The organism is Herbaspirillum sp. Her3 (genome assembly GCF_057961275.1).
Genome location: NZ_CM176328.1, coordinates 1,255,934 through 1,368,444, shown reverse-complemented (window position 1 = coordinate 1,368,444; position 112,511 = coordinate 1,255,934). Strand labels below are relative to the sequence as shown.

Sequence of the window (112,511 nt, the reverse complement as noted above, 5' to 3'; positions counted from 1 at the left end):
GCGAGCAGAACCAGCAACTGGCCGACTTCAACCGCCAGCTGGAACGCCAGGTACAGTCGCGCACCGAAGAGCTGCGCCAGACCGTGCTGTTCCTGGAAAACGCCCAGGAAGAGGAACACAAAGCCTTCCTCTCGATGCTGCACGTGTTCTCCGACATCAGCGAACTGCGCGCGGGCCTGGCCAACGGCCAGTCGGCCCGCATTGCGCGCTGGTGTGAACAATTGGCGCTGCGCATGGGCATGAACAGCCATCACGCCAAGGACACCATGATGGCCGGCATGCTGCACGGCATCGGCAAGCTGGACCTGTCCGATGAACTGGTGAAGAAGCCCATCGAGAAGATGAGCAGTGACGAGCTGCAGCGCTTCCTGTGGCATCCGGTGAAGGGGCAGATGCTGCTCACGCCCATCCCGACCCTGGCCGAGACCGGGGAGATCATCCGCCACCAGCACGAGCGCTATGACGGTCGGGGCGTGCCGGAAAGCCTTTCGGGCGATGCCATTCCGCTGGGCGCGCGCATCCTGGCCGTGGTGCGCGACTTCGAAGGCCTGTGCAACGGCGGCATCACCAGCCACAACGTCAGCCCCGAGAAAGCCCTGTCCATGCTGCGCACCCACGCCGGCCATCGCTATGACCCGCTGGTGGTCAACACCTTCATCGCCATGATGGAAGAGCAGCGCCTGGCCATGGAACAGCAGACCCGCCTGCTGGCCCCGCAGGACCTGCGCGTGGGCATGAAGCTGGCCGAGGACCTGCGCACCAGGTCCGGCGTGCTGCTGCTGAACAAGGAACACGTGCTGGACGAAGCCATCCTGGCGCGCCTGCGCCGCTTCGAACAGATCGACGAGATGCCGCTGAAGGCCAAGATCCTGTTGCACTGACCCGCACCGCTTCGGCCAGGCTGCGCACCCATTGCCTGGCCGACGTCTCCCGTTCCTGCCATTTTGCCAATACCGCCGAGATGAGCTGGTGCTGCAGCGGCAAGGACCCCGACCACCTCCCGTTGTCCATCGCCAGGCTGCACCAAGCGGCGTTGCGCCACTGAGCAGGCGCCTGATCTAGAAATTATTTGAAGAATTTCTAGAACTAATTCTAAGTCTCCCCCATAAAACTTCCTTTCTCTCGACCAAGTTCGATAGCGAAGAGAAACTGCGTTTTTCTTCCCGCATGTCCTCGTTACCGGCAATCGGACAGCCCAATGAGGGAGCGGAGAAGCCCGTTAGATTGGTCCGATGCGTCGCATCGCTCAAGGGAGAACAACGTGACAACTGCACATCTCGCTCACATCGTCGGTGGTGAAGAAGCTCTCGGTGGCCCGCTGGTCCGCCTGCTGGAGGCCGCCGGATTCCACGTCGCCCATCACCCGTCGGCGGACCAGTTCCTGCAGGAGACCCGCGGCAACTCTCCGGGCGGGCTGGTCCTGGAAGTCCACATGCAGAATCTGGACGCACCACGGCTGCGTTCGCTGCTCGATGAGCGTGCGCTGGGGCGGCCGCTGATCGTCTTCACGGGGGCTGCACCGGCGAGCTCACTGGAGAACAGCCCTCCTGCCGCCAACGACAACAACCAGCACAGTTACGCGGCAGCGGTGGCCGAGAACGGTACCCAGCCGATGTTGCGCCAGCAACTGGTGGAAGCCTTCCGCGGCGCGCTCATGCCCTTTGATGAATCCGGTCCGCAGATGCAGCAGCGGCAGGAACATCATCAGCGCCTGAAGACCTTGACCCGGCGCGAACGCGAAGTGCTGGAACGATTGGTGAAGGGACGGCTGAACAAGCAGATCGCCGCCGAACTGGGGACTTCCGAACGCACCGTGAAGGCGCATCGCCAGCAGGTCATGCGCAAGATGAATGCCGGCTCGCTGGCCGCGCTGGTGGCGGCGATGACGCGCTACTGAAAAAACTGACGGGCAGACGGGCAAGGCCCTCTGCCCGTTTCCATTTGATGCTGGCCAGCGGCATTCAGCCGGTGACCGACTCTTCCGATTCCACCCGATTGCGCCCGCCGCGCTTGGCCTGGTACAAAGCCTGGTCGGCACGGGCATAGGCGTCTTCGAAATCGCTGCCGGCATGAGCCCATGCCACACCGAAGCTGGAAGTGACCGGACGCGCCGGCAGGCACTGGAAACGTTCGCCGGCAATGGCCTGGCGAATCTCTCCGGCCAGCAGCACCGACTGTTCCAGCGCCATCTCGGCCAGCAGGATGGTGAATTCTTCCCCCCCTACCCGGCCGATCACGCCATTGCCCGACAGCGTGGTGCGCAGGCGGCCGACCAGTTCGCGGATCACCGCGTCACCGGCGGGATGGCCGAATTCGTCATTGATACGCTTGAAGAAATCGATGTCCAGCACGATCAACGACATCGACGATTTTTCCAGAATCTGATGGGCACGCTCGAACACCGCACCACGGTTGAGGGCACCGGTCAGGTTGTCGTGCCGGGCCTTGTAATCCAGCTCGTCGCTGAGCTGTTTCAGGCGTGCATTGAGCAGATTGAGTTCGCGCTCGGTGCGGTCGCTGCGCGAGATGAGGCGGCGGCTCTGGCGCATCAGCTGGCCGTAGTGCTGTACCAGTTCTTCCAGCGCCGCGCGGTGACTGGCGGGGTCGCTGGCAGGGTCGGCCAGCACCGCATTGGCGCGATGCAGGGCCTCGGCTTCGGCCGCAAAAAGGTCGCCGTCCATCAGCTCTGGACCGCGTGATCGTGGAAGACCAGCGCGGCAAAGTCTTCCTGCAATTCCTGGCCGAATTCGAAGATGGTGTCGTCTTCCTCGTCGTGGTACCAGTTGAGGACGACTTCGGTGCCGCTCTCGGCCTTCTCGTTCAAGGCATCGAAGAGCGCGAACAGCATCTTGGTGCTGGAACTGTTGAAGTAAGCCAGCGCCACGTTGACGGTGATGGTGCCACCGTCGTCGTCCTCGGCCAGGAAGCGGCGCAGCGTGGCGATGATCTCGCCCCAGAACTGGGCTGCGTTTTCGGGATAGGATTCGCCCTTCAGCGAAAGCCGGCGCTGGTCGAAACGGAAATCCACCTCGGGGGAGCTGGCGCTGGCGGCGATGAATAAATTGTCCATGGTGTCGTATGTCAGAGGCGGCGGGCCATCAGATGGTGGCCCTGAGATAGAAGGTCTGCGCGCCATCGGCGGCCGGCTGGGAAAACTCGAAGTCCAGCGGCGCGCTGGCATCGCGCGCCATCGTCAGGAAACCCAACCCCGCGCCCTTGCTGTCGGCCGGTGCCTCGGTGCGCAGCATTTCCTTGTAGGCGGCCTTGATTTCGTCGTTGGTCAGCGAACGCAGGTGTTCCAGTTTGGCACGCAGTTTGTCGGCCATCTCGGCATCCACCGGATTGGCGCAATGCAGGAAATAATGGCCATCGGTCTGGGTGATGTAGACCGCCCCATGGCGCATTGGGGGCTCTGTGACTTTTCCTTCCTTTTCATGCAGATCTGCCGAATAGTGGACGATGTTCTGTGCCATCTCGATGAAGGAAGAGAACAATTTTCGGCGCGTCTGCGCCAGCGCGCCGGTATGCTCGGCGCGCAGTTTCACGGCCTCGGCCATGGCGGCGATGATGGTCTGGGAAAAATACCCGACGTAGTAGAAAACGATGTCGCGCCGTGCGACGTAGCTGTGGAACTCCGCCCACTCCTGCTGGATACCGTTCATGCGTGTGTTCCGTGTTGAGGGTCTTGAAGAGCAGCGTCCAGGCGGACGCCAAAGAAACAGATATCGTCGCGCCGCCGCTGCGTGCCCTGGTAGTGCGCGTGGATGTCCATCACCACGCGTCCCAGCGCCGGCATCGGCAGATGGCCGTGTTCCAGCAGGGTACGCCGCAGCCGCTGCTTGCCGAAGGCGATGTGCTTGGGCCCGCCGATCTGGTCGATCACGCCATCGGTACAGACGAAGATCATGGCGCCCGGTGCCAGGTGCTGGCTGTGGTTGTCCCACTGCATGTCGTCGGGGGTATCGACGTAACCGAGCCCGACGCGCTTGCCCTCCACCGTCAGCACCTCGGTGCCATCGGCCACCAGCAGGAACAGCGGCATCTTGGCGCTGCTGCTGGTGAGGGTACGGGTAGCGCTGTCGAACCAGAAGAAGCAGGCATCCATGCCATCGTCCGACTCGGACGGCTTGCCGGACTGACCGTGCTGACCGAGCACGCGCTTCATGCTGCGGTTGACCTCGCGCATGAGACGCGCCGGATCGTGCGGGCCGTGCAGTTCCAAGGCCTGCTTCAACGAAGAGGACGCGATCAGGGTCAGGAAGGCGCCCGGCACGCCATGGCCGGTGCAGTCCGCCACGGCGGCAAACCAGCCGCCGGGATGGGGTTCGAAATGATAGAAGTCGCCGCCCACCACGTCGCGCGGCTCCCACACCAGGCAGGCATCGGCCAGCGCCTCGGTCATGGCCGCACGCGAAGCGCTCAGCATGGCGCGCTGGATCACGCTGGCGTAGTCGATGCTTTGCATGACCTGGCGGTTCTTTTCTTCCTGCATGGCCACCAGTTCGCGCATGAGCGCCAGCCCGGCACCGAGGCCCGCCAGGCTCCCCTGATCGACGATCAGGAAGCCATCGGCCAGCGTCTTGTCACCCGAGGCCACGGCCAGCGCGCCCAGGGTCTCGATGGGGGTGTCGGCCTCGACGATGAGGGGGTCCTTGTCCATGAACGCGATGCAGCTCTTGCGCTCGTACAGCTCGCGGTGATACGGCTTGGACATCTGGGACATGAAGATGTGGCGGCTGATGAGGCCGATGGGCCGCTGCCGTTCCACTACCGGCAGGCTCACCAGCTCCTTGTGCTGACCGAAGATTTCCAGCACGGCGGCGTTGTTCTCATCGAACTGGACCACCGGCACCGGCACCGCCAGCGCTCCCGCTGTGGGTTGGAACAACTTGCTCCCTGTCGCCGGAGTCAGACTGAAATGACTTTCCACCGTGCACGCCCGCGTTGTGATTTTGGATAGACCGCGGATCATATTTCATTCCTGTGACAAGAATGTGACGCTGATAAGCGACAAACTGCCATCGGGACGAGACGAACTGCCATCGGGACGAGACGAACTGTTTCATTCGACCATCTTCATAACGTTGAGCACAGGCGTGTCACGCGCCCGTGCTCAAGGCCTGCGGTGGAGATGAAGCGTGACCGTTTCCCACATCGCGTGCCAAGACGCAAGATCACAACTGCGCCAATGGAGCAGGGAATTGATGCTCGACTGCAGCTGCGCCAAGGGATGGGCCAGGATAGGTTCATGGTGTGCGATACGGTTGCGGAACCTGCGCAAAGGCTCCAGCTCGGCGTGAATGGCCTGCCGCAGTTCCGCGGGCTGGATCCGGCCAGGAAAATGGGGAAAGCATTGAAGAATCGATTTGCGATGCAGTCAAGATGTTGCGCATGTTCCATCTTCCTGTCCATTGGCGCGTGTGCTACCATTTTTCGGTGAGCTTGTGGACACGCGGGCGTGAGCCTCCCCCACAGGACAGATGATATGGAACACGGCCCACTTCGGTGGGCCGTCTTTCATTTCAGGCTTGCACGATCAAATTTCTTCCGGGCGCGGGGCGTTCTTCAGATCACGAAGAACCCGTGCGTCCCATCCCGCCCCAGCTGCTCCACCAATCCGAATTCCCAATCGAGATAAGCCTGCATGGCGCTGGCCGGATTGTCGGTGCCCTCATAGGGCCGGCGATAGCGGTCGATGCGCGCCGACAGCAGGTGCGTCTCGCCCTGCTCCAGCGGCAGGCCGGCCTGCGCCCAGGCCGCATTGCCGCCCTCCAGCAGATACACCGGCTGGCTCACCAGCGCTTGCAGGTCGGGCACGGCGAACTGCCCCAGCAAGGCGCTGCCGCAGGTCAGCACGAAACGGGTGGCCTGCGGGAAGCGGCGAGCAGCCGCAGCGATGTCCGAGCGCAGCACGAACCAGGCGCCCGGAATATGCCCTGCCACATAACGCGCACTCTGCGCCACGTCCAGCACCACCGTGCCGCTGTCAGCCTGCAGCCAGCGCTGCAACTGCTGCGCACTGATGCCTTGCCCGGGCCGCGTGGACACCACCGGCAGTTCGCGCGGTGCCTCGCCCGTGACCGTGAAGTCTGCTGCCGTAGCGCCATCGACCACATAGACTTCCCACGCCATCTGCGCCAGCCATGAGGCCGTCATGTCGGCGCGCACGCCATCATCATCGGCCAGCACGATGCGCGCCCCGCGCACCGGGGCATTCATCTCGGTTTCCTGCACCAGCTGGCCGCCGGGCGCAGAGAGAAAGCCCGGCAGATGTCCGGATCGGTATTGCTCTGGCGTCCGTACATCGAATCGATAGACGGTGCGGTCAGCGCGTGCCAGTTCGTCCAGCCGCGCCAGCGGGATACGCTTGACGCCCGCGCGGTCGGCCACGCTGCGCGCCTGGCGCCGGGCCTGTTCGCGCTGGCTGGCCTCGACTGCTTCCGGGAAGCGGCGCGCCTGGCCATGTTCCAGTGCCTGGCCCGCCAGGGTCCAGCCGATGGTGCCGTTGCGCAACGCATGGACCGGATTGGGCAGACCCGCATTGACCAGCGATTGCGTACCGATGATGCTGCGGGTACGCCCGGCGCAGTTGACGATCACGCGCGTCTTCGGATCCGGTGCGATAGCGGGCAGGCGCAGCACCAGCTCGGCGCCGGGCACACTGATGGAACCGGGGATGTTCATGTTCTGGTATTCGTCGAATCGGCGCGCATCGACCACCACCACATCTTCCCCGCTGTCGAGCAAGGCCTTGACCTCTTCGGCCGCCAGCGAAGGCGTATGGCGCTTCGATTCCACCAGTTCTCCGAAGGCCTTGCTGGGCACGTTGACGTCCTGGAACAGCTCCCCGCCCGCCTCGCGCCAGCCGCGCACGCCACCGGCCAGCACGCCCACGCGGGTATAGCCGAGCGCGCGCAGGCGCAAGGCGGCGCGCACCGCCAGGCCTTCACCATCATCGAGCGTGACGATGCGTACATCGCGGCGCGGCAGGCGCGCGAAGACGTTCAGCTCCAGATGCGAGAACGGAAAATTGGCCGCAAACAGCGGATGGGATTGCGCATGCGGCGCTTCCTCGCGCACGTCCAGCAGGGCGATTTCTTCACGGGCCAGCAAGGCGGCGCGCACCTCGGCATAGCTCACGACGGGCAAATGGTCTGCGGTTTGTTCTTGACTCATGGTGTGGCGGCTTCGATGGACAGGTCCCAGATGTTGGGCAAGGTGGTATTGGAATACCCGGAGATGAACGGCACGCGCCCTTTCTCGGGATGATAGACCGAGCGCCGCACGGCGCCGATGTTGGCACCGTAGACGTGGATGCTGATCGAGACCTGATCGGCATGCGCATTGCTGACCTGGTGCACGTCATGCAGCCCGGGCTGGCTGGGCGACACCGCCTCGACCTGCCCCGCCTGCAACAGCGCGCGCTCGCCCATGGGCTGCAGCGCCTGGTCTTGCCAGGCAAAGGATTGCGCATGTTCGGCACCGCGCAACACGCCGATCAAACCCCAGACCGTATGGTCATGTATGGGTGTGCGCTGCCCCGGTCCCCATACAAAGCTGACGACCGAGAAGCGCTGCGCCGAATCCGCATGCAGCAGGAATTGCTGGTAACGCTCGGGATGGGGCTGGGCATAGGCATCGGGCAGCCAGTCGTCATGGGCCACCAGTTGCCGCAGCAATGCACCGCCGCCGTGCAGGATGTCGGCCTCGTCGGCGCGCGCATCGAGCAGGCCGGCAAAACCAGTGATGAATTCGCGCAAGCGCCAGAGCTGCTTGCCGGATGGATGAACGGTGGACATGTCTCCCTCTCTGCGGTCTGAAGTGGCTCAGAAGTGACCGGTCTGCGCCGGTTCAGACCTCGACTATAAATCATTTGCGCAACGCCCGATGAGCCTGCCAGTGTGTCGGCGTGCCTCGTCTGGGTCAACGAAGCTCTGTGCATAAGAATATGCGCCGGCTCATCTTCAGCCTCTCCGTCATCACCGTCAGTGAGGGACCGCGCCCAGATCACGGTGCGGGACTACAGACCGACTCCTCACCGCTTCCTACCATGTGGCATCACCCTATTGCCCACGGAGGACAGCATGAGCGACAACCAGACCGACGGCCTTCCGGCCCAGCACCAATCCCGGCAGCCCGGCAGCGAACAAGAGATGCAACCGCGTCCGCACAGCGCACCGGCCGGTGCGCCCGGACAGCGCCTGGCCGGCAAGGTCGCGCTCATCACCGGCGGCGACAGCGGCATCGGCCGCGCCGTTGCGCTGGCCTACGCCCGCGAAGGCGCGCGCCTGGCCATCGTCTACCTGGAGGAAGAAGAGGATGCGCGCCAGACCCAGAAGGACGTGCAGGCACTGGACGCACCCTGCCTGCTGCTGCCGGGAGACGTCAGCTCGCCCGAGTTCTGCCGCAGCGCCGTGCGCGCGGTGATGGATGCCTACGGCCGCCTGGACGTGCTGGTCAACAATGCGGCCCAGCAGTATCCGGCCAGGAGCATCGAGCAGATTTCGCAGGAACAGCTGGAGCACACCTTCCGCACCAACATCTTCTCGATGTTCTACATGGTCAAGGAAGCCATGCCCTTCCTCACGCGCGGCGCACGCATCATCAACACCACTTCGGTGACGGCCTATCGCGGCAGCAAGCATCTGGTCGACTATGCCGCCACCAAGGGCGCCATCGTGGCCTTTACCCGGTCGCTGTCGCAGCAGCTGGCCTCGGCCGGCATCCACGTCAATGCCGTGGCACCGGGAGCGATCTGGACGCCGCTCATCCCCGCCAGCTTCAGCGAGGAAGAAGTCGCCAGCTTCGGCAAGAACGTGCCGCTGGGCCGTCCGGGACAACCCGATGAGGTTGCCCCGGCTTATGTCTTCCTCGCCACCGAGGGCGCCTCCTACATGACCGGGCAGGTGCTGCATCCCAATGGCGGGGAAATCGTCAACACCTGAGCATGTCTGCAAACATCGCTCGCCTCAATCCATACAAGGAGTCCATCATGAGCACACAGACCGTCTTCGATACCGGCAATGTCGGCCAGTCCGGCCAATCCAGCCAATCCAGCCAGCAGATGAGTTCATCATTGTCGATGCTGACCTGTATGCAGGCCTGCCAGCAATGCCATGAAGCCTGCCGCAAGGCGGCCTTCGGCATCAGCCCGGCAGCGGCGCAGGACCTGGCCGCCGACGACGTGCGCCTGCTGCTGGAATGCGCCGAGCTGTGCCAGCTGTCGGCCAACTGGCAGCTGGCGGGATCGCAGTATTGCCGCCAGATCTGCAGTGTCTGCGCCGAGGTATGCCGCCAGTGCCAGGACCGCTGCAACGACAGCCAGGGCATGAAGGAATGCGCGGCCGCCTGCCAGCGCTGTGCGGAAAGCTGTGAAGCCATGAGCAGCATGGCCTGAGCGGCCGGGTATCCGGAAGAGATCAGGAAAACCCCGATGGCGGCAATGTTGCCGCCAGTACATGATGAGCCTACCCCTGACTTCCCGAGAGTCCCGACATGCACAAGACCGCCCTGATCGCCACCACCCAGCCTGAAGTCAGCCGTGCGCTGACCGAATGGCTGGCCATCAACGACATCGACATCCAGATCGCCAGCAGCGGCAATGACGCCATCGAACACATCGTGCTGGACAAGCCCGACGTGGTACTGGCGCAGCTGGCCATGGAAGGCATGAGCGGCCTGCGCCTGGCGCATTACCTGAAGGCGCAGAAGCAGTTGTCCGACGTGCCCGTGATCCTGCTGTGCCGCGACGAGCGCGAGATGGATCTGGTCAGGGGGCAATGGCCGGCGTTCCTGTGCGGCGGGTCGCTGCACCCGGCCTTGATTTCTGAACTGAAGCGCGAGCTGGTCAACTAGGCGCCATCAAAAATTGAGGCCCGGTACCTTGCGGTACCGGGCCTCTTCAACTTGCAGCGGTCTTCCCGATCAGGCCTTGTAACCCTTGCTGCTCATCGGCACGAACGCCAGCAGCACGCCCAGGATCGACAAGCCGATCACATACAGCGCCGGGCCTTGCGGATCAGCCTTGATCCACAGCGAGATCAGTACCGGCGTCAAGCCGCCGAAAACGGCATAAGCCATGTTGTAGGCGAAGGACAAGCCGGTAAAACGCACCGCCGGCGGGAAGGCGCGGGTGGACACGATGGGGGTCAGCGAAATGCTGCCCACGAACAGGCCCACCAGCGCATAGCCCCAGATCAGCGACTCCGGCGAACCCGGCAACTGCCCGTAGAACCACCAGGTCGACAGCCCCAGGCCACCCCAGCCGATGATCATGCCGGCGCGGGTGCCGATGCGGTCGCACAGCCAGCCGATGGCCAGGCAACCGATGGTCAGCATCAGCGTGCCGGCGCAGTTGGCCTGCATCACCAGCTTGGCCGGCAGGTGATGTACGGTCTGCAGGTAGGAAGGCGTCATCAGGATCACCACCACCACCGCGCCCGACAGGCACCAGGTCATGCCGGCAGTCAGCACGCTGGCCGCGCGGTGTTCACGCAGCACGGTCTTCAACGGCATCTCGCTGGACTCCTTGCGGCGCGCAGCCAGTTCGCGGAACACCGGGGTTTCTTCCAGATAGCGGCGCAGGTAGACCGACACCAGCCCGAACACGCCACCCAGGATGAAGGGAATGCGCCACGCGTAGGCCGCCACTTCAGCCGGGGCGTAGACGCTGTTGATGAAGATGCCCATGAGCGAACCCAGCAGGATGCCGCCGGTAATGCCCGCCGTGAGCGAACCGACACCGAAGCTGTAGCGGTTGGCCGGCACGTGTTCAGCCACGAAGACCCAGGCGCCGGGCATTTCACCGCCGATGGCCGCGCCCTGCAGGGTGCGCATCAACAGCAGCAGGATGGGCGCGGCCACGCCGATGCTGGCGTAGGTGGGCAAGAGGCCGATCACGAGAGTGGGCACCGCCATCAGGAAGATGGACAGCGTAAACATGCGCTTGCGACCGATCACGTCGCCATAGTGGGCGATGATGATGCCGCCCACCGGGCGCGCCAGGTAGCCGGCGGCGAAGATGCCGAAGGTCTGCAGCATGCGCAGCCATTCGGGCATGTCGGCCGGGAAGAACAGCTTGCCCACCACGGCCGCGAAGAACACGTAGATGACGAAATCGTAGAACTCCAGCGTGCCGCCCAGGGCGGACAGGCTCAGGGTGCGGTAGTCGGAGGAAGTAAGCGGTCGGTGCTGGGACTCACTGAGAGCCCCGGTCAATTCAGCGGAAGTGGTCATGATGGTTCACTAACGGCAAAGCAGCCATCCGGTCCGCCGTCAGCATCAGTCAGGAGCAAAGAAGCCCATGGCAATGCCGCAGCGGGCCGGAAGGCCTGCTTCAACTTTGTTCGGTCGGGTGGCCGCAGACGGCATGTCTGCGAAGGACAGATTCAGCGGAAAACGTAAAGCGAAGAAATACGATTTAGCGTCGAAACCTGCTTAATCATACCCCAAAAGCGGCCAAACTTGCGCGACGCAGCATTTCTTGCCGCCATCGGAGGGTGGGGCAGCATCCACGCTGGTTTCAGGCCAGATGAAGTTTCTCGCCCGTTGAAAAACAAAAAAGCCCGCCTGGCAGCCTTGCTGCAACGCGAGCTTTACGTACATATGAACGAATTGGCCAGATTTTGCGGCGCCTGCGCGGGCCCGTCGTAGCGAGCCCGCGGCGTCAGTTCCGCTCAGGATTCCAGAACGATGTCGACCGCCGAGGAACGGCGCAACATCAGGAAGCCTTCGCCATAGATGTTGCGGATTTGCATGGGCGCCTCCTCCAGCGAACGCAGTTTCTGGCGTACGCGGTAGATCAGGGCATCGATGCGGTGGGCATCGTACTCCTCGCCGCCGGAGCGCAGCAGGTCGAACAACTGGCCATGCGAGACCGGATAGTTGGGGCTTTGCAGCAGCGCCGCCAGGGCGGTGCTTTCCTTGTCGGTGAATTGCAGCGCCACGGTGCCATTGCTGGACAGGCGCCCCGAGCGGCGGTGGAAGGCCCACTTCTCCGCCTGCGGCGAACTCTGGTGCGGCGCGGTCTTCATGCGGCGCGCCAGGGCCGTCAGGGTGGCCGAGACTTCTTCCAGCTTGACCGGCTTGCCCAGGCAGTAATCGGCGCCGTCGCTCATGCAGCGTACCCGTTCCTCGCTGCGCGGGGCGCCGGTCAGCACGACGATGCCCATGGACGGGAAGTTCTGCCGCAGCGAAGCCAGTTCGGGCAAGAGGCTGCCATCGGGCAGGCTGGTGTCAGATAGCAGGATGTCGGGCTGACGGCTCTTGAGGATGTCCCTGGCCTGGCCCATTGCCGAGCAGACCGATATCTCGTAACCCAATTCCCCCACATGTGCGCTCAACGTATTACGCCAGTCGAGATCGCTTTCTACGATAAGTACTTTCATCACTCTAGTGTTCCGGAAGAAGCTTTTATGACTGCCGGCGCATCCCCGCCTGTTTTCGCTACGGGATTGCACACCCACCCCCGGGCGCGCAAATGCTTTCCAAAGTCACAACGTTATACAGAAAATATCTGCGGATAAAATCATAAAAACTCGCAGATCCCTTACACCTGAAAACTCCACTGGGCCTGGCTTTGCGCATGTTGGCGCAACAGGCCGTTGACGGTACCCAGCAGGTGGTCGACCGAACATGGCTTGAGCAGAAAAGCGGCAATCGAGGGAATGCGTGCACTGGCAGCCGGCAAATGGGCGCTGATCAGCACCACGGGAATTTGCGCAAACCGTTCATGCGACTTGATGTAGCGCGCCAGTTCCATGCCATCCATGCGCGGCATGCGCAGATCGGTCAGCACCAGGGCCGGTGCCTGCACCTGCAGCTGCGCGATGGCATCCACGCCATCGGCCGCCCCCACGGCCTGCAGCCCGCCCTGCCGCAAGATCCCGCACAGCATCTCGCGCGACTCGGGATGATCTTCCACGACCAGTACGGTCGCGGCCTTGTTGCCGGTTTCCATCATGTCTCCTCCTGCCTTCGTCCCGCCCTCTATCCCGTACCTGCTGTCACGGTGACTTGTTGTGAATGATGGTGATGGTTGGCGATGAAACGCGATATCAGGAAATTCCTGAAAGTTGGACAACATTGCGCTACCGCAAGGTGCAGGCGGGTGGCGCACCGCAACGGGGTCATCGTTCAGACAGAGCGGAGGGACGGCACAAGACCGCGCCCGCTACCAGGGCAGAGCTTGGGCGGATGCGGCTTCAGAGGCGTGGAGAGGTCAGGAACGCGCGGGCAGCAGGCGCTGGATTTCTGCGAGCAGATGTTCGAAAAACACCGGCTTGCGCAGGAACAGGTTGTGACTGGATTGCGACAGATTATGGCGTTCCGGCGCGCCGCTGCAGAGGATGACGGGCAGCGTTGCGCCACCGGGCAGCGCGCGCAGCGCCGAACACAGCTCCAGACCGTTCATCACCGGCATCATGCAATCCGAGATGACCAGATCGGGCCATTCCTGCTGCACCTTGGCCAGCGCATCGGCGCCGTGGCTGGCCGTCACCACCCGGTAGCCATGCAGCTCCAGCAGCATGGCATAGGTATCGGTGATGTCGATCTCATCGTCGACGATCAGGAGCAGGGGCTGCGCCCCCTGCTGTGGAGGTGACACACCGGGCATGGTCAGCGTCCATCCGCAAGCGGCGCGGAAACAGGAGAGACCAGGCCATCGATCTCGATGCCGGCATCCGAAATGTTCATCAGGCGGCTGGCGCCGTCGTAGCCGTTTTCGCGCAGCTTCATCACGGAGATCTGGCGGCGGTTGACGTTATCCTTGACCACGTATTCCAGCAGCATCATGTTTTCGTACAGCTGCGAGGAACTGGGGTCGACCTGGGGGCGCGATTCGCGGAAATACGGCAATTGCTCGGTGATGAAGGTGGTCACCCCGCGCGCGCGCAATTCATTGGTCAGCGCTACCAGGAAGGGCCGCATGCGCTGCTGCTGCACCACGATGCTGCGCAGGCCATCCACGCCATCGATCAACAGGCGCGTCACGCCGCGCCGGGCGATGTTGTCCAGCATGCGCTTGGCCAGGTCGTCGCACAGCATTTCCAGCGGCAGCTGCCACATCATCTGCAGCGCGCCGCTGTCGATATGGGCATCGAGCTGCATGCCGGCCTTGCGCGCCTTGGCCAGCAGGCGTTCGGGCGATTCGTAGAAACCCAGGATCAGGCATTGCTGGCCATCCTTCAAACCCTGCTCGATGAAGTGCAGACCCATCAGCGTCTTGCCCACGCCGGGGCTGCCCAAGAGACAGGTCAGCGAACCACTGACCACGCCGCCGCCGATGCACTTGTCCCAGGAAGGGATGCCCACGCTGACGTAGCGGTCGGAAGTGCCCGGCACCTTGCCGGCGCGGGTGGCGGTGGCTTCGAAGCGCGGGAATATCTCGACCCCGCTCTGATTGATCTCGAAGACGTGCTTGCCCAGCAGATGGTTGGCGCCGCGCAGCTTGAAGACCTTGATCTCGCGCACCAGTTGCATGCCGGACTCATGCTGGCTCAGTTCGATGACGCCATCGACCAGGGTGTTTTCCGATTCGGGCATGTTGCCTTCCACCGGCGAAAGCAGCAGCGTGGTGCAGTTCATGGTGAACACCAGCGCATTGAGGGAATGCATGAATTCCGACAGGTTCAGGTCCGACGGTCCCGAATCGCGCACCGAACGGAAACCGTCAATGATGAGCATGGCCGGTCGATGGCGGTTCAGTTCGGCGCTGATCAGGCGCAGCAGGCCGCGCAGGCCCTCGCTGGCCAGGGCGCCATAACCACTGAGCATCTGCATCTGGTCGCCCACCAGGCTCTCGTCGAAAAAGTCAAAATTGCTCACGTGATTGAGCATCTTGGCGTGGGATTCGGCAATGAGCGTCAACAGCATCACCTTGTTGCCACTGCGCGCCTGGGCAAATCCCACCTGCGAGGCCAGCGTAGTCTTGCCGCTGCCGGCCAGCCCCTGGATCAGATAGAGGCTGCCGGCCGGCAGGCCACCGCCCAGGATCTCGTCAAAACCGGCAATGCCGGTACTGAGCAGCGAAATGCGGCTGGGCCGCACGGTCGGGACGGCAGCAGGAGGAAGGAACTGCGGGTGATGGTTCATGGAGAGAATGGCTCGGTGTTTTTATTGCGCAAAGATCCAATGACGTTTCGTCACTACACGATTGCGTATCACCTGATTAAGGTTGCCAGACAGACCGAAAGTTGCATGGGTCAGGAAAAGAAAAAATCCTGACATCCCTCAAGCCACACCATACAAGGGCCGATACGACAGCATCTGCCTTGCTTTCGTGAGCGCCATGAAAATTTCTCCAGAAACAACATCCTCGAACGATCCATACAAGATTGATGCGGCCGCGCGCGCACCCGCGCCAGACCTGGCCGCTACCGAGCAGCCACTGGCCTCGTCGGTGGTCAGCCTGTCCATACAAGGCCGTCAGCAATGGGCAGAAGAGATGCAGCAAGTCCTGGCCAGCCAGCCTGACATGGCGGCATCGCAGGCACAGACGCAAGCCCGGTTGCGCAAGATGATGGAAAAACTGCTCAAGCGCACGGCCTTGCTGGAAATGGATGTCTTCAGCGAACTGCGTGAAAAGGTCAAGGCGCAGCTGCAGCAGAAAACACCGTTGCCACCGGCGCAGCGGCAGGCCAACGACGACAAGCAGTTGCAGCGCCAGCAAGACGCCAGGCCGTCCACGCCTGGCTAGGCCAGCCTAGCGCAGCTTGAACACGCTGACCGTATTGGCCAGGCCTGAGGCCTGTTCCTGCATGGATTGCGCGGCCGCAGCGGCCTGTTCCACCAGGGCCGCATTCTGTTGCGTGACTTCATCCATCTGTGACACGGCGCGGTTGATCTCGTCGATGCCCACGCTCTGTTCGGTGCTGGCCGCAGAAATCTCGGAGACCACGTCGGTCACCCGCTTGACGCTCTCCACCACCTCCGACATGGTGGTGCCGGCCTGGCGCACCAGCGTGGTCCCGGCGCCGACCTTGCTGACCGAATCGTCGATCAGCTGCTTGATTTCCTTGGCGGCCGAGGCCGAGCGCTGGGCCAGCGAACGCACTTCCGAGGCCACCACGGCAAAGCCGCGCCCCTGCTCACCGGCGCGAGCCGCTTCGACGGCGGCATTCAAGGCCAGGATGTTGGTCTGGAAAGCGATGCCGTCGATCACACTGATGATTTCCACGATGCGGTTGGAGGCATCGTTGATGGCTTCCATGGTCTGCACCACCTGCCCCACCACGCCGCCGCCACGCGCGGCCACGCCCGAGGCGGCCATGGCCAGTTGATTGGCCTGGCGGGCGTTGTCGGTATTCTGCTTGACGGTGGAGGTCAGCTCCTCCAGCGCCGAGGCCGTCTCTTCCAGCGCGGTGGCCTGCTGCTCGGTACGGCGCGACAGGTCCAGGTTGCCGGTGGCGATCTCGGTGGAGGCCGTGGCGATGCTGTCGGTGCCATTGCGCACCTGGCCGACCACCTGGCGCAAGCCCTCGTTCATGGTCTGCAGCGCCTGCATCAGCTGGCCGGTCTCGTCCTTGCTGCGCACCGTGATCTCGGCACCGAGGTCGCCGCCGGCCACGCGGCGTGCGACGTCCACCGCATCCTGCAGCGGCGCGGCGATGATGCGCGCCATGTAGAGCGCCAGTCCCATGCCGATGGCCAGTGCCGCGACCAACAGTCCCAGCACGCCCACGCGCGATTGGCCAAAGGTCTCGTCGGCCCCGGCGGTGGCGGCATCGCCGCCGTCCTGGTTGATCTTGATGAGCTTTTCCAGGTCACCGAGGATCTGCGGATAGAGCTTGTTGGAATAGCCCAGGAACAGATCGCGCCCTTGCGCATTGTCCTTGGCCAGGAAGGCCGCCACGATCTTCTTGTGCTCGCCGAGGAATTCGGCAATCTGCGCCGCCACCTTGGGATAGATCTCGCGCTCCTGCGGCGTATCCAGGGTCGCTTCGTAATCCTTCATGGTCTTGTCCAGGCCGCTCAGGATGGCCTGGCTGCGCGAGACCAGGCCATTCATGGCCTCGACGTCGCCATCGTAGATCGCCAGTTGCGACTCGGTGCCGCGCAGGCGCACGAAATACAGCTTGATGTCGCCCAGCTTCTTCTGCGCCGGCATCCAGTCGCGCGATATTTCAGAGGACGCATTCTTGACCTTGGCCAACTGGCTGATCGAGAAGATCCCCAGGACCGCCATCAATACCAGCACCGTCAGAAACGCCAGTTGCAACTTCCTGGCAATCTTCAGATTCTTGAACCACGCCATCATCACCGCCCCCTGTTTGTCTTCACCGTCTTGCGCCGCCTGGCCGGTGTCGGCTGGTGGCTCCTCTTTCTGAAGGGGATTATCACTATCTGGACAGGCTTTCAATTGCGCAAAGAGAAGGCATTTTTCCCCGCAAGCGTGGGTCGATGCCTTGACGCAACACCCTCCTGCACGCCGACGCAAACCCTGTTAACATGCGCAGCGTTGCCTCTCCCGCTTTACCCCTGCAACACGACAGCACTCACCTCCACCACAAGACGCATCGTCTCGGTCATCGAGGCCGCCGCCATCAGGCCCGCCCTCGCCCTGAGCACATGCCATCGCCGCCGCCAATGAAACGATTTCCCCACCAAGTCACGATGTCCCGGCGCAGCCTGCTGCTGACCGGCGTGAGCCTACTGGGCAGCTACGTGGCCTTGTCCAGTCTGCCTTCCTGGGCCATCCCCCAGCCCGACAGCCCGCTCCTTGCGCCCTTCATGCGCCTGTCCGCGCTGCTGGTGAACCACCGCCTGAATCCCGCCGTGGGCGCGCGCATGCTGGAAGTAGCCGCGCGCGAACACGCCGACCTCGACACCCTCATGCAGCAATTGCTGGCCCTCGCCGAGCAGAAGCAGGCCCACAAGGTCGAAGACTTCTTCGCCGACATCCCCGCTGGCCCGCAGCAGACCCTGGCCTACTGGATCATCTTCGCCTGGTACACCGGCTGCTCCTCGCCCAAGCGCAATGCCACCGTCTTCACCTATGAAGAAGCGCTGACCTACCAGACCACGCTGGACGTGGTCGCCATCCCCTCCTATGGCATCAGCGGCCCCAACCGCTGGCGCCAGGCCACCGTGCCGCTGGCCGACATGCCGCGCTTCTGATCAACCTACCGACACTTCATCGTATGAACAGCAACAACAAAGCCGAAGTCGTCATCGTCGGCACCGGCGTGGTGGGCGTGCTCATCGCCGAACAACTGCTGGATGCCGGCATCACCGTCCTGATGCTGGAAGCCGGCCCGCGCGTGGCGCGCGCCGAGGTGGTGGAAAACTTCCGCAACCTGCCGCTGGCGCTCAAGGGCGATCCGTCCTCCTGCTATCCGCCGCGCCCGTGGGCACCGCATCCCATGCCCTCCAGCGAGAATCCGGACGATCACTACCTGGAACTGTCCGGTCCCGACAAATACGCCCAGACCTTCATCCGCTATGCCGGCGGCTCCACCTGGCACTGGGCCGGTACCTGCTGGCGCCTCACGCCCGAGGACATGCAACTGCACACGCTCTACGGCGTGGGCCGCGACTGGGCCTTCGGCTACGACGTGCTGGAACCGTATTACACCCGGGTCGAACACAAGCTGGGCATCTGCGGTCCGTCCGATCCGGCCCTGCAATGGCCGCCGCAACGCTCGGCCCCCTACCCCATGCCGGCGCTGCCCTTCAGCCCCGGCGAGCAGCGCTTTACCGAAGTGGTCAAGACACTGGGCTACCACAACATCCCGACGGCCCAGGCCCGCAACAGCGGCATGCCCTACGATGAGCGCCCGGCCTGCTGCGCCAACAACAACTGCGTGCCGGTCTGCCCGGTCGGCGCCAAGTACGACGCCGCCACCGCGCTGGCCCGACTGGAAGCCAAGGGCGCCACCATCCTCACCGATGCCGTGGTCTACAAGGTCGAGACCGATGCCGCCAACCGCGTGCAGGCAGTCAACTATTTCGACGCCAACAAGGTGAGCCACCGCGTCACCGGCAAGCTCTTCGTGCTGGCCTGCAATGGCATCGAAACCCCCAAGCTGCTGCTGATGTCGGCCGACGGCCGCAACCCGCACGGGCTGGCCAACAGCTCCGACCAGGTGGGCCGCAACATGATGGACCATCCGCAACTGACCATGACGCTGACCCTGGCCGAACCCTACTGGTCCGGCGTCGGTCCGGTGGTCAACAGCGGCATCATGGAAACCTCGCAAGGCAGCTTCCGCGCCGAATACGCGGGCGCCTACTTCCGCTACAACAATTTCGCACGCAATCGCTTCGTCACCTTTGCGGCCTTGAAGAAGGGCCTGGTCGGCCAGGCGCTGGATGAAGAGATCCGCCGCATGACCGCCTGCACCGCCGACATCGTGCTGGCGCACGAGGTGCTGCCCGACGCCGACAACCGCCTGACGCTCTCCGGCAAGAAGGACTGGCTGGGCCTGCCGCGTCCGGCCATCCATTACGACGTGGGCGACTACACGCGCAAGTCGGCCGAGCTGTATTCCCTGCCGATCGGCCGCAAGATCGCCGAGGCCATGGGCGCCACCGACATCAAGGTCAGCCCTGCTTTCGCCCAGAGCAAGCACATCATGGGCGGCACCATCATGGGCACGGACCCCGCCACCTCGGTGGTCGATGCCGACTGCCGCGCCCATGACCACGACAACCTGTTCCTGCCCGGTGGCGGCGCCATGCCCAGCACCGCCTGCGGCAACAGCACCCTGAGCATGGCGGCACTGGGCCTGAAGGCGGCCGATGCCATCCTGCGTCAGTTGCAGAAAGCGTGAGGCCGACCATGAAGACACTGATCCTCATCGGCCTGGCCAGCGCCTTGCTGTCCACCTCCGCCCTGGCCCAGACGCCCGAGCCCGCTACCCCGGCCGCAAGCGTCCCCACAAGCGCACCCGCACCAGCAGCGGCGCCTTCAGCGGAGGCGATGCTCATCGAGCGTGGCCGCTACCTGGCCATCGCCTCGGACTGCATCGCCTGCCACACCGCGCCGCACGGCAAGCCCATGGCCGGTGGCCTGGCCATCGCCTCACCGGTAGGCGAGATCATCGCCACCAACATCACGCCCTCCAAGACCCACGGCATCGGCAACTACAGCCAAGCGCAGTTCGCCGCCGCCCTGCGCCGGGGCGTGCGCGCCGACGGTGCCAACCTGTATCCGGCCATGCCCTACACCGCCTACGCGGCCCTGACCGATGCGGACGTAGCAGCCCTGTACGCCTACTTCATGAAGGGCGTGGCCCCCGTCGATGCGCCCACGCGCAGCACCGCCCTGCCCTTCCCGATGAACATCCGGGCCTCGATGAAAGTGTGGAATGCGCTCTTCCTCAAGGACCAACCGTTGGCGCCTGCCCCGCAGCGCTCAGCACAGTGGCTGCGCGGACGCTACCTGGTGGAAGGACCGGCGCATTGCAGCAGCTGCCATACGCCGCGCGGTCTGCTGATGCAGGAAAAAACCGACCTGGCCCTCTCCGGTGCCCAGGTCGGTCCCTGGTATGCGCCCAACATCACCTCGCACCCCACCGCCGGCATCGGCACCTGGAGCCAGGACGAACTGGTCGCGTATCTGCAGACCGGCCGTCTGGAAGGCCGTGCCCAGGCGGCCGGCAGCATGGCCGAGGCGATCACGCACAGCTTCTCCAAGCTCACCGAGGATGACTTGCGCGCCATCGCCGTCTACCTCAAGCAGACCCCGGCCATCGGCCCGGATGCATCCACGCCGCCGCCCTTGGGCACGCGCTTCGAGCAGGGCAAGGCCGGCAATGCGCTGGCGCAGTTCCGTGGCCGCGCGCTCAGTGCCGACAGCCCCGAAGAAATCCGGGGCGCCCGCCTGTTCTCGGCCAGCTGCGCCTCCTGCCATGGCTACAACGGCCAGGGCACACGCGATGGCTACTACCCCAGCCTGTTCCACAATTCGGCCACGGCCGGCGTCAATGCCAACAACCTGATCGCCACCATCCTTTACGGCGTGGACCGGGAAACGGAAGAAGGCGGCCATGTCTTCATGCCGCCCTTCGGCGACCAGCCCAATGCCTTGAACAAGCTCTCCAACGAGGACGTGGCGGCCTTGTCGAATTACCTGCTGAAGTACTACGGCAACCCCGACCTGACGGTCAAGGCCGAGGACGTGGCGGTGATCCGTGAGGGTGGCCCGCGCTCGCCGCTGCTCTTGCTGGCGCGCATCGGCGTCGGTGTGGGTGCGGTCGTGGCGCTGCTGGTGCTGTTGGCACTGGCGGTGCTGGCGCTGATGTTGCTGCGGCGACGGCGCATCGATCCCGAGCACGACTGGCAATAAAAAAAACGCTGTTCCCTCACAAGGAACAGCGTTTTTTTTCAGGCAAGGCCGCTTCAGGATTTGGCGTAGCGCCCTTCCAGATCGGCCTGCGCACGCAGGCGTTCATACTCGTTGCGCGGCATGGGCTGGGCATCGGGCAGGCCCAGTTTTTCCAGCGGAATGCGATAGGTCTCGCGTGCAGAGAACGCTGCCAGCGCCGACACCACGGTGATGCCGAAGGCGATGCCGCCCACGGTCAGCCAGATGTTGTTGGAGCCCGGAGGCGCCACGGCCGTGAACAGCGCCGGCAGCATGGCGGTAATGGCCGTGCCCACGTTCTGTGCGATGGCCATGGCCGACACGCGCGAACGGGCCGGGAACAGTTCCGGATAGAAGCTGGGGAAGACCGCGTTGTAGCCCTGGTAGACCACACCCCACATCAGGATCGACATCACGAAGGCCAGCTCGACGTTGCGGATGCTGATCGCATACAGGTAAGCAAACGCAAACAGCCCGGCCAGCAGGGAGCCGATGATGATCGGCGGACGACGGCCGATGCGGTCCGACAGCTTGCCCACGTAGGGAATCACCAGCACCGCCACGATGTTGCCCACCACCGGAATCCACAGGTAGACATCCTTGGCAAAGCCGATGCCATAGGCCGGCTGCACTGCGTAGGCCGCGCCGAAGATGGTGGCCACCACCGGGATCACGTTCATCAGTGCCATGCAGACCACGCGCAGCATGTTGGGCGAGCTGTCGCGGAAGGCTTCCACCACCGGCGAGCGGCGCTGCAGTTCCTTCTTGTCGGCGGCCTTGAAGAGCGGGGTTTCTTCGACGGTGCGGCGGATGATCCAGCCGGCGATGATGACCAGGAAACTCAGCAGGAAGGGAATGCGCCAGCCCCACACGTTGAACTGCTCGGCCGGCATGTAGTGCGCCAGCGGCAGGAACACGGCCGCCGCCAGGATCTGCCCGGCCTGCACGCCCTGCAACGTGAAGCTGGAATAGTAGCCGCGCCGGCCGAAGGGCGAGTGTTCCAGGATCATGGAACTGGCCCCGGAGATTTCACCGGCCACCGCGAAGCCCTGCGCCAGGCGCATGATCACCAGCAGCGCCGGGGCCCACAGGCCCACCTGGTCATAGGTCGGCAGGAGCCCGACGCCGATGGTGGAAAAACCCATCAGGAACATGCACCACAGCAGCACCTTCTTGCGGCCATGGGTATCGCCCAGGTGGCCCAGCACGAAGGCACCGATGGGACGCGCCACGTAGCCCACGCCATAGGTGGCCAGGGAGGCGATGATGGCAGTGGTCGGATCGCCCTTGGGGAAGAACAGCTGCGGGAAGATCAGCGAAGCTGCGGTGGCGTAGATGAAGAAATCATAGTATTCGAGTGCCGAGCCGATCCAGCCGCTGGCGGCGGCTTTCTTGCTCTGCTGCGATTGCTCGCCGGGATGAGAGGATTGCATGGTGTCTCCGTGGTGTTGCTGGGCAAGCCGTCCGCTTTTTCTGGAGAAGGCGGACCGGCCTGCCGGTATAAGGAAATGGCGTAGTTCAGAAGCGATGCAGAATACCCATCTGCAAGCCGATCAGGCTCTTGCCATTGACGTCGGCGCCGGCCAGGTTGCTGCCCGGCCCGGCCGAACCGCTGAAGCGCCAGCCGGCATTGGCCTGGTTCTTCATGTAGTTGGCGAATCCATAGAGCGTCGTACGCTTGGAGAGGTCATAGTAGGCGCCCACGTTGCCGCCCTGTGCACCACCATCCTTGTGGGAGGTGTCGACCATCACGCCATACAGTGCGCCGATGCGCAGCCGCGGGGTCAGGCGATAATCCGCCGAGACCTGGTAGACGTTGTAGAAACGCTGGATATTGGGATCGTTACCGGCAAAGAAATTGTTGGGATTGCTGACATTGTTGAGGATGGTCGCGGCATTGTTGCCATTGGCGTTGGCGGTGCTGTTGTTGCTCCGTACGTAGGCCAGGTAGATCTTGCCCGGACCATAGTCGTAGTCGGCATACAGGTTATGGTATTGCACCGTATTGTCGTACAGGCCGCCGGCATTGGGTTTTGCCATCAATCCGGCATAACCGGCACGATACGGGCCGTTAGTGTAATCCAAGCCGAACTGGTAGACACCACGGCGCCCCAATCCTTCGCCGGCCGTCTCGGGCATCGCATAGTGGATATCGAACTGGAAACCGGCCCAGCGCGGCGACTTCCACGACAGGTCATTGTCGAAACGCGAGGGCACACCGAAGGTATTGATGATGGAACCGTAGGTGGTGCGCTCGGTGTAATCGATGGCGCCGCCGATGAAGAAGGGCACGCTGTTCTGGCGGCCGACGCGGAATTCACCGGCCTCAGGCGTCCTGATGCCGACCCAGGACTGGCGGTCGAACAGGCGGGTGCTGTCGGCCAGGCCACCGGTGTCGCCGGCAAAACCGTTTTCCAGCGTGAAGGTGGCCGCGTAGCCGCCGCCCAGGTCTTCCACGCCTTTCAAGCCGATGCGGCTGCGCAGGATGGCGCCATCGTTGAGCGCCCACAGGCTCTTGCCGGTACTGCTGCGCATGTAGCCCAGGTATTGGTCGACGGTGCCATACAAGGTGACGTTGCTGGTGCTCTGCGCCAGCGCCGTACCGGAGGCCGCCAGCAGCAGGCCCAAGGCGACGGGCTTGCGCAGCTTGCGTGGTGCATATCGGGATCGTTGTCTCATGTCTCTGATCTCTGTTGTTTGTGGTTGTGGTGGTGGAGTGGAACCGGACTCCCGGCGCACGCAACGCGTCCCCTGCCGGCGCGCAGCGCGGCATGATCGGGTCGGGAGAAAAAAGGGAGGCCCGGCGAACCCTGGCGTGTTCAGGGAAAGGGCCGGCGATTCAGGATGAAGGGCGCTGCGGGGTCATGGGGTCTCCTCTCTTGTGGTGATGCGGCCTGCTCCGGGGAGGATCAGGGAAGCATCGTCAAACCCGCTCGCTATGGTTTTGTTGTGGCGAGCCGGCGCTGTTGCCGTACTACGTGAAACAGGTTCAGGCGGCGACCGCTTCGCGCACCCGCAGGCCGCGCCGCAATACCTGGTCGGTCACCCACTTGGCGGACCGGCGCGCGCGTTCAGCCACCACGGCCGGCGCCATCTGCAGGTAATCGTCATTGAACACTTCAAAGCTGTAGTCGCCGCGATAGCCGCCGCGATGCAGGCGCCGCACCATGTCCGACAGCTCCAGCGAATGCTCGCCCTCGCCGGGGAAGACGCGCAGATGGCGCGCCGTTTCCAGCCGCTCTTCGGGGGTACGGATCTCGCGCCACATGAAGTCCGACAGCTGCACCATCACGATACGCTTGCCGGGAATGGCATCGAGGTCTTCCAGCGCGCCACGGTTGGCGAGGATGTGGAAGGAATCGATCACCACGCCCAGGTTGGCATGGTCGGCCATCTCCACCACTTCCCAGGCTTGCATGTACTGGTTGATGTGGCGTCCCCAGGACAAAGCCTCGAAGCCCACCCGGATGCCCAGCGGCACCGCCAGGTTGGCCAGCTTGGCCAGGTCGCGTGCGATGTGGCGGGTGTCGCCGCTGGCATGTTGCGAGGTCGAGGAACACACCATCAGCAGCGGCGCACCGACGGCCTTGCAGATCTGCAGCAGGTTGCGGGCCACGTCCACCTTGTAGTCGTGCAGGCTGCCCTGCAGGCCTTCGTAATCGCGCATGACCTGGATGCCGGTGACGCGCACGCCGCTTTCACGCACCAGCTTCACGGCCGCATCCAGCCCGCCGGGATAGCCCACCAGGTCCTTGGACCACAGCATGAGCTGCGAGAAGCCGGCCGCCTTCGACGCCTGCAACTTGGATTCCAGACCACCCGGCAGGGTGATGGTATCCATACCGAAATTGTCGAGGTTCACAATGCCCCCAGTGTACGGAAGTCGTCGGCAGCCACGCCGGGCCAGCCGAACAGCTCGAGATACAGCGGCGCCTGCTCGATCAGCATTTCCTTGCCCTTCTGGATGCGGCAGCCCTTGGCCTGTGCCTGCACCAGCAGCTGGCTCATCTCGATCTTCATGCCGCAGTCGGCGACGATGGCCGATGCGCTCACACCTTCCAGTGCGAAAGGCATCGGGTCGCCCACGTGCATGCCCAGCGGCGTGCAGTTCACCAGCAGGTCGAAGCCGCTCGCATCGGGCTGGGCAAAGCGCACGCGGGTGGCCGGGAAGGCCGCTTCCACGCGCGCCAGCAAGGCCTCGGCCCCGGCGCGGTTGGTATCGAAGACGCTGATCTCGGCCACGCCCTGTGCCGCCAGCGAAGCGACGATGGCACAGCCCACGCCACCGGTGCCGACCACCAGCGCGCGGGTCTTGTTCCATACCAGCGGACGGTCGGCGGCGGTGCGCGCCAGCGCGCGGATGAAACCCTCGCCATCGATCAGGTCGCCCCAGATGACGCCCTGGGCATCGCGGTAGACCGCATTGCAGGCGCCCGCCACGCGGGCGCGCAGGGTGGCTTGCTCGACCGCATCGAGGGTCATGGGCTTGTGCGGGATGGAGACGAAGATGCCGCCGACGTTCTCGGTCTTCATGAACATGCGCACGGCCTCGCAATAGCGCTCCGGTTCGATCTTGAAGGGGATGACGCGCGCATCCAGATCGTGCCGTTTGAAGTAGGCATTGAAGAGGGTCGGTGCCTTCACCTGTTCCACCGGCCAGCCGATGACGGGGAAGATGCGGGTAGTGCCTGTGATTTCCTTCATGATCTCAATTCTTTGCTTTCTGGCTGCGCACCAGTTCGAAACTGACGCCGCCCTTGTAGAGCTGGGTGAGCGCACCGCGCTCGCTGATCTGGGTAGGCGCGCGGTCGACGAAGATCACGCCGCGCTCCTGCAATTGCCGCACCGCCTGCAACACGTCGGGCGTGCCCAGGCCGAGACGCAGCCACTCTTCTTCCCACTGGATGTCTTCGGTGCCTTCGGGCGGTTCCACCAGCTGGATGTAGAACTGGCGGCAGGGGCTGACCAGCAAGGAGCCCTTGGGCAGGATGCCGAAGAACTCCCCTTCCGGCAGCACCGAGAACCCCATCAGGCTGGAATAGAAGTCGATCCATTCGCGCGTGCGGTCCGGCTGCACCGCCTGCACCAGGCCGAAGAAATGCAGGCCCGACAGCGCCGTGGTCTGGCGCCGCTCCTGGCTGGACGGCTTGAAGTCGACGTCGTAGATCGAGAAATCCTTGTAGCGGTCGACGAAGTAGATGATGGAGTCGCCGCAGCCATGCACGCCCGGGATGTTCAGTTCCATCGCCCCGGCCCGCGTGGGAATGGGCCAGGCGCCCAGCTCGGTGACGCGGCGATAGGCCTCGTTGGCATCGCGCACCCGCAGCGCGATGGCGCTCAGGTTGGTGGCCTGCACCTCATGGTCGAAACCGGACCAGGCCGAGACGTCGGCATTGACGATCACGTTCATCTCGCCTTGCGTGTAGAGCACCACCTCGCGCGAACGATGGCGGCCGACCTGCTCGAAACCCATGCGCTCCAGCACGGCGCCCAGCGCCAGCGGTTCCGTGGTGGCGTATTCGATGAACTCGATGCCATCGATGCCCAGCGGATTGGTGGGGACAGGATTGTTTTCTATGGTGTTCATCATGATCCCGATGATTTGTCTCGGAGCCGAGTATAGCCAAGCCCCACCCCCACCAAAAGGCCGATATGAAGCAAAACGTGCGATAATCGCGCAACTTGTTCGCCAATCACTCATTTTTGGCATTTATTTACGATGATCGACCAACATTCGGTAGAACTGGACATCCAGAAGCGCGACCTGATCGAAGGCCTGATGAAGGGTTTTGACGTCATCACTGCCTTCAACAGCGACACGCCCCAGCTGACCGCCAGCGAAGTGGCCGAGCGCGTGGGCCTGACCCGCAGCGCCGCACGCCGCTATCTGTTGACGCTGGTGCATACCGGCATGGCGGCCTCCGATGGCAAGAAATTCTGGCTCATGCCGCGCCTGTTGAACCTGGGCCAGTCCTATCTGGAATCGGCCCGCGTACCGCGCGCGGTGGTGCCCTTCCTGCAGCGGCTCACGCAGCAGTTGCAGGAGTCCACCAATTTTTCCCTGCTCGATGGCGACGAGATCGTCTACGTCACCCGCGTCACCGCAGCGCAGCTGGTCAATGCCGGCTTCGAGCCGGGCACCCGCCTGCCGGCCTATACCACCACGGCCGGACGGGTGCTGCTGGCCATGCGGGAGGATGCCGAGATTGCCGCTTACCTGGAGCGTGTGACCCTGATCCCGCACACCCACATGGCCATGACCGACAAGGCCGCGCTGTTCCAGGAGATCGTCACCATGCGCAAGCAGGGTTACGGCATCACCGAGAACCAGTTCGAGATGGGCATGCGCGGCATCGCCATTGCGGTGAAGGACCGCAATGGCCGCGTCATCGGTGCCCTGAGCGTGACCTCCAACATCGCCGCCTGCTCGCGCGAGGAAGCCATTGCGCGCGGCGTGCCGGCCCTGCAGACCACGGCCAATACGCTGATGATGTGGGTATGAGGACGAGGGATCAGCGATGAGCGAACTGGAAAAGATCGACTTGCCGGAAGACGGCAGCGAGGCCGGCGAAGGCGGCCTGGCCCGGCGCGACTGGATTGCCGGCCTGGAGAAGGGATTGATGATCCTGGAAGCCTTCGACTACGACAACCAGCGCATGACCTCGGCCCAGGTGGCCGCCCGCACCGGCCTTTCGCGCACGGCTGCGCGGCGCTATCTGCTGACGCTGGAACACCTGGGCTACCTGCACAGTGAAGGCAAGACCTTCGCGCTCACGCCCCGGGTGCTGAAGGTGGGCTGGTCCTATTTCGACTCGGCCCCGCTGCCGCGCATCCTGCAGCCGCATCTGCAGCAGATCACCGGGCAGACCGGCGAGGCCGTCTATGCGAGCGTGCTCGATGGCTGGGAACTGGTCTTCATCGCCCGCAACGGCACCACCCGCGTGATGACTACCGGCTTCGTGCTGGGCGCACGGGTGCCGGCGCAGCTGGCTTCACCGGGCATCGTGATGCTGGGCGCGCTGCCCGAACAGCAGGTGCGCGACTGGCTGGCCACCTGTGCCATGACGCCCTTCACGCCGCATACCATCACCGATCCGGATCGTCTCTACGACCTGATCGCGCAGGCGCGCCAGCAGGGATATGCGCTGGTGGAGCAGCAATTGCAGACCGGTGTGCGCGGCATTGCGGTGCCGCTCAAGAACCGCCATGCTAAGGTGATCGGCGCGCTCAGCCTCAGCTTCCCGATGGCGGTCGAATCGCAGGAGCAGACATTGGCCCGCGTGCTGCCGGCCTTGCAGCAGGCGGCCAACGCGCTGATCCATCAGGTGTGAGGGACCCGCGCGTGATGCCGGTTACAGGTCGGTGAAGACGGTCTCGGCGGCCAGGCGCGACTTCGGCAGTTTGGCGTTGAAATCATCGGCACCGCTGTAGCCCAGGCCGACCAGTACCACGCTGGTGAAACCCTTCTCGCGCAAGCCCAGTTCCTCATCCAGCACCTTGGCATTGAAGCCTTCCATCGGCACCGCATCCACTTCCAGTTCGGCCGCACCGAGCAGCAGCGTGCCCAGGGCCAGGTAGACCTGCTTCTCCATCCAGTGCTGGGCATCCTTGAGTTCATAGCGATGCAGATTGCTGTAGAGCAGGCGTGAACCGCGCTGACCCGCCTTGGCATCGGCATTGACGAAGCGGCCATCAGCTTCTTCCTTGGCCAGCAGGGCCTCCAGGTGCGGCTCGCTGATGCCGGTGCGGGCGCACAGCACGATCACGTGCGAGGCGTTGATGATCTTGGGCAGGTTGTAGGGATAACCGGCTTCGGCGGCTTTGCCGATGCGGGCCTTGGCGGCATCGCTGGAGGCCACCACGAAATGCCAGGGCTGCGAGTTCACCGAGGACGGTGCCAGGCGCAGCAGCTCGCGCAGCTCGGCGATGACGGGTTCGGGAATCTTGCGGGCGGGATCGAAGGCCTTGGTGGAGTGGCGCTTGCGGGCAGCGTGGAGCAGGCTCATGGTATTTCCTTCCGTTTAATGGTCTGTCATTCAGTATTAAAGCGCGCTTAATGCTCATGAATCCGAGAATGCGGCTTGCATGACATCATCGGGCAGGATGCGGTTTCAAAAAAGCGCAGCGGGGCAGAAACATTTTCAAAAAATAATTGAAAGTAGAATGAAGGTTTCGATCCAACTTCTTCATTGCCTCTGCTCATGATCCGCCTGGAAGACCTCGCCATCTTCGTCTGCGCCGCCGACAACGGCAGCCTCTCCGCCGCTGCCCGCCAGCACGACGTCACCCCGGCTGTCGCCAGCGCCGCCATGAAGCGGCTCGAAGGCGAACTCGGCGCGCGCCTCCTGGCCCGCTCCACGCGCAGCCTGCGCCTGACGCCCGATGGCGAGCGCTATCTGCAATACGCCCGCAATGCCCTGGCCGAAGTCAATGCCGGGCGCGATGCCGTGGCCCATGGACGGCGCATGGTCGGCGGCAATCTCTCGCTGTCGGTGCCCTCGGATTTCGGACGCAACCTGATGTGCCAGTGGCTCGATGAATTCCAGGCCCAGCATCCGGCGGTGAGCCTGCAGGTGCGTATCAGCGACCGCGTGGCCGACATGTTCCGCCAGCCGGTGGAGGTGGCCATCCGCTACAGTGCGCCCGAGGATTCCAGCCTGGTGGCCCTGCCGCTGGCGCCGGAGAACCGCCGCGTGCTGTGCGCCTCGCCCGACTACCTGGCGCGCCATGGCCGTCCGCGCACGCCGGCCGACCTGCGCCAGCACAATTGCCTGCGCTATCTGCTCTCGGACATGCTGCATTCGCAGTGGACCTTCTTCAAGGACGGCACCCCGGTCCAGGTGCAGGTAAGCGGCGACCGCGTGTGCGACGATGGCGAACTGGTACACCGCTGGGCCGTGGACGGCCGGGGCATCGCCTACAAGTCGCGGCTGGACGTGCTGGCCGACCTGCGCAACGGCAGGCTGGAAGCGCTGATGGAAGACTATGCGGGCGAGGCCTCGCCACTGAACCTGGTCTGCACGCATCGCATGAGCCTCTCGCCCACGGTGCGTGCGCTGCGTGAACTGCTGGGTGAACGGATCGCGCGTTATCTCACCGATCGCTGAACCTGGCGCTTAACCGGCCACGCGGCGCAGGCCCAGCGACGGCAATGCCGGCAGGACCAGGCCCAGGCACAGCAAACCCATGCCCAGCAGCAGATCACCGGAGAGCTTCTCGCCGAAGATCAGCGACGACAGCGCCAGGCCCACCACCGGCACGCCCAGCATGCACACCGATACCGTCACCGGCGAAAGGCGCTGGGTCATCTGCAGCACGATCAGGAAAGTCAGGGCCGTGGCCAGCGGACCGGTATAGGCGATCACGCCCCAGGAATGCGGATTGGCCAGGAAGCCCGGTGCGCCATCGACCACCAGCGCCAGCAAGGACAGCGGCACGGCAGCCACCAGGGTCTGCCAGGGCAGCAGGTCGAAGTCCAGCTTCACGCCCGGCGTCATCTTGATCTGCAGGATGTTGGTGGCCCAGGACAGCGAAGCCGCGCCCAGCATCAGGTAGCCGATCATGCTGTGCATGTCCGCATGCAGCAGCGCCGGCAACACGATCACGGCCATGCCCGCATAGCTGCAGACGGTGGCCAGCGATTGCTGGGTGCTCAGCTTGTGCTTCAGCACCAGCGCGGCACCCGGCACCACCCAGATCGAAGTGGCATAGGCGATCAGCGAGGCGCGGCCCGGCATGACGAAGTGCAAGGCGCCCGTGACCAGGGCCGTGAACAGGCCCATCTGCAGCACGCCCACGCCGGCCACCACCGGCCACTCCTGGCGGGTCGGCAGACGCAGCTTTCCCAGTGCGGCGGCGATGACGAAGCTCAAAATGGCCGCCGACAGGAAGCGGCTGGCCGCGAACCACAGCGGCGGGATGAACTGGCTGCCGAACTTCATCACCGGCCAGTTGCCACCCCAGATGCAGATCGCCAGCACCACGCAGACCAGGAAGAAGCGGCTCATCGGCTGCGGCCGGACAGAGGCAGGGCGGGTAGTGGCGGGTGCGGCAATGGCGGTGGACATCTGGGCTCCAGGAGGAAAAGACGGAGCGCTGCAGGCCGGATAACCGAGCCGTCCGGTGCATGCTGCAGCGCATCCAAACGGCTCTCATGGTAGAGAAGAGGCGGCAAATAGTGCTGCCGTATTTGAGGGGAAGAAAGCTCGCTGGCAGCACTTCCTGCCGTCAAATCTGCGATTGACGGATTATTCATCTGCAAATACCCGTTTGGTGCAGCATGCACCACTCCGGACGTGGGACTGGTGCATGCCGCAGCAAGGCCCCCGGTTTCAGTCCCTATGAACGAAAGGGCGGGACAGCCGCCGCAAAACCTGACCGGACGGCTACCCCACCCTTCTCTTGCCCATCCGGGGTGAACGTCCTGACCAAATTCAGAGCTTTTTCCCCACGGCGGCATCCCTTTCGTTCATCTTTCTCGGTCACGCAGTGAATTGCACCTTGGGCCGGGCCGGATCAGGCAAGCCACACGGCAGGAACTGCCCGCGCCCCGGCGTGCCCAGCACTTCGCCATCGCGCCAGACGATCTCGCCGCGCGAAAGGGTCAGCACCGGCCATCCCGTCAGCTGCATGCCCTCGTAAGGGGTGTAATCGACGTCGTGATGCAGCATCTCGTTGCGCACGGTGAGCTCGCGGTGCGGATCCCAGATGGCGATGTCGGCATCGCTGCCGATGGCGATGGTGCCCTTGCGCGGATAGAGGCCATACATCTTGGCCGGGTCGGTTGCGGTCAGTGCCACGAAGCGGTTGAGATCGATGCGGCCCTTGCCCACGCCTTCGGAGAACAGGATGGGCATGCGCGTCTCCAGCCCCGGCGTGCCATTGGGGATGTAGCGGAACGGCACTTCCTGGCCGCCCGGTTTCTTGCCCTGCGCATCCTCGTAGCGGAACGGCGCATGGTCCGAGGAAAACACCGTGAACAGGCCGCTGGCCAGGCCATCCCAGACATATTGCTGGTTGGCCTTGTCGCGCGGCGGCGGGCTGCAGACGCACTTGGCGCCGTGGTAGCCGTCATCGAGGTGATCGGCCGTCAGCACCAGGTATTGCGGGCAGGTCTCGGCATGGATGCGCAGGCCGTGGCCATGCGCCCAGCGGATCTGCTCGATGGCTTCGCGGCCGGAGACGTGCACGATCAGGATGGGCACGTCCACCAGCTCCGACAAGGCAATGGCGCGATGGGTGGCTTCCCGCTCCACCATCATCGGGCGCGAGTGGGCATGGTACTTGGGGGCGGTCAGGCCGGCCTCTTCCAGCTGCTCGGTGAGCCAGCCGATGCAATCGGCATTCTCCGCATGCACCATGACCAGCGCCCCTTCCCTGCGCGCCAGCGCCAGCAGGTCGAGGATCTGGCGGTCATTGAGCTTGAGATCGTCATAGGTCATGTAGATCTTGAAGGAGGTATAGCCCTCGCGCACCAGTTGCGGCAGCTCGTGCTTCAGGACCTCTTCGCTGGGATCGCTGACGATCATGTGGAAGGCATAGTCGATCACCGCCTTGCCCTCGGCGCGGCGATGGTAATCCTCCACCGCTGCGCGCAGCGAGCCACCCTTGGCCTGGGCCGCAAAGGGGATCACCGTGGTCGTGCCACCGCAGGCGGCAGAGATGGTGCCGCTGCGAAAATCGTCGGCCATGCGCAGTCCCTCTTCCATCGGCTGGTCCAGGTGGCAATGCGCATCCACGCCGCCGGGCAGGACCAGCTTGCCGCTGGCATCGATCTCCTCGCGCCCGGGAGGCAGGCCGCGCCCCAGCATGGCGACCTTGCCGTCCTTGACGCCCACGTCGCATTGCATGATGTCGGCGGCGGTCGCTACGGTGCCGTTGCGAATCACCAGGTCAAAGCTGTCCATCTGTTTTCCTTTCGATCAAGCCTGCCTTGCACGCAAGGCAGTGCGCGCCGGCGGCAGCGGCCGCGGCGTCAGGGTGAGAGTCGGTGACTGCAGGGAGGACTGCTAGCGCACGTCGCGGAACAGGCTGCCCCAGCCACGGATGCGCGAAGGATCGGCACCGGCCTGCTGCAGGGATTTCCAGACCACGGTGGAGATGGTGTCGTAGATCGGGATGCCAATCTCGCGCTCCAGTTCTTCCACCAGCGGCGCACCGCGCAGGTTGGTGCAGAAGATGGTGATGGCCTGCGGCTTGTCTTTGGCCACCTCGCGCACCATGGCGCGCAGTTCCTCCGCACCGACCTCCGAGAAGGAGAAATTGTCCTGCTTGCGCAGGTGGCGCTCGGACACGCACTCCAGGCCCGAGGCTGCATAGTTGTCGATGATGGCAGCCTGCACCTCGTCGAGATACGGCGTGACCAGGCCGAAGCGCTTCACGCCCGTGATGTCGAAGATCTCGTTCAGGGCCAGCACCGAGGTGCAGGCGGGAATGCCGGTGGCTTCGGTGATGCGACGGCACAGGCGTTCATCGGCATCGAAACCCAGCCAGCCCGAGGAGGTGCCATTCCAGGCGATGCTGCCGACCTTGGCATGCGAGAGCAGTTCGGCTGCGCGCAGGATTTCGCTGTCGTCGAATTGCGCCAGGGCCTGGTTGGACAGCGCGATCTCGGTCACGCGGAAGCGGCCGAAGTGGGCGCTGGCTTCAGGGATGTCGGCCAGCATGGCGGTGGTGACCGGTTCCAGCGTGGTGTTGGAGGACGGCGTGAGCATGCCGAGCAGGGTGCGGGGGATCATGAGGTTTTCCTTTCAGGCGGCCAGGAGGGCAGCGTCGGCATGGGCCAGTGCCGATTCCTCGCGGATCAGGCTCAGCACGTGGCGCTTGTACTGGTTGAATTCGGGCGTGGTGGTATCGCGCGGACGCGGCAGATCGATGTCGATCAGCTCGCGCATGCGCCCCGGGCGATGCGTCATCACCGCCACCTTGGTGGCCAGGACCAGCGCTTCATCCACGCTATGGGTGACGAAGACGATGGTGCCTTCGTAGCGCTGCCACAGGGCGACCAGTTCTTCCTGCATCTCCATCTTGGTCTGCGCATCGAGCGCAGCGAAGGGCTCGTCCATCAGGATCACCGAGGGATTCTGCAACAGCGCGCGAGCAATGCCGACCCGCTGCGCCATGCCACCCGAGAGTTCGCTGGGATAGTGGTTCTCGAAGCCCTTGAGCTTGACCGTCTCGATGAAGGGCTGCGCGGCCGCGCGCCGCTGCGCTGCGCTCTTGCCCTGCAGCTTGAGCGAGAAGGCCACGTTGTCCCAGACCGGCAGCCAGGGCATCAGGTTGGCCTGCTGGAACACCATGCCGCGATCCGCGCCCGGCCCGGTGATGGCCTGGCCGGCCACCTTCACTTCGCCGCTGGTAGGAAATTCAAAACCGGCGATCATGTTGAGCAACGTGGACTTGCCGCAGCCCGACGGGCCGAGCAGGCAGAGGAATTCCTTCTTCTCCAGCTGCAGGCTCACGTGGTCGATGGCCTGCATGTCGGTGCCGCGCTTGCGGTCCTTGAAGACCTTGACGATATCGTTCAATTCGATGAATGCCATGATGCGATGTCCTTGATCGTTGAGTGCGTGCTCAGCCCTTGCCCTGCACGGTGGCCACGTGCTGCCAGCGCAGCATGGAATGCATGATCTGCTTGAGGATCCAGTCCGCCAGGAAGCCAAGCAGGCCGATGCTGATCATGGCCGCGATCACCAGGTCATAGCGCAGGAAGTAATACGAATCCCACAGCGCATAGCCAAGCCCGCTCTTGACGGCCACCATCTCGGCGGTGACCGTGAGCATCCAGGCGCTGCCGATGCCGATGCGCAAGCCCGCAAAGATGCTGGGCATGGCGGCCGGCAGGATCACGAAGCGCAGCAACTGGCTCTGCTTTGCACCGGCCATGGCGGCCGCGCGCAGCAGGTTGCGGTCGGCGGTTTTGACGCCGTGGACGGTATTCATCAGGATAGGGAAGAACGCCCCCAGGAACACCAGGAAGATGGCCGGCTTGTTGGCGATGCCGAACCAGATGATGGCCAGCGGAATCCACGACACCGGCGGGATCGGCCGCAGCATCTGCACCGTCGGTTCGATGGTGCGCTCGACCCAGCGCCACCAGCCAATGGCCACGCCCAGTGCGATGCCGGAGATGGCCGCAATCAGATAGCCGGCGGTCACGCGCAGGCAGCTGGCCATGGCGTCGTAGATCCATTTGCCGCTGCTGTCCTGGGCGGCTTCGTTGATGCCGAAGATCCAGTCCATCCAGGTGGCGAACACCCGCGAGGGCGCCGGCAGCAGCGAGGCCGGAATCACGCCCGAGCGGGAGAAGGCCTCCCAGAACAGCACCAGCAACAGCGGCACCGCAAAGCGCCACTTGGCTTCCGACAGGGATTGCTTCCATCCGCTCATGATGATTCCTTTGGGGCTAGTGTCGTCTTGAATCAATAACCGAGTTCGGTCTTGGGCTTGCCGGTCACGCTCATCAGGAAGCTGTAGTCCATGTTCTTCTCGGCCAGGGCGGAGACATCGCTGGAGACGTATTTCAGGTCCTTCATCATCCCGGCGATGGCCTTGGTCTGGGTGCGGTACATGCGGTAGTCGGGATAGGCATTGTTGAGCGCTTCGGTCGCAATCCTGGCATCCAGGCCGGTGCCCTTGACGATGCTGTTGATCCAGCCCTGCTTGTCCTTCTGCAAGCCATCCACCAGCTTGACCACGGCGGCGACGGTTTCCTTGACCTCGGCCGGATGCTCCTTGATGACGTCCGAACGGGTCACGATCAGGTTGGTCAGGCGGCCGGCCGCCTGGTCATACGGATAGGCAAAATGCTTGCCCACCCCGGTCATGCGGATCTGCGAGGCGAAGGGTTCCACCGAGCAGATCAGTTCCACCTCGCCGCGCGAGAGCGCTGCAGCGTGGTCAGACGGATTGGGGATGTTGACGAACTGCACGTCCTTGGAGGGATCGATGCCATGGCCGGCCAGTTCGCCCCGCATGTGCAGGTCCTGCGCATTGCCGCGCGAGGCTGCGATACGGAAGGGCTTGCCTTCGGCCTTGTATTGCGCGATCAGCTTCTTGAGGCCCGCCCAGTCATCCGAGGCCAGCTTGCTGTCCTTGCCCACCAGCATCTCCGAGCCGCCATTGACCTGGCCCGACACCGCCACCAGGTCGAAGCCCTTGTCCAGGCCGCTGACGTAGGCCAGGTAGGTGACCTGGGCGATGTCCACGCTCTTGGACACCAGCGCGGTCAGCGCATCGCTGCCGGCGGTGAAGTTGATGCCTTCAATCTCCACGTTCTGGGCCAGTGCCGGCACCATGGCCATGGACATGCAGTGCGCACACTTGGCATAGGCCAGCTTGATCTTGGGCTTGGCCTGGGCCATGGCCGAACCGGCACCCAATGCACTGCAGGCCAACAGGCTGGCCAGGGCGACAGCCTTGAAGAACAGGCCGGAGGGGGACTTGCGGACTTGCTGTTGCATGGTTTGCTCCCAGGTGGACAATCGAAGAGAAGAAATTTTGTGACAATCTATTTTTCTATTGCCACCATTTATGCAAAGCGTGTGCCAGCCTCAGAATGGCATGTCCCGGCCGACAAGAATGTGCTTGAAATCCCTTTTCTACAAGGCTGCCTGATCATTCCGCCATTTCGATTTCTGCCTGGAAAGAAGCGCGAACGCACCAAAAGAAGTCCAGTTGCATCGCGCTGGACCGGGAAAATGCCCCGCCAGAGTGCAACATTTATGTAGCACTTTTGTTCGTTTATTTTTATTATTTTGTGACAATCAATTCCCACAATTTTCCGCTATGATGGCGAGCAAATCACTGCAATCACACCATCAAGCCGAGACACCATGAGCCCGACCCCCGCCAGCAGCCCGCGCAAGAAACACGGCAAGCACGAGCATCCGGACAACAGCCCCCTTCCCGGCCAGGCCTTCAGCGTGCGCCCGCTGGCGGGGGATGCCATCTATGAACGCATCGTCGGCGCCATCATGGAACACCGTCTTACGCCTGGCACCAAGCTGGTGGAAGAAAAGCTGGCCGGCATCTTCGGCGTGAACCGCACCCGTGTGCGCGAGGTGCTGGCGCGCCTGGCGCATGAGGGCCTGATCACGACCATTCCCAACCGTGGCGCCTTCGTCGCCAGCCCGACGCCGGAAGAAGCGCGCAACATCTTCGCCGCCCGCCGCCTGCTGGAACCGGCGCTGCTGCGGCATCTGTGCGAGCACACCCGCCCCGAGCACATCGCCCTGCTGCGCGCTCACGTGGCCGAAGAAGCGCGGGCGCGCGTCAACAACGACCGGCGCGCCATCATCCGACTCTCGGGCGAATTCCACATCCGCATTGCCGACATGGTGGACAACCCGGTGATGAGCAAGATGATGCGCGAGCTGGCCTCGCTGACCTGTCTCATCATCGTGCTGTACGACTCCCCGACGGTACCGGCCTGCACCCATGACGACCACGGCGACATCATCGACGCCATCTCTGCCGGCCGCACCGAAAAGGCGGTGGCCACCATGCTGGAACACCTGCACCACATCGAAAGCGTGCTCGACATGTCCGTGCCCCAGGGCGAGGACGAAGACCTGGAGGCGCTGCTGGGCATGGTGTAGTGCTGCATCGGAGCAGCGCTTGAGGTAGTCTTCCGGAAGGCCCGGCGATGACATGACACGGGCGCCCCATTCGGAGACCACCATGCAAGAGGCAAGCCAGGACCTGCTGCTGCGGCACGACCAGCACGGCATCACCACCCTCACCCTGAACCGGCCGGCGCAGTTCAATGCGCTCTCCGAAGCCATGCTGGCCGCCTTGCAGGCGCAGCTCGATGACCTGGTGCACGACGCCGGGGTGCGCTGCGTGATCCTCGCCGCCAATGGCCGCGCCTTCTGCGCCGGCCACGATCTGCGCGAAATGCGCGCCACGCCCGAGCAGGCTTACTACCAGCAATTGTTTGAGCGCTGCAGCCACCTGATGCAATCGCTGCGCGCCTTGCCGGTCCCGGTCATCGCCAAGGTGCAGGGACTGGCCACGGCGGCCGGCTGCCAGCTGGTGGCCAGTTGCGATCTGGCAGTGGCCAGCGAGCAGGCGCGCTTTGCGGTCTCGGGCATCAATGTCGGATTGTTCTGTTCCACCCCGGCGGTGGCGCTCACGCGCAACCTGCCGATCAAGCGCGCGTTCGAGATGCTGGTCACGGGCAGGTTCATCGATGCCGCCACGGCGGCCGACTGGGGGCTCATCAACCAGGCCGTACCCGAGAGCGAACTCGATGCCGCCACCGAGGCGCTGGCGCGCGAGATCTGCAGCAAGCCCGCCCTCTCGATTTCGCGCGGCAAGGCCATGGTGTACCACCAGCAGAGCATGGCCCTGCCGGACGCCTATGCCCATGCGGCCGAGGTGATGGCCCGCAACATCATGGATGCCGAGGCGATGGAGGGGATACAGGCGTTTCTGGAGAAGCGTGCGCCCAACTGGGCTGGGCGGGGGGATTGATCAGGTTTTCATCAGGTACCAGAAGACGGGCTGCATCGTCCGGGACCATATGCAGGGAAAATTCGGCCACGCCAAACAATAAAGAAAAGTTAGGAATTCCTTCTGGCCGGAAAGATGCTATTTCTAGCGTCCAGGCCAGTCTTGTGGTCTGCTCAAAAATCTCAATCTTCAGCACCCGGCGCGGCTTCCCACCCTGTTGGAAAGCATCTTCTTTACAGCTTATTTACGCCCCCAACCCAAAGTTTTATCCGGATTAAACGCAGCAAAAACTAAGCTTGATGCTCTTCAACCCATGGAGCATCCAGCATGAACCGCCGTACCCAACAACAAGTCGAAGACACCACTCAGGAATCTCTGGCACCGCTGGGCCAGCGCCGCCTGCGCAATGCGCAGCTGGCCGGACTGGCGAGCCTGGCCGCGGCCGCTGCCCTGCTGGCCATCGCCGTGATCGCCCCGGCCCAGGCGCAGGAAGCCGGCGCAGCGCCGGCTGCCAGCGATGCCGACGCCTCGCCGCTGCACCTGGCGGGCAATATCGGCATCGTCAGCCAGTACGTCTTCCGTGGTACCACGCAGACCAATCAAAAGCCGGCTCTGCAAGGCGGCTTCGATCTGACCCATGACAATGGCCTCTATGCCGGGATCTGGATGTCCAACATCAGCTGGATCTCCGATACCAATTCCGCAGCCTCGGCCAGCCTGGAGGCCGACCTCTACGGCGGCTGGAAACCGGCCCTGACCGACTGGCTCACCGGTGACATCGGTGTGCTGCACTACGCCTATCCGGGCAGCTATCCGGCCGGCATGACCAAGGCCGATACCACCGAGGTCTACCTGGGCGTGGATGCCAAATGGATCGCCTTCAAGTATTCGGTCAGCACCGGCAACACCTTCGGCAATGCCGATACCAGCGGCAGCACCTACGCTGATCTCTCGGTGACGCATGAGCTCTTCGGTGGCCTCACCGGAATGGCCCACATCGGGCGCCAGCACTACACCGGCCCCAACGCCGCCAGCCTCTCCTATACCGACTGGAAACTGGGCGTCACGCGCGATTTCTCCGGCTACGTGCTGGGCCTGGCCTACACCGGCAGCAATGCCCCGGATGCCGGCTACACCCTGCGTGGCAAGAACATCGGCAGCAGCCAGTGGGTGGCCTCGCTCAACAAGAGCTTCTGAGGCTGCTCCATCGTGTAAATCGAGAATGAACAAGGAGGTGCATCATCATGCGTAGCCGTCTGCACTGGAAACGTGGCGAAGATCGCCTCCACCCGCTCTCGCCACGCCATCTGTTCCTGCGTACCGCGCAGCGCCGCCGCTATCGCTATGTGCTGGTGGCACTGCTGATCCTGCTGATCTGCACTGGCCTCGCCCAACTGGCCTGGGCGGTGTCGCCTTACCACGCACCGGAAGACTACGGCCCCTCGCCACAAGCCTTGCAGCATCGCGAGGAATGTCGGCACCAGGTGGCCGCCGTCCTGGCGGGCAAGATCGAAAGCGAGGAGTTCGTCGCGCGCACAAGCAGCGAATATTTCCGCTACGTGGTGCGGCAGGATCTGCGGGAAATTCTCTTCATCTGCGATGCCCGCACGGGCCAGATCCGCCGCCAGATCGATCTCTGGGGGGATCTTTAGGTTCATATCGCGCTAGGGCCGCCGCCCTCCGTACACATTCATCGCACCAGGACCGGTTCCCATTCGATTTGCCCGTGCAGATCGAATGGGAACCGGCCTTGGTGCCGCGGCGCTTGCAGGCTCACGGCACAGCCGGGCTGGACAATCGGCCGGGCTGACGGCAAGATGCGGCATCCCACACCTCTGCCCATCTGACCGACCTGCCCATGCAAGCCGATTACGCCACCATCCTGCAATGGATCTATCTCTTCAATTCCCTGGCCCTGGCGCAGCTGGCCATCAAGCAACTGGGCCGGCGCCGCAAGGCGCGCGGGCTGGAGCAGCGCTTTCGTGCCGCCCAGACCGCCCAATGGCGCCTGAGCGCACCTGACTTCCTGACCGCACGGCTGGGCAGGCCCCATGCGCAGCAGACGCGCGAGGACGGTGCCACGCTGTACCGCTGGCGCGGCGAGCGGCATTGGCTGGAAGCGGTCTATCGGGATGGTCGATGCGAGAGCGTGGACGTCTCCGATCATCTGGAAGAAAGCTTCCCTACCGTCAATACCTACTTCAATTGCGCCATCCTGGCCGCGCTGGTCTGCGCCTGGAAGTTCTCGGGACTGGCCGATGCGCCGGACCTGGAAGTGACGGCGGCGGGCAAGCAATACCTGGCCAATTTCATCGTCTTCGTGGCCGGGGCCTGGCTGCTCTCCTTCGTGCTCAAGCGCCAGCGCGTGCTGCTCAATCTGGGCTGCATCGCCATGGTCGTGCTGGCGCTGCCACTGCTGAACTGGCCCTGAATCCTCAGCGCTGCACGCTCATTCGGCTACCACGTCCGCCAGCCGGTAACCCACGCCGATCTCGGTGAGGATGTGCACTGGCTGGGCCGCATCGTGCTCCAGCTTCTGGCGCAGGCGCTGCATGTAGATGCGCAGGTAATGGCCATCTTCCGCATGCGAAGGTCCCCAACCGGCCACCAGCAACTGGCGGTGCGTGATGACACGGCCGGCATCGCGCAGGAGGGTGGACAGCAGGCGGTATTCGATCTGCGTCAGATGCAGTGCTTCGCCGTTGCGGGTCACGCTGCGGGCCGGCAGATCCACCACCACCTCGCCCAACCGATAGCGGCCACTGGACTGGCCTGCGCCTGAGACGCGCGCATGGCGGCGCAACTGGGCGCGCATGCGGGCCAGCAGCTCGGGCATGCCGAAGGGCTTGACCAGGTAGTCATCGGCACCGGCATCGAGGGCTTCGACTTTTTCCGATTCCTGGGTGCGTGCGGAGAGGATCACGATAGGCACGCTGCTCCAGTTGCGGATCTCGCTGACGACCTGCTTGCCATCGCCATCGGGCAAGCCGAGGTCGAGGATGATGAGGTCGGGCTTGCGGGTGCCGGCTTCGGTGACGCCCTCGCGCGCACTCTTGGCCTCATGCACGATGAAGCCCTCCTGCTCCAGTGCGCTCCTGACCAGCTTGCGAATGTGCGGATCATCTTCGATGAAGACGATGTTGCCTGCGTGTTCTTGCATGGGGTGTCCTTATTCCTCGGGCAGGGCCGGCTGGGTTTCCACCGGCAGCATGAAGCAGACGGTGGCGCCCTGCCCGGCTTCCTGCGGCGCAATCCAGATGCGGCCCTGATGGGCCTCGATGATGGCGCGGCAGATGGCCAGGCCCAGGCCGACGCCGGGGGTGCTGGATTCATTGTCGCCGCGCGTAAATTTTTCAAAGGCGTGCTGCGTCATGGACGGCGGAAAACCGCGCCCCTGGTCGGTCACGCTGACCTTGACCTGGGGCATGCCTTCGCTGTCGTCCACATGGGCGCTGATGGCAATGGGACTGCCGGGCGGCGAATACTTGATGGCGTTTTCCACCAGGTTGGCCAGCACTCGTTCCAGCAGTACCGCATCCACCCGCAGCAATGGCAGGTCGGGCGCGATGCGCGTTTCCACCTGGCGCCCTTCAAGCGCCTTGGCCAGCAGGCGCAGGGCTGATCCGGCCAGTTCTTCCAGCGCATTCCACTGGCGGTTCAAGGTCACCACGCCGGCCTGCAGGCGCGCCATGTCCAGCAGGTTGTTCATCAGGCCGACCATCTTCTGCGACTGTTCGCTGATGGTACGGGCCATGGCACGGGCATCATCATCCAGCCGCGCATTGGCGGCCAGCACGTCGGCGCTGCCTACCAGCGAGGTCAGCGGCGTACGCAGGTCATGCGAAATCGCCGAGAGCAGCGAATTGCGCAGGCGTTCGGATTCCATCGTCACCACCGCATCCTGGGCCACCTCGGCATAGTGCAACCGCTCGATGGCCATGGCGATCTGCGAGCAGAAGATCTCCAGCATCTGGCGGTTCTCGGGCAGGGCCAGCTGGGCTGCGGCGAGCTGGCGTTCTTCTTCGCTGGGCGCTTCGATGGCAAAGGCCAGCACGCCGCGCGTGCGCATGGTGGCCGTCAGCGGCAGGTACAGCGCCGCAGCCGAAGGCAAGGTAGCCGTGCCCTTGCCGGCAGCCTGGCCATTGTCATAGACCCACTGCGCGACACCGGCATCGACGCTCTTCAAGACATGGGCGCTGCCGCTGTCCTGTTCCGGCTCGGCCAGGCGCAACTGGTCGGCGCTGTCGGGCAGGAAGAAGGCGATGCGCGCACCGAACACGGCGGCCAGGTGGCGGCGGCCGATTTCCAGGATCTGGTCCAGCGTGAGCAGCGCCGACAATTCCTTGCCCAGCATGTAGAGATTGGCGGCCCGTCCTTCGCGCTGCATGGCCACGCTGGCCTGGCGGCGCAGGCGCGCGGTGAGCGAGCTGATGAACAGCGACACCGCCAGCATCACCGCCAGCGTCAGCAGATACTGCGCGTCGGAAACCGTGATGGAGAAACGCGGATCGACGAAGAAGAAATCGAAGGACAGCACCGACAGCACCGACACCAGCGCCGAAGCCGCGCGGCCATAGCGCATCGCTACCAGCATCACGCCCACCAGGTAGAGCATGATGACGTTGGCCGGATGCAGCTTGCCATCGAGCAAGAAAGCCAGCGTGGTGGTGATGGCGCAACTGGTCACCGCCCACAGCGTGCCGCGCGTGCGGCGGCGGCGTGTGAGCAGCGCCTCGGCGGCACTGGCGGCGCTGTCGGTACGGCTTGCATCGCCCTGCTGGCGGGTGCGGCTGCGGGCGATGGTGTAGAGGTCGATCTCGGCGCGGCCACGGGCGATGCGCTGGGCCAGTGTGCCGCGCGGCCAGCGCAGCAGATGGCGCAGGCCGCCCTCGGGCTGGCCGATCACCAGCTTGCCGGCATTGCGGCTGCGGGCAAATTGCAGCAGCGCCGCCGCCAGTTCCTCACCACTGATGCTGGCCGTTTCCGCGCCCAGCGATTGCGCCAGCTTGAGATAGGCCACCACACGCTCGCGTGCGTCCATGGCCTGGCGCTGGCCCGGCAGGTCCACGTGCACGGCCAGCCATTCGGCCTGCAGCTTGGCGGCCAGACGGGCTGCTTCGCGGATCACCCGCTCCTCGCCGGCACCGCTGCCGACGGCCACCACGATGCGTTCGCGCGCCTGCCACAGCTGGGCGATGGAACGGTCGGCGCGGTACTGGCGCATGTCGGCGTCCACCCGGTCGGCGGTGCGGCGCAGGGCGATTTCGCGCAGGGCGATCAGATTGCCCTTGCGGAAGAAATGGCGACCGGCCTTCTCGGCCTGCTGCGGCAGGTAGACCTTGCCCTGCTGCAGGCGGGCCAGCAATTCATCGGGCGGGATGTCGACCAGCATGACGTCATCGGCGCCATCGAAGACATGATCGGGCACCGTCTCGAAGACGCGGATGCCGGTGATCTGGCCCACCACGTCATTGAGGCTTTCGATGTGCTGCACGTTGAGGGTGGTGTAGACATCGATGCCGGCGCGCAGCAGTTCGTCGATGTCCTGCCAGCGCTTGGCGTGGCGCGAACCGGGCACGTTGGAGTGCGCCAGCTCGTCCACCAGGATCACGCCGGGCCGGCGTTCCAGCGCGGCATCCAGGTCGAACTCGGGCAACTGCCGGTCGCGGTAGGGCACCCTGCGCAAAGGCAGTCGCGTCAGGTCCGCGAGCTGCGCCTCGGTCTCGGCGCGGCCGTGAGTCTCGACCACCCCGGCGATCACGTCCACGCCCTGCGCGGCCAGCGCCTGGGCTGCTTCGAGCATGGCGAAGGTCTTGCCCACACCGGCCGAGAAGCCGAAGAAGATTTTCAGGCGGCCACGCGCCTGGCGTTCTTCGTCGCGCATCACGCGTTCGAGCAGGTCGTCGGGATCGGGGCGAGTGTTCATGTCTGGGTAGTCGGAGTTGAAGCATTGTAGAGGCAAAAAGCCGGTGGCACGCGTCTGGCGTGCCACCGGCCGTCATGCGACATCGCAGGGGGCTTACTTGGCCTCTGCCGTCTTGGACATGGGTGCTGCCGCATCCAGCGCCAGATTGAGCTTGAGCACGTTCACGCGCGGCTCACCGAACAGGCCCCATTGCGGTGCCTCGCTGTAGGTGCGCACCAGGTCGCGCACCTGCTGCACCGTCATGCCGCGCACGCGGGCCACGCGGGCCACCTGATAGGTGGCGGCAGCCGGGCTGATGTGCGGATCCAGGCCGCTGGCCGAGGCGGTCAGCAGGTCCATCGGGATGGCAGTCTTGTTGCCCGGATCAGCCTCCTGCAAGGCCTTGGCGCGGTCTTCTGCGGCTTGCTTGAGGGCCGGGTTGGTCGGGCCGAGATTGCTGCCACCGGAAGCCAGTCCATTGTTGGGGAAGGTGCCGGCGGCCGACGGACGGCCCCAGAAATACGCCGGGCTGGTGAAGTTCTGGCCGATCAGTTCCGAGCCGACCAGCTGGCCCTGGTGTTCGATCAGGCTGCCATTGGCCTGGTGCGGGAAGAAGGCTTGCGCCAGGCCCGTCACCAGCAGCGGGTACAGGCCGCCCAGCAGCACGCCCAAGAGGATGAAGAGCGTGATGGCCGGACGCAGCGGATGGGGAGTCGAGGTTTTCATGGGACACTCCTTGAGAGTCGGATTCAGGTTCAGACCAGGCCAAAGGCGGCCAGCAGCATGTCGATCAGCTTGATGCCCACGAACGGCACCAACAGACCTCCCACGCCATAGATCAGCAGGTTGCGGCGCAAGAGCACGGCCGCACCCAGCGCGCGATAGCGCACGCCGCGCAGGGCCAGCGGAATGAGCGCCACGATCACCAGCGCATTGAAGATCACCGCCGACATGATGGCCGACTCGGGACTGGCCAGCTGCATCACGTTGAGCGCGCCCAGCTGCGGATAGCTGGCGACGAACATGGCCGGGATGATGGCGAAGTACTTGGCCACGTCATTGGCGATGCTGAAGGTGGTCAGGCTGCCGCGCGTCATCAGCATCTGCTTGCCGATCTCGACGATCTCGATCAGCTTGGTCGGATTGGAATCGAGGTCGACCATGTTGCCGGCTTCCTTGGCCGCCTGGGTGCCGCTGTTCATGGCCACGGCCACGTCGGCCTGGGCCAGGGCCGGGGCGTCGTTGGTGCCGTCGCCGGTCATGGCCACCAGCTTGCCTTCAGCCTGGTGCTGGCGGATCAGGGCCAGCTTCTGTTCGGGCGTGGCTTCGGCGAGGAAATCATCGACCCCGGCTTCGGCAGCAATGGCCGCCGCAGTCAGGCGGTTGTCGCCGGTGATCATCACGGTCTTGATGCCCATGCGGCGCAGTTCGCCAAAGCGCTCCTTGATGCCACCCTTGACGATATCCTTCAACTCCACCGTGCCCAGGATGCGCACCGGGGAACCCTGCTGAAGCAGGTCGCTCTGGTTGCTCCATTCGATCACCACCAGCGGCGTGCCGCCACGGCGGGCAATGGCTTCGACATCGGTTTCCACCTGGGCCGGCAGGCGCTGGTCGGCCGAGCGCACCAGCTTGCGGATGGCATCGGCGGCACCCTTGCGGATACGGCGCTCGCCGATGTCGATACCGGAAACGCGGGTCTGGGCCGAGAAGGGAATGAATTGCGCACCCAGGTTGGCCATCTCGCGTTCGCGCAGGTTGAAGCGGTTCTTGGCCAGCACCACGATGCTGCGGCCTTCGGGAGTTTCATCGGCCAGCGAAGCCAGTTGTGCCACGTCGGCCAGTTCGCGCTCCCCCACGCCCGGTGCCGGCATGAAGGCGGCGGCCTGGCGGTTGCCCAGGGTGATGGTGCCGGTCTTGTCCAGCAACAGCACGTCGACGTCGCCAGCCGCTTCCACGGCGCGGCCGGAGGTGGCGATCACGTTGGCCTGCATCATGCGGCTCATGCCGGCCACGCCGATGGCCGAAAGCAGGCCGCCGATAGTGGTCGGGATCAGGCAGACCAGCAAGGCGATCAGTGCCGTCACGGTGACCGGCGCACCGGCGCCGGCCGCATTGACCGAGAAGACCGAGAACGGCAGCAAGGTCACCGTCACCAGCAGGAACACCAGCGTCAGCGCCACCAGCAGCAGGGTCAGCGCCAGTTCATTGGGGGTCTTCTGGCGGCGTGCTCCTTCGACCATGGCGATCATGCGATCGAGGAAGGCTTCGCCCGGGTTGACCGAGACGCGCACCACGATCCAGTCCGACAGCACGCGCGTGCCACCGGTGACGGCCGAGAAGTCGCCGCCGGATTCGCGGATCACCGGCGCCGATTCGCCGGTGATGGCGCTCTCGTCGACCGTAGCCACGCCTTCAATGACATCGCCATCGGCAGGCACGGTATCACCGGCTTCGATGAGCACCAGGTCGCCCTTGCGCAGGGAGCCGCCTTCGACCACTTCACACTGCTTGGCAGCGGCAGCGGCGCCGCCTCGGACCAGCTCGGTGCTGCGCAGCTTCTTGGCCATGACGCTTTTCTTGACGCCGCGCAGGGCTGCGGCCTGGGCCTTGCTGCGGCCTTCGGCCAGGGCTTCGGCGAAGTTGGCGAAGAGCACCGTGAACCACAGCCAGGCGGCCACCGCAAAGATGAAGCCAGCCGGCGCTTCACCCTTGCCGATGACGGCCTGGAAGAACAGCAGCGTGGTCAGGATGCTGCCGAGGTAGACCACGAACATCACCGGATTGCGCCACTGCACGCGCGGTGAGAGCTTGCGGAAGGACTCCGCCAGGGCTGGCTTGACGATCTTGGGATCGAACATCCAGCGCGCAGTCTGCGCGGCGGAGGGAATGGCATCGGCCGCAACGGCTGGTTTGCCGCTGGCCGGGGTATTGCTGGAAGGGGTAGTCATAAGGGTATCCGTTGCGGGTTGTTCCCGCTGGCGTCAGGCGCCGGCGGGAATCCATCCATCATTTACATCGCCATCATCTGCAGGTGCTCGACCACCGGTCCCAGCGCCAGCGCCGGAACATAGGTCAGGGCACCGACCAGGATCACCGCGCCGATCAGCAGCGCCACGAACAGCGGGCCATGCGTGGGCAAGGTGCCGGACGTGGCGGCCAGGCGCTTCTTGCCGGCCAGCGAACCGGCCATCGCCAGCACCGGCACGATGATGCCGAAGCGGCCCAGCCAGGTGCAGATGCCGGTGGTGAGGTTGTAGTACGGCGTGTTGGCCGAAAGCCCGGCAAAGGCGCTGCCATTGTTGTTGGCGGCCGAACTGAAGGCGTACAGGATTTCCGAGAAGCCGTGCACGCCCGGGTTGGCGATACCAGCCAGGCCCCCCTCCACCAGCACCGACAGGGCCGTGAAGATCAGCACCAGGGCCGGGGTCATGAGAATGGCGATGGACATCATCTTCATGTCGAACACGCCGATCTTCTTGCCCAGGTATTCGGGCGTGCGGCCGATCATCAGGCCAGCGATGAACACCGCCAGCACCGCAAAGATCAGCATGCCGTACAGGCCCGAGCCGACTCCGCCGAAGACCACCTCGCCCAGCTGCATCTGCAGCATCGGCACCAGTCCGCCCAAGGGCGAGAGCGAGTCATGCATGGCATTGACCGCACCGCAGGAAGCCGCCGTGGTGATGGAGGCGAACAGCGCCGAGGCGGGAATGCCGAAGCGGGTTTCCTTGCCTTCCATCATGCTGGGGCCGGACGCGTGCAGCGAAGCCAGCATGGGGTTGGGCTGGTTCTCCGAATACATCAGCACCAGCGTCATCACCACGAACAGCAGCGTCATCGAGGCCAGGATGGCCCAGCCCTGGCGGCGGTCACCCACCAGCGTGCCGAAGCTGATGCACAGGCCGGCCGGGATGATCAAGATGGCCAGCATCTGCAGGAAGTTCGACAGCGGCGTCGGGTTCTCGTAGGGATGCGCCGAGTTGGCATTGAAGAAGCCGCCGCCATTGGTGCCGATCATCTTGATGGCTTCCTGCGAAGCCACCGGGCCCATGGGCAGGGTCTGCTTGTCGGTGCTTTGCGCTTCGGTCACGGGCTCGCCCTTGGCGTCCTTGAGCGGCTGTCCTTCGGCATCCAGCTTGGGGATGGTGTAGTGGGTCACTTCCAGGGTCTTCACTTCCTGATAGGCATGGAAGTTCTGGATGCTGCCCTGCTGCACCAGCACCAGTGCGAACACCACCGACAGCGGCAGCAGCACGTAGAGCGTGCTGCGGGTCAGGTCCACCCAGAAGTTGCCGATGCCCTTGCTGCTGTGGCGGGCGAAGCCGCGGATGAGCGCGAAGGCAATGGCGATGCCGGTGGCCGCCGAGAGGAAGTTCTGCACCGCCAGCGCCGCCATCTGGGTCAGGTAGCTCATGGTGGATTCACCCACATAGCCCTGCCAGTTGGTATTGGTGACGAAGCTCACCGCCGTGTTGAAGGACGAATCCGGGCTGACGTTGGCCAGCCCGGCCGGATTCAGCGGCAGCCATTGCTGCACACGCTGCAGCAGGTAGACCACTACGGCACCAATGAAGTTGAACAGCACTACGGCAATGGCGTACTGCTTCCAGTCCATCTCGTGGTCGCTGCTGGCACCGCACAATCGATAGAAGACACGCTCGATACCGCCAAAGAGACGGTTCACGCGCGACTTGCCTTCCATCACGCGGGCCATGTACCAGCCCAGCGGGAAGGCCAGCAGCAGCAGCACGGCCAGGTAGAGGCCGAGCTGGAAATAGTTGTTGCTGTCCATGTCAGAAATCCTCCGGCTTGATGAGGGCGTAGACCAGGTAGATCAGGAGGGCGATGGAAACCACCAGCCCCAGCAGGGTCATGAAATTCATTTCTTATCCCCTTCGCGCCGTTCGAGACGGCTGCACAGGGCGATGAAGGCCCACATCGAGAGGCCGCAGAGCAGCAGCATGCCTATGTTGAGAAAATCCGTTTGCCACATTTCCCACTCCATTGTTGACGTTGTTTGGCTCCCTTCCGGGGACGGAAGCGGAGACAGTCGAACGATAGAGAAGGCAGCATTAAATCCTGGTAAATGTTGCGCGCACGAGCGTAAACAAAACGTAAACGAGACGTAGCGGATCGGCACGGCACGCTGTGCCCCGGGCGAGGCGCAGCACTATGTAAAAGGGAAGGGAAAAAGAAGAGAAGCAAGACCGGACCTGCAGGTCCGGTAGATCAAACGTCGCTCACGCGCCCCAGCTCGACGCGGTTCTTGCCCAGGCGCTTGGCCTTGTACATGGCCTTGTCGGCCATGGCCAGCAATTCTTCGGGGCCGACTTCGCCATCCAGGTCGGGCTGGTAGACGGCCACGCCGATGCTGCTGGAGATGTTGACGGTGGAATGGGTCAGCTCGAAGGGCTCGCGGATGGTGACCAGGATCTTCTCGGCTACCATCACCGCATCTTCCTGGGTCTGCAGGTTTTCCAGGATCACCACGAATTCGTCGCCGGCCAGGCGCGCCACGGTATCGACGTCGCGCACCGAACGCTGCAGGCGGCGGGCGAACTCCACCAGCAGTTCGTCGCCGGCCTCGTGGCCGTAGCGGTCATTGACGCCCTTGAAACCGTCGATGTCCATGAAGAACAGGGCCAGCAACTGGTCGGCGCGGCGCGCGCGCATCATGCCCTCGGGCAGGCGGTCGCTGAAGGCGCGGCGGTTGGGCAGGCTGGTCAGCACGTCGGTCAGCGCCAGTTCGCGCATCTGGTCGCGGAAGGCCAGGCGCTCGGTGATGTCATGCAGGAAGGCGATGAAAAGGTGTCCGCTATGGCGCTTGACGTGGCCGACCGTGATCTCGACGGGCAGCTCGTGGCCGTCGTGGTGCAGGGCCTGCAGCTCGATGCGGTTGTTGATGACCACGCTGGTGCCATCCTTGAGGAACTGCGACATGCCGCGATTGTGGGCAGCACGCATGTCCGGCGGAATGATGAGTTCGGCCATGTCGCGGCCCATGACCTGATCGCGCGGCCATCCCAGCAGCAGTTCGGCCTGGCGGTTCCACTCGACCACGCGCCCCTGTTCGTCGGCGGCGATGAAGGCGTCCTGGGCGTTTTCGAGGATGGCGCGCAGCTCGGCTGCGCTTTCTTCCAGCTGGATCTGGTTGGCCTGCTGCTGGTCCAGCGCCTGCTGCAAGGCGCTGGCGGTTTCGTGCAGGCGGCTGGTGCGCTCGGCCACACGCTGCTCCAGGCTCTCGTTGAGGGAGCGGACCTCGCGCAGGTAGGTCTCTTCACGCTCGACCATGTTGACCAGGGTCGAGGACAGCAGCTGGATCTCGCGATAGCTGTTGACCAGGGGAATGGACACGTCGGCACGGCCGGCGGCGCGCAGTTCCAGCGCGGCCGACAAGGCATTGATGGGGGCCACCAGGCGGCGCGCGAGCACGAAGGCCAGGATCACCAGCAGCACCCCGGAGACGGCGCCGACCACGATCACGCGCCGCTCCAGGTCGCGGAAGGCTTCCAGCGCCACGGTTTCGGGCTGGCGCACGATCACGCTCCACTGCAGCCGCATGCCGCCCTTGGAACCGGTGCGGGCAAAACCGCTGACGTAGCGGCGGCCGTCGGGCCAGGTCTCGATGAGCGAGCCGCCATCCTGGGCCGCTTGCGAAGCGCGCAGGCTGGCGGTGTCGATCTTGCTTTCTTCCAGGCCCTTGGGACCGAGCATGACGGTGCCGTCGTTGCGCACGATGATGACGTCGACGTCGTAGCGCTTGCCGGTGGGGTCGAGCAGCTTGGCGGCGATGTCGCGTGCCCACGACCACGACAGATGCATGCCCACCACGCCAAGGTAACGGCCCTTCACGTCATGGACCGGGGCCGAGAGGTCGACGAAACGCCAGGGAGCCGATTGCGGCGGCAGCTTGTGCGCCAGCAGCAGGGCCGGATGGTAGTCACCGGCGTATTCGCCCTTGCTGCCTTCCTGGAACCAGGGCCGGTCGGCCACGCTGGCACCTTCCAGCATGCCCTTGCTGGCGGCGATGAGGGTGCCGTCAGGACGTGCCATGCCGATCCAGGCATAGTGCGGGACGCTGGCCTGCAGTTCATTGAATGCACGGCGCATACGCGCCGGATCGTTCACCGCGCGCACCGAAGGACGCTGCACCAGCAGGCGCAGGTCCACTTCGCGCTCGTTCATGCCGCGCTCGAGCGCGTCCTGCATCTGCCAGGCCAGCTGCTTCATGCGCGTTTCGCTTTCCGAACGCGCATAGCCGCGCGTGAACTGATCCACAAGGAGCAGTACCGACACGGTCGTGATGAGTACGGTGATCACCACCCCCAGCGTAATCAACGACGACAGATTCGGCGGAGATGGGGCTTTATTCTTGTTCAATTCGGAAAAAATGCTGCGATACGGCTGGATGCATGACGGCTCCCCTGTGAACCGCATAGGTTTTCACGCATCTTGCCAGAACAGCTATGGTTTTTCATCGCATTTACCGAAAAACTTCGAGAATTTTTTTCTACGGCGAAAAACTCCCAAAAACTCTCAGGTCAATCTGGAGATAAAGCCCGCAAAAGCGTGCAATAGACGCCATTTCCCAAATTTCGGGAAATGCAAAAAGACAACGGATGGTGAAGATCCGTGAGGATCCCCGCCATCCGTCAATGAGACGGGCTGTCTCGCGGGCCAGGGGTTACACCCCGGCACAGACCCCATCGGCACGCGGATCGGTGGCGCCTTCGATGACGCCATCCGGATGCACGCAGACCGCACCGGCGTGCCCCATCAGGTCGGTGTACTCCTCCACCACCTGCACCTCATGGCCGGCACGGCGCAAGGCCTCGATGGTGGCGGCCGGCACGCGGCCTTCCACCTTCAGGTTGGTGGAGACGTCGCCCCAGGTGCGGCCCAGCAGCCAGCGCGGCGCACTGACTGCGGCCTGCAGGTTCTGGCCGAACAGCACGTGGCGGGTGAAGACCGCCGCCTGCGTCTGCGGCTGCCCTTCCCCGCCCATGGTGCCGTAGGCCAGGGTGCGGCCATCGTTGAGGCGGGCCAGCGACGGGTTCAGCGTATGGAAGGGCAGCTTGCCCGGTTGCAGCTGGTTGGCGCCCTCGTCCAGGGTGAAGCTGGCGCCGCGGTTCTGCCAGACGATGCCGGTCCCGGGCACCACCACGCCGCTGCCGAATTCCCAGAAGATGCTCTGGATGTAGCTCACCACGCGGCCCTGGGCATCGGCTGCGCCCATCCAGATGGTGTCGCCGGGCTTGGCCGGATGCGGCCAGGGGGCGGCGCGCTGCATGTCGATCTGCCGGGCTTGCTGGTCCAGCGCCTCGGCCAGCAGCCAGTGCGCGGCATCCACGCTCATGTGGGCGGGGTCGGTGACGTGCTGGTTGCGCAGGAGGAAGGCGCGCTTGGTGGCTTCCACCAAAGCGTGGATATGCTCGAAGCCTTCGGCCTGCGTCACCCCCAGACGGTCGAACAGACCGATGATCATCAAGGCCGAAACGCCTTGCGTAGGCGGCGGCAGGTTGTAGACGCGGCCTGACGTTAACTGCACCATCAGCGGCTTGACCACTTGTGCGCGGAAGGCTTCAAGGTCGCTGCGGCGCAACGGGCTGCCGGTCGCTTCCAGGCCTGCAGCAAGGCGTTGCGCCAGGTCGCCGCGATAGAAATCATCCAGGCCGGCCTCGGCCAGGCGCGACAGGCTGGCTGCCAGGGCTGACTGTTTCAGCACCTTGCCCTGGGCCGGGATGCCGTCGGCGGCATAGGTGGCGGCGAAGCCGGGCTGGTCCTTGAGCTCGTCCCACTTGTCGCGGGTGAGTTCATGTTGCGAACGGGTGATGGGTACGCCGACCTGCGCATGGCGGATGGCGTCAGCCAGCAGCACCGGCAGGGGCAAGGCGCGGCCGAAGCGGCGCGCGTAATCGAGTGCGGCCGACCAGCCACCCACGGCACCGGCCACCGTCAGCGCGGCGTGAGGCCCGCGCGTGGGCACGGCGCTGTGGCCGTGTCCGGCATAGAAATCCTTGGTGGCCAGTGCCGCCGAAGGGCCGCAGGCGCGGATGGCCACCGGTTCCTGGCCGGGTTCGCTGATGACCCAGAAGCCATCGCCGCCGATGCCATTCATGTGCGGATAGACCACCGCGATGGTGGCGGCCGCCGCGACCATGGCTTCGACCGCATTGCCGCCCTCGCGCAGGATCTGCGCACCGGCTTGCGCGGCCAGGTGATGGGGAGCGGTGACCATTCCGCCCAGACAGGTCTTGCTGTACAACATGGCTGACTCCTGGATTTCTTGTCGTGAAGAGAAACATGCTGGGGGGATGATACTTGCGGACGGACGGGCTTGCAGGCGGGGCCGCGTGGCGCGCACCCGGACAGGTGCGCGCCTGGACGATCAGATCGTGGCCGATTCCTTCAAGGACTCACGCGCCTCGGCGGCGATCTCGAAGGAATGCAGGCGCGCAGCATGATCGTAGATCTGCGCAGTGATGATGAGCTCATCGGGCGCATGTTCATCGATGAAGGCTTGCAGCCCTTGCTGCACACGCTCGCGGTCGCCGACCACGGCGCAGGACAGCGAGCGTTCCACGTGCGCCTGTTCGCCCGGCTGCCACAGCGCGTTGATATCGTCCACCGGAGGACGCAGCTGGCCGGGGGTGCCGCGAATGAGGTTGAGGAACTGCTGTTGCAGCGAGGTGAACAAGCGCTCGGCCTCGCGCTGGGTATCGGCGGCGAAGACGTTGAGCGCCAGCATCACGTAAGGTTTCTTGAGCGTGGCCGAGGGCTTGAAGCGCTCGCGGTAGATCTGCACGGCCGACTGCATGAAGCCCGGCGCGAAGTGCGAAGCGAAGGCAAACGGCAAGCCCAGTTCGGCCGCCAGCTGGGCGCTGAACATGCTGGAGCCGAGCAGCCAGATCGGCACCTTCAGGCCGGCGCCGGGCACGGCCCGCAGGGCCTGGTAATCCGAGGGTTCGTCGAAATATTCCTGCAGTTCCACCACGTCCTGGGGGAAGTTCTCTGCCGTGTCGCCGCCCATGTGGCGGCGCAGGGCACGCGCGGTGCGCTGGTCGGAACCGGGCGCGCGGCCCAGGCCCAGGTCGATGCGGCCGGGATAGAGCGACTCCAGCGTACCAAACTGTTCGGCAATCACCAGCGGCGAGTGATTGGGCAGCATGATGCCGCCGGAACCGACGCGGATGCGCCGGGTGTTGGCGGCCACGTGCGAGATCACCAGGGCGGTGGCGGCGCTGGCGATGCCGGGCATGTTGTGGTGCTCGGCCAGCCAGTAGCGGTGATAGCCCAGCGCTTCGGCGCGCTGCGCCAGTTCCTTGCTGTTGTTGAAGGCCTGGGCGGCAGTGCTGCCCTGGTTGATCGGTGACAGATCGAGGACGGAAAAGGGAATCATGAAAAAGATCCTTGTCGAGGCGGCACGGCCCTCTCAGGCCGTGCCGGTGGCCGGGTAGCTTCCCCGGAAATGACGGACGGTGGCGGGCTCAGGCCAGCCTGACCACCAGCTTGCCGAAGTTCTTGCCTTGCAGCAGGCCCATGAAGGCCTCGGGCGCATTCTCCAGCCCCTGCACCACGTCTTCGCGGTAATGCAGCTTGCCTTGCTTGAGCCAGGTGCCGACTTCCTGCTGGAAGGCGGCATACAGGTCGGGGCGATTGACGTAGTAGTCGAAGATGATGAAGCCCTGCACGCGGATGCGCTGGGTCAGCACACGGCGCAGGATGGCGTTGCTTTCGGTGGCCAGGCTGCCGCCGTTGTAGTGGGCGATCAGGCCGCACACCGGCACGCGGGCATGGATGTTGAGCAGCGGGAAGACGGCATCGAGCACGGCACCGCCGACGTTTTCGAAATACACGTCGATGCCGCGCGGACAAGCCGCCTTGAGCTGTTCGGCAAAGTCGGCGGCGCGGTGGTCGATGCAGGCATCGAAGCCCAGTTCCTCAACGGCCGATGCGCACTTCTGCGCACCCCCGGCAATGCCGACCACATGACAGCCGCGCTGCCTGGCGATCTGGCCGACCAGCGAACCGACCGCGCCGGTGGCTGCTGCCACCACCACGGTTTCACCCGCGCGCGGCTGGCCGATGTCGATCAGGCCGGCATAGGCGGTGTAGCCCGGCATGCCCAGCACGCCCAGCGCATGCGAAGGATGGGCGAAATCCGCCGGCAGCTTGTTGGCACCGCTGCCATCGGAAATGGCGTATTCCTGCCAGCCGGTGTAGGCCATCACCAGGTCGCCTTCCTTGAAGTCGGGATGGCGCGAGCTGACCACGCGCGAGACTACGCCGCCGGTCATGACGCCGCCGATTTCCACCGGGGGTGCATAGGAAGGCGCATCGCTCATGCGGCCGCGCATGTAGGGGTCCAGCGAGAGCCATTCGCCGCGCAACAGCATCTGGCCTTCCTGCACCTCGGGGATGGCGACTTCTTCGAGGCGGAAATTCTCGGCCGTGGGCGCTGCGCTCGGACGCGACGCGAGGACGATGCGGCGATAGGTCTTGGGCAATTGGGTCATGGAAATCCTTTCCGTATTCTGTTCATTGAGGAGAGCGCGCTGCGCCATTGGCCATGCCTGTTCTGATCACTGCGGCGCCACCAGCACGCGCCGCGTGACCAGCATGGCCGCTTCCATCGGCGCGCGGTCGCGGCTGAGCTTGGACAGCAGGCTCGCGCCCAGCCATTGCTGGTAGAGCATGGTGGCCGTGGCCAGCGGTTCCAGCACGGTGTGCAGCGAGCCTTCGGCGATCCCTTCGGCGATGCAGGCGGCGATGCGCTCGATGAAGCGCTGCGTGCCGCCATGCAGGACCTGGCGCATCTCGTCGGACAGGTCGGCCACTTCGGCGGAGAGCTTGACGACCAGGCAGCGCTGTTCGATTTCCTGGCAGCATTGGCTTTCCAGCCAGTACCCCCAGTAGGTCAGCAGGCGCTCGCGTGCATTGCCGCCCTGGCTGCCGGAGAGCGCATGATCCAGCCGTTCGAGATAGCCGACCACATACTGCTCGATCAGTTCGCGGCCGTATTGTTCCTTCGAGCCGAAGTAATGGTAGAAGGAACCCTTGGGGATCCGGGCCGCCGCCAGGATGTCCGACAGGCCGACCCCGGTATAGCCCTTCTGGGCGATGAGCGTCTGGCCTGCCTGGAGGATGTTGCGTTTGTTTTCGCCGTAATGTTCTCGCATGGCGGCCATTCTAGCGGAAAATTAGACCGGTCGTCTAAGTCCGCTCCGGTTGGCGAATCAGGCGGTCGGGCGCGGCTTGTGCGCAGGCGGAAAGAGCGGCCAGACCAGCAGAGCCACCAGCGCCGTGGCCAGCCACACTGCGGTCCAGCCATGCCAGTGCAGCAGCAGCGGGACGGCCTGTGCGGTCAGGAAGAACACCCCGAAGACGCAGCTGTTGCCCAGGCCCAGCGCGGTGCCGACCTGGGCCGGGCCGGCCGCCACGGCCAGTTCGGTATAGGCCACGCCGTGCCAGGCCGACACCACCACACCCGCCACCACCAGCACCGTGCCCAGCCAGGGCAGTGCGACGCACGCGCCGTGCAGGGACGACAGGCCAAGCAGCAGGAACAGCATCGCACTGCCCAATGCACAAGCGCGCAGGTAAGGACGGCGCTGGCCGCGGCGGTCGGTCCAGCGGCCACTGGCGATGCGCGCCACGGCCGCGCCCAGTTGCACCAGCGTCAACAACACGCTCATGGCAAGCAGGCTGGCCTGCCCCGCCTCATGTAGGAAGATGCCGCCGAAACTGATCAATGCCACCTGCGGCGCGCACAGTAGGCCGGTGCCCAGCGCCAGGCGCCAGACCAGCGGACTGCGCAAGGCGGATGTCGCCGGTATCGGGGCGGCATGCGATGAAGGCACCGCGGCAGGCTCGCGCAGCCAGCGCATGACCAGCATCACGCTGGTCAGACACAACGCCATCAACGCCCCGAACACCGCACCGAAGCCTGCACGATCGGCCAGCGTGGGCAACAGCAAGGCACCGATGCCGCCGCCCAGCGGCACGGCCGTCTGGCGAATGCTCATGGCCAGCCCGCGCTCGCCCTCGGCGAACCAGGCCATGATGGCGCGTCCGCTGGCACCGTTGACGCTGCCGCCCAGCAGGCCGGCCAGCATCAGTCCGGCGCACAGCCACAGGTAGACCGCCCCGCCCTGCCCCGGCCGCGCCAGCACCATCAGCAGGCACAGCGCAGCGCTGGTCCCCAGCAGGCCCGCCAGCAGCACCTTGCGGTCGCCCCAGCGGTCGGTCAGGACACCCCAGGGCAATTCGCCCAGCGCCACGCCCAGGCTCAACAGGCCCAGCGCCAGACCCAGTTGTGCATTGCTGAGGTGATAGTCGCTGCGCAAGACCAGCGAGGTCACCGGGATGCCGGAGAAGACGGCCGAGAAGCTGGCATTGGCCGCCACCCCGGCGGCGAGCACCTTCCAGCGATGGGATGAACTGGTGGATGGGGCAGCCTCGGGCGTGGCGGCTGGGGCGGTGGCGAGAGGCGGCATGGCGGGCTCCGGTGAGAATGAGGACCTGCAGTGTGCCGTGCAGCCCGATGGCTTGAATGTCATAATTCCGGCATTCCCGGCCATTTGACGTTTTCTGCACCATGCCCGCGCGCGATATTGCCTTCCTGATCTTTGCCGACTGCAGCATGCTCGATTTCACCGGTCCGCTGTCGGCCTTCGATGCCGCCAACCGGGTCAGCGGGCGCACGCTCTACCGGATCACGCTCCATTCGGAGCCGGGAGGGATGATCCGCAGTTCGGCCGGAGCGCTGATCCAGACCGAGCGCATCGGCCGCGCCAGCTTCGATACCCTGGTGGTGGCCGGGGGCGGCGCGCCGCGCGAGGGGCTGGTCTCGGAAGGGCTGCGCCGCTATATCGTGCGCGCGGCCAGCCGTTCGCGCCGCATCGCGGGCGTGTGCACCGGCGCCTTCGTGCTGGCAGCAGCGGGCCTGCTCGATGGCAAGCACGCCACCACGCACTGGCGCATGGCGGCCAAGCTGCAGCAGATGTATCCGCAGGTGAAGGTGGACAGCGACCGTATCTATTCCTGCGATGGCAAGGTGTGGACTTCGGCCGGGATTTCTGCAGGCATCGATCTGGCTCTCGCGCTGGTCGAAGACGACCACGGCGCCGAACTGGCCAAGGCGGTGGCGCGCGAGCTGGTGGTGTATCACCGCCGTCCGGGCGGACAGTCGCAATTCTCGGCCTTGCAGGAGATGGATGGCGGCTCCGAACGCATTCGCCGCGCACTCAGCTTTGCGCGTGCACACCTGCACCACGTGTTGACGATAGACACGCTGGCCGAAGTGGCATGCCTGAGCCGCCGCCAATTCGACCGCATCTTTGCGGCCGAGACCGGCCAGACACCGGCACGCGCCATCGAACAGATGCGCGCCGAAGCGGCGCGGCTGCGCATCGAGCAATCACAGGACAGCCTGGAGAGCATCGCCCGTGCGACCGGCTTTGGCGACGCCGACCAGATGCGGCGCGCCTGCCTGCGCCTGTTTGGCCAGCCGCCCCAGACCCTGCGCCGCCTGGCGCGGCTGGAAGACGCCTAGGCGCCGGCCGTCAGGCGCACGCGCGTGATTTCAGAGGGCGCCAGCAGCCGCTTGGGCGGGCCCCAGTAGCCGGTGCCCCGGCTGACGTAGATCCACAGCCCTTGCAGGCGCTTCAGGCCGGCGACATAGGGCTGCTGCAGCGGCACGAAGAAATTCCACGGGAAGAATTGCCCGCCATGCGTATGGCCCGACAGTTGCAGGTCGAAGCCGGCCTCGGCTGCCGCCGTGGCGCTGCGCGGCTGGTGCGCCAGCAGCACGCGCGGATGGCCGTTCGGCGCATCGGCAATGGCGGCCTGCGGATCGCTGCGATGGGATTCGTCGAAATGATGGGCGGTGTAATCCGTCACCCCGGCCAGCACCAGACCCGCGCCCTCATGGCGCAGGACCACGTGTTCGTTCATCAGCACGGTCACGCCGAGGCGGCGCACCTCGTCTATCCATTCGTGGGCATTGGAGTAGTACTCGTGATTGCCGGTAACGAAGTAGGCACCATGCCGCGCGCGCAACTGGGCCAGCGGGGCGGTATGCGGCGCCAGCTGCCGTACGCTGCCATCAACCAGATCGCCGGTGATGGCCACCACGTCCGGCTGCAGGGCATTGACCTTATCGACGATGGCCTGCAGGTAGGGCGCCTTGATGGTCGGGCCGACGTGGATGTCGCTGATCTGGACGATGGTGAAGCCCTCCAGGGCCGCCGGCAGGTTGGCGATGGGTACGCTGACCTCGACCACGGCGGCGGTGCGGCGGGCATTGAGATAGCCGATCACGGTGGCCGCTGCGGTCAGGGCCAGCACCAGCCAGGCGCTCAGCTCCACCATCTCATGCTGCTGGATAGGCGGCAGATGCAGCCAGGGCAGCGCCGCCAGCGCCAGTTCGCGCAACAGCGTCAGCAGCAGCGCCGAGGAAAATGCGCCCATGGCCAGCATGCCGGCCCAGGCGATGCGGTCGGCTGCGCTTTCCGACAGACCGCGCCGCTTCAGGTAGGGCACGGCCAGCGCCACCGGCATCAGCAGGAAGGACAGCAGCAGCACCAGCGCACCCAGCGTGATCCAACCCGCATGGGTGGTCAGCGCCGGCAGCAGTTGCCAGCCGATCCAGGCGTGCAGGGCGGCCAGGAGTCCAAGAACGGTGAGGAGCGAAAAGAGACTACGGCGCATGGAAGACCTTTGGAAGAGGAAACATCGCCCGGGACCGGGGCGCGGACCGGGATTGCCCGAAAGCAAGGATATGAAGGCAAGAGGGATGCTTTTCAAGCAATTTCTGCGAAAAACCGCGTAAATCCTGCCCAAAATGGCGCATCGGCCGGCAGCCGGAAGAGCCACATGAAGAAAAAGTCCGCCGCAGGCATGCAAGAAGACGCGCGGAGGAGGATAATATTGCTTCTATCCCCCCGTTTTTAATCGCGCGACCTTGGCGGCAATGCCGCATCGATGGCAAGAGCATCGACATCAGGCCGCGCCTGCATCATTGGAAGAGTTATTTTGAGTTCAAGCAAAACCAAACGCTGGCATGGCAATGTCGAGGCGATCAAGGCCGAATTCCTCAACGGCGTGATTACCCAGATGACCTCCTACGGCGACCGCGTCCATTTCAGCATGTTCGGTTCGGTGCAAAAGCCGCACTATGAAGTCATCAACAGCTTCGACAAGAAGATGGCCTTCGATGGCAACCATCACCTGCACCGCGCCGAGGAAACCGAGTTCGGCCCCGGCAACGTGACCCCCATCTTCACCCTCGACCAGATCAAGCGCATCGTCGCCACCGGCGGCAGCGGCACCCGCAGCACCCCGCGTTCGGCGCGTGCCGCCTCGGCCCGCAGCGCCGGTGGCACGGCCCGCCCGACCACCGCCGCCGCCCGTGCGCGCGAAGCGGTCGATGGCGAGAAGTACGCCTACTTCAAGGCCAACCGCCACATGCTGCCCGATGAGATCAACCAGCATTCCGATGAGATCAGCAAGCTGATGCTCAATGGCATGTCGGCCGAGCAGGCCTTCGGCGAAGTGATTTCCAAGTACTTCGACTGAGCCCGGGATGACGGCACCGCCCGTCTGAACTGCCCAAATGCAAATGGCCGGAGCTGCGTCTCCGGCCATTTTCGTTGCGGCGCCCTGCTCTGCCGGTCAACAGATCAGTAGATTTCCGGCACGATCATGGAATCGGGCACCGGGTGGCGCTCGTAGTCCTCGTGGCGTTCACGCTCGGGCAACTGCACGGGCGGGTGTGGCACTTCGGCGTAGGGCATCTGCTGCAACAGGTGGCTGATGCAGTTCAGGCGCGCCTTCTTCTTGTCCACCGCCTGCACGATCCACCACGGGGCTTCCGGGATGTGGGTGCGTTCCAGCATGACTTCCTTGGCCTTGGTGTATTCCTCCCAGCGGCGGCGCGATTCCAGGTCCATGGGGCTCAGCTTCCACTGCTTGAGCGGATCGTGGATACGCGAGAGGAAGCGCAGGTGCTGCTCTTCATCGGTGATCGAGAACCAGTATTTGATGACCTGGATGCCGGCGCGCGTGAGCATGCGCTCGAACTCGGGCACGGAGCGGAAGAATTCCTCGTACTGCTCGTCGGTGCAGAAGCCCATCACCCGTTCCACCCCGGCGCGGTTGTACCAGCTGCGGTCGAACAGCACGATTTCGCCGGCTGCCGGCAGATGCGAGACGTAGCGCTGGAAGTACCATTGCGTGCGTTCCCGGTCATTGGGTGCCGGCAGCGCCGCCACACGGGCCACGCGCGGGTTCAGGCGCTGGGTGATGCGCTTGATCACGCCACCCTTGCCGGCCGCGTCGCGGCCTTCGAAGACGATCACCACCTTGTGGCCGGTCTGCACCACCCAGTCCTGCAGCTTGACCAGCTCGCCCTGCAGGCGGAACAGTTCGCGGAAATACAGGCGGCGGTATTCCTTTTCCTCGTTGCCGTGGGCGCTGGAAAATTCTCCGGTGACCGGATCGACGGTGCGGTCTTCCAGCTCCAGCTCCATTTCTTCGTCATAGCTGTCGGCCAGTTCGCGGTGGACGCGCTTGACCAGTTCTTCCTTATCCATCATGTCCTCGTATCCAAGATAAAGTGGCGAACGCGGCACTCCTCTTCGCCTGAAAAGTGCGTGACAACATACCTGTCCATTGTGACCAAGACATGACAGGCGGTTAACATCGGAATCGAAGGTTGCCCGGACAGGCGTATATCCCTCCATCCTGCGCCAACTGGCGGGAAAGCGCCATGATGCCGCACAGAACCTGCCGCACGAAAATACGCTATAGTCCCGAAAACGATTCCGGCATAACAGCATGACACTTACAGAACTCAAATACATCGTGGCCGTCGCGCGGGAAAAGCATTTCGGCCATGCAGCAGAAGCTTGTTTCGTCGCCCAGCCCACGCTGTCGGTGGCCATCAAGAAACTGGAAGATGAGCTGGGCGTGGTCATCTTCGAACGCGGCGGCACCGAGGTCTCGGTCACGCCACTGGGCGCGCAGATCGTCGCCCAGGCCGAACGCGTGCTGGAGCAGACCGCCGCCATCAAGGAAATCGCCAACCAGAACAAGGACCCGCTCTCGGGCCCCTTGCGCCTGGGCATCATCTACACCATCGGGCCTTACCTGCTGCCCTCGCTGGTCAAGACCATGATAGAGCGGGTGCCGCAGATGCCGCTGATCCTGCAGGAGAATTTCACCACCCGCCTGATCGAACTGCTGCGCCAGGGCGAACTGGATGCCGCCATCATGGCCCTGCCCTTCCCGGAGCATGGCCTGAACGTGCTGCCGCTGTACGATGAAGAATTCATGGTGGCACTGCCGCGCCAGCACAAGTGGGCCGAACGCAAGGAGATCGATGCCCGCGAACTCAAGAGCGAGACCATGCTGCTGCTGGGCAATGGCCACTGCTTCCGCGACCAGGTGCTGGAAGTGTGTCCGGAGATGTCGCGCTTCTCCACCAATGGCGATGGCATCGCCCGCACCTTCGAGGGCTCCTCGCTGGAGACCATTCGTCACATGGTCTCCTCGGGCATCGGCGTGACCGTCCTGCCGCGCGCTTCCATTCCGGATGCCGACACGCGCGACGGCATGGTGCGCTACGTGCCCTTCGTGGCACCGGCCCCCTCACGCCGCGTGGTCATCGCCTGGCGCAAGAGTTTTACCCGGCAGGCGGCCATCGATGCGGTGCATCAGGCGGTGCTGGCTTGCAAGCTCAATGGGGTGGAGATGCTGGTGGACGAAGCGACGGCAGCCGACTAGGGCCGGTTCATACTGGCCTGGCTTCCGCCAGAATCCGGCTGCGGGCAGCCTCAGGCAGTGCCCTGGGCGTCACTACATCGACCGTCACTCCCAACAGGCGCTCCAGTTCCACCTGAATGGCTGACACGTCCATGAGTGTCGTCTCAGGAGTCGGATCGATAAGAAGGTTGAGATCACTGCTCTGAGTATCCCGGCCATGCAAGACCGAACCAAATATCCTGGCGTTGCGTGCGTGATGCGCCTCCACGATTTGCCGGATGGCAGCGCGATGAGAGGCAAGGGCTTCAGAAGGTTTCATGGTGATCTTCCTCGGTAAGACGTTCATCAAAGGTGAACGTCAGAGCGGAGGCCCCTCGCCCCTGCTCTGAGCGAGCAAGACTCGCTGACTCAAGCCAGGCGCTTGCTCGTCTTTGCATCAAACCAATGCACATCCGTCGCCCCGAACGAAGCCCCGATCCGCTGGCCGGTGCTGACCGGCACATTGGCAGGGCAGCGCAGCACCAGCGCCTGTGCGCCGCAGCGGGCATGCACCAGCAGCTCGGCACCCAGCGCTTCCACCAGTTCCACTTCCAGCGACAGCTGCGCCGCCGAGCCATCGAGAATCGGCAGCAGATGCTCAGGCCGCACGCCCAGGATGCGCTCCTGGCCCGCTGCGCCGGGCACCGGCTGGGGCAGTCGGATGAGATCGGCGGTGCCGTCCTTGCTGACCTCGAAGCTGGCGCCATCGGCGGCCAGTTGGCCCTGCAGCAGGTTCATCGGCGGCGAACCGATGAAGCTGGCCACGAAGGTCGTCGCCGGGCGTGCATAGACTTCTGCAGGTGTGCCGATCTGCTCGGCCACGCCGCGGTTCATCACGATCATGCGCTGGCCCAGGGTCATCGCCTCGACCTGATCGTGGGTGACGTACAGACTGGTGGTGCGCAGGCTGGCATGCAGTTTCTGGATTTCCAGGCGCATCTGCACGCGCAGCTTGGCATCCAGGTTGGAGAGCGGTTCGTCGAAGAGGAACACCGCAGGTTTGCGCACGATGGCGCGTCCCATCGCGACGCGCTGGCGCTGGCCGCCGGAGAGCTGGCGCGGCGTGCGCTCCAGCAGCGCACCGAGTTCCAGGATGGCAGCGGCGCGCTGCACGCGCTCATCGATCTCGGCCTTGGAGAGACCCTGGATCTTCAGCCCGTAGGCCATGTTCTGGTACACGGTCATGTGCGGATACAGCGCATAGTTCTGGAACACCATGGCGATGTCGCGCTCCTTGGGTTCCAGGTCATTGACCACGCGATCGCCGATGACGATCTGTCCGCTGCTGATCTCTTCCAGCCCCGCGACCATGCGCAGGAGGGTGGACTTGCCGCAGCCGGAAGGGCCGACCATGACGATGAATTCGCCATCGGCGATCTCGGCATCGATGCCATGGATCACGTCGACCGCCTTGGCGCCGGCGCCATAGGTCTTGCGGACTTGCTTGAGATGGATTGCTGCCATGGTTGTCAGTCTCTAAGTATCTAAATGATATAAATTATTTCTCGGAATCGACCAGGCCCTTGACGAACCATTTCTGCATCACCACCACCACCAGGCCGGGCGGGAGCATGGCCAGGATCATGGTGGCCATCACCAGGTTCCACTCCACGGCCGAATCACCGCCGGAAATCAGGGTCTTGATGCCGATACCGATGGGATACATGCTGGTGTCGGTGGCGATGATGAGCGGCCACAGATACTGGTTCCAGCCGTAAATGAACATGATCACGAACAGGGCAATGACATTGGTGCGCGACAGCGGCCACAGCACGTCCTTGAGGAAGCGCAGCGGCCCGGCACCATCGATGCGCGCCGCTTCGGCCAGTTCATCGGGCACCGTCAGGAAGAACTGGCGGAACAGGAAGGTGGCCGTGGCCGAGGCGATCAGCGGGATGCTCAGTCCGGCATAGCTGTTGAGCATGCCCAGGTCGGACACCACCTGGTAGGTCGGCGTGATGCGCACCTCCACCGGCAGCATCAGGGTCACGAAGATCATCCAGAAGAACAGGCCGCGCCCCGGAAAACGGAAGTACACGATGGCAAAGGCCGAGAGCATGGAGATCGATATCTTGCCGATGGCGATGATGAGCGCCGTGGCCAGGCTCACCCACAGCATGTGCAACACCGGCGGCGCGGTGACCTGGCCGGAGGCGCCCTTGAAGAGCACGGTGCCGTAGTTGTTCATGAATTCCCCGCCCGGCACCAGCGACAGCGGCGACAGGGCCGATTGCTCGGCGGTCTGGGTGCTGGCCACGAAGGCCACGTAGAGCGGGAAGAACACGATCAGTACGCCAAGCACCAACACGACGTGGCTGAGGAAATCAAGGATGGGACGGCGTTCGATCATGCGGCCACCTCTTGCTGGCGGAAGGAGAAATCGGGATTCATGCAGATGGGCTTCATGCGTATTGCACCTTCTTTTCAACGTACTTGAACTGCACCACGGTCAACAGGATCACCAGCCCCATGAGCACCACCGATTGCGCCGCCGAGCCGCCCAGGTCGCCGCCCTTGAAACCATCCGAGAAGACCTTGTAGACCAGGATCTCGGTATCCTTGCCGGGGCCGCCGTGGGTGGTAGCGTCGACGATGACGAAGGTATCGAAGAAGGCATAGACCACGTTGACCACGAAGAGGAAGAAGGTGGTCGGCGAGATCAGCGGGAAGACGATGGTGAAGAAGCGCTTGACCGGCCCCGCGCCATCGATGGCGGCGGCTTCGATGAGCGACTTGGGAATCGATTGCAGGCCTGCCAGGAAGAACAGGAAGTTGTAGCTGATCTGCTTCCAGATGGCAGCGATGACGATGAGGATCATGGCGTGCGTGCCATTGATCATGTAGTCCCACGGCAAACCCAGCCAGGTCAGCACGTGCGAGAGGATGCCCAGCGAGGGGCTGAGCAGGAACATCCACAGCACCCCGACCACCACCGGCGAGACCGCATAGGGCCAGATCAGGAAGGTCTTGTACACCGATGCCGCGCGCCGCACGCGGTCGGCGAAGACCGCCAGCAGCAGCGACAGGGCCAGGCCGAAGAAGGCCACCAGCGCCGAGAAGATGGCGGTGGTGCGGAAGGATTCGAGATAGGTCGGGTCGCCGAAGAGGGTCTTGAAATTGTCGAACCAGACGAATTCGGAATAGCCGCCGAAGGCATCCTGCAGCAGCATGGACTGATACAGCGCCTGCACCGCAGGCCAGAAGAAGAACAGCAAAGTGATGATGATCTGCGGTGCCACCAGCAGATAAGGCAACCACTTCGAGGTGAAGCGCGCGCGTTTTTCCACGATCGTTCCGGCCAGGGATCGCCCGGCCGCAAAAGTTGAATGAATCGGAACCGGATGTCAGCTTCCTGACATCCCAAAACGGAAGCCGGCGCTGCCCTCCAGGGATCGTGGAGGACACCGCCGGTTCCTTGCCCGTCACCGCGTTCAGGCGGGACGGCTGATACTGCTGAGGGGGATTACTGGTTGCCCTTGTTGGCCTTCTCGAAACGGGCCAGCAGTTCGTCGCCGCGCTTGACGGCAGAGTCCAGGGCTTCCTTGGCGGTCTTCTTGCCGGTCCAGACGTTTTCCAGTTCTTCGTCGAAGACGGTGCGGATCTGGGCATAGTTGCCCAGGCGCAGGCCGCGCGACTTCTCGGTGGTCTTGACGATCATCTGCTTGACGGCCACGTCGGTGCCCGGATTGCGCTCATAGAAACCGGAGTTCTTGGTCAGCTCGTAGGCCGCCTTGGTGACCGGCAGGTAACCGGTATCCTGGTGCCACTTGGCCGCCACTTCCGGCTTGGAGAGGTAGCTGAAGAACTTGGCCACGCCCTTGTATTCATCGGCCTTCTTGCCGTTCATCACCCACAGCGAAGCGCCGCCGATGACGGTGTTCTGCGGTGCGCCCGGCACATCGTTGTAGTAAGGCAGCGGTGCCACACCGAACTTGAACTTGGCGTTCTTGCGGATATCCGCATAGGCCGAGGACGAGCCGGTGATGATGGCGCACTCGCCCGCGTTGAACTTGGCGTTGGCCTCATCCTTGCGGCCGGCGTAGGTGAAGTAGCCCTGCTTGGCCCAGTTCGCCAGGTTCTCGATGTGGCGCACGTGCAGCGGGCTGTTCATCTTCAGGCGCGCATCCAGGCCGCCGAAGCCGTTGTTCTGGGAGGCCAGTTCAACGTTGTGCCAGGTTGAAAACGATTCCAAATGCACCCAGGATTGCCAGGTCGTGGTGTAGGCGCACGATGCACCGCTGGCCTTGATCTTGGCAGCCATGCCGACCAGTTCCTGCCAGGTCACGGGCGGCTTTTGCGGGTCCAGGCCGGCCTTGGCGAACATGTCCTTGTTGTAGAACATGATGGTGGTGGAGCTGTTGAAGGGGAAGGACATCATGCCCTTCGATGTCGAGTAGTAACCCGCCACGGCCGGTACGTAGGCATTCTGGTCGAACTTCTCGCCGGCCTGGTGCATCACTTCATAGACCGGTTTGACCGCGCCCTTGGCGTAGATCATGGTGGCGGTGCCCACTTCGAACACCTGCAGGATGTCGGGCGCATTGCCGGCACGATAGGCGGCGATCGCAGCCGACATCGATTCATCGTAGGTCCCCTTGTAGACCGGCACGACCTTGTAGTCGCTCTGGGTCTTGTTGAAATCGTCAGCCAGGGCATTGACGCGCTCGCCCAGGGCGCCGGTCATGGAATGCCACCAGGTGATCTCGGTGGCGGCGAAGGCAGAGGAAGTGATCGTCGCCAGGACACCGGTCGCGATCAGCGTTTTCATCATGTTCATCAGAGAGGACCTCTCGAAAAAAGGGGGTTTGATGCTAACAACGCTCCATGACAGCCGCGTTACATTAGCCGTACTGTCGGTCTTGGGCAAAGAAAATGCATGCGGCCGTGCAGCACGAAAACCGGGAATGTCTCAGAAATTGGGAAATCGTTTTTATAAGTTTTACTGATATGCAGCGAAGCGCCGCACCGATGCCAGCACATTGTCAGCATCCCGTCAGACAGACCGGAGAAAAGCACGACAGTGCGAGAACAGCGACGCGAATTATAATGCGGACTTTCGTTTTTGCGGACATTCCATGGACAGGCTCAGGCTTTACGCGCTGCTGGTGCGCGCCCACAAACCCATCGGCATCCTGCTCTTGCTGTGGCCCACGCTGATCGCCCTGTGGCTGGCGACGGGTGGCCTGCCCGACTGGCGCATCCTGGCGATCTATGTGCTGGGCACGGTGCTGATGCGCTCGGCCGGTTGCGCCATCAACGACTATGCCGACCGCGACTTCGACCGCCACGTGAAACGCACCGAACAGCGACCGTTGACGTCCGGCAAGATCAAATCGTGGGAAGCCCTGATGGTGGCCGGCGTGCTGGCGCTGGTGTCGTTCCTGCTGGTGCTGCCGCTCAATGCACTGACGCTGCAACTGTCGGTGGCGGCCGTCATCATTGCCGGCACCTATCCGTATTTCAAGCGCTTCTTCGCCATCCCGCAGGCCTATCTGGGCATTGCCTTCGGTTTTGGCATTCCCATGGGATTTGCCAGCGTGACCGGCACGGTGCCGCTGGCGGCCTGGGTCTTGCTGGTGGCCAACGTCTTCTGGGCGGTGGCCTATGACACCGAATATGCGATGGTGGACCGCGACGACGATCTCAAGATCGGCATCAAGACCTCGGCCATCACCTTCGGCCGCTACGACGTGGCGGCCGTGATGCTGTGCTACGGGGTGGCGCTGGCGCTGATCTGGGTGGTCGGGCTGCAATACGGGCTGGGGCTGTGGTTCTCGGCGGGGATGCTGGTGGCCTGCGGTTTTGCCGTGTATCACTACACGCTCATCCGCGAGCGCGACCGCATGCGCTGCTTCGCGGCCTTCAACAACAACAACTGGCTGGGCGCGGCGATTTTCGCCGGCGTCGCGCTGGATTACCTGATGCGCTGACACGGGAGACGAGATGGAAGCGGAATTCTGGCTGGAACGCTGGCGCGACGGGCGCACCCATTTTCACCAGGAGCGGGTCACCCCGCTGCTGCAGAAGTACTGGCCGCAACTGGCGCTGCCTGCAGGCAGCACGGTGCTGGTGCCTTTATGCGGCAAGTCGCTGGACATGCTCTGGCTGGCCCAGCAGGGCCATCGCGTGCTGGGTGTGGAATTGTCGGAAGTGGCCATCACGCAGTTCTTCAGCGAGCATCAGCTGACCCCGGTGTTGCATGAAAGTGCGCAGGGACGCCACCACGTGGCCGGCAACATCGAACTGATCTGCGGTGACATCTTCGCGCTGGAAGACGCGACCCTGGCCGCCTGCGCGGGCGCCTATGACCGCGCCGCCCTGATCGCCCTGCCCCCGGCCATGCGCGCGCGTTACGTCGCCGGGGTCTATGGACGCTTGCCGGCCCAGGCGCGCAGCCTCCTGATCACGCTGGAATACGACCAGCAGAAGATGGACGGCCCGCCCTTCTCGGTGGCCGGGGACGAAGTGCTGCGCCTGTATGCCCCGCACAGCGAGGCCGTGGCCATCGACCGGCGCGATATCCTGGAGAAGGAACCCAAGTTCCTTGAACGTGGATTGACTGCGTTGGAGACGGTGGTTTATCGCTTGCAGCGGCGGGATTGACATCCCCCAGCGCAGCCGCAGACGCGGCGCATCAAAATAGCGGCGTCATCGCGTTACCGCGTCATGCAACGTGGCGCTGCAAATCATCCAGCTTGATTTCGACCGTATGCTTGCCAGCGTGCTGCGCGCCCTTGTCACTGGCATTGGCTACGGCAGCCACGATGGCCTTGATCTCCGCATCGGCGAAACGCCGCAAGGCTTCGCGCATGAGCGGTTGGTAACCCATGTTATGGATGCGGGCGATCTGCCTGAAGGTTTCGATCAGTTCACGGTCCAGGCGGATGGAAATTGCCTGCATCCCCTGCGCATCATCGATTTCCCGTTCAAGCTCCAACGGTGCTCGCTTTACGTAGCGCTCATCCCGGCCCAGGGCACCATTTTCCCAGTTCTCGACACTTCCTTTGATTTTCTTCGGAGCGGTCATTCGCTTCTCCTCTTGCGGTGGCAACGCATTGGCCACCTCATTTTCCATGCTTGTTGTAGATCGCAATTTCCGTCTCGTTGGCATCGTAGGCCGTCTTGAGATGCTGCCTGCCATCCTTAAAGACGTAGACGATCTTCAACAGGCGCCCCGCATGTGTCTCGGCAACGAACCAAAGCGTCGGCGGATCAGTCTGGTTCTCTTCACGCTCATCCAGCAGATTGATGCCGCACTTGTTGAGAAAACATTCTGCAACCTCTTCCTCGGTGACCGGCGGCACCTTCCGGCTCAGCTTCGTACGCACCCCCAGCGAAACAGACAAAATACCCATCCTCGCCTCATTATGTATATACACTAACATCAACTCATATTCAACGGATATTTCAGACGAACCGAGAAAAACCCGCCACTGTAGCCGTTAACGGCCTTAGACAGACAAGAGGGATATTATTTGTATATACAACTTAACGTGAAAAAATGGCAGAACTTAGGCGCAGGCTTCGTAAGATTACGAAGCGTGCAACTCCGTAAGACGAAGAAGCCAGAGATTTTTGGGGAGCGCTCTTGAAGCAAGCCTGGGGCCTGATGCTCAGAAGTGAGTCTGGTCTGACTACACCTCAGCCGTCGTCCGCACCACCGTCACCCGGCTGATGAAGAATTCCCCCTCCACCACCACGCGAAACGGCACCCCGGCCACGTTGAAGCCGGGACCGCCTTCGTCGTCCCAGACCTGGGCGATGGCGTCGAAATCGCGCGGACTCATCTGCAGCATCTGTGCGCTGATGACGAAGGTGGCACCGGTCTTCTGCCGGCGCACGATGTCTTCCAGTTTGGCCATGTTGATTCCTGATTCTGTAGTGCGCGCAAGCAGCGCTTCTATCGCGCCGGCAGCAGCGCCATCACGTTGACCGGCTTGCCGTTGCGGCGGATTTCGAAATACAGCTTGACCTTGTTGGTGTCGCTGTTGCCCATGGTGGCGATCTGCTGGCCACGCGTGACCATCTGGCCTTCCTTGACCGTGATGCTGTCATTGTGCGCATACACCGACAGCAACTGCGGCGTGTGCTTGATGATGACCATGTTGCCGTAGCCGCGAATGCCATGGCCGGCATAGGTGACCTTGCCGGCCGCAGCGGCCACCACCGGCTGGCCCTGGCTGCCGGCGATGTCGATGCCCTTCTTGTAGCTGTCGGCGCTGGGCGCGGACTTGCCCTGCGTGGGCCAGGTCCAGTCCAGCTTGGCATCGGCAGCGGCCGGCGCATCGTCATCGTCCTGCGGTTTGGGCGCAGGCTTGGCAGCGGGACGGGTGTTCCTGCGCGGCGCGGAATCCGCACCGGACGAGGACGCGCGCGGCGTCTGCCCGGCGCCGGTACGGGACACTACACCCACGGGCGGACGCACCAGGATGCGCTGGCCGACTTCGAGATCATCGGGATTGCGCAGGCGGTTCCAGGTGCGCAGATTGGCCGGACTCTGGTCGAAGTCGCGGCCGATGCTGTAGAGCGTGTCGCCGCGCTTGACCGTGTAATAGCCGTCGCTGTCGGCAGTGGAAGCGCAGCCGGAGAGCAGCACGGCAGCGGCCAGCGGCAAGGCCGCCAGCAGCGTGAGAAAGCGTGAGCGCTGTCCCATCAGGCCTTGCCGAATTCGTCGCCCAGCTCCTCGCTGCGGCGGGCGGCGGCTTGCAGGGCCTCGACGATGGCGCCCTTCACGCCCGCCTGCTCCAGGCTGGTCAGCGCGGCATAGGTGGTGCCGCCCTTGGAGGTGACGCGCTCGCGCAGGGTCGCCACCGATTCATCGGAGCGGCGCGCCAGTTCGGTGGCACCGGCGAAGGTGGCCTTGGCCAGTTGCAGGCCGTCTTCAGCGGACAGGCCCAGTTGCACGGCCGCCTGCTCCATCGCTTCGAGGAAATAGAACACGTAGGCCGGACCGCTGCCGGAGACGGCCGTCACTGCATCGAGCTTTTCTTCGCTATCGAGCCAAACGGTTTCGCCCACGGCCTTGAGGATGGAATCGGCCTGCGCGCGCTGCAGGGTCGAGACCTGCGCATGCGGCACCACACCCGAAATACCCTTGCCGATCAGGGCCGGCGTATTGGGCATGGCACGCACGATGGCCTGGTGGCCATCCAGCCAGCGCGACAGGTCCACCATGCGGATGCCGGCAGCAATGGAGACGATCAGCTGGGCGCCGATGAAGGGTTTCAGGCTGGCCACCACCTCGCGCATCTGCTGGGGCTTCACGGCCAGCACCACCACGTCCGTGCTGGCGATGGCGCCGTCGATGGCTTGCGCGGTCGAGACGCCGAACTTGTCCTTGAGCGATTGCAGCGCATCGGCATTGAGATCGACCACGTGGATGTCTTCTGCCGCCGCGACCTTGCCGGCCAGTCCGCCGATCAATGCCGCTGCCATGTTGCCGCCGCCGATAAACGCTATCTTCACTTCCGCTCCTTGTGTCTGGTGTAAGGCTGATGATTTTTGGTTGAAAACTTCATACGGGCCGCCTCACCCGTAATGCCGCGCCCCGAAAATGGCGCTGCCGATGCGCACGATGGTGGCCCCTTCGGCCACGGCAGCGGCCAGATCGGCCGACATGCCCATGGACAGAGTATCGAGCGCCAGTCCGCTGGCGCGCAATTGTTCATACAGCCCACGAACGGCAGCAAACGCGGCGCGCTGTTGCTTCATATCGTCGCTGGGCGCGGGGATGGCCATCAGGCCGCGCAGACGCAGCCGGGGCAGCTGCGCCACCTGGGCGGCGACCTCGGGCAATTCCTGCGGCATCAGGCCACTCTTGCTCTCTTCGGCGCTGATGTTGACCTGCAGACAAATGTTGAGCGGCCCCAGTTCCTCGGGCCGCTGCTCGGACAGGCGCTGCGCGATCTTGAGGCGGTCCACCGAATGCACCCAGGCGAAGTGCTCGGCGATGGGCCGGGTCTTGTTGCTCTGGATGGGACCGATGAAATGCCATTCCAGCGGCGTATCCGACACCAGCGCCGGCAAGGCCGCGATCTTGTCGAGGGCTTCCTGCAGATAATTTTCGCCGAAGGCGCGCTGCCCGGCCGCCACCGCTTCGGCCACCGCCTGCGGTCCGAAGGTCTTGGAGACGGCCAGCAATTGCACCGAGGATGGTGCCCGCCCGGCCTCTGCGGCCGCGTGGGCGATCTGTTGTTGCACGTGTTGCAAGTGTTGAGCGATTGACGACATAATCCGGGAGCCGGAAGGGGCGAGCCTGCAGGGAGATAAACGATATTGTTGGTCCAACCTTGCCGGGATTATAAATGGACATTGCCACCCTACTGGCATTTGCCGTCAGGAATCAGGCTTCCGATCTGCATCTTTGTGCAGGGCTGGCGCCGCTGCTGCGGGTCCACGGGGCGATCCGCCGCATCAACCTGCAAGCCCTGGACGGGGCGCAACTGCAGCAATCCCTGCTGGCGGTGATGCCAGCGGCGCTGCAGCCGCGCTATGGCGCCGGGGCCGATTGCGACTTCGCCCTGGCCCTGCCGGGACTGGGCCGCTTCCGCGTCCACGCCTTCCACCAGCAACGCGGCCCGGCCGCCGCCATCCGCCACCTGGGCCAGCAGCCGCCGTCGCTGGCCGACCTGGGCGCACCGCCGCCGTGTGCCGAACTGGCGCTGCGCCCTCATGGGCTGGTGCTGGTGAGCGGTCCCACCGGCGCGGGCAAGAGCAGCACCCTGGCCGCCATGGTCCGGCACATCAATGAAACGCGGCCGGTGCATATCCTCACCCTCGAAGACCCCATCGAATTCCTGCACGAACCACGCCGCGCCTTGGTCACCCAGCGCGAGATCGGCACCCACGTGGCCAGCTTCGCCCAGGCCCTGCGTGCGGCGCTGCGTGAAGACCCGGACGTGCTGCTGGTGGGTGAGCTGCGCGATACCGAGACCCTCCGCCTGGCGCTGACCGCCGCCGAGACCGGCCATCTGGTGCTGGCCACCCTGCATGCCGCCTCGGCGGCCCGGGCGGTGGACCGCATCATCGATGGCTTCCCCGAGGGCGACAAGGAGGCCGTGCGCGCCCTGCTGGCCGAGGCCCTGCAGGGGATCATCGCCCAGATCCTGCTGCCGGCCGCCCAAGGCGGTGCCCGCGTGGCAGCGCATGAGGTACTGGTGGCCACCCCGGCGGTGCGCAACCTGATCCGTGAAGGGCGCAGTGCGCAACTGCTCTCGGCCATGCAGGCCGGCGCCGCGCAAGGCATGCAGACGCTGCAGGCCAGCGTGGCGCTGCTGGTGCAGCAGGGGCGCATCAGTTCGGAGACGGCGCGGGAACAGGGACTGCCACTCTGATGCAGGTCAAGCAAGGGCTAGCACTGCGGTTTAGAATGGCGGCCACATTGATGCCAGCATTCAAGGAACGATCATGACCACTCTCTACGATTTCCAGCCCAAGCTGGCCGACCAGACGCCCTTCCCGCTGGAACAGCTGCGCGGCAAGGTGCTGCTCATCGTCAACACCGCCAGCAAGTGCGGCTTCACGCCGCAATACAACGGGCTGGAAGCGATCCACCGCCAGTTCCACGCACGCGGACTCGAAGTGATGGCCTTCCCCTGCAACCAGTTCGGCGCGCAGGAACCGGGCAATGCCGAGGAGATCGGTGCCTTCTGTGAAAAGAACTATGGCGTGAGCTTCCCGCTCTTCGCCAAGATCGACGTCAATGGCGAACAGGCCGATCCGCTCTACCAGTATCTGAAGAAGGAAGCGCCGGGACTCCTGGGCAGCAAGGCCATCAAGTGGAATTTCACCAAGTTCCTGGTGCGCCGTGACGGCACCGTCTTCAAGCGCTATGCGCCGCAGACGCGCCCGGAGGAAATGATTTCCGATATCGAGACGCTGCTGGCCGAATAGGCCGGCCAGTCCGTCATGCCGGCCAGCAGCCCCCGTGCAGCTCGCGTCCGGCAGCGGCCAGTGCGATCGGCATGAAATACGCATGGGCCATCAGCAAGGTGCCTGCTGCGGTGCCGGCCGGCGGCTCCAGTTCCACCTCGATCTCATGGCGCGTATAGAGCGCCGGCACTTCCTCGAAGCGGTCCAGTACCGCCATCATCGGTTCGGGTACGTCCCACACTTCCCCCGTGATACGGCAGGGACCTTGTTCCCACACCAGCGCCGGATAGTGCGGCAAGGCCACCAGCCGCAAGCACTGCACGCTGCGGGCCGGCGCCACGAAGCGTGCGCCTTCCATCATGAAGGCATTGGATTGGCCGCGCTTGAGCGAACCATAGACGAACACCTTGGGCAAACCCTCTCCTCTGCTGCAAAGCACCGCCCGGCCAGCATTCAGGGCAGCGCGCGAATGATCTCGTAAGCCGCGTCGCGAACCGGCACGAAGTGCGTGGCGCGCAGGTTGTCCAGGGTCAGCCTGACACGCAACGCGTTCTTGTCCAGGAACACTTCGCGGATCTTGTGGCGAATATCGGCGCACAACTGGCCACGATAGACGAAGGGGTCGAAGGGAATCGGCCCGGAACGCCATAGTACCCGCACATCGCTCTTCTTGAGCTGGCCATCGCTGATCATGCGCGAGAGATTGGTACTGGCCACGAAGGCCGCATCGGCGTTGTGATTGAGCACGGCCATGACGGACTTCTCATGGTTGCCTGAATAGCCGACGCGCGAGAAATACTGGTCGAACTGCAGCTTGTACTGGCGCGCAAACAGATGGCGCGGGATCAGCGCGCCCGAGGTGCTGTCCGGATCGGCCAGCGCCAGCACCTTCCCCTTGAGCGAGGCCACGCTGTCATACGGCCCTTGCTGGCGTGTGATGAGCAGCGCGTAATACACCGAGGACACCCCGCCCTGCGCGGCGAAGTTGGGTTCCACCTGTTCCATCGACGCGAACGGCGTGACCTGCGGATCGCCCTTGTGGGCCGTCACGTAGGAGGCCGGCCCCAGCCGCGCCACGTCGATGGCCCCGGCCATCAACCCTTCGATCACGCCACCGTAGGAAGTGGGAACGATCACGTCCACCGGCATCTTCAGGCGTTCGCGCAATTCCTCCACCAGCGGTGCGAGGGCGGACTGCTGGTCCAGATCGCGCCCCTGCGGAACGAAAGAAAAGCGCAGCCGCTGCGGCCGTTCGCAGGCGCTCTTGGCGGCGGCCAGGGCCGGCATGGCGCACGTCGTTCCGATGGCCAGCAACAATGTTGCAATCAAGGTCTTCATACGAGATCAAACCTGCCTTTCTGCAGGAGCGGCACCAGCTGCGCGGCCGCGACCGGGCGCTGCAGATAGAAGCCCTGCACCTCGTCGCAACCCATCAGTTTCAGGTGCATCAGTTGTTCGCGCGTTTCCACGCCCTCGGCCACCACCTTCAGGCCGAGATTGCGCGCCAGCGTCACGGTGGAGGCGACGATCATGCCGTCGCTGTTGTCATTGCGGATGTCGCGCACGAAGGAGCGGTCTATCTTGAGCGCATACACCGGCAGCGCCTTGATGTGGCTGAGGCTGGAATAGCCGGTGCCATAGTCATCCAGATAGATGCGCAAGCCTTCGTCGCGCAACTTCTCCAGGGTCTGGCGCGCCTGCTCCAGGTCGGTGATGAAGCAGCTCTCGGTGACCTCGATCTCCAGCCAGTGCGCTTGCAGCCGATGGCGCTGCAAGGCCTCGCGGAAGGTGGCGATCAGGCGTTCGTCATTCAATTGCTTGGCCGAGACGTTGATGGCCACCGGCACCAGAGACAGGCCCGCTTCGCGCCATTGCGCCAGTTGGCGGCAGACCGCCTCGATGATCCAGTGGCCCAGCGGCTGCACCAGGTCATGGGTTTCGGCCAGGCCGATGAATTCGCCCGGATAGATCAGGCCGTGCTCCGGATGCTGCCAGCGGATCAGGGCTTCCATGCCGACCACGCGATAATCCTGCAAGGCCACCTTGGGCTGGTAATGCAGACAGAATTCGTTTTCCCGGATGGCCTGGCGGAAGCGCCCCAGCAGCTCCAGACCGCGTACCGCAATGGCATTGAGCGAGGCATCGTAGAAGCGATACAAGCCGCTGCCCGCGCTCTTGGCGGTGTACATGGCCGAGTCGGCGTTGGTCATCAGGGTGGTGATGTTCTGGCCATCGCGCGGATAGAGCGCGATCCCTATGCTGGGCGCGGTTTCCACCTCGCAGCCCAGCAGGTCGGTATAGGGTGCGCGCAGGGTTTCGACCAGCTTGTCGGCGATCTCGGCGACGATTTCTTCGCTGCGGATTTCCGAGACCAGCACCACGAATTCATCCCCGCCCAGGCGCGCCACCAGGTCGTATTCGCGCACGGCCGCGCGCAGGCGGCGTGCCACTTCCTGCAGCAGCGCATCGCCTACGGCATGGCCCTGGGTATCGTTGATGAGCTTGAACTTGTCCAGGTCAAGGAAGAACAGCGCATACAGATTGCGGCTGCGCCGTGCCCGTGAGAGTTCGGTGGCGGCCAGCTCGTAGAACAACATGCGGTTGGGAATGCCGGTCAGGTAGTCATGCGAAGCGAGCTGGTAGGCGCGGCTCTTTTCCTGTTCCAGCTGGTGGATCAATCCGCTCTTCTCGCGCTCCGAATAGACCAGCTTCTGGTACAGGAAGCGGCGCCGGTGCGCCATGCTGATCAGACCGCCCGAGAGCACCACCACCAGCAGCGAGACCAGGATGGCCTGCAGGTAATACTGCCGGTGCGCCGGCCAGAGCTTGCCCAGCAGCACCTGCTGGTCGCGGCTGACCACCACCGCCAGCGGATAATGCGCCAGCCGCCGCTGCACGCCCACGTGCTGGGCCGCGTCGCCCGGACGCAGCGCGTGGATCAGGCCATCGCCCTTGCCGGTCAGCAGGAAGGTGGCGTATTCCTGGCCGGCGTAATTGGATCCGCCTGAAAGGATGCCGCCAGCCAGTTCGGCCAGTTGCAGCCCGGCCGTATTGAGGATCTCGATGCGGCTGGCGCCGTCCACGCTGACCTCTTCATAGGTCTTGAGGAAATAGCCCAGATCGAGGATGGCCGCGAAGAAGCCCTGCAGCGCTCCCTTGCCATCCTGCAGCGGGATCAGCAGCGGCACGCGCCAACTGTAGCCGTCGCGGTTCAGGGGCGGCTTGATGATCATCTGGCTCTGCTCGCCGGCACTGGTCAGGGAACTCATGAAACCGGCATTGATGAGCCGGCTCAGTTCGGGCTCGCTCTTTTGCCGCGCCGACGAATAGACCAGCCGCCCGCGCGCATCGAACATGGCCACGCGCAGGTAGGCCGAATCACCATTGAACAGTGGATTGAAATAGGACGACGAGGATTGCTCGCCATTGAGCATGGACTGGCCGATGCGGGAATACAGCAGGGTCTTGCCCAGCACTTCTTCAAGGTTGGCCGAGACGATGGCGGCGACGTTGCGGCTGTCGGCGATGGAGCCGGCGATGGCCAGTTGCTTTTCGTTCTCGATGCGCAGGATGGTGAAATACCAGAGCAGCGACAGCGCCCCGGCCGCGAGCAGCACCAGCCCCGCAGACACGCCTCTGCCCGCGAGCAGTCTGGTCAGCAGCCCTGTGGGCTCGAACGATAACGGCTTACGCAATCCCCACCCGCTTGATCATGGCGCCAATCGCGGCGCTTTCGCTTGTCCCTTTTTGACCGCATGAGAGTAACGGGCATTTATGTCAAGTAAATGACAAGCGCGAGAGCATTAACAAGAATTTAATGGCGGGAAACAGGGCGCGGGCCATGCGTAAATGATTTACAGGAATTCAGGCCACGGCACAGGCTGCATAAGCCGGCACGGCCTGATCCCGCACATGCGGAATCTCCAGCTGCCGCAGCTTGCGATACAGCGACGCCCGGCACATCCCCAGTTGCCGTGAGGCGGCGGAGATGTTCCAGCGACTGCCGTTCAAGGCTTCGATGACACGGGTGCGCTCATCCCCGGACGGGTCGCCGGCGGTGCTGATGCGCCCGGCAGCCAGGGGCCGGGCCTGGGCCGTACGATGCAGGGGCAGCACCTGCGCCAGCGCGGCCGGCTGGCATTGGATCAGCTCTTCCGGCAAGTCGTGCAGTTCGATGCGCCCGTCATTCATGACCGCACAGCTGTACCGGATGGCCGCATGCAGCTGGCGCAGATTGCCCGGCCAGGGATAGGCCAGCAGGCGTTGCAGCGCAGCCGCATCGATCACGCCGGCATCGGCCGGGCGGCCCAGCTCATCGGCGATCATCTGCATCACCAGGCGGTGCCGGTCGCTGCGTTCGCGCAGCGCTGGCAGGCGCAGTACGCCCCCGGCGATGCGGTAATAGAGGTCTTCGCGGAAACGGCCCTGGGCGAACAGGCTCTTCAAGTCCTGATGAGTGGCGCAGATCAGTTGCAGGTCCACCGGCACGGCACGCGTTGCGCCCAGCGGGATCACTTCGCGTTCGGACAGTACGCGCAAGAGACGCGTCTGCAAGGCCAGGGGCATGTCGCCGATTTCATCGAGGAAGAGCGTGCCGCCATCGGCCTGCTGGACCTTGCCCTTCATGCCACCGGGCAGCGCTCCCGAGAACGCGCCCTTGCAGTAACCGAAGAGTTCGCTTTCGGCCAGGCTCTCGGGGATGGAGGCGCAGTTGACGGCGATCCAGCTGGCCTGGCGGCGCGCGCTGTAGTCATGCAGGGCGCGGGCGAGGTATTCCTTGCCGGTCCCGGTTTCGCCCAGGATCAGCACGGCAATGCCACGGTCGATGAGGCGCTTGCCGCGTTCGATCAAGGCGCCCATCAGCTCGTCGCCGGCCGCGAGCTGGCTGAGGTCGCGGTAACGCGGCGCGGTGCGCGGGGAAGTCGGGTGGGCAGCAGGGGCGGTAAGGACGTCACTGTCAGGCATGGGCTGCGCTACCGGGGTGGTCGGCATGGTGGTCTCCTGTCTTGGACTGCTTTTTTGTCGCGGGAACCCGCCTGTGGCGGGGCCGGCGGACGTGTCGCCATGCACGTCTGCGGCCAAGAATAGCCAGTCCCTCCCATGACTTCCAATACAATGTACGGACAGAATCAATACCTTGAAGGTATCAAATGATCGAGCTGAGACATCTCACCTATTTCCGCACCGTAGCAGAAACCCTGCATTTCGGCCGCGCGGCGCAATTGCTGCACATCTCGCAACCGCCGCTCACACGGCAGATTGCGGCGCTGGAGAAAGCCCTGGGCGCGCCCTTGTTCGACCGCAGCAAACGCGCCATCCAGCTGACGGCGGCGGGCAAATACTTTTATCGCGACACCACAGAAATTTTCAAGGCGCTGGAGCGGGCCAAGCGCAACGTGGCCTCATCCAGCACCGGCAAGAGTGGTGCGCTGAAGGTGGGTTTCATGATGTCCTCGGCCTACAACATCCTGCCTGCAGTCACGCGGCATTATTCGGCGGCCTATCCGGAAGTGGACATGCGCCTGAGCGAATATGTGCCCAACCTGCTGGCCAGCGACATCGAGGATGAGAAGATCGACGTGGGCATCATGTACCGCCCCGAGGATTGCCGCCGCCTCGACAGCCACACCATCTATGCCGAGCCCTTGCTGGCGGTGCTGCCGCGCGGGCATCGCCTGGCCGCAAAGCCCGACATCTCCGCCGCCGAACTGGCCGAGGATGCCTTCATCAGCATCCCGCGCACGATTGCACCGGTGGTGTACGACCTGATCCAGCGGCATTGCCAGCTACACGGATTCCGGCCGCGCATCGTGCTGGAGACCAACCTGCAGCAGACCATCGTCAACCTGGTCGGCGAAGGCCTGGGCGTAGCCCTGGTGCCGACCTCGATGCAGGCCATGCATCTGGAGAGCACCGTCTTCAAACCGCTCATTGGCGCGCCGATGGTGGAGGTGGCGGTGATCTGGAACAAGGAGAACACCAATCCCTGCATCGGGACTTTTGCGCAGACGGCGGTGGAGGTCTGGCGCGGGATGCAGGCGGGCAATCAGGGAGCGGTCAGGTAAAGCGATGCACTGAGGAAAAGCCATCGCCTTCTTCATCTCGCCACGGCCCGCATCAAGCCTTGCAATTTCGTGATGGTCCTGTCTTCGTCCAATGGCGTATAGACAATGAGTTTCATGTCCTGCTGATCGGAAACCGCCAGGCTGGTGTACTCGAAGGTCATGCGCCCCGCCAGGGGATGCCTGATCCGTTTATGGCCGGCGAAGGGGCGCTGTACATCATGCTGAGGCCACCAGTTCCGGAATTCCGGGCTGGCCTCCGTCAGGGTGGCAATCAGTCGCTGGAAATCGGGATCGCCGGCATAACGCGCACTGTCGGCACGAAACATGGCCAGCGACGCCGGCGCGAGCTGCTCCCAGTCGATCAACAAGCGGCGATGCCGCTGGTTGGCGAAGACCATGTGCATGATATTGCGCTCATCACCCTGCAAGCTGCCGTAGTCACCAAAGAGCGCCCTGGCCGCGCCATTCCAGGCCAGCACGTCCCAGCGGCGGCCCAGCACGTAGGCCGGCTGTGCCGTCAGGCTATCCAGCATGCGCCGTAACGGCTCCTCCACACGTTCCGGGCCGGTCGGGAGCGATTCCGGTGGCGGCCTGTCGCTCAAAATGAAAAGATGCCGCCGCTCAGCCGGATCCAGCTTGAGCGCATCGGCGAGCGCCGAAAGCACTTCCGTCGAGGGATGCACGTCGCGGCCCTGTTCGAGCCAGGTGTACCAGGTCGTCCCCACACCGGCGAGCAATGCCACTTCCTCGCGCCGCAGTCCGGGCGTTCTCCGGCGAAATCCTTCGGCCAGCCCGACGCTGGCCGGCGTGAGCCTTTCGCGGCGGGAGCGCAGGAAGTCGCCGAACTCGCGGCGACGGATTTCAAGGCTGGCGGGAAGATCACTCATCGCTCCATCATAGCAGTATCAATACCATGATGGTACGAGCACTGTTTGCGGCCTCCGGATAAGAGAACAATGGCGTCAATGCCAACAATTCCAGACGAGGTGAGCAGATGATGTCCCATCAAAAGACGATATTGATCACGGGATCGACCGATGGTGTCGGGCGGCGCGTTGCGCAGCGCCTGGCCGGGTCGGGTGCAACCGTGCTGATCCACGGCCGCAATCGCGACCGTGGCGAGAGCCTGCTGCGGGAAATCCGCAGTAGTGGCGGCAGCGGCACTTTCCATTGCGCCGATTTTTCTTCGCTGTCCGAGGTCCGCGCATTGGCGCAAGCCATTCAAGGCCAGCACGGCAGCCTGGATGTGCTGATCAACAATGCGGGCATCGGAGTCGGCCATCGCGGTTCTGGGCGCGAGCTCAGCCAGGATGGTCATGAATTGCGCTTCGCCGTGAACTATCTCGCCGGCTTCCTGCTGACGCACCTGCTTCTGCCACTGCTGAAAAAGAGTCCAGCGGCGCGCATCGTCAACGTTGCTTCGATAGGCCAGCAGCCGATCGACTTCAACGACCTCATGCTGACGACAGGCTATAGCGGCGCGCGGGCCTATTGTCAGAGCAAGCTCGCACAGGTCATGTTCACGTTCGACCTGGCTCGTGAATTGGATGGATCCGCTATCGTGACAAACTGCCTGCATCCTGCCACCTACATGGACACGGCCATGGTGCGCAAGGACGGTATCACGCCCATGAGCTCGGTCGACGAAGGGGCCGATGCCATCCTTCATCTCGCGGCCGATGCGGCGACAGCCAGGACGAACGGCCTGTATTTCGACGGACTTCTGCCACGCCGGGCCGACGCGATGGCCTATGACGCTGCCGCGCGAGCACGCCTGCGGTCGATCAGCATCGAACTGGCGGGCCTGCCGCCCTCTCCTCCTGACACATCAAGCGATGCGTAATCCAGCGCAATCAGGTAGTGCGCTTTCACTCAACGGAAAAGGAAAAATCCATGTCAAATCAACATACCGTCATCGTCGGCGGATCATCGGGTATCGGTCTTGCGACTGCGCGCCAGCTTCTTGCCCTCGGCCATCGCGTCACGATCACAGGCCGCTCCGCGCAACGGCTGCAAGCAGCCAGGAATGAACTGAATGGCGATCTCGCCACCACCGTTCTCGATGCCGCTGATACTGGCCGTCTGGCGCAGGCCTTTGCCGGCATCGGTGCATTCGATCATCTGGTCTTGTCGTTGGGCAGCAGCAAAGGTGCCGGAGCGTTTGCCTCGGTCAGTATCGATGACGTGCGGCAAGGGTTCGAGGAAAAGGTCTTTCCTCACTTTGCGGCAGCGCAGGCAGCACTTCCCTCGTTGCGCAAGGACGGCAGCATCACCTTCCTGTCTGCAGTTACCGCGCGTGCGGCCATGCCCGAGACAGCGGGAATCGGCGCTGCCAACGCGGCGATTGCGGCGCTGGTGCCGATTCTTGCGGCAGAATTGCGTCCTCTGCGAGTCAATGGGGTTTCTCCCGGCGTGATCGACACGCCCTGGTGGGATTTTCTGAGCGAGGAACAGAAGCGGCCGGTATTTGCCGACTATGCCGCCAGGACGCCCGCAGGACGTGTCGGCCTGCCGGAGGATGTGGCGCAGGCCATCGCCTTCCTGATTGCCGACACCTTCATCACCGGACATATCATCGCTTGCGATGGCGGTCTGGGCTTGAACAGCTAAGCGGTAAAAAAGCCCGGACGCGATTGCACGTCCGGGCATCAAACCGCAGCAGGTCAGCTTCCACGCCTGCCTGGCCGCGATCAACAAACAAGCTTCAAAGCCATCCGCTCATCCCGCACAGCGCAGCGACAGTCCGCCATCGACGATCATGTCCAGCCCCGTGATGTAGCGCGCGTGGTCAGACGCCAAAAACAGGGATGCATGCGCCACGTCCCACGCATCGCCCATGAACCCCATCGGGCATTGCGCATTGCGTTTCGCGCGCATCTCTTCGATGTCGCCGCCATAGGCCGCCTTCAGGGGCTCGCGGATCATCGGTGTATCCATCATGCCGGGCAGCACGCAATTGGCGCGGATGCCCATGGGCGCGTACTGCATCGCCACGTTCTTGGTGAAGGCCAGGATCGCCGCCTTGGTGGCGGTGTAGCCCAGATAGGGAAAACCGATCCAGCGCAACGCTGCCAGCGAGGAGATGTTGACGATGGCGCCCTTCCTCTGCCTTTCCATGATGGGCAGCACGTACTTGTGCGTCAGGAAGAGGCTGGTCTGGTTGACTGCCACCAGCCGGTTCCAGCTCTCTTCGCTGGTCTCCACCGCACCGCCGGTCTCGGCGACGCCGACATTGTTGTGCAACACGTCGACCCGGCCGAAGTGATCCATGGCGGCATCGGCGATGGCCTTGACGTCGGTACTGCGCGAGACGTCAGCCGCCAGCACCTCACACACGCCGCCTTCGCTGCGAATGATTTCCTGCGTCTGCAATGCGGCGTCGATGTTGCGGTCCACCGCCAGCACCCGGCCGCCCTCGCGCGCATACAGCACGGCAGCGGCCTTGCCATTGCCCCAGCCTTCGCCGACCGAGCCGGCACCAGTGACGATGATGGCCTTGCCTTGCATCAGCTTGTCCATGGAGCGCTCCTCAGATGTCCAGCACGCCACCCGCGACGAAACCGCCATCAACCGGCAGCACGTGACCAGTGATGTAGGACGATTCTTCGGCCGCCAGATAGCAGACCGCCGAGGCGATTTCATCGGTGGTGCCATAGCGGCGCATGGGCACCAGGCGGTAGTAGCTCTCGCGGGTCTGCTCGGAATGCATGGCCTGTGTCATATGCGTTTCCACCGGGCCGGGGGCGACACTGTTGACGGTGATTCCGTGCTGCGCCAGTTCGATGGCCATCTGGCGCGTCAGCGCGATGACGGCCGCCTTGGACGTCCCATAGGCAGTGCGCCCGGCCCCGGCGCGGATGCCCGAGATGGACGAGATGTTGACGATGCGCCCCCACTGCTGCTTCACCATCAGCCGCGCCGCATGCTGGCCCGCCAGCAGCACGCCGGTCACGTTCACGTTCATGGTCTGCAGCCAGTTCTCGAGCGGATAGTCGAGGAAGGAATAGGTGCGCGCCACGCCGGCATTGTTGACCAGCACGTCGCAGCGGCCATGGTCCTTTTCAATGTTGGCGAAGGCGGTTGCAATCGAGTCAGCACTGCCCAGGTCCATCTGCACTGCCGCCGCGCGATGGCCGGCTGCGGCCAGCGCGTGTGCGGTGCTGGTGGCGGCGTCCAGGTTGATGTCCGCCACCAGCACGGTGTGGCCCCTGGCGGCCAGTTGTTGCGAAATGCTGGCGCCGATACCCATGGCTCCGCCCGTCACGAGCGCCACGCGGGCGCCGCTATCATTGCGATTCATAATGTCTCCGTGAATGTTGGCGGTCCCGACAGGAAGAAGGGACCGCCGTTTTTAATGCGTCATTGGCAGGTCAATCATGGAAGCTCCCCGATCGCTCGCAAGACAAGTGACGGGATCAAAGGAAACCGATGGAAATCCAGGGTACGAAGGCCACCACCAGCAGCGCCACCACCAGTGCGGCCAGATAGCCCCACACCCGGTTGAAGACGCCATCCGGCGAGACCTTGCCGATGGCGCAGGCGGCATAGAAGCCCACGCCAAAGGGCGGTGCAAACAGGCCGATGCCCATGGCCAGGATCACCACCATCGCATAGTGCACGTCATGCACACCCAGCGAACGCGCCACCGGGAACAGCAGCGGCCCGAACAGCACGATGGCGGGAATGCCTTCGAGCAGACTGCCCAGCACGATGAAGATGACGATGGTGATCAGCAGGAAGCCCGTGCCACCGCCCGGCACACCCTGCATCAGCCCCACCAGCTTGGCCGAGAAGCCCGACTGCGTGAGCGCCCAGGCCATCGCGGTGGCCATGCCGATGATGAGCAGGATGGCGCCCGACAAGGCGGCCGATTCGACGAGCATCGGATAAAGGCGCCTGAAGTTCAGGTGCCGCATGAACAGGTGCATGATCAGCCCGACCACCACCGTATAGGCCACGCCGATGGTAGCCACTTCGGTGGCCGTGGCCACGCCCTCGATGACCGCGATGCGGATCAGCATGGGCAGCGCCAGTGCCGGAATGGCGGCGATCAGTGTCTTGACGATCAGCGAGAGCGGTGCGCGCTTCACGTCCGGCATCGGTTCGCGCCGCGCACGCCGCCAGCACACCACGGCAATGGCGATGGTAGCGATGGCCGCCGGCATCAGACCACCGATGAAAAGTGCCGTGATCGATACGCTGCAGACCGCGCCGATGGTGATGAGCACCAGGCTGGGCGGAATGGTCTCGGTCATGGCGCCGGAGGACGACAGCAGCGCCACCAGTTCTTCCGGCTTGGAGCCGCGCTTCTTCATCTCGGGGAAGAGTGCGGGGGCAATGGCCGCCATGTCCGCCGCCTTGGAACCGGAGATGCCCGATACCAGGAACATCGCACCCAGCAGCACATATTGCAGGCCGCCGCGCACGTGGCCCAGCAGCGCGGCCATGAAATCGATCAGGGTCCTGGCCAGGCCCGACATTTCCAGCAACGAGCCCAGCAGCACGAACAGCGGCACCGACAGCAGGATCAGGCTGGACATGCCCTCATCCATGCGGCTGACCACGATCATCAGCGGCGCCGTGGTAGCCAGCGCGAGATACGCCATGGTCGCGGTGCCGAAGGCAAACGCGATGGGAATGCCGCCGGCCACGCACACACCGATCAGCAGCACGAAGAAGACGATCAGGTTGTAGTTGCCCATGCCCAGCAGCACGGGCCTGGCCAGCCACAGCGCAGCGCCGATCACGGCCACCACGGCCAGTGCCGAGAGCAGCAGGCGCACCGTGGTCATGGCTGCCATGCGCGAGACCGCCGCCAGCAGCATCAGGATCGCGCCCACGGGCAGGGCTGCCGCGCGCAGGCCATCGGGGATTTCCAGTGCGGGGGTGGTGATGGGCATCTGTTCGACCGCATGGTCCACGGCCGGGTGGATCACCATCAGCACGAAGATGCAGACCACCAGCGCGGCCACGGTTTCGAGCCAGATGCGACCCTTCTCCGAACACTTGTTGATGATCGCGGTCAGGCGCATGTGCTCGCCGCGATCCAGCGCCAACACCGCGCCCAGCATGGAGAGCCAGATAAAGAGAATCGAGGCCAGTTCATCGGACCACACCAGCGGATCATGCAAGGCGTAGCGATAGATCACGCCGGTCAGCAGCACCACGGTTTCGGCCAGCACCAGGGCCGCCGCCACGGCGCCGACCACGTGCATCACCATGCGGTTCAGGGTGACCAGCGCGCGCGCAGCCGGGTTCATGCGGGCCGGGGCGCGGTAAGTCATTGCAGCTTCCATCGTCAGGCTCCAGCGAAATTGAAGTCAGGTGGGAGAGTCACCTCTCCCACCCACGGACCGCTCAGGCCAGCTTGCCGGTGTACTTCTCCAGCAGCGCCCAGGGCTCGTCCCCGAACTTCTTCTTCCACTCGGCATAGAAGCCGGCCGCGCGCAGCTTGGCGCGGAAGGATTCGGCATCGGCATTGTTGAAGGCCAGTCCACGGCCCTTCATTTCATCGACCAGCGAATCGTTGAGCTTGCGCACGTCGGCGCGCTGGTTCATGCCGGCCTCATTGATGATGCGCGCCATCAGGTCCTGCAGGTCCTTGGGCAGGCGCTCGAAGGATTTCTTGTTGCCCAGGAACCAGAAGCCATCCCACATGTGGTTGGTGATGGAACAGTATTTCTGCACCTCGTAGAGCTTGGCGGTGGAGATGATGGCCATGGGGTTTTCCTGGCCTTCGACGATCCTGGTCTGCAGGGCCGAATAGACTTCGGCGAAGTTGATCGAGGTCGGCGCTGCATCGAAGGCCTTGAACATCGAGGTCCACAAGGGGCTGGGCGGCACCCGCAGCTTCATGCCCTTGAGGTCGTCGGCAGCCTTGATGGGCTTGGTGCTGTTGGTGATCTGGCGATAGCCGTTGTCCCAGATCTTGTCGAAGGCGAACAGGGTGGACTTGGCTTCGATCTGCTTGCGCACGTGGGCGCCGAGTTCGCCATCCATGGCCGCCCAGACCTGGCTGTAATCCTTGAAGGCAAAGCCGATGCCGGAAATCTGCGCCGACGGCACCAGGGTGCCCAGGATCAGCGGCGAGAGCGTGAAGAAATCAATCGCGCCGGCCCGCACCTGCGAGAGCATGTCGGTGTCCGTACCCAGCTGGTTGTTGGGATAGAGCTGCAGCTCGATGCGGCCCTTGGATTGTTCCGCGATGGCGGCGGCCATTTCCTTGGCGCGCGCATTCATCGGATGGGTGACCGGCAGGTTGTTGGCGTACTTGAAGGTGAACTCGGCCGCATGGGCCGACGTTGATACCAGGCCGGTAGCAGCAGCGGCCGAGGCCACCGAGGCCGTCTTCAGAAAATGGCGGCGCGTGAACTTCCCAGTGGATTGTTCCATCTGTCTTGTCTCCTGTTTGTCTGCTTATAGTTGGTTTTGCTGAATCCGGCGCAAGCTGGGCTGCTGGATCGGGCGTGCAGCTCCCTGTACCGGGTTGTCAACACTGCCTTGTGCGTCGAGAGAGCAAGTTGGATGCCAGGCATCCCTGCGGCATGACCGCCTCCCTCCTCCTCATCCGCACTGCGCCTGTATTCTCTGCGATAAGGGCGGCACAGTACAAGCACGCAATCACGGTGACCAGCATTTATTTACAAGCGTCGGGCCTGCGACACCTGTCGCATGGACTGTCGCAGGGATCGACACCTGTGCACGCTGCCTGCAGGCAACATCGGCTGCTTTGGCGTGATGATTTACGTTAACGTAAAGTACGTGCTATCTTCATGAAGTCGGTGGCGTCATCAGGCCCTTTCCTGCATGCCGGGAAGGATCGAGACCGCCCGCCGCACACATCAGCACGCATCAACATCAACAACAAAGCGAGACCCGGCGCGGATTGGCGCCGGCCCTCTCAGGAGACGGGCAAGATGCAGGCCGATGCCCAGGCAGGGACCCGCGCGACTACCTTCATGAGGTCGTCGGACAGAGTGTCTGTGCGTGGCATCGAATTTGCATATTGCCCTTGTGTGAAACGGAGAAACTGCACCAGCAGCCGCACTCCATCTACCTCGTCTTAAAAGGACACAAGGACACACCATGACTGTTTCTGCATCCTCACCCTGCATCACCGGCTGGCACCATTCCCAATTCGGCAAGCTCGACGGCATCGATCCGGAAATGCTGATCGGCCAGGTCGCCAAGGCCGCCATCGCACATGCCGGGCTGCAACCGGAAGACATCGATTCGATCCACTTCGGCACCTTCAATGCCGGCTTCCTGTACCAGGACTTTCCTTCCTCACTGGTCATGAACAGCCTGCCCCAGCTGCGCTTCAAACCCGCGACACGGCTGGAGAATGCCTGCGCTACCGGATCGGCGGCGATCCATTCGGGCCTGCAGGCGATCAAGGCCGGGCAATCGCAACACGTGCTGGTGATCGGCTTCGAGAAGATGACCGAACTGGCCACCGCGCAAGTGGGCGAGGTGCTGCTCAAGGCTTGTTATGCGAAGGAAGAAGCGGGCATCCCGGGCGGCTTTGCGGGTGTCTTCGGCAAGATCGCGCAGAGCTACTTCGATCGCTTCGGCGACCAGTCCGATGCGCTGGCGATGATCGCGGCCAAGAATCACAAGAACGGCATGACCAATCCCTATGCGCACATGCGCAAGGATTTTGGCTACGAGTTCTGCCGTAACGTCTCCGACAAGAATCCGTATGTGGCCGGTCCGCTCAAGCGCACCGACTGCTCGCTCATCTCGGACGGCGCAGCGGCGGTGGTCATCAGCGCGGCCGAGGCGGCCCGCTCCATGCCGCGTGCGGTGCAGTTCCGTGCGGCGGTGCAGGTCAATGATTTCCTGCCGCTGTCGCGCCGCGATCCGACCCGCTTCGAAGCCGCCGAGCTGGCCTGGAAGAAGGCCCTGGACCAGGCCACTCTGAGCCTGGACGATCTCTCGCTGGTGGAAACCCACGACTGCTTCACCGTGGCCGAGCTGCTGGAATACGAAGCCATGGGCCTGGCCCCGCACGGCCAGGGTGCGCGCGTGATCGCTGAAGGCATCACTGCCAAGGATGGCAAGCTGCCCGTCAATCCTTCCGGCGGTCTGAAGTCCAAGGGCCATCCGGTCGGGGCCACCGGCGTATCGATGCACGTGATGGCGGCCATGCAGGCGGCCCACGATGCGGGCGACATGCAGATCGCCAATGCGCGCTACGCAGGCGTATTCAACATGGGCGGCGCGGGCGTGGCCAACTATGTGAGCATTTTGGAGCGTGTGAACTAAAAGAGCGGATTCCGCCCTGGCGCGCCGTCCTGTCGCTGGCAGACGGCGCGCGACATGAAGCGATGTGTAAAAAAACAGGAAACGGCAACACGCCCGTTTCCATAAAAATCGGGACGAGTGAGACATGTTGAGCAAAGTCATGAACCTGGGCCGCCTGCTGTCGGACGTGGCGCGCCGCTTTCCGGACGAGCCGGGGCTGATCCTGGCACAGGGCCAGGCCGATGGCAGCGACCGCATCATTTCCTGGCGCGAGATCAACACGCGCGTGGATGCCCTGGCACATGCCCTCACCCAACGCGGCGTGAAGAAGGGCGACAAGATGCTGGTCCACTCGCGCAACAACCAGCAGATCTTCGAGAGTGCCTGGGCTGCCTTCAAGATGGGCGTGGTCTGGGTGCCCACCAATTTCCGCATCACCCCGCCCGAGGCCGCCTATCTCGGCCAGTCCAGCGGCGCCTGCGTGATGCTGTATGACCGTGGTTTCGCGCAGTATGTCGATGCCGTCAAGGCCGCTTCACCCGCGCTGGAGCACGTGATCGCACTGGCCGATGCGCGCGCAGGAGAACTGGATTACGAAGCGCTGGTGGCTGCCAGCGATGGCCAGCCCTTCCGCGAAACCGAGGTGGATTACGACGATCCGCTGTGGTTCTTCTACACCTCCGGCACCACCGGCCACCCGAAGGCGGGCATGCTCTCGCATGGGCAGATGGCCTTCGTGGTCACCAATCACCTGGCCGACCTGATGCCGGGCCTCACCCATCAATCACGCTCGCTGGTGGTGGCGCCCCTGTCGCATGGCGCGGGCGTGCATGCGGTCGTCAACACTGCGCGCGGCGCGGCCAGCATCCTGCTCTCTTCGGAGCGCCTGGTGGTGGAGGAAGCCTGGCAGCTGGTGGAAAAATACCGCGTCGACAATCTCTTCACGGTGCCCACCATCGTCAAGATCCTGGTCGAGGATGCGGCAGTGGATCGCTACGATCATTGCTCGCTGAAGCACGTCATCTATGCCGGTGCGCCCATGTATCGGGCCGATCAGGTTTATGCACTCAAGAAGCTGGGCAAGGTGCTGGTGCAGTATTACGGCCTCGGCGAAGTGACCGGCAACATCACCTTCCTGCCACCCTACCTGCATTACGAGGATGACGCCCATCCCCAGGCCCGCGTGGGGACCTGCGGCATGCCGCGCACCGGCATGCAGATCGCCATCCTCAACGACGATGGCCAGGAACTGGCGCCCTTCCAGACCGGCGAAATCTGCGTGCGCGGACCGGCTGTCTTCATGGGCTATCACAACAATCCCGAGGCCAATGCCAAGGCCTTCAAGCATGACTGGTTCCATACCGGCGACCTCGGGCACGTGGACGAAGACGGCTTTCTCTACATCACCGGACGCTCGTCCGACATGTACATCTCGGGCGGCTCCAATGTCTATCCGCGCGAGATCGAGGAGGCCCTGCTCACACACCCGGCCGTGTCCGAAGTGGCGGTGCTGGGCGTGCCCGATCCCAAGTGGGGCGAAAGCGGGCTGGCGGTGATCGTCTGCAAGGCCGGCCAGCAGGCCGATAGTGCTGCACTGCTTGCCCATCTGGAAACGCGCATCGGCAAATACAAATGGCCGCGCCGCTTCGTCTATTGGGACAGCATGCCCAAGTCGGGCTACGGCAAGATCGTCAAGAAGCAGATCAAGGCGCTGCTCGAAGAGCAAGGCGAATATCGCATCTGAACCGAAGCGCCCAAGCCCCCCGTTCGACCTGAGTAGGGCCGCAGGACCGTATCGAAGGTAGCGCGCCAGGGCTACACAACGGCATGCGCGCCTTCGATACGCGGCTGTGCCGCTACTCAGTGCGAACGGGACTTCCGTGTCGCGGACCACAATGAAAAATGCCGCCGGGCGATAAACCGGGCGGCATTGCATGCACTACGAACTACAGAGCGATATCAGGCTTCGTTATGCAGGGTCGCTTCGGCTTCATGTTCGATGTCGAGTTCAGCGCGGGCCGCTTCTTCCTCGCTCATCAGACCACCTTCCCACTTCGCCACCACGGCCGAGGCGATCGAGTTGCCCACCGCATTGGTGGCCGAACGGCCCATGTCGAGGAAGGTATCGATGCCCAGGATCACCAGCAGGCCGGCTTCCGGAATGTTGAACTGGTGCAGGGTCGCAGCCACCACCACCAGCGAGGCGCGCGGCACGCCAGCGATCCCCTTGGAGGTCAGCATCAGCACCAGCATCATGGTGATCTGGGTGGAGATGGGCATGTGGATACCATAGGCCTGCGCGATGAAGAGTGTGGCGAAGGTGCAGTAGATCATCGAGCCGTCGAGGTTGAAGGAATACCCCATCGGCATGACGAAGCTGGAAATCTTGCGCTTGACGCCAAAGCGGTCCAGCGCGTCCAGCAGCTTGGGATAGGCCGCTTCCGAGCTGGCGGTGGCAAAGGCCAGCAGGAAGGCTTCCTTGATCAGGGCCAGCAGGTGGAACAGGCGCTTCTTCAGGAACACGAAGCCCACCGCGATCAGGATCGCCCACAGCAGCACCAGCGAGAAGTAGAAGTCACGCACGAAGACGGCGAAGCTGACCAGGATGTCCAGGCCATTGACCGCCACCGTCGCGGCCATGGCGGCAAACACCGCCACCGGCGCAAACTTCATGACGTAGACGGTGATCTTGAGCATGGTGTGGGAGAGATCGTCGATCACCGCCAGCAGGTTCTTGCCACGCTCGCCCAGCGCCGCCAGGGCGATGCCGAAGAACATGGAGAACACCACCACCTGCAGGATTTCATTTTGCGCCATGGCTTCCACGATGGACTTGGGCACCAGGTGGTTGAAGAATTCCTTGGCCGTGAACTTGCTGGTGGCCAGGCCGACACCGGCTGCGTCCGGCGACGGCAGCGCCACGCCGGCGCCCGGTTGCAGCAGGTTGGCCATGATCATGCCCAGCGCCAGCGAGACCAGCGAGGCGATGAAGAACCAGCCCAGCGACTTGCCGAAGATGCGGCCTACCGACTTGGCGTCACCCATGTGGGCAATGCCCACCACCAGGGTCGAGAACACCAGCGGTGCGATGACCATCTTGATCAGGCGCAGGAACAGGTCCGAGGCAATCGAGATGTAGCCGGCCAGCTCCTTGGCCTCATCCTTGCCGTAGTGATTGAAAATCAGATAGCCGACCAGGATGCCCAGCAGCATGGCTGCAAAGATGTAGGCGGCTTGTGGAATGCGTTTCTTCATGTGTTCTCCTGCCCTCGCTCGCCACCGGCACGAGGCAGGTGAGAGGACGATGATGTAAGGCTTGCGGGCGGCGCCGGCCGGTACGGTGACAGGGGCGCCATGCTTTTGGATGGTCAGGAAGCGTCAGTTTCTGATGAGAAACTCTGACCGTTTTTTCCCGCCGCGCGGAAAAAAGGACGAAGCTTATTGACTTATGCCCCCCGCCGTCAAGCCGAAGGCGGTAAATCTGCCCCAAAATGCAGCAAACCGTCCACAGGAGGCGAAATGTGGCGACTTTGCCAATATCCTGTTTAGCAAATTGTCAGCTTTCAATGGCGTTCTGACCACCATTCAGATCGCCGTGGTCACCGGCGTCGTCGCGGCGGGATCGCTCATGCTGGGCTGGCCGGTTTCGAGGTGGCCTGCCAGGCGGCGCAGCCAGTGCGGCCAGCCCTCCACACGCCATTGCAGGTCGTACCAGTGATGGCTGGCGGCCAGCGCCCAGGTACTGCTCACACTCTGCCCCGGCGGCACCTGCAGAATACGCGGCTCCTGGCCGTAGGCCAGGTCGGTGACCGTGGCCGTCAGCGGCGCCGGGCCGGGATTGAGCAGCCTGACCGTGAGCACGCCTTGCGCCGCATCGTAATGGGTGCGCAGCTCGGGCTCATGCGGCCCGGCCATCGCCTCTCCGGCAAAACGGCGGAAATAGCCGTTCGGCCCCCACACGCTGAGCTGGTAGCGCCCATCGGAGGACAGTGGCCAGCTGTCGTGCAACTGCTTGCCGGCCTCCACCGTATAGCCGCGCGGGGCGTTACTGCCGCTGACGCCGGACACATCGGCATGGACCCGGAAATGCGCGCCCTGCTGGCCGGCATTGTCGAAACTTAACTGGTAAATGCTGCCCTTGCGCTCGCCATGGACATGCAGTGCATACGGCAAGGCGCAGGCAGTACGCAGGCCCGCTTCCTGCGGCGCAATCGACAGCTCAGCCTCAGCCTCGGGCGCGCTGACGGCGATGGGGCGCTGGCATTGCAGGTCGGCCTCGGCCACGTAGCGCGTGGTATCGGGCAGGCGCGGCGTGGAGACATCGCGCCGGGTGAAATCCAGGGTCGAGGTCAGGTCGCCGCAGACCGCGCGCCGCCATGGCGAGATATTGGGCTCGATGACGCCGAAACGCCGTTCGATGAATTGCAGCACCGAGGTGTGATCGAAGACCTGCGAATTGACGCGCCCGCCGCGCGACCACGGCGAGACCACGAACATGGGCACGCGCGGTCCCAGCCCGTAAGGCAGCTGGTCGGCGCTGAACTGGCCCTGCTGCGTCGGGGTGACGTGGACGTGCCGCTCCAGGGCGATATCCACCGTGCTCTTGCCGGAACCGGGCACGGTCGGCGCCTGTGGCGGGACCACGTGATCGAAGAAGCCATCGTTCTCGTCATACATGATGAAGAGCACGGTCTTGCTCCACACCTCGGGATTGGCGGTGAGCGCATCGAGAATGTCGGACAGGTAGCGCGCGCCATAGAGCGGCGTGTAATCGGGATGTTCCGAATAGACTGCCGGCGGCAACAGCCACGACACCTGCGGCAACGTCCCCTGCTCCACGTCGGTTTTCAGTTGCGCCACAGTGCGGGTACTCATGCCACGCGCATGCAGCGAGGAACCGATGGGTGCGTGGACGAAGTTCTCGAAGCAGGCCAGCATGTTGGTGCCGTAGTTGCCGCTGAACTTGTCGAAATCCGTGCCCTGCTGATAGACCTGCCACGAAATCCCGGCCTGCTCCAGCCGCTCGGGATAGGTGGTCCAGGTAAAGGGCGGCAGCTTGACGTCACTGAACTGGTTGTCGATGTAATCGGTATTGTCCAGCAGCGGCCCGCCGCCTGTGCCCAGCGGATCGACCATGCCGGTCATCAGATACATCCGGTTGGGATGGGTGTTGCCGGGGATGGAACAGAAATACTGGTCGCAGATGGTAAAGGCATCGGCCAGGGCATAGTGGAAGGGAATGTCCTCGCGCACGTGATAGCCCATGCACAGGTTGCCCTTCTGCTGCGCCCACTGGTCGGCGCGCCCGCCATTGATGGCGCCCTGCGTGGTGGCCCAGGTGTGCGGCAGGCTGCGCACGCACTGGGCATTGACAGCCGGATCGGTGGTGTCGTAACGGAACGGGGCGATCAGCGATTGCGGCGCATCCTGGCGTGGCTGGAACCAGACCGGATGGCCGTTGGGCAGCGTCACCGGAAAGCGGTCGTTGTAGCCGCGCACGCCCGAGAGGTGCCCGAGGTAGTGGTCGAAGGAACGGTTTTCCTGCATGAAGACCACGATGTGCTCGACGTCCTCGATGCTGCCCGTGCGCACCTGGGGCGCAATGGCCAACGCCTTGCGGATCGAGGCCGGCAGCAGCGCCGCCGCACTGGCGGCACCGGCCACGTTGGCCGAGAGCCTTAGAAAATAGCGCCGACTGGTTCCGCCCATGATCCTGGTCCTCGTGCGGGTGGCCAGGCGGGACAAGCCTTATCGGACTTTGCCTGACAGCACCGATTGTTTCGGTCGAGGCGAAAGTCTAAGTTTTTGATCTGACAGGACGATGACATCGGGATGTCATCTCCGGAACACTATGCCTGTTGCAGGGCGCTATCGAGCAATTCGATCCAGTGCCGCACGGGAGTATCGGTACCGGATTGCAGGTGCGTGACGCAACCGATGTTGCCGGTGACGATCATGTCGGGATCGGTGGCCTGCAGCTTGCCGAGCTTGTTGTCGCGCAGGCGGTAGGACAGTTCCGGTTGCAGCACCGAATAGGTACCCGCCGAGCCGCAGCACAGATGGCTGTCGGCGCACAGTTGCACGTCCACGCCGGCCGCGCGCAGGATGGTTTCGACCTTGCCGCGGATCTTCTGGCCGTGCTGCAGGGTGCAGGGCGGATGGTAGGCCACGCGCTTGCCGTTGAAATCCTTGAGCTTGTGCTGCAGCTGTTCTTCGAACTCGGGCAGGATCTCGCTGATGTCGCGCGTCATGTGGGAGATGCGGCGCGCCTTCTCGGCATAGTCGGGATCGTGTTGCAGCAGGTGGCCGTATTCCTTGACGGTGACGCCGCAACCGGAGGCATTCATGACGATGGTGTCGGCATTGATGCCATCGCGGCCTTCGATGTAGGGCCACCAGGCGTCGATGTTGCGGCGCATGTCGTCCAGGCCGCCGTCCTGGTCATTCATGTGGTAGCGGATGGCGCCGCAGCAGCCGGCCTTGGGTGGTGCGAACAACTGCACGCCCAGCGCATCGAGCACGCGCGCCGTGGCACTGTTGATGTTGGGTGCCATCGAGGGTTGTACGCAGCCTTCGAGGAACAGCATCTGGCGCGCATGCGTGCGCGTGGGCCAAAGTCCGGCCTCCTGATGCGGCGGCACCTTGTTCTGCAGCAGCTTGGGCAGCAGCGGACGCACCATCTGCCCCGCCTTCATGGCGGGACGGAAGATCCACTTGCGCGGCACCAGTTCCTTCAAGGCAGTGCGCATGAGACGCTGGCCGAAGGGACGCGTCACCTGCTCTTCCACCACCTTGCGCCCGATATCGACCAGGCGCCCGTACTGCACGCCCGAAGGACAAGTCGATTCGCAGTTGCGGCAGGTCAGGCAGCGGTCCAGGTGCGATTGCGTCGCTGCCGTGGCGGGCTTGCCTTCGAGCACCTGCTTGATGAGATAGATGCGCCCGCGCGGGCCATCCAGCTCGTCGCCCAGCAACTGGTAGGTAGGACAGGTGGCGGTACAGAAACCGCAATGCACGCAGGAACGCAGGATGCTGTCGGCTTCCTCGCCGGCCTGGGTGTTGCGGATGAAATCGGCTAAGTTGGTCTGCATGGTGATCGCTGGCGGGAGAGGCCCTTACAGGCTGGCGTACAGGCGGCCGGGATTGAAGATGCCCTGCGGGTCGAATTGCTGCTTGAGGCGGCGATGGATCGCTTCCACCGCCGGCTGCAAGGGATGGAAGACACCGATGGCCTTGTCGCCACCGCGATGCAGGCTGGCATGACCACCCACGGCCAGCGCGGCGGCGCGGATGGCGACGGCATCCACATTGGCCTCCGGACGCAGCCAGCGCTGTGCCCCGCCCCACTCAATCAGCTGGCGGCCCGGCAGGTCGATGGGCGCTGCCACCGACGGCACCGACAGGCGCCACAGCGGCGCTTGCGGATCGGCGAAGAAGGCATGGGTCTGCTCGCGCAGGTCGGTCCAGAAATCGTCAGGATTGCTCAACTCGGTGCCGCCCAGCTTTGCGATGGCTGAATCAACGGCAGCCTGTGCGCCCGATAAATGGATCGTGAGCACATTGCCGACCCAGGCGCTGGCGACCAGCGGCAAGGGTTGGCCGGCGCACTGGTTCAACAGGCGCAGCGCGCCCTCCTGGTTGATCTCGAAGACCCGCGTGCTGCTGGCGACGGGGCGCGGCAAGACCTTCAGCGACACCTGCAGGATCAGTCCCAGCGTGCCCAGCGAACCGGCCAGCAGGCGCGAGATGTCATAGCCGGCGACGTTCTTCATGACCTGTCCGCCGAAGTGCAGCTGTTCGCCCTGGGCATCCATCAGCACGGCGCCCAGCACGAAGTCGCGCACGGCACCAGCGCTGGCGCGCGCGGGTCCGGACAGGCCTGCAGCCACCATGCCGCCGACGGTGGCGGCCCCACCAAAGCGCGGCGGCTCCCAGGCCAGCATCTGGTTGTGCCCGGCCAGGGCGGCATCGATCTCGGCCAGCGGCGTGCCGCAGCGCGCGGTGATGACCAGCTCGGTCGGCTCATAGTCGATGATGCCGCTGTAGGGGCGCGTGTCGAGCACGTCGCCGCAGGGCTGCTGCCCATACCAGTCCTTGGTGCCGCCGCCACGGATCTGCAGGGGCCGGCCGGAGAGGATGCGTTCGCGGAAGGAGGCCAGCACGGCCTCCATGTCTTGTTGTGCTTGCATGGTCAGAATCTCGGCAGATCGGGGAAGCGCAGCTGGCCGCGCTGCACGTGCATCTTGCCGTACTCGGCACAGCGATGCAGGGTCGGAATGGCCTTGTCCGGGTTGAGCAGGAAGGCCGGATCAAAGGCGCGCTTGAGCTTGAAGAAAGCCTCGCGCTCGGCCGGCGAAAACTGCACACACATGGAATTGATCTTTTCGATGCCCACGCCGTGTTCACCGGTGATGGTGCCGCCCACGGCCACACACAGTTCCAGGATCTCGGCACCGAACAGTTCGGCCCGGTGGAATTCGTCGGCGAGGTTGGCATCGAAGAGGATCAGCGGGTGCAGGTTGCCGTCGCCCGCATGGAAAACGTTGGCGCAGCGCAGGCCGTATTTCTTTTCCATCTCGGCGATGCCAAGCAAGACCTCCGCCAGCTTCTTGCGCGGGATGGTGCCATCCATGCAGTAGTAGTCGGGCGAGATGCGGCCCGCTGCCGGGAAGGCGTTCTTGCGGCCGGACCAGAAGCGCAGGCGCTCGGCCTCCGACTGCGAGCAGGCGATGGCGGTGGCGCCGCTGGCGTTGAGCACGTCGGTCATGCGGCCGATTTCTTCTTCCACTTCTTCGATGGTGCCATCGGATTCGCACAGCAGGATGGCTTCGGCATCGATGTCATAGCCGGCTTTGACGAAGGGCTCGACCATGCGCGAGCTGGTCTTGTCCATCATCTCCAGTCCGGCCGGGATGATGCCGGCCGCGATCACGTTGGCCACCGCATTGCCGCCCTTCACCACGTCATCAAAGGAGGCCATGATCACGCGTGCGGCCTGGGGCTTGGGCACCAGCTTGACGGTCACCTCGGTGACCACGCCCAGCATGCCTTCGGAGCCGATGAAGACCGCCAGCAGGTCCAGGCCCGGCGCATCCAGGGCGCCGCTGCCCAGTTCCACCACCTCGCCTTCGATGGTGACCATGCGCACGCGCAGGACGTTGTGGACCGTCAGGCCGTATTTCAGGCAATGCACGCCACCGGAATTCTCCGCCACGTTGCCGCCGATGGAACAGGCGATCTGGGAAGACGGATCCGGGGCGTAATACAGGCCATGCGGGGCGGCCGCTTCGGAGATGGCCAGGTTGCGCACGCCAGGCTGGACCACGGCGGTGCGCGCGTATTTGTCCATCTTCAGAATCTGGTTGAACTTGGCCGTGGAGAGCACCACGCCATCGGCAATCGGCATGGCGCCACCGGACAGGCCCGTGCCGGCACCGCGCGGCACGATCCGTACCTGCAGTGCATGGCAGGTCTTCATGATGGCGATGACCTGGGCCTCGTTCTCGGGCAGCACCACCACCATGGGCAACTGGCGGTAGGCGGCCAGGCCGTCACATTCGTAGGGGCGGGTGTCTTCCTCGTCGGACAGCACGCAGTGCGCGGGCACGGCCCGGCGCAGGGCATCGACGACTTCGCGCTGGCGGGCCGGCGCAAAGGACGGTTGGGCGGGAGCATTCATGCTGGACCTCGGCGGTAAGCTAGGCAGGCGTGGGAAGTGGACGTCCCTCTTTGTGCGTCCGGTATTGCAGCTCACGCTGTCTTGTTTGTTGTCAGCCCATGTCAGGCGGGCTTTTTCAGTCCGACAAGTGTAACGAATTTTGCACGCCTGCACGGCCCCGTGTTGCCTGGCGGCCCACTGAAAAGAATTACCGGCCGCCGTGAATTATTTTCAGGGCGGCCGGATGTGGCGGGCGATGCAAAGGCGCGTCAGAGGCTGCGGAAGGCGTTCTGCATCCAGTTGATGAAGGTATCGACCTCGGGCCGCTCGCGCACCGCGCGCTCGTAGACCACGTAGTAGGCATGCGGCGGGGTACGCAGCCGCACGTCAAAGAGCTCCACGATCTCGCCCCGGGCCAGCAGTTCTTCGGCGAAATGCTGGCGCGTCAGGCCGATGCCGTAACCGTGGCGCACCGCTTCCAGCAGCAGGCCCAGGTCGTCCACGCGCAAACCCGACGAGGGTTCCACCCAGTCCTTCAGACCGGCTGCTTCGAACCAGGGCTGCCAGGGCTCCAGCGCCGAACGCAGCAGGGTCGCGTGCTGCAGGTCGCCGGGCGACTTCATCGGCGGCAGAGTCTTCAGGTAGCCGGGGCTGGCCACGGCGAAGGCCGGTTCCTCGAACAGCTTCTCGGTGATGATGTTGGGATAGTTGCCGGCACCGAAGCGGATCTCGACGTCGCTCTCCGACAGGGACAGGTCATACAGCGGCACCGACAGGTACAGCTCCACCACGATCTCTGGATGGCGCCGGGTGAAGTCGGCAATGCGCGGCATCAACAGGTGGCGCGCAAAGGTCGGCGGCAGCATCACCTTGATCTTGGGTTGCATGGCGGCATTGCGATGCGGCATGGGGAAATCGGTCAGCGTGCGCAAGGCGCTGCGCACCACGTCCAGATAGCGGCGGCCAAATTCGGACAGGCCGATGGAGCGGCCATCGCGGTAGAACAGACGCTCGCCGACGAACTCTTCCAGCAAGCGGATGCGGTGCGACAGCGCCGAGGGGGTGATGCACAGCTCCTCGGCGGCGATGGCGAAGGAGTTGTGGCGGGCCGCTGCCTCGAAGGCGGACAGCGCGTGAACGGGAGGGAGGCGGGTGGCCATGGGTGGTGGATTCCTGCTGCTGGTTCAAGCAAAACTGATAAAAACTAACATCGCGATGGCGAAAAACTAAAGGGCAAGGTTTGGAAAACTAAGTTTCTGCACCCTGCCCGGCCTGGTGCTTGCGTCTTATTGTTCCCAGCGCAGGATCTTGCCGGGGTTCATGATGTTCTTCGGGTCCAGCGCATGCTTGATGGCGCGCATGACGGCAATGGCACCCTCGCCATGCTCCTGGATCAGGAAATCCATCTTGTGCAGGCCCACGCCATGCTCGCCGGTGCAGGTGCCATCCATGCCGAGGGCGCGCGCCACCATACGGGCGTTGACGCCTTCTGCACGGGCGACATCGGCGGGGTCATTGGGGTCCACCATCATCTGCACGTGGAAATTGCCATCGCCGACGTGGCCGATGATGGCGTGGATCAGGCCCTGCTCTTCGCAGTCCGCCTTGGTGGCCAGCACGCATTCGGCCAGGCGCGAGATCGGCACGCAGCAATCGGTGGAGATGGCGCGCGCGCCCGGACGCATTTGCAGCAGCGCAAAGTAGGCGTTGTGACGGGCGGTCCACAAGCGGGTGCGGTCTTCGGGGCGGGTAGCCCATTCGAAGCCGAGCGCGTGGAATTCCTTGGCGATGTCCTGGACCAGCTCGGCCTGTTCCTTGACGCCGTTCTCGCTGCCGTGGAATTCGAACAGCAGCAGGGGGTTGACCGGCAGGGTCAGCTTGTCATGCGCATTGATGGCGCGCACGCCGTTTTCATCGAGCAGCTCCACGCGCGCCAGCGGCACGCCCATCTGGATGGTCTGGATGACGGTGTTGACGGCATCGGCCACGGTGGGGAAGGAGCAGATCGCCGCCGAGATCGCTTCAGGCTGCGGATACAGGCGTACGGTCACTTCGGTGATGATGCCCAGCGTGCCTTCGCTGCCCACGTACACGCGGGTCAGGTCGTAGCCGGCCGAGGATTTCTTGGCGCGGGTGCCGGTCTTGATGATCTCGCCGTGGGCGGTGACCACGGTCAGGGTCAGGGTGTTTTCCTTCATCGTGCCGTAGCGCACGGCATTGGTGCCGGAAGCGCGGGTCGAGGCCATGCCGCCCAGCGAGGCATCGGCACCGGGGTCGATGGGGAAGAAGAGACCCGTGTCCTTGATCTCCTGGTTCAGCTGCTTGCGGGTGACGCCGGCCTGGACAGTCGCGGTCAGGTCTTCGGCGTTGACGGCCAGCACCTGGTTCATCTGCGACAGGTCCACCGTCACACCGCCCTGCAGGGCCAGCACGTGGCCTTCCAGCGAGGTGCCTGCGCCGTAGGGGATGATGGGGGTGTCGTACTGGCTGCACAGCTTGACGAAGGCGGCCACTTCCTCGGTGCTGCGGGCGAAGACCACGGCGTCCGGCAGCATGGGATCGTAGGAGGATTCGTCGCGGCCGTGATGCTCGCGCATGGCCAGGGTGGTGGAGCAGCGCTCGCCAAACAGGGCCTTGAGCTCGTCGAGCAGGGCCTGGGGAACGGGGCGTTTCAGTTTCCGGGCATCAACTAGATGATTCATGCAGTTTCTCTCAGGAGTCTCGTGTCTCGGTCGTTGTTATGGTCTTTGTGCGGAAAAAGATGCAGGGCCATTAAAGCGGCATCCCCTGCCGCCCAAGTGGACTGACCACTGATCCAAGCGATGAATTTTACTCTCTTGCGGGCCGGAGTTTGCGCAAATGTCCCTGCCCAAGCAGCCCGGCAGGACAAATCAAGTGAATTGTTTACACGATTTTTCCGCCGCATGCGGCACGGCTCGCATCGGGCGGGAAGCGCTTGCCTTGCAGAGGCCTTGCGCTTAAGCTGCCCCCGGATCAACAAGGAGCAATGATGGGTAACCGACTTTCCAAGATCGCCACCCGTACCGGCGACGACGGCAGCACCGGTCTGGGCGATGGTAGCCGCGTGGGCAAGGACAGCCTGCGCATCCAGGCACTGGGCGACGTGGATGAACTGAATTCGCAGCTGGGCCTGCTGCTGTGCGAGACCCTGCCGGCGGCGCTGCGAGAAGAGCTGGTTTCGATCCAGCATGACCTGTTCGACCTGGGCGGGGAGCTCTGCATTCCGGGTTATGTAGTGCTGGCCGATGCCCATCTGGCGCGGCTCGATGCCCTGCTGGAAAAGTACAACGCCACCCTGCCCCCGCTGAAGGAATTCATCCTGCCGGGTGGCTCGCGCACAGCGGCTCTGGCCCATGTGTGCCGCACCGTGTGCCGCCGAGCCGAGCGCAGCGTGGTGATGCTGGAGAAGGCCGAGGCCGGCGTGAATGCCCCGGCGCGGCAATATCTGAACCGGCTCTCGGACCTGTGCTTCGTGCTGGCGCGGGTGCTCAACCGCGAAGCGGGCGGGCAGGATGTGTTGTGGCAGAAGGGGCGGGAACGCTGATTTCCCCTTTTGCTGCGCAGAGAAACGAAACGCCCCGCGGGAAACCGGTGGGGCGTTTCGTTTACTTAGTTTTTCCCGGGAATTTTCTTAGTTTCAGCACTGCAAAAACTAAGCCCCGGGAATCAGTGCCGATCAACCGTTGTTGACCACCAGCTTGGGCTGATCCTTGCCAAAACGCTGGGCGATGGACTGGGCGATGCCCTCGGCATCCAGTCCGCACTGCGCCAGCAGTTGGGTCGCATCGCCATGGTCGATGAAGCGGTCCGGCAGGCCCAGGTGCAGCACCGGCTTTTGAATACCGGCTGCGGCCAGGGCTTCGGAGACGGCCGCACCGGCGCCGCCCATGATGCAGCCCTCTTCCACCGTCACCAGCACATCGTGCGAGGCGGCCAGCTGCTTGACCAGTTCCACGTCCAGCGGCTTGATGAAGCGCATGTTGGCGACCGTGGCATTGAGCTTGTCGCCCGCGCCCAGGGCAGGCGCCAGCAGGCTGCCGAAGGCCAGGATGGCGACGTCCTTGCCTTGGCGGCGGATCTCGCCACGGCCCAGCGGCAGGGTCTCGAGGGTCTTGTCCACCGCCGCGCCGACACCCGCGCCGCGCGGATAGCGCACCGAGGCCGGGCCCGGATATTGATAGGCGGTCGAGAGCATCTTGCGGCACTCATCCTCATCGGAGGCGGCCATCACCACCATGTTGGGAATGCAGCGCAGGAAGGCCAGATCGTAATTGCCCGCATGGGTGGCACCATCGGCTCCGACCAGGCCGGCGCGGTCCAGCGCGAAGGTCACGTCCAGGTTCTGCAGGGCCACATCGTGGATCAGCTGGTCGTAGGCGCGCTGCAGGAAGGTCGAGTAGATCGCCACCACCGGCTTCATGCCCTCGCAGGCCATGCCGGCCGCGAAGGTGACAGCGTGCTGTTCGGCGATACCCACATCGTAGTAGCGATCCGGGAATTTCTTTTCGAAGGCCACCATACCGGAGCCCTCGCGCATGGCCGGCGTGATGCCGACCAGCTTGTCATCGGCGGCGGCCATGTCGCACAGCCATTGGCCGAAGATCTGGGTGTAGGTCAGCTTGCCACCGGCACTGGGCTTGATGCCTTCGCTGGGGTTGAACTTGCCGGGCCCGTGGTACAGCACCGGATCGGCCTCGGCCAGCTTGTAGCCTTGTCCCTTCCTGGTGACCACGTGCAGGAATTGCGGCCCCTTCAGGTGCTTCAGGTTCTGCAGCGTGGGGATCAGCGAATCGAGGTCATGGCCATCGATGGGGCCGATGTAGTTGAAGCCGAATTCCTCGAACATGGTGGCCGGGACCACCATGCCCTTGGCATGTTCTTCCAGGCGCTTGGCCAGTTCCAGCACCGGGGCCGGCAGCACCGACTTGCCCACGTCGCGCGCCTTGGCGTAGAACTTGCCCGACATCAGGCGCGCCAGGTAGCGGTTGAGCGCACCCACCGGCGGCGAGATCGACATGTCGTTGTCGTTGAGGATGACCAGCAGGTTGATGTCCTCATGCACGCCCGCATTGTTGAGCGCTTCGAAGGCCATGCCGGCGGTCATGGCGCCGTCGCCGATGACGGCAATGGCGTGGCGGTCCGAGCCCTGCGTCTTCGCCGCCAGGGCCATGCCCAGCGCAGCCGAGATCGAGGTCGAGGAATGCGCGGTCCCGAAGGTGTCGTACTGGCTTTCGATGCGGCGCGGGAAGCCGGAGATGCCTTCCTGTTGGCGCAGCGTGGCCATGCGCTCGCGCCGGCCGGTGAGGATCTTGTGCGGATAGGTCTGATGGCCCACGTCCCAGACGATGCGGTCTTCGGGCGTGTTGAAGACGTAATGCAGCGCGATGGTCAGCTCGACCGTGCCCAGGTTGGAGGACAAATGGCCCCCGGTCTTGGACACCGAGTCCAGCAGGAAACCGCGCAGCTCTTCAGCCAGCGGCTTCAATTGATGGCGGGACAGGCGGCGCAGGTCGGCCGGATCGTTGATGGTAGTGAGGAGCATCTGTTCTTACCGTGTTGGGGTCTGAGGGCCACGCCTGGCAAATGCCGCGCGATCCGTCTTCATGCCTGGGTTACATCGCTTGTTACGTCGCTTAGGTCTTTCTCTGCACGATCAGGTCGGCCAGTTCGCGCAGCCGGCGCGCCTTCTCGCCGAAGGCCGCCAGCGCCGCATGGGCGTTGCCGCGCAGCTTCTCGGCCAGCGCCTGCGATTCGGCCAGCCCCAGGATCGAGACATAGGTCGGCTTGTTGTCGGCCGCATCCTTGCCGGCAGTCTTGCCCAGCGTGGCCGAGTCGGCGGTGGCGTCGAGGATGTCATCGACCACCTGGAAGGCCAGGCCGATGGCGCGAGCGTATTCGTCCAGGGCCGCGCTTTCTTGCGCCGTCAGGGCCTTGCCGCCGAGCGCACCCAGCAGCACCGCCGCGCGCAGCAGGGCACCGGTCTTCAGGCGATGCATCTGTTCCAGCTCGGCCAGCGAGAGGGTCATGCCCACGCTGGCCAGGTCGATGGCCTGGCCACCGCACATGCCCACCGAGCCGGCGGCCTGGGCCAGCAGGTTCAGCATGCGCAGCTGGCGTGCCGGCAGGCCTGAATCGGTCTTGCCGGGGTCGGCTTCCAGCGGCGCCGAGAGTGTCTCGAAGGCCTGCGCCTGCAGGGCGTCACCGACCAGCAGCGCCGTGGCTTGGTCGTACTGCACGTGCACGGTGGGCTTGCCACGGCGCAGTGCATCGTCATCCATGCAGGGCATGTCGTCATGCACCAGCGAATAGACGTGGATCATCTCCACGGCGGCCGCGGCCCGGTCCAGCAGGGCGCGCGGGGTATCGAAGATGTCGCCGGCGGCGTAGACCAGCAACGGGCGTACGCGCTTGCCGCCGTCCATGGCGGTGTAGCGCATGGCTTCGTGCAGCCGCGCCGGCACGACCGAGGACGCGGGCAGGAAACGGTCCAGCACGTCTTCCATGCCGCCTTGCACCTGGCGCATCCAGTCGGCGAAATCAAGCGGGGCCTGCGCGCTGGCGGCCGGCATCTGTGCATTCATCACTCGTCCCCGGCGTCGGCTGCGTTGAAGGGCTTGAGCATGTCGCCTTCGAGCAGCTTGACCTGGCTGTCCACCTTGTCGAGCTGGCCGGCGCAGAACTTGACCAGTTCCGAGCCGCGCTTGTAGGCGGCCACCGAGGCTTCCAGCGGCAGTTCGCCGGCTTCCATGCGGGCGACGAGCTGTTCCAGTTCCTCCATGGCCTGCTCGAAGGAAGCGGGCAAGTCGGCAGTGGCAGCAGCGGCAGAGGTTCTAGGCATATCGACCCATTCAAAAATCTAACCCGGTATTTTAGAACAAACCGGCGATTACCAAGTCAATCGAGGGCGTGGAAATGTCGCTGCATGTCGAGCCGAGCTTGTAAATTCGGCCGATTTGCTGGCATTTTGCCCACAAAACCAGGCCCCTTGCAGGGGTTTTGTGGCATAATCCTCGGTTCTGTCCAAAATTTCCTCTTCATATTATTTGAACATAGGTTTTTGCGGATTTTCTTCCTTAGGTTGGTGCAAATTAATTTGGGGGCGGAAATGTCCGATCTTGCTACTTTTGCCAAATTGGCGCGCTCAAACGCGCAACTTCCAGTCCACGTCTACTTCGACGAACCGCTCTATCAGCGGGAACTGAAACAACTCTTCCAGCAAGGACCTCGTTACGTCGGCCATGAGCTGATGGTGCCGGACGCCGGCGACTATTCCACGCTGCCGTGGGAAAACGAAGGCCGCATGCTGGTGCGCAATGCGCAGGGTATTGAACTGCTGTCCAACGTATGCCGCCACCGCCAGGCCAAAATGCTCGACGGCCGCGGCAACGCCAGCAACATCGTGTGTCCCCTGCATCGCTGGACCTATGATCTGAAGGGCGAACTGATCGGCGCGCCGCATTTCGGCGAAACGCCGTGCATGAACCTGTCCAAGACCCCGCTGCAGAGCTGGAATGGACTGCTGTTCGAAAACAACGGCGTCAACATCGCCGACAAGCTCAGGAACCTGGGCGTGACGCGCGATCTGGATTTCTCCGGCTATCTGTACGACCACACCGAAGTCCACGAGTGCGACTACAACTGGAAGACCTTCATCGAGGTCTACCTGGAGGATTACCACGTCGAGCCCTTCCATCCTGGCCTGGGCAACTTCGTGAGCTGCTCGGACCTGAAGTGGGAATTCGGCCGCGACTACAGCGTCCAGACCGTGGGCGTGAACCACGGCCTGATCAAGTCCGGCTCGCCCACCTATGGCAAGTGGCAGGAAAAGCTGCTGCAGTTCTCCAATGGCCAGCCGCCCAAATACGGCGCCATCTGGCTCACGCTCTATCCCAATATCATGGTGGAGTGGTATCCGCACGTGCTGGTGGTGTCCACGCTCTGGCCGACCGGTCCGCAGAAGACCACCAACGTGGTGGAGTTCTACTATCCGGAAGAGATTGCACTCTTCGAGCGCGAGCTGGTGGAAGCCGAACGCGCCGCCTACATGGAGACCTGCGTCGAGGATGACGAGATCGCCCAGCGCATGGATGCCGGCCGTCGTATACTGATGGATCGCGGCACCAGCGAAGTCGGTCCCTACCAGTCGCCCATGGAAGACGGCATGCAACACTTCCACGAATGGTATCGCCAGCAGCTGGACGTGCCACAGGGAACCAGCACACCATAACCAGACCATCGGTCGCGCAAGGGGGAAGCAGATGTACGCAACGCGGCAAGCTCACGACGGACGCAGTTTGCGCCGTCATTGTCGCCCTTCCTCCTGCACGTGCCCTGCCTGCTGCACGACGGCAGCCCCGGTTCACGCCGGGGCTGCCGTTTTCTTTGGTGCGCGCGCCCTGCCGGGCGACACCTCTTCCGTCTCTCCCACTCTCTGCTCAACTTACTAAAAAAGCCGCCATGCAATCGCTCTGGATGCTCGTTGCTTCATTCCTCTTTGCCGTCATGGGCGTGTGCGTCAAGCTCGCCAGCAGTTATTACACGACCTCCGAGATCGTGCTCTGCCGGGGCGTGATCGGCGTGCTCTTCATCCTCGGCCTGATCCGCCTGCGCGGCGGCACGCTGCGTACGCCCTTCCCGCGCGACCACTTCATCCGTGGCGGCATCGGGGTGGTCTCGCTGTGGATGTGGTTCTACTCCTTCAGCCTGCTGCCGATTGCCACGGCCACCACGCTGAACTACATGTCCTCGATCTGGATCGCCGTGATGCTGTTCGTGGCCGGCTGGTGGCAGGGCACCAAGAAATTCGAATGGGGCCTGGCCGGCACGGTGGCGCTGAGCTTCCTGGGCGTGGCGCTGTTGATGCGGCCTTCGCTGAACGCCGATCAGTTGCTGGGCGGTGCCATCTCGCTGGCCTCGGGCGTGCTCTCGGCACTGGTCTACCTGCAGGTGCGCAAGCTGGGACTGCTGGGGGAACCGGAGTACCGCGTGGTGTTCTACTTTTCTGCCACGGGCGTGCTGGCCGGGCTGGTCGGGAGCATCGTCACGGGTCGCGTGCCGCTGTGGCACGGCCATTCGTGGAAGGGTGCGCTGCTGGTGCTCATGATAGGCTTGACGGCCACCACGGCACAGATCGCCATGACCCGCGCCTACCGGCTCGGCAATACGCTGGTCACGGCCAACCTGCAATACACGGGCATCGTCTTTTCCAGCCTCTTCGGGGTGCTGATCTGGAACGATGCGCCGGGCTGGATCGGCTGGCTGGGCATGGCCATCATCCTGGCCAGCGGCATGCTGGCGACCTATCGCAACCAGCGCAAGAGCCAGACGGTGGCCAAGAACGTGCCCAAGGTCGACCCGATCGCCACCGAAGTGTAAATCCATGACTGCGTGAAGTCGTGAATCCTGCCCGCCTGGAGGGCATATGAACAAAAGGAGAGCCGCATGACCTACCAAACCCTCATCAGCGCCAGCGAGTTGAAGTCGCGTGCGCAATATCTGAACATTGTGGTCGTGGATTGCCGTCATGACCTCACCAATCCCGCCTACGGCCGCGAAGCCTACGCCGCCGGCCACCTGCCGCAAGCGCGCTTTGCCCATCTGGATGAACTGCTCTCCGGTCCCAAGACCGATGCTGCCGGGCGCTTCCATGGCCGCCATCCGCTGCCGGATCGCCAGCAGTTCGTGCAGGCCATGCGCGAGCTGGGCATCAACAACGATACCCAGGTGATAGCGTATGACGCCCACGGCGGCATGTACGCGGCGCGCCTGTGGTGGCTGCTGCGCTGGATCGGCCACAGCGACGTGGCCGTGCTCGACGGTGGCATGGCGGCCTGGCAGGCGCTGGGTGAATCGCTGACCAGCCAGACGCCGGCACCGGCTGAGCCGGGCAACATCCAGGATCTCTCCTCGCTGGTGAAGACGGTGGATGCGCAAACCCTGCTGGACAATCTCAAGAGCCAGGCGCTGCAGGTGGTCGATGCGCGCGCACCGGACCGCTTCCGGGGCGAAAACGAAACCATCGATGCGGTGGGCGGCCATATTCCGGGGGCGAAGAACCGCTTCTTCAAGGACAACCTGCAAGCCGATGGTCACTTCAAGAGCGCAACGCAGTTGCGTGAGGAATGGCTGTCGGTGCTGGGTGATCCGCAGGCTGCGGTCATGCAGTGCGGGTCCGGGGTGACGGCTTGCCACAACCTGCTGGCGCTGGAAGTGGCGGGCTTGCCGGGCGCCCATCTGTATCCGGGTTCGTGGAGCGAATGGAGCTCCGATCCGCAACGCCCTGTTGCAACCGGCAACTGATCCTCACCCCAGCACGGCGGCGCCCTACGTCAAGTCGGGCGCCGTGACGCCGGCAATACCCGTCATCCCCGCCTCCCGCAGGCGGCTCACGAAGGCATCGACGAACTGCTGCACCATGGCCGGCGCGTCCCGGCGGCGCAGCAGTGCCACTTCCGAATGAAAGTCGGCATCCTTGAGCGCGGGGAAGCTGACCCCGTCCGACAGGGAAATGCTGGCCATGCTCTGCGGCACCACGGCGATGCCGAATCCCGCATTGACCAGGCTGAGCAGCGAATTCTTGCGCGAGGTGGCCCGCGCCACGCGCGGATAGAAGCCATGCGCAATGCAGCGCTCGGCCACCAGATAGCTCAAGCCGCCGCGATCACGGTGCGGCACGGTCACGAAGAAGTCATCCCGCAATTCGGCAATCTCAACCTCGCTGCGGCCAGCCAACCTGTGCGTGGCCGGCACCGCCGCCACCAGGCGCTCGCGGTAGAGCACGGTACTCTCCAGATTCGCATGGGAGCGCAGGATGGGCAGGCGCGCCAGGCCGATATCGGCGCTGCCCTCGACGATCTCGCGGGCCTGATGTTCGGAGGGCGCCTGCGAAATTTCCAGCGAGATGCCGGGAAAGTCCTTGAGCGCGGCATTGAGGGTCGGACCGAGCGGTGCCGACAGCGGCACCGAGCTGGAATGCAGCAGCCGCAAGGCGCCATGTTCGCCCTTGCCGATGGTGCGCGCCTGGGCCACCGCGCGGTCCAGGTCGAGCAGGATGCGGCGGCTGCGCTCATAGAAATCCTGACCGGCCTGGGTCAGCTCGAAGGCCTTGGCCTCGCGCTTCAACAGCACCACGTCGAGATCGCCTTCCAATTCCTTGATCTGTCGGCTCAGTGCGGATTGCGCAATGAAGAGCCGCTCGGATGCGCGCGTATAGCCGCGCGCCTCGACGATCTCGACGAAGTAGCGCAACTGCCGGATGGAAATCATGGTGTCCCTCTCCTGCCCGATTCTGATGGCGCGTCCATCTCGTTTCGAGATGGCGGGCCGGCTGATTTGATATTGGCGCGCCGCGCGCGCCTTCCCTACAGTGAAGCTATCCGCACCCCCGCCTGCGGCGATGAAAGGATGGATCGTGCTTCAAGACCTCTTGTTGTTCCTCGGCCTGCTGGGCCTGGTATGCAGTGTGGGCATGCGTTGCGTCCTGCGCAAGCAGCGCGAATCCTCAGAGCGCAATGAGCATGCGCGTGCCCCATCAACACAAGAACGTCCGCTTCAATCCGGATCCCCGGCAGTATCGTCTCGCCCAGCGTGGCGCGGCACCGCCTCTGCGGCATCAGGGCGGAAACGGCGATGCAGATGATGTTGCAGGCGCAGGCATCGATGCGAGAAACCGGCATGGGGCGACGCAACGCAGCAGGCGCCCTTGGTCCACCGAAGCCGGCTATTGTATGCCCGCGACAGTACCGCTGCCATCGACGCGGCGAGAACCGGCCAGCAGCAGCGGATTGATGATGAGCACGATCTGCCCGTCGCCCAGTACGGTAGCGCCGACCATCCCGGCCAGCGTGGCCACCTGTGGCCCGACCGGCTTGACCACCACCTCGCGGTTGCCGCTCACGTGGTCGGCCATGATGACCATCAGTTCGTCGCCATTCTTGATGAGCAAGGCGAAGGCCGAGCCTGCTTCGCTGCTGCCGGGCTGGTGTTGAGGCGTCGGCGCAGGCTCGTCCAGCAGGCTATGCAGCGGATGCAGCAGCAGTTGCCGTCCGCTGACCTCCAGCGCGCGCCGCGCGAGGGCATGGCGTGCCTGCTCGCTGCGCAGCTGGATCACGCTGTCGATGAGGGTGGAAGGAATGGCGTATTGCTGCTGCCCGTGATGCAGCAGGCAGACCTGCTGGA

The 112,511-nt window shown here is 63.9% G+C and carries 104 protein-coding genes (2 of these 104 running past the window's edge); 34 read left to right on the top strand and 70 right to left on the bottom strand.

What is annotated here, in order from left to right; all coding sequences use genetic code 11:
• Positions 1–881, top strand: the 3' portion of a protein-coding gene (gene nosR, locus ACVC5H_RS06235; protein ID WP_489621499.1) for a response regulator c-di-GMP phosphodiesterase, NosR family. Its footprint begins 466 nt before the window's first position; the window shows 881 of its 1,347 coding nt (coding positions 467–1,347); its start codon lies off the left edge, out of view; the stop codon is at positions 879–881.
• A gap of 380 nt (positions 882–1,261) precedes the next feature.
• Entirely contained in the window at positions 1,262–1,897 is a 636-nt protein-coding gene (locus ACVC5H_RS06230) for a response regulator transcription factor (RefSeq protein WP_489621498.1), read from the top strand.
• Between the two features lie 64 nt (positions 1,898–1,961).
• Here ACVC5H_RS06230 and ACVC5H_RS06225 read toward each other — a convergent pair whose 3' ends face one another.
• The 6 genes from ACVC5H_RS06225 to ACVC5H_RS06200 all read right to left on the bottom strand — a co-directional run bounded on the left by ACVC5H_RS06225 (position 1,962) and on the right by ACVC5H_RS06200 (position 7,799).
• Positions 1,962–2,684 (bottom strand): GGDEF domain-containing protein, encoded by a 723-nt coding sequence (locus ACVC5H_RS06225; protein WP_489622656.1) that lies wholly within the window; start codon positions 2,682–2,684, stop codon positions 1,962–1,964.
• On the bottom strand, positions 2,681–3,070 hold the full coding sequence (locus tag ACVC5H_RS06220) for a DUF1987 domain-containing protein (RefSeq protein WP_489621497.1): 390 nt from the start codon (positions 3,068–3,070) through the stop codon (positions 2,681–2,683). The genes ACVC5H_RS06225 and ACVC5H_RS06220 overlap by 4 nt, the downstream gene beginning before the upstream one ends.
• A gap of 28 nt (positions 3,071–3,098) precedes the next feature.
• Positions 3,099–3,662, bottom strand: a complete 564-nt coding sequence (locus ACVC5H_RS06215) for a SiaB family protein kinase (RefSeq protein ID WP_489621496.1) — start codon at positions 3,660–3,662, stop codon at positions 3,099–3,101.
• Positions 3,659–4,972, bottom strand: coding sequence for a SpoIIE family protein phosphatase (locus tag ACVC5H_RS06210; RefSeq protein WP_489621495.1), 1,314 nt, complete (start codon positions 4,970–4,972; stop codon positions 3,659–3,661). The genes ACVC5H_RS06215 and ACVC5H_RS06210 overlap by 4 nt, the downstream gene beginning before the upstream one ends.
• Before the next feature lie 593 nt (positions 4,973–5,565).
• Complete coding sequence (locus ACVC5H_RS06205; RefSeq protein WP_489621494.1) at positions 5,566–7,176, bottom strand: rhodanese homology domain-containing protein; 1,611 nt, start codon at positions 7,174–7,176, stop codon at positions 5,566–5,568.
• A complete protein-coding gene (locus ACVC5H_RS06200) occupies positions 7,173–7,799 on the bottom strand; it encodes a cysteine dioxygenase family protein (protein ID WP_489621493.1) in 627 nt (208 codons plus the stop codon). The genes ACVC5H_RS06205 and ACVC5H_RS06200 overlap by 4 nt, the downstream gene beginning before the upstream one ends.
• A gap of 285 nt (positions 7,800–8,084) precedes the next feature.
• On the opposite strand from ACVC5H_RS06200, the gene ACVC5H_RS06195 reads away from it, so the two are divergent.
• The 3 genes from ACVC5H_RS06195 (at position 8,085) to ACVC5H_RS06185 (ending at position 9,855) form a co-directional block, all read left to right on the top strand.
• Positions 8,085–8,945: an SDR family oxidoreductase gene (locus ACVC5H_RS06195; protein WP_489621492.1), complete on the top strand. Its 861-nt coding sequence runs from the start codon at positions 8,085–8,087 to the stop codon at positions 8,943–8,945.
• Between the two features lie 47 nt (positions 8,946–8,992).
• The gene (locus ACVC5H_RS06190) at positions 8,993–9,397 is read left to right on the top strand and encodes a four-helix bundle copper-binding protein (protein WP_489621491.1); all 405 of its coding nucleotides are present in this window, start codon (positions 8,993–8,995) and stop codon (positions 9,395–9,397) included.
• A 98-nt stretch (positions 9,398–9,495) separates the two neighbouring features.
• The gene (locus ACVC5H_RS06185) at positions 9,496–9,855 is read left to right on the top strand and encodes a response regulator (protein WP_489621490.1); all 360 of its coding nucleotides are present in this window, start codon (positions 9,496–9,498) and stop codon (positions 9,853–9,855) included.
• A 69-nt stretch (positions 9,856–9,924) separates the two neighbouring features.
• Here ACVC5H_RS06185 and ACVC5H_RS06180 read toward each other — a convergent pair whose 3' ends face one another.
• The 5 genes from ACVC5H_RS06180 to ACVC5H_RS06160 all read right to left on the bottom strand — a co-directional run bounded on the left by ACVC5H_RS06180 (position 9,925) and on the right by ACVC5H_RS06160 (position 15,093).
• Positions 9,925–11,235: an MFS transporter gene (locus tag ACVC5H_RS06180; protein ID WP_489621489.1), complete on the bottom strand. Its 1,311-nt coding sequence runs from the start codon at positions 11,233–11,235 to the stop codon at positions 9,925–9,927.
• Between the two features lie 440 nt (positions 11,236–11,675).
• Positions 11,676–12,386, bottom strand: coding sequence for a response regulator transcription factor (locus tag ACVC5H_RS06175; protein WP_489621488.1), 711 nt, complete (start codon positions 12,384–12,386; stop codon positions 11,676–11,678).
• Positions 12,387–12,547: 161 nt separating this feature from the next.
• The gene (locus tag ACVC5H_RS06170) at positions 12,548–12,961 is read right to left on the bottom strand and encodes a response regulator (protein WP_489621487.1); all 414 of its coding nucleotides are present in this window, start codon (positions 12,959–12,961) and stop codon (positions 12,548–12,550) included.
• Positions 12,962–13,219: 258 nt separating this feature from the next.
• Positions 13,220–13,615 carry a response regulator gene (locus ACVC5H_RS06165; RefSeq protein ID WP_489621486.1) on the bottom strand — a complete coding sequence of 132 codons (396 nt, stop codon included), beginning with the start codon at positions 13,613–13,615 and terminating at the stop codon, positions 13,220–13,222.
• A 2-nt stretch (positions 13,616–13,617) separates the two neighbouring features.
• Positions 13,618–15,093, bottom strand: a complete 1,476-nt coding sequence (locus ACVC5H_RS06160) for a DUF7125 family protein (protein WP_489621485.1) — start codon at positions 15,091–15,093, stop codon at positions 13,618–13,620.
• A gap of 196 nt (positions 15,094–15,289) precedes the next feature.
• Between ACVC5H_RS06160 and ACVC5H_RS06155 the strand changes: the two genes are divergently transcribed.
• The gene (locus ACVC5H_RS06155; protein WP_489621484.1) at positions 15,290–15,697 is read left to right on the top strand and encodes a hypothetical protein; all 408 of its coding nucleotides are present in this window, start codon (positions 15,290–15,292) and stop codon (positions 15,695–15,697) included.
• A 6-nt stretch (positions 15,698–15,703) separates the two neighbouring features.
• Here the strand turns inward: ACVC5H_RS06155 and ACVC5H_RS06150 are convergent, their stop codons facing one another.
• A complete protein-coding gene (locus ACVC5H_RS06150; protein ID WP_489622655.1) occupies positions 15,704–17,254 on the bottom strand; it encodes a methyl-accepting chemotaxis protein in 1,551 nt (516 codons plus the stop codon).
• Between the two features lie 359 nt (positions 17,255–17,613).
• On the opposite strand from ACVC5H_RS06150, the gene ACVC5H_RS06145 reads away from it, so the two are divergent.
• Genes ACVC5H_RS06145 through ACVC5H_RS06135 form a run of 3 tightly spaced genes read left to right on the top strand, consistent with a single transcriptional unit; the run spans position 17,614 to position 21,289 of the window.
• Positions 17,614–18,117 (top strand): sorbitol dehydrogenase family protein, encoded by a 504-nt coding sequence (locus tag ACVC5H_RS06145; RefSeq protein ID WP_489621483.1) that lies wholly within the window; start codon positions 17,614–17,616, stop codon positions 18,115–18,117.
• A 23-nt stretch (positions 18,118–18,140) separates the two neighbouring features.
• Positions 18,141–19,772 (top strand): GMC family oxidoreductase, encoded by a 1,632-nt coding sequence (locus ACVC5H_RS06140; protein ID WP_489621482.1) that lies wholly within the window; start codon positions 18,141–18,143, stop codon positions 19,770–19,772.
• A gap of 8 nt (positions 19,773–19,780) precedes the next feature.
• Complete coding sequence (locus ACVC5H_RS06135) at positions 19,781–21,289, top strand: c-type cytochrome (protein ID WP_489621481.1); 1,509 nt, start codon at positions 19,781–19,783, stop codon at positions 21,287–21,289.
• Positions 21,290–21,342: 53 nt separating this feature from the next.
• Here ACVC5H_RS06135 and ACVC5H_RS06130 read toward each other — a convergent pair whose 3' ends face one another.
• The 5 genes from ACVC5H_RS06130 to ACVC5H_RS06110 all read right to left on the bottom strand — a co-directional run bounded on the left by ACVC5H_RS06130 (position 21,343) and on the right by ACVC5H_RS06110 (position 26,897).
• Positions 21,343–22,740, bottom strand: coding sequence for an MFS transporter (locus tag ACVC5H_RS06130; RefSeq protein ID WP_489621480.1), 1,398 nt, complete (start codon positions 22,738–22,740; stop codon positions 21,343–21,345).
• 85 nt (positions 22,741–22,825) lie between these two features.
• The gene (locus ACVC5H_RS06125) at positions 22,826–23,986 is read right to left on the bottom strand and encodes a porin (protein ID WP_489621479.1); all 1,161 of its coding nucleotides are present in this window, start codon (positions 23,984–23,986) and stop codon (positions 22,826–22,828) included.
• Positions 23,987–24,296: 310 nt separating this feature from the next.
• Positions 24,297–25,169, bottom strand: coding sequence for a sugar phosphate isomerase/epimerase family protein (locus ACVC5H_RS06120; RefSeq protein WP_489621478.1), 873 nt, complete (start codon positions 25,167–25,169; stop codon positions 24,297–24,299).
• Positions 25,166–26,011 (bottom strand): shikimate dehydrogenase family protein, encoded by an 846-nt coding sequence (locus ACVC5H_RS06115; protein ID WP_489621477.1) that lies wholly within the window; start codon positions 26,009–26,011, stop codon positions 25,166–25,168. Before ACVC5H_RS06115 ends, ACVC5H_RS06120 begins: the two co-directional genes overlap by 4 nt.
• 4 nt (positions 26,012–26,015) lie before the next feature.
• Positions 26,016–26,897, bottom strand: coding sequence for a 4-hydroxyphenylpyruvate dioxygenase (locus ACVC5H_RS06110; protein WP_489621476.1), 882 nt, complete (start codon positions 26,895–26,897; stop codon positions 26,016–26,018).
• A gap of 129 nt (positions 26,898–27,026) precedes the next feature.
• Here ACVC5H_RS06110 and ACVC5H_RS06105 point away from each other — a divergent pair, with 129 nt between their 5' ends.
• Together ACVC5H_RS06105 and ACVC5H_RS06100 are read left to right on the top strand one after the other, a co-directional pair.
• Positions 27,027–27,809, top strand: coding sequence for an IclR family transcriptional regulator domain-containing protein (locus ACVC5H_RS06105; RefSeq protein ID WP_489621475.1), 783 nt, complete (start codon positions 27,027–27,029; stop codon positions 27,807–27,809).
• Between the two features lie 16 nt (positions 27,810–27,825).
• The gene (locus ACVC5H_RS06100; protein ID WP_489621474.1) at positions 27,826–28,638 is read left to right on the top strand and encodes an IclR family transcriptional regulator domain-containing protein; all 813 of its coding nucleotides are present in this window, start codon (positions 27,826–27,828) and stop codon (positions 28,636–28,638) included.
• A 21-nt stretch (positions 28,639–28,659) separates the two neighbouring features.
• Here the strand turns inward: ACVC5H_RS06100 and nfsB are convergent, their stop codons facing one another.
• Positions 28,660–29,313 (bottom strand): oxygen-insensitive NAD(P)H nitroreductase, encoded by a 654-nt coding sequence (gene nfsB / locus ACVC5H_RS06095; RefSeq protein WP_489621473.1) that lies wholly within the window; start codon positions 29,311–29,313, stop codon positions 28,660–28,662.
• A gap of 195 nt (positions 29,314–29,508) precedes the next feature.
• Between nfsB and ACVC5H_RS06090 the strand changes: the two genes are divergently transcribed.
• Positions 29,509–30,414 carry a LysR family transcriptional regulator gene (locus ACVC5H_RS06090; RefSeq protein WP_489621472.1) on the top strand — a complete coding sequence of 302 codons (906 nt, stop codon included), beginning with the start codon at positions 29,509–29,511 and terminating at the stop codon, positions 30,412–30,414.
• A 9-nt stretch (positions 30,415–30,423) separates the two neighbouring features.
• Here the strand turns inward: ACVC5H_RS06090 and ACVC5H_RS06085 are convergent, their stop codons facing one another.
• The 6 genes from ACVC5H_RS06085 to ACVC5H_RS06060 all read right to left on the bottom strand — a co-directional run bounded on the left by ACVC5H_RS06085 (position 30,424) and on the right by ACVC5H_RS06060 (position 36,768).
• Entirely contained in the window at positions 30,424–31,374 is a 951-nt protein-coding gene (locus ACVC5H_RS06085) for a DMT family transporter (protein WP_489621471.1), read from the bottom strand.
• Between the two features lie 414 nt (positions 31,375–31,788).
• Positions 31,789–33,213, bottom strand: coding sequence for a dihydropyrimidinase (gene hydA / locus ACVC5H_RS06080; RefSeq protein WP_489621470.1), 1,425 nt, complete (start codon positions 33,211–33,213; stop codon positions 31,789–31,791).
• 102 nt (positions 33,214–33,315) lie between these two features.
• Positions 33,316–34,044, bottom strand: a complete 729-nt coding sequence (locus ACVC5H_RS06075) for a maleate cis-trans isomerase family protein (RefSeq protein ID WP_489621469.1) — start codon at positions 34,042–34,044, stop codon at positions 33,316–33,318.
• 12 nt (positions 34,045–34,056) lie between these two features.
• Positions 34,057–34,848 (bottom strand): ABC transporter ATP-binding protein, encoded by a 792-nt coding sequence (locus ACVC5H_RS06070; RefSeq protein WP_489621468.1) that lies wholly within the window; start codon positions 34,846–34,848, stop codon positions 34,057–34,059.
• A 31-nt stretch (positions 34,849–34,879) separates the two neighbouring features.
• Positions 34,880–35,695: an ABC transporter permease gene (locus ACVC5H_RS06065; RefSeq protein WP_489621467.1), complete on the bottom strand. Its 816-nt coding sequence runs from the start codon at positions 35,693–35,695 to the stop codon at positions 34,880–34,882.
• Between the two features lie 32 nt (positions 35,696–35,727).
• The gene (locus ACVC5H_RS06060; protein ID WP_489621466.1) at positions 35,728–36,768 is read right to left on the bottom strand and encodes an ABC transporter substrate-binding protein; all 1,041 of its coding nucleotides are present in this window, start codon (positions 36,766–36,768) and stop codon (positions 35,728–35,730) included.
• Between the two features lie 372 nt (positions 36,769–37,140).
• Between ACVC5H_RS06060 and ACVC5H_RS06055 the strand changes: the two genes are divergently transcribed.
• The 5 genes from ACVC5H_RS06055 (at position 37,141) to ACVC5H_RS06035 (ending at position 41,192) form a co-directional block, all read left to right on the top strand.
• Complete coding sequence (locus ACVC5H_RS06055; RefSeq protein WP_489621465.1) at positions 37,141–37,905, top strand: GntR family transcriptional regulator; 765 nt, start codon at positions 37,141–37,143, stop codon at positions 37,903–37,905.
• An 82-nt stretch (positions 37,906–37,987) separates the two neighbouring features.
• Positions 37,988–38,782 (top strand): enoyl-CoA hydratase, encoded by a 795-nt coding sequence (locus ACVC5H_RS06050; protein WP_489621464.1) that lies wholly within the window; start codon positions 37,988–37,990, stop codon positions 38,780–38,782.
• Positions 38,783–39,088: 306 nt separating this feature from the next.
• Entirely contained in the window at positions 39,089–39,958 is an 870-nt protein-coding gene (locus ACVC5H_RS06045) for a TorF family putative porin (protein WP_489621463.1), read from the top strand.
• Positions 39,959–40,005: 47 nt separating this feature from the next.
• Entirely contained in the window at positions 40,006–40,413 is a 408-nt protein-coding gene (locus ACVC5H_RS06040) for a hypothetical protein (RefSeq protein ID WP_489621462.1), read from the top strand.
• 206 nt (positions 40,414–40,619) lie between these two features.
• A complete protein-coding gene (locus tag ACVC5H_RS06035) occupies positions 40,620–41,192 on the top strand; it encodes a hypothetical protein (RefSeq protein WP_489621461.1) in 573 nt (190 codons plus the stop codon).
• 18 nt (positions 41,193–41,210) lie between these two features.
• Here the strand turns inward: ACVC5H_RS06035 and ACVC5H_RS06030 are convergent, their stop codons facing one another.
• From ACVC5H_RS06030 to ACVC5H_RS06000, 7 genes are all read right to left on the bottom strand, one after another.
• A complete protein-coding gene (locus tag ACVC5H_RS06030; protein ID WP_489621460.1) occupies positions 41,211–41,921 on the bottom strand; it encodes a response regulator in 711 nt (236 codons plus the stop codon).
• Positions 41,922–41,930: 9 nt separating this feature from the next.
• Positions 41,931–44,687, bottom strand: a complete 2,757-nt coding sequence (locus tag ACVC5H_RS06025; RefSeq protein ID WP_489621459.1) for a DUF4118 domain-containing protein — start codon at positions 44,685–44,687, stop codon at positions 41,931–41,933.
• A 93-nt stretch (positions 44,688–44,780) separates the two neighbouring features.
• Positions 44,781–45,392 (bottom strand): potassium-transporting ATPase subunit KdpC, encoded by a 612-nt coding sequence (gene kdpC / locus ACVC5H_RS06020; protein WP_489621458.1) that lies wholly within the window; start codon positions 45,390–45,392, stop codon positions 44,781–44,783.
• Positions 45,393–45,421: 29 nt separating this feature from the next.
• Complete coding sequence (gene kdpB, locus ACVC5H_RS06015) at positions 45,422–47,617, bottom strand: potassium-transporting ATPase subunit KdpB (RefSeq protein ID WP_489621457.1); 2,196 nt, start codon at positions 47,615–47,617, stop codon at positions 45,422–45,424.
• A 62-nt stretch (positions 47,618–47,679) separates the two neighbouring features.
• Positions 47,680–49,461 carry a potassium-transporting ATPase subunit KdpA gene (gene kdpA / locus ACVC5H_RS06010; RefSeq protein ID WP_489621456.1) on the bottom strand — a complete coding sequence of 594 codons (1,782 nt, stop codon included), beginning with the start codon at positions 49,459–49,461 and terminating at the stop codon, positions 47,680–47,682.
• 1 nt (position 49,462) lies between these two features.
• Positions 49,463–49,552, bottom strand: coding sequence for a K(+)-transporting ATPase subunit F (gene kdpF / locus ACVC5H_RS06005; protein WP_338716293.1), 90 nt, complete (start codon positions 49,550–49,552; stop codon positions 49,463–49,465).
• A gap of 346 nt (positions 49,553–49,898) precedes the next feature.
• The gene (locus tag ACVC5H_RS06000; protein WP_489621455.1) at positions 49,899–51,989 is read right to left on the bottom strand and encodes a diguanylate cyclase domain-containing protein; all 2,091 of its coding nucleotides are present in this window, start codon (positions 51,987–51,989) and stop codon (positions 49,899–49,901) included.
• Between ACVC5H_RS06000 and ACVC5H_RS05995 the strand changes: the two genes are divergently transcribed.
• A complete protein-coding gene (locus ACVC5H_RS05995; protein ID WP_489621454.1) occupies positions 51,982–52,305 on the top strand; it encodes a hypothetical protein in 324 nt (107 codons plus the stop codon). The two genes, ACVC5H_RS06000 and ACVC5H_RS05995, sit on opposite strands and share 8 nt — an antisense overlap.
• Positions 52,306–52,353: 48 nt before the next feature.
• On the opposite strand, the gene ACVC5H_RS05990 is transcribed toward ACVC5H_RS05995, so the two are convergent.
• The 5 genes from ACVC5H_RS05990 to ACVC5H_RS05970 all read right to left on the bottom strand — a co-directional run bounded on the left by ACVC5H_RS05990 (position 52,354) and on the right by ACVC5H_RS05970 (position 58,165).
• The gene (locus tag ACVC5H_RS05990; protein ID WP_489621453.1) at positions 52,354–53,937 is read right to left on the bottom strand and encodes a gamma-glutamyltransferase family protein; all 1,584 of its coding nucleotides are present in this window, start codon (positions 53,935–53,937) and stop codon (positions 52,354–52,356) included.
• A 120-nt stretch (positions 53,938–54,057) separates the two neighbouring features.
• Positions 54,058–55,068 (bottom strand): LLM class flavin-dependent oxidoreductase, encoded by a 1,011-nt coding sequence (locus tag ACVC5H_RS05985; RefSeq protein WP_489621452.1) that lies wholly within the window; start codon positions 55,066–55,068, stop codon positions 54,058–54,060.
• A gap of 88 nt (positions 55,069–55,156) precedes the next feature.
• Entirely contained in the window at positions 55,157–56,185 is a 1,029-nt protein-coding gene (locus ACVC5H_RS05980) for an NADP-dependent oxidoreductase (RefSeq protein ID WP_489621451.1), read from the bottom strand.
• Positions 56,186–56,251: 66 nt separating this feature from the next.
• Positions 56,252–56,848 carry a TetR/AcrR family transcriptional regulator gene (locus tag ACVC5H_RS05975; protein WP_489621450.1) on the bottom strand — a complete coding sequence of 199 codons (597 nt, stop codon included), beginning with the start codon at positions 56,846–56,848 and terminating at the stop codon, positions 56,252–56,254.
• Positions 56,849–56,905: 57 nt separating this feature from the next.
• Positions 56,906–58,165 (bottom strand): MFS transporter, encoded by a 1,260-nt coding sequence (locus ACVC5H_RS05970; protein WP_489621449.1) that lies wholly within the window; start codon positions 58,163–58,165, stop codon positions 56,906–56,908.
• A 101-nt stretch (positions 58,166–58,266) separates the two neighbouring features.
• Between ACVC5H_RS05970 and ACVC5H_RS05965 the strand changes: the two genes are divergently transcribed.
• Positions 58,267–59,223 carry a GlxA family transcriptional regulator gene (locus ACVC5H_RS05965; protein ID WP_489621448.1) on the top strand — a complete coding sequence of 319 codons (957 nt, stop codon included), beginning with the start codon at positions 58,267–58,269 and terminating at the stop codon, positions 59,221–59,223.
• On the opposite strand, the gene ACVC5H_RS05960 is transcribed toward ACVC5H_RS05965, so the two are convergent.
• Positions 59,220–60,380: a metallophosphoesterase gene (locus ACVC5H_RS05960; protein ID WP_489621447.1), complete on the bottom strand. Its 1,161-nt coding sequence runs from the start codon at positions 60,378–60,380 to the stop codon at positions 59,220–59,222. The genes ACVC5H_RS05965 and ACVC5H_RS05960 overlap by 4 nt on opposite strands.
• Before the next feature lie 324 nt (positions 60,381–60,704).
• Here ACVC5H_RS05960 and ACVC5H_RS05955 point away from each other — a divergent pair, with 324 nt between their 5' ends.
• Positions 60,705–61,247, top strand: coding sequence for a hypothetical protein (locus ACVC5H_RS05955; protein ID WP_026052079.1), 543 nt, complete (start codon positions 60,705–60,707; stop codon positions 61,245–61,247).
• 104 nt (positions 61,248–61,351) lie between these two features.
• On the opposite strand, the gene ppk2 is transcribed toward ACVC5H_RS05955, so the two are convergent.
• Complete coding sequence (gene ppk2 / locus ACVC5H_RS05950; protein WP_489622654.1) at positions 61,352–62,263, bottom strand: polyphosphate kinase 2; 912 nt, start codon at positions 62,261–62,263, stop codon at positions 61,352–61,354.
• A gap of 244 nt (positions 62,264–62,507) precedes the next feature.
• On the opposite strand from ppk2, the gene ACVC5H_RS05945 reads away from it, so the two are divergent.
• Complete coding sequence (locus tag ACVC5H_RS05945; RefSeq protein WP_489621446.1) at positions 62,508–63,455, top strand: LysR substrate-binding domain-containing protein; 948 nt, start codon at positions 62,508–62,510, stop codon at positions 63,453–63,455.
• Positions 63,456–63,462: 7 nt separating this feature from the next.
• On the opposite strand, the gene ACVC5H_RS05940 is transcribed toward ACVC5H_RS05945, so the two are convergent.
• From ACVC5H_RS05940 to ugpB, 5 genes are all read right to left on the bottom strand, one after another.
• Positions 63,463–63,753, bottom strand: coding sequence for a nucleotidyltransferase family protein (locus ACVC5H_RS05940; protein ID WP_489621445.1), 291 nt, complete (start codon positions 63,751–63,753; stop codon positions 63,463–63,465).
• Positions 63,754–63,842: 89 nt separating this feature from the next.
• Entirely contained in the window at positions 63,843–64,937 is a 1,095-nt protein-coding gene (locus ACVC5H_RS05935; protein ID WP_489621444.1) for a sn-glycerol-3-phosphate import ATP-binding protein UgpC, read from the bottom strand.
• Positions 64,938–64,971: 34 nt separating this feature from the next.
• Positions 64,972–65,823: a sn-glycerol-3-phosphate ABC transporter permease UgpE gene (ugpE, locus tag ACVC5H_RS05930; protein WP_338716306.1), complete on the bottom strand. Its 852-nt coding sequence runs from the start codon at positions 65,821–65,823 to the stop codon at positions 64,972–64,974.
• A gap of 52 nt (positions 65,824–65,875) precedes the next feature.
• Positions 65,876–66,760, bottom strand: coding sequence for a sn-glycerol-3-phosphate ABC transporter permease UgpA (ugpA, locus tag ACVC5H_RS05925; protein WP_489621443.1), 885 nt, complete (start codon positions 66,758–66,760; stop codon positions 65,876–65,878).
• A gap of 176 nt (positions 66,761–66,936) precedes the next feature.
• Positions 66,937–68,250 carry a sn-glycerol-3-phosphate ABC transporter substrate-binding protein UgpB gene (gene ugpB / locus ACVC5H_RS05920; RefSeq protein ID WP_338716308.1) on the bottom strand — a complete coding sequence of 438 codons (1,314 nt, stop codon included), beginning with the start codon at positions 68,248–68,250 and terminating at the stop codon, positions 66,937–66,939.
• A 298-nt stretch (positions 68,251–68,548) separates the two neighbouring features.
• Here ugpB and ubiA point away from each other — a divergent pair, with 298 nt between their 5' ends.
• Entirely contained in the window at positions 68,549–69,403 is an 855-nt protein-coding gene (gene ubiA, locus ACVC5H_RS05915) for a 4-hydroxybenzoate octaprenyltransferase (protein WP_489621442.1), read from the top strand.
• Positions 69,404–69,416: 13 nt separating this feature from the next.
• Positions 69,417–70,076 (top strand): thiopurine S-methyltransferase, encoded by a 660-nt coding sequence (locus ACVC5H_RS05910; protein ID WP_489621441.1) that lies wholly within the window; start codon positions 69,417–69,419, stop codon positions 70,074–70,076.
• 61 nt (positions 70,077–70,137) lie between these two features.
• On the opposite strand, the gene ACVC5H_RS05905 is transcribed toward ACVC5H_RS05910, so the two are convergent.
• From ACVC5H_RS05905 to ACVC5H_RS05880, 6 genes are all read right to left on the bottom strand, one after another.
• Complete coding sequence (locus ACVC5H_RS05905) at positions 70,138–70,500, bottom strand: BrnA antitoxin family protein (protein ID WP_489621440.1); 363 nt, start codon at positions 70,498–70,500, stop codon at positions 70,138–70,140.
• 37 nt (positions 70,501–70,537) lie between these two features.
• On the bottom strand, positions 70,538–70,828 hold the full coding sequence (locus ACVC5H_RS05900) for a BrnT family toxin (RefSeq protein ID WP_489621439.1): 291 nt from the start codon (positions 70,826–70,828) through the stop codon (positions 70,538–70,540).
• Positions 70,829–71,107: 279 nt separating this feature from the next.
• Positions 71,108–71,335 carry a hypothetical protein gene (locus ACVC5H_RS05895; protein WP_489621438.1) on the bottom strand — a complete coding sequence of 76 codons (228 nt, stop codon included), beginning with the start codon at positions 71,333–71,335 and terminating at the stop codon, positions 71,108–71,110.
• Between the two features lie 38 nt (positions 71,336–71,373).
• Positions 71,374–72,126, bottom strand: a complete 753-nt coding sequence (locus ACVC5H_RS05890; protein ID WP_489621437.1) for a peptidoglycan DD-metalloendopeptidase family protein — start codon at positions 72,124–72,126, stop codon at positions 71,374–71,376.
• On the bottom strand, positions 72,126–72,938 hold the full coding sequence (gene proC, locus ACVC5H_RS05885; protein ID WP_489621436.1) for a pyrroline-5-carboxylate reductase: 813 nt from the start codon (positions 72,936–72,938) through the stop codon (positions 72,126–72,128). Before proC ends, ACVC5H_RS05890 begins: the two co-directional genes overlap by 1 nt.
• A 63-nt stretch (positions 72,939–73,001) precedes the next feature.
• Entirely contained in the window at positions 73,002–73,703 is a 702-nt protein-coding gene (locus ACVC5H_RS05880; RefSeq protein WP_489621435.1) for a YggS family pyridoxal phosphate-dependent enzyme, read from the bottom strand.
• A 74-nt stretch (positions 73,704–73,777) separates the two neighbouring features.
• Here ACVC5H_RS05880 and ACVC5H_RS05875 point away from each other — a divergent pair, with 74 nt between their 5' ends.
• Positions 73,778–74,806, top strand: coding sequence for a type IV pilus twitching motility protein PilT (locus tag ACVC5H_RS05875; RefSeq protein ID WP_489621434.1), 1,029 nt, complete (start codon positions 73,778–73,780; stop codon positions 74,804–74,806).
• A gap of 73 nt (positions 74,807–74,879) precedes the next feature.
• Positions 74,880–75,365, top strand: coding sequence for a glutathione peroxidase (locus tag ACVC5H_RS05870; RefSeq protein ID WP_489621433.1), 486 nt, complete (start codon positions 74,880–74,882; stop codon positions 75,363–75,365).
• 13 nt (positions 75,366–75,378) lie between these two features.
• Here ACVC5H_RS05870 and ACVC5H_RS05865 read toward each other — a convergent pair whose 3' ends face one another.
• From ACVC5H_RS05865 to ACVC5H_RS05850, 4 genes are all read right to left on the bottom strand, one after another.
• Positions 75,379–75,750: a gamma-glutamylcyclotransferase family protein gene (locus tag ACVC5H_RS05865; protein ID WP_489622653.1), complete on the bottom strand. Its 372-nt coding sequence runs from the start codon at positions 75,748–75,750 to the stop codon at positions 75,379–75,381.
• Positions 75,751–75,797: 47 nt separating this feature from the next.
• Complete coding sequence (locus ACVC5H_RS05860) at positions 75,798–76,682, bottom strand: phosphate/phosphite/phosphonate ABC transporter substrate-binding protein (protein WP_489621432.1); 885 nt, start codon at positions 76,680–76,682, stop codon at positions 75,798–75,800.
• Positions 76,679–78,964: a bifunctional diguanylate cyclase/phosphodiesterase gene (locus ACVC5H_RS05855; RefSeq protein ID WP_489622652.1), complete on the bottom strand. Its 2,286-nt coding sequence runs from the start codon at positions 78,962–78,964 to the stop codon at positions 76,679–76,681. The genes ACVC5H_RS05860 and ACVC5H_RS05855 overlap by 4 nt, the downstream gene beginning before the upstream one ends.
• Before the next feature lie 244 nt (positions 78,965–79,208).
• A complete protein-coding gene (locus tag ACVC5H_RS05850) occupies positions 79,209–80,336 on the bottom strand; it encodes a sigma-54-dependent Fis family transcriptional regulator (protein ID WP_489621431.1) in 1,128 nt (375 codons plus the stop codon).
• Between the two features lie 158 nt (positions 80,337–80,494).
• On the opposite strand from ACVC5H_RS05850, the gene ACVC5H_RS05845 reads away from it, so the two are divergent.
• Positions 80,495–81,409: a LysR family transcriptional regulator gene (locus ACVC5H_RS05845; RefSeq protein WP_489621430.1), complete on the top strand. Its 915-nt coding sequence runs from the start codon at positions 80,495–80,497 to the stop codon at positions 81,407–81,409.
• Positions 81,410–81,441: 32 nt separating this feature from the next.
• Here the strand turns inward: ACVC5H_RS05845 and ACVC5H_RS05840 are convergent, their stop codons facing one another.
• Positions 81,442–82,296 carry a helix-turn-helix transcriptional regulator gene (locus ACVC5H_RS05840; protein ID WP_489621429.1) on the bottom strand — a complete coding sequence of 285 codons (855 nt, stop codon included), beginning with the start codon at positions 82,294–82,296 and terminating at the stop codon, positions 81,442–81,444.
• A gap of 107 nt (positions 82,297–82,403) precedes the next feature.
• Here ACVC5H_RS05840 and ACVC5H_RS05835 point away from each other — a divergent pair, with 107 nt between their 5' ends.
• Entirely contained in the window at positions 82,404–83,252 is an 849-nt protein-coding gene (locus tag ACVC5H_RS05835) for an SDR family NAD(P)-dependent oxidoreductase (RefSeq protein ID WP_489621428.1), read from the top strand.
• Between the two features lie 17 nt (positions 83,253–83,269).
• Positions 83,270–84,019 carry an SDR family oxidoreductase gene (locus ACVC5H_RS05830; RefSeq protein ID WP_489621427.1) on the top strand — a complete coding sequence of 250 codons (750 nt, stop codon included), beginning with the start codon at positions 83,270–83,272 and terminating at the stop codon, positions 84,017–84,019.
• Between the two features lie 108 nt (positions 84,020–84,127).
• Here the strand turns inward: ACVC5H_RS05830 and ACVC5H_RS05825 are convergent, their stop codons facing one another.
• The 4 genes from ACVC5H_RS05825 to ACVC5H_RS05810 form a co-directional block, all read right to left on the bottom strand.
• On the bottom strand, positions 84,128–84,928 hold the full coding sequence (locus ACVC5H_RS05825) for an SDR family NAD(P)-dependent oxidoreductase (RefSeq protein ID WP_489621426.1): 801 nt from the start codon (positions 84,926–84,928) through the stop codon (positions 84,128–84,130).
• Between the two features lie 10 nt (positions 84,929–84,938).
• Positions 84,939–85,709, bottom strand: coding sequence for an SDR family NAD(P)-dependent oxidoreductase (locus tag ACVC5H_RS05820; protein ID WP_489621425.1), 771 nt, complete (start codon positions 85,707–85,709; stop codon positions 84,939–84,941).
• A gap of 115 nt (positions 85,710–85,824) precedes the next feature.
• Entirely contained in the window at positions 85,825–87,693 is a 1,869-nt protein-coding gene (locus ACVC5H_RS05815) for a TRAP transporter large permease (RefSeq protein WP_489621424.1), read from the bottom strand.
• Positions 87,694–87,766: 73 nt separating this feature from the next.
• On the bottom strand, positions 87,767–88,801 hold the full coding sequence (locus tag ACVC5H_RS05810) for a TRAP transporter substrate-binding protein (protein ID WP_489621423.1): 1,035 nt from the start codon (positions 88,799–88,801) through the stop codon (positions 87,767–87,769).
• 693 nt (positions 88,802–89,494) lie between these two features.
• Here ACVC5H_RS05810 and ACVC5H_RS05805 point away from each other — a divergent pair.
• Both ACVC5H_RS05805 and ACVC5H_RS05800 read left to right on the top strand, forming a co-directional pair.
• On the top strand, positions 89,495–90,676 hold the full coding sequence (locus ACVC5H_RS05805) for an acetyl-CoA acetyltransferase (protein WP_489621422.1): 1,182 nt from the start codon (positions 89,495–89,497) through the stop codon (positions 90,674–90,676).
• A gap of 124 nt (positions 90,677–90,800) precedes the next feature.
• Complete coding sequence (locus tag ACVC5H_RS05800; protein WP_489621421.1) at positions 90,801–92,399, top strand: acyl-CoA synthetase; 1,599 nt, start codon at positions 90,801–90,803, stop codon at positions 92,397–92,399.
• A 215-nt stretch (positions 92,400–92,614) separates the two neighbouring features.
• Here ACVC5H_RS05800 and ACVC5H_RS05795 read toward each other — a convergent pair whose 3' ends face one another.
• From ACVC5H_RS05795 to ACVC5H_RS05765, 7 genes are all read right to left on the bottom strand, one after another.
• Positions 92,615–93,910, bottom strand: coding sequence for a dicarboxylate/amino acid:cation symporter (locus tag ACVC5H_RS05795; protein WP_489621420.1), 1,296 nt, complete (start codon positions 93,908–93,910; stop codon positions 92,615–92,617).
• Between the two features lie 330 nt (positions 93,911–94,240).
• Entirely contained in the window at positions 94,241–96,364 is a 2,124-nt protein-coding gene (locus tag ACVC5H_RS05790; RefSeq protein WP_489621419.1) for a phosphocholine-specific phospholipase C, read from the bottom strand.
• Between the two features lie 140 nt (positions 96,365–96,504).
• Positions 96,505–97,746 carry a glycolate oxidase subunit GlcF gene (glcF, locus tag ACVC5H_RS05785; RefSeq protein ID WP_489621418.1) on the bottom strand — a complete coding sequence of 414 codons (1,242 nt, stop codon included), beginning with the start codon at positions 97,744–97,746 and terminating at the stop codon, positions 96,505–96,507.
• Positions 97,747–97,770: 24 nt separating this feature from the next.
• Positions 97,771–98,844 (bottom strand): glycolate oxidase subunit GlcE, encoded by a 1,074-nt coding sequence (glcE, locus tag ACVC5H_RS05780; RefSeq protein ID WP_489621417.1) that lies wholly within the window; start codon positions 98,842–98,844, stop codon positions 97,771–97,773.
• Between the two features lie 2 nt (positions 98,845–98,846).
• On the bottom strand, positions 98,847–100,334 hold the full coding sequence (locus ACVC5H_RS05775) for an FAD-linked oxidase C-terminal domain-containing protein (RefSeq protein WP_489621416.1): 1,488 nt from the start codon (positions 100,332–100,334) through the stop codon (positions 98,847–98,849).
• 248 nt (positions 100,335–100,582) lie between these two features.
• Positions 100,583–101,473, bottom strand: coding sequence for a LysR substrate-binding domain-containing protein (locus ACVC5H_RS05770; RefSeq protein WP_489621415.1), 891 nt, complete (start codon positions 101,471–101,473; stop codon positions 100,583–100,585).
• Positions 101,474–101,599: 126 nt separating this feature from the next.
• On the bottom strand, positions 101,600–103,015 hold the full coding sequence (locus tag ACVC5H_RS05765) for an FAD-binding oxidoreductase (protein WP_489621414.1): 1,416 nt from the start codon (positions 103,013–103,015) through the stop codon (positions 101,600–101,602).
• A gap of 308 nt (positions 103,016–103,323) precedes the next feature.
• Here ACVC5H_RS05765 and ACVC5H_RS05760 point away from each other — a divergent pair, with 308 nt between their 5' ends.
• A complete protein-coding gene (locus ACVC5H_RS05760; protein WP_489621413.1) occupies positions 103,324–103,878 on the top strand; it encodes a cob(I)yrinic acid a,c-diamide adenosyltransferase in 555 nt (184 codons plus the stop codon).
• A gap of 132 nt (positions 103,879–104,010) precedes the next feature.
• Here ACVC5H_RS05760 and dxs read toward each other — a convergent pair whose 3' ends face one another.
• From dxs to ACVC5H_RS05745, 3 genes are all read right to left on the bottom strand, one after another.
• Positions 104,011–105,876 carry a 1-deoxy-D-xylulose-5-phosphate synthase gene (gene dxs, locus ACVC5H_RS05755; RefSeq protein ID WP_489621412.1) on the bottom strand — a complete coding sequence of 622 codons (1,866 nt, stop codon included), beginning with the start codon at positions 105,874–105,876 and terminating at the stop codon, positions 104,011–104,013.
• A gap of 91 nt (positions 105,877–105,967) precedes the next feature.
• Positions 105,968–106,915 carry a polyprenyl synthetase family protein gene (locus tag ACVC5H_RS05750; RefSeq protein ID WP_489621411.1) on the bottom strand — a complete coding sequence of 316 codons (948 nt, stop codon included), beginning with the start codon at positions 106,913–106,915 and terminating at the stop codon, positions 105,968–105,970.
• Positions 106,915–107,172 carry an exodeoxyribonuclease VII small subunit gene (locus tag ACVC5H_RS05745; protein WP_489621410.1) on the bottom strand — a complete coding sequence of 86 codons (258 nt, stop codon included), beginning with the start codon at positions 107,170–107,172 and terminating at the stop codon, positions 106,915–106,917. The genes ACVC5H_RS05750 and ACVC5H_RS05745 overlap by 1 nt, the downstream gene beginning before the upstream one ends.
• Before the next feature lie 267 nt (positions 107,173–107,439).
• On the opposite strand from ACVC5H_RS05745, the gene ACVC5H_RS05740 reads away from it, so the two are divergent.
• The 3 genes from ACVC5H_RS05740 (at position 107,440) to ACVC5H_RS05730 (ending at position 110,633) form a co-directional block, all read left to right on the top strand.
• The gene (locus ACVC5H_RS05740; RefSeq protein WP_489621409.1) at positions 107,440–108,561 is read left to right on the top strand and encodes an aromatic ring-hydroxylating oxygenase subunit alpha; all 1,122 of its coding nucleotides are present in this window, start codon (positions 107,440–107,442) and stop codon (positions 108,559–108,561) included.
• 230 nt (positions 108,562–108,791) lie between these two features.
• Entirely contained in the window at positions 108,792–109,709 is a 918-nt protein-coding gene (locus ACVC5H_RS05735) for a DMT family transporter (RefSeq protein WP_489621408.1), read from the top strand.
• A gap of 66 nt (positions 109,710–109,775) precedes the next feature.
• Entirely contained in the window at positions 109,776–110,633 is an 858-nt protein-coding gene (locus tag ACVC5H_RS05730; RefSeq protein ID WP_489621407.1) for a sulfurtransferase, read from the top strand.
• Positions 110,634–110,657: 24 nt separating this feature from the next.
• Here the strand turns inward: ACVC5H_RS05730 and ACVC5H_RS05725 are convergent, their stop codons facing one another.
• Together ACVC5H_RS05725 and ACVC5H_RS05720 are read right to left on the bottom strand one after the other, a co-directional pair.
• Positions 110,658–111,599, bottom strand: coding sequence for a LysR family transcriptional regulator (locus tag ACVC5H_RS05725; RefSeq protein WP_489621406.1), 942 nt, complete (start codon positions 111,597–111,599; stop codon positions 110,658–110,660).
• Positions 111,600–112,053: 454 nt separating this feature from the next.
• A protein-coding gene (locus tag ACVC5H_RS05720; RefSeq protein WP_489621405.1) for a chemotaxis protein CheA crosses the window boundary here: on the bottom strand, positions 112,054–112,511 show its 3' portion. 1,723 nt of this gene lie beyond the right edge of the window; only the last 458 of its 2,181 coding nucleotides appear in the window; its start codon lies beyond the right edge, outside the window; it ends in the stop codon at positions 112,054–112,056.

Bases quoted from the DNA above. Each gene is read 5' to 3' on its own strand.
- ACVC5H_RS05985 (WP_489621452.1), bottom strand. From the start codon at position 55,068: ATGATTCCCTTTTCCGTCCTCGATCTGTCACCGATCAACCAGGGCAGC.
- ACVC5H_RS06170 (WP_489621487.1), bottom strand. From the start codon at position 12,961: ATGATGGAAACCGGCAACAAGGCCGCGACCGTACTGGTCGTGGAAGAT.
- ACVC5H_RS05880 (WP_489621435.1), bottom strand. From the start codon at position 73,703: ATGTCGTCAATCGCTCAACACTTGCAACACGTGCAACAACAGATCGCC.
- ACVC5H_RS06045 (WP_489621463.1), top strand. From the start codon at position 39,089: ATGAACCGCCGTACCCAACAACAAGTCGAAGACACCACTCAGGAATCT.
- dxs (WP_489621412.1), bottom strand. From the start codon at position 105,876: ATGCTCCTCACTACCATCAACGATCCGGCCGACCTGCGCCGCCTGTCC.
- ACVC5H_RS05765 (WP_489621414.1), bottom strand. From the start codon at position 103,015: ATGAATCATCTAGTTGATGCCCGGAAACTGAAACGCCCCGTTCCCCAG.
- ACVC5H_RS05725 (WP_489621406.1), bottom strand. From the start codon at position 111,599: ATGATTTCCATCCGGCAGTTGCGCTACTTCGTCGAGATCGTCGAGGCG.
- hydA (WP_489621470.1), bottom strand. From the start codon at position 33,213: ATGGACAGCTTTGACCTGGTGATTCGCAACGGCACCGTAGCGACCGCC.
- ACVC5H_RS05990 (WP_489621453.1), bottom strand. From the start codon at position 53,937: ATGTTGTACAGCAAGACCTGTCTGGGCGGAATGGTCACCGCTCCCCAT.
- ACVC5H_RS06085 (WP_489621471.1), bottom strand. From the start codon at position 31,374: ATGTCCACCGCCATTGCCGCACCCGCCACTACCCGCCCTGCCTCTGTC.
- ACVC5H_RS05940 (WP_489621445.1), bottom strand. From the start codon at position 63,753: ATGAAACCTTCTGAAGCCCTTGCCTCTCATCGCGCTGCCATCCGGCAA.
- ACVC5H_RS06105 (WP_489621475.1), top strand. From the start codon at position 27,027: ATGATCGACCAACATTCGGTAGAACTGGACATCCAGAAGCGCGACCTG.
- ACVC5H_RS05935 (WP_489621444.1), bottom strand. From the start codon at position 64,937: ATGGCAGCAATCCATCTCAAGCAAGTCCGCAAGACCTATGGCGCCGGC.
- ACVC5H_RS05900 (WP_489621439.1), bottom strand. From the start codon at position 70,828: ATGGGTATTTTGTCTGTTTCGCTGGGGGTGCGTACGAAGCTGAGCCGG.
- ACVC5H_RS05845 (WP_489621430.1), top strand. From the start codon at position 80,495: ATGATCGAGCTGAGACATCTCACCTATTTCCGCACCGTAGCAGAAACC.
- kdpC (WP_489621458.1), bottom strand. From the start codon at position 45,392: ATGAAAACCTCGACTCCCCATCCGCTGCGTCCGGCCATCACGCTCTTC.
- ACVC5H_RS05815 (WP_489621424.1), bottom strand. From the start codon at position 87,693: ATGACTTACCGCGCCCCGGCCCGCATGAACCCGGCTGCGCGCGCGCTG.
- ACVC5H_RS05945 (WP_489621446.1), top strand. From the start codon at position 62,508: ATGACACTTACAGAACTCAAATACATCGTGGCCGTCGCGCGGGAAAAG.
- ACVC5H_RS06100 (WP_489621474.1), top strand. From the start codon at position 27,826: ATGAGCGAACTGGAAAAGATCGACTTGCCGGAAGACGGCAGCGAGGCC.
- ACVC5H_RS06075 (WP_489621469.1), bottom strand. From the start codon at position 34,044: ATGATCCCCCGCACCCTGCTCGGCATGCTCACGCCGTCCTCCAACACC.
- ACVC5H_RS06215 (WP_489621496.1), bottom strand. From the start codon at position 3,662: ATGAACGGTATCCAGCAGGAGTGGGCGGAGTTCCACAGCTACGTCGCA.
- ACVC5H_RS05970 (WP_489621449.1), bottom strand. From the start codon at position 58,165: ATGCCGCCTCTCGCCACCGCCCCAGCCGCCACGCCCGAGGCTGCCCCA.
- ACVC5H_RS05745 (WP_489621410.1), bottom strand. From the start codon at position 107,172: ATGCCTAGAACCTCTGCCGCTGCTGCCACTGCCGACTTGCCCGCTTCC.
- ACVC5H_RS06035 (WP_489621461.1), top strand. From the start codon at position 40,620: ATGCAAGCCGATTACGCCACCATCCTGCAATGGATCTATCTCTTCAAT.
- glcF (WP_489621418.1), bottom strand. From the start codon at position 97,746: ATGCAGACCAACTTAGCCGATTTCATCCGCAACACCCAGGCCGGCGAG.
- ACVC5H_RS06200 (WP_489621493.1), bottom strand. From the start codon at position 7,799: ATGTCCACCGTTCATCCATCCGGCAAGCAGCTCTGGCGCTTGCGCGAA.
- ACVC5H_RS05810 (WP_489621423.1), bottom strand. From the start codon at position 88,801: ATGGAACAATCCACTGGGAAGTTCACGCGCCGCCATTTTCTGAAGACG.
- kdpB (WP_489621457.1), bottom strand. From the start codon at position 47,617: ATGACTACCCCTTCCAGCAATACCCCGGCCAGCGGCAAACCAGCCGTT.
- ACVC5H_RS05895 (WP_489621438.1), bottom strand. From the start codon at position 71,335: ATGGCCAAACTGGAAGACATCGTGCGCCGGCAGAAGACCGGTGCCACC.
- ACVC5H_RS05820 (WP_489621425.1), bottom strand. From the start codon at position 85,709: ATGAATCGCAATGATAGCGGCGCCCGCGTGGCGCTCGTGACGGGCGGA.
- ACVC5H_RS06040 (WP_489621462.1), top strand. From the start codon at position 40,006: ATGCGTAGCCGTCTGCACTGGAAACGTGGCGAAGATCGCCTCCACCCG.
- ACVC5H_RS05875 (WP_489621434.1), top strand. From the start codon at position 73,778: ATGGACATTGCCACCCTACTGGCATTTGCCGTCAGGAATCAGGCTTCC.
- ACVC5H_RS05760 (WP_489621413.1), top strand. From the start codon at position 103,324: ATGGGTAACCGACTTTCCAAGATCGCCACCCGTACCGGCGACGACGGC.
- ACVC5H_RS06115 (WP_489621477.1), bottom strand. From the start codon at position 26,011: ATGAAGGAAATCACAGGCACTACCCGCATCTTCCCCGTCATCGGCTGG.
- ACVC5H_RS06030 (WP_489621460.1), bottom strand. From the start codon at position 41,921: ATGCAAGAACACGCAGGCAACATCGTCTTCATCGAAGATGATCCGCAC.
- ACVC5H_RS05870 (WP_489621433.1), top strand. From the start codon at position 74,880: ATGACCACTCTCTACGATTTCCAGCCCAAGCTGGCCGACCAGACGCCC.
- ACVC5H_RS06155 (WP_489621484.1), top strand. From the start codon at position 15,290: ATGAAAATTTCTCCAGAAACAACATCCTCGAACGATCCATACAAGATT.
- ACVC5H_RS05750 (WP_489621411.1), bottom strand. From the start codon at position 106,915: ATGAATGCACAGATGCCGGCCGCCAGCGCGCAGGCCCCGCTTGATTTC.
- ACVC5H_RS06110 (WP_489621476.1), bottom strand. From the start codon at position 26,897: ATGATGAACACCATAGAAAACAATCCTGTCCCCACCAATCCGCTGGGC.
- ACVC5H_RS05835 (WP_489621428.1), top strand. From the start codon at position 82,404: ATGATGTCCCATCAAAAGACGATATTGATCACGGGATCGACCGATGGT.
- ACVC5H_RS06165 (WP_489621486.1), bottom strand. From the start codon at position 13,615: ATGCCCGGTGTGTCACCTCCACAGCAGGGGGCGCAGCCCCTGCTCCTG.
- ACVC5H_RS06140 (WP_489621482.1), top strand. From the start codon at position 18,141: ATGAACAGCAACAACAAAGCCGAAGTCGTCATCGTCGGCACCGGCGTG.
- ACVC5H_RS06205 (WP_489621494.1), bottom strand. From the start codon at position 7,176: ATGAGTCAAGAACAAACCGCAGACCATTTGCCCGTCGTGAGCTATGCC.
- ACVC5H_RS05735 (WP_489621408.1), top strand. From the start codon at position 108,792: ATGCAATCGCTCTGGATGCTCGTTGCTTCATTCCTCTTTGCCGTCATG.
- ACVC5H_RS06055 (WP_489621465.1), top strand. From the start codon at position 37,141: ATGAGCCCGACCCCCGCCAGCAGCCCGCGCAAGAAACACGGCAAGCAC.
- ACVC5H_RS06220 (WP_489621497.1), bottom strand. From the start codon at position 3,070: ATGGACAATTTATTCATCGCCGCCAGCGCCAGCTCCCCCGAGGTGGAT.
- ACVC5H_RS05800 (WP_489621421.1), top strand. From the start codon at position 90,801: ATGTTGAGCAAAGTCATGAACCTGGGCCGCCTGCTGTCGGACGTGGCG.
- nfsB (WP_489621473.1), bottom strand. From the start codon at position 29,313: ATGAGCCTGCTCCACGCTGCCCGCAAGCGCCACTCCACCAAGGCCTTC.
- ACVC5H_RS05805 (WP_489621422.1), top strand. From the start codon at position 89,495: ATGACTGTTTCTGCATCCTCACCCTGCATCACCGGCTGGCACCATTCC.
- ACVC5H_RS05770 (WP_489621415.1), bottom strand. From the start codon at position 101,473: ATGGCCACCCGCCTCCCTCCCGTTCACGCGCTGTCCGCCTTCGAGGCA.
- ACVC5H_RS05860 (WP_489621432.1), bottom strand. From the start codon at position 76,682: ATGAAGACCTTGATTGCAACATTGTTGCTGGCCATCGGAACGACGTGC.
- ACVC5H_RS05790 (WP_489621419.1), bottom strand. From the start codon at position 96,364: ATGGGCGGAACCAGTCGGCGCTATTTTCTAAGGCTCTCGGCCAACGTG.
- ACVC5H_RS05740 (WP_489621409.1), top strand. From the start codon at position 107,440: ATGTCCGATCTTGCTACTTTTGCCAAATTGGCGCGCTCAAACGCGCAA.
- ACVC5H_RS05975 (WP_489621450.1), bottom strand. From the start codon at position 56,848: ATGCGAGAACATTACGGCGAAAACAAACGCAACATCCTCCAGGCAGGC.
- ACVC5H_RS06145 (WP_489621483.1), top strand. From the start codon at position 17,614: ATGTCCCGGCGCAGCCTGCTGCTGACCGGCGTGAGCCTACTGGGCAGC.
- kdpA (WP_489621456.1), bottom strand. From the start codon at position 49,461: ATGGACAGCAACAACTATTTCCAGCTCGGCCTCTACCTGGCCGTGCTG.
- ACVC5H_RS06185 (WP_489621490.1), top strand. From the start codon at position 9,496: ATGCACAAGACCGCCCTGATCGCCACCACCCAGCCTGAAGTCAGCCGT.
- ACVC5H_RS06210 (WP_489621495.1), bottom strand. From the start codon at position 4,972: ATGATCCGCGGTCTATCCAAAATCACAACGCGGGCGTGCACGGTGGAA.
- ACVC5H_RS05980 (WP_489621451.1), bottom strand. From the start codon at position 56,185: ATGACCCAATTGCCCAAGACCTATCGCCGCATCGTCCTCGCGTCGCGT.
- ACVC5H_RS06195 (WP_489621492.1), top strand. From the start codon at position 8,085: ATGAGCGACAACCAGACCGACGGCCTTCCGGCCCAGCACCAATCCCGG.
- ACVC5H_RS05775 (WP_489621416.1), bottom strand. From the start codon at position 100,334: ATGAATGCTCCCGCCCAACCGTCCTTTGCGCCGGCCCGCCAGCGCGAA.
- ACVC5H_RS06150 (WP_489622655.1), bottom strand. From the start codon at position 17,254: ATGGCGTGGTTCAAGAATCTGAAGATTGCCAGGAAGTTGCAACTGGCG.
- ACVC5H_RS05825 (WP_489621426.1), bottom strand. From the start codon at position 84,928: ATGGACAAGCTGATGCAAGGCAAGGCCATCATCGTCACTGGTGCCGGC.
- ACVC5H_RS06175 (WP_489621488.1), bottom strand. From the start codon at position 12,386: ATGAAAGTACTTATCGTAGAAAGCGATCTCGACTGGCGTAATACGTTG.
- ACVC5H_RS05795 (WP_489621420.1), bottom strand. From the start codon at position 93,910: ATGAAGAAACGCATTCCACAAGCCGCCTACATCTTTGCAGCCATGCTG.
- ACVC5H_RS05890 (WP_489621437.1), bottom strand. From the start codon at position 72,126: ATGGGACAGCGCTCACGCTTTCTCACGCTGCTGGCGGCCTTGCCGCTG.
- ACVC5H_RS06065 (WP_489621467.1), bottom strand. From the start codon at position 35,695: ATGAGCGGATGGAAGCAATCCCTGTCGGAAGCCAAGTGGCGCTTTGCG.
- ACVC5H_RS06130 (WP_489621480.1), bottom strand. From the start codon at position 22,740: ATGCAATCCTCTCATCCCGGCGAGCAATCGCAGCAGAGCAAGAAAGCC.
- ACVC5H_RS05910 (WP_489621441.1), top strand. From the start codon at position 69,417: ATGGAAGCGGAATTCTGGCTGGAACGCTGGCGCGACGGGCGCACCCAT.
- ACVC5H_RS06125 (WP_489621479.1), bottom strand. From the start codon at position 23,986: ATGAGACAACGATCCCGATATGCACCACGCAAGCTGCGCAAGCCCGTC.
- ppk2 (WP_489622654.1), bottom strand. From the start codon at position 62,263: ATGGATAAGGAAGAACTGGTCAAGCGCGTCCACCGCGAACTGGCCGAC.
- ACVC5H_RS05730 (WP_489621407.1), top strand. From the start codon at position 109,776: ATGACCTACCAAACCCTCATCAGCGCCAGCGAGTTGAAGTCGCGTGCG.
- ACVC5H_RS06050 (WP_489621464.1), top strand. From the start codon at position 37,988: ATGCAAGAGGCAAGCCAGGACCTGCTGCTGCGGCACGACCAGCACGGC.
- ugpE (WP_338716306.1), bottom strand. From the start codon at position 65,823: ATGATCGAACGCCGTCCCATCCTTGATTTCCTCAGCCACGTCGTGTTG.
- ACVC5H_RS06135 (WP_489621481.1), top strand. From the start codon at position 19,781: ATGAAGACACTGATCCTCATCGGCCTGGCCAGCGCCTTGCTGTCCACC.
- ACVC5H_RS05960 (WP_489621447.1), bottom strand. From the start codon at position 60,380: ATGCGCCGTAGTCTCTTTTCGCTCCTCACCGTTCTTGGACTCCTGGCC.
- ACVC5H_RS06180 (WP_489621489.1), bottom strand. From the start codon at position 11,235: ATGACCACTTCCGCTGAATTGACCGGGGCTCTCAGTGAGTCCCAGCAC.
- ACVC5H_RS06060 (WP_489621466.1), bottom strand. From the start codon at position 36,768: ATGCAACAGCAAGTCCGCAAGTCCCCCTCCGGCCTGTTCTTCAAGGCT.
- ACVC5H_RS05905 (WP_489621440.1), bottom strand. From the start codon at position 70,500: ATGACCGCTCCGAAGAAAATCAAAGGAAGTGTCGAGAACTGGGAAAAT.
- kdpF (WP_338716293.1), bottom strand. From the start codon at position 49,552: ATGAATTTCATGACCCTGCTGGGGCTGGTGGTTTCCATCGCCCTCCTG.
- ACVC5H_RS06190 (WP_489621491.1), top strand. From the start codon at position 8,993: ATGAGCACACAGACCGTCTTCGATACCGGCAATGTCGGCCAGTCCGGC.
- ACVC5H_RS05850 (WP_489621431.1), bottom strand. From the start codon at position 80,336: ATGCCGACCACCCCGGTAGCGCAGCCCATGCCTGACAGTGACGTCCTT.
- glcE (WP_489621417.1), bottom strand. From the start codon at position 98,844: ATGCAAGCACAACAAGACATGGAGGCCGTGCTGGCCTCCTTCCGCGAA.
- ACVC5H_RS06025 (WP_489621459.1), bottom strand. From the start codon at position 44,687: ATGAACACTCGCCCCGATCCCGACGACCTGCTCGAACGCGTGATGCGC.
- ACVC5H_RS05840 (WP_489621429.1), bottom strand. From the start codon at position 82,296: ATGAGTGATCTTCCCGCCAGCCTTGAAATCCGTCGCCGCGAGTTCGGC.
- ACVC5H_RS06070 (WP_489621468.1), bottom strand. From the start codon at position 34,848: ATGGCATTCATCGAATTGAACGATATCGTCAAGGTCTTCAAGGACCGC.
- ugpB (WP_338716308.1), bottom strand. From the start codon at position 68,250: ATGAACATGATGAAAACGCTGATCGCGACCGGTGTCCTGGCGACGATC.
- ubiA (WP_489621442.1), top strand. From the start codon at position 68,549: ATGGACAGGCTCAGGCTTTACGCGCTGCTGGTGCGCGCCCACAAACCC.
- ACVC5H_RS06090 (WP_489621472.1), top strand. From the start codon at position 29,509: ATGATCCGCCTGGAAGACCTCGCCATCTTCGTCTGCGCCGCCGACAAC.
- ACVC5H_RS06160 (WP_489621485.1), bottom strand. From the start codon at position 15,093: ATGAACCATCACCCGCAGTTCCTTCCTCCTGCTGCCGTCCCGACCGTG.
- ACVC5H_RS05965 (WP_489621448.1), top strand. From the start codon at position 58,267: ATGCCCGCGCGCGATATTGCCTTCCTGATCTTTGCCGACTGCAGCATG.